The organism is Bifidobacterium apri (assembly GCF_009299485.1).
In the GTDB taxonomy this organism is placed as follows: Bacteria; Actinomycetota; Actinomycetes; order Actinomycetales; family Bifidobacteriaceae; genus Bifidobacterium; species Bifidobacterium apri.
The window spans coordinates 288,356-398,666 of the sequence record NZ_WBSO01000001.1 but is presented as its reverse complement, the minus strand read 5'-3'; the positions used below and the strand labels follow the sequence as shown (position 1 = coordinate 398,666).

Annotated in this window: 76 protein-coding genes, 1 tRNA gene, 2 pseudogenes and 1 riboswitch (1 of these 80 only partly in view); of the genes and pseudogenes, 56 read left to right on the top strand and 23 right to left on the bottom strand. The window is 57.4% G+C overall.

The window, feature by feature from the left end:
• Nucleotides 1–248: 248 nt before the first annotated feature.
• The 3 genes from DSM100238_RS01435 to DSM100238_RS01425 all read left to right on the top strand — a co-directional run bounded on the left by DSM100238_RS01435 (nt 249) and on the right by DSM100238_RS01425 (nt 11,994).
• On the top strand, nt 249–5,165 hold the full coding sequence (locus DSM100238_RS01435) for a Spy0128 family protein (RefSeq protein WP_152354936.1): 4,917 nt from the start codon (nt 249–251) through the stop codon (nt 5,163–5,165).
• 858 nt (nt 5,166–6,023) lie between these two features.
• Nucleotides 6,024–9,356 carry a mupirocin-resistant isoleucine--tRNA ligase gene (gene ileS / locus DSM100238_RS01430; RefSeq protein ID WP_167510964.1) on the top strand — a complete coding sequence of 1,111 codons (3,333 nt, stop codon included), beginning with the start codon at nt 6,024–6,026 and terminating at the stop codon, nt 9,354–9,356.
• A gap of 550 nt (nt 9,357–9,906) precedes the next feature.
• Nucleotides 9,907–11,994 (top strand): elongation factor G, encoded by a 2,088-nt coding sequence (locus DSM100238_RS01425; RefSeq protein ID WP_152354935.1) that lies wholly within the window; start codon nt 9,907–9,909, stop codon nt 11,992–11,994.
• A gap of 233 nt (nt 11,995–12,227) precedes the next feature.
• Here the strand turns inward: DSM100238_RS01425 and DSM100238_RS01420 are convergent, their stop codons facing one another.
• The gene (locus tag DSM100238_RS01420; protein WP_152354987.1) at nt 12,228–12,587 is read right to left on the bottom strand and encodes a YccF domain-containing protein; all 360 of its coding nucleotides are present in this window, start codon (nt 12,585–12,587) and stop codon (nt 12,228–12,230) included.
• Nucleotides 12,588–13,423: 836 nt separating this feature from the next.
• A complete protein-coding gene (locus DSM100238_RS01415; RefSeq protein WP_152354934.1) occupies nt 13,424–14,440 on the bottom strand; it encodes an aldo/keto reductase in 1,017 nt (338 codons plus the stop codon).
• Between the two features lie 89 nt (nt 14,441–14,529).
• Between DSM100238_RS01415 and DSM100238_RS01410 the strand changes: the two genes are divergently transcribed.
• The 18 genes from DSM100238_RS01410 to DSM100238_RS01330 all read left to right on the top strand — a co-directional run bounded on the left by DSM100238_RS01410 (nt 14,530) and on the right by DSM100238_RS01330 (nt 36,503).
• Nucleotides 14,530–15,936: a glycerate kinase family protein gene (locus DSM100238_RS01410; RefSeq protein ID WP_240812271.1), complete on the top strand. Its 1,407-nt coding sequence runs from the start codon at nt 14,530–14,532 to the stop codon at nt 15,934–15,936.
• 1,202 nt (nt 15,937–17,138) lie between these two features.
• Nucleotides 17,139–18,356 (top strand): trans-sulfuration enzyme family protein, encoded by a 1,218-nt coding sequence (locus DSM100238_RS01405; RefSeq protein ID WP_152354933.1) that lies wholly within the window; start codon nt 17,139–17,141, stop codon nt 18,354–18,356.
• Nucleotides 18,357–18,493: 137 nt separating this feature from the next.
• Complete coding sequence (locus DSM100238_RS01400; protein ID WP_152354932.1) at nt 18,494–19,357, top strand: amino acid ABC transporter permease; 864 nt, start codon at nt 18,494–18,496, stop codon at nt 19,355–19,357.
• Complete coding sequence (locus DSM100238_RS01395; RefSeq protein ID WP_152354931.1) at nt 19,350–20,192, top strand: amino acid ABC transporter ATP-binding protein; 843 nt, start codon at nt 19,350–19,352, stop codon at nt 20,190–20,192. Before DSM100238_RS01400 ends, DSM100238_RS01395 begins: the two co-directional genes overlap by 8 nt.
• Nucleotides 20,193–20,738, top strand: a complete 546-nt coding sequence (locus tag DSM100238_RS01390; protein WP_152354930.1) for a GNAT family N-acetyltransferase — start codon at nt 20,193–20,195, stop codon at nt 20,736–20,738. It begins immediately after the preceding gene.
• 2 nt (nt 20,739–20,740) lie between these two features.
• Nucleotides 20,741–22,336 (top strand): S10 family peptidase, encoded by a 1,596-nt coding sequence (locus DSM100238_RS01385; RefSeq protein WP_152354929.1) that lies wholly within the window; start codon nt 20,741–20,743, stop codon nt 22,334–22,336.
• A 226-nt stretch (nt 22,337–22,562) separates the two neighbouring features.
• Nucleotides 22,563–23,741 carry a glutathione S-transferase family protein gene (locus tag DSM100238_RS01380; protein ID WP_205730661.1) on the top strand — a complete coding sequence of 393 codons (1,179 nt, stop codon included), beginning with the start codon at nt 22,563–22,565 and terminating at the stop codon, nt 23,739–23,741.
• Nucleotides 23,742–23,785: 44 nt separating this feature from the next.
• Nucleotides 23,786–24,688 (top strand): transporter substrate-binding domain-containing protein, encoded by a 903-nt coding sequence (locus DSM100238_RS01375; RefSeq protein WP_152354928.1) that lies wholly within the window; start codon nt 23,786–23,788, stop codon nt 24,686–24,688.
• A gap of 323 nt (nt 24,689–25,011) precedes the next feature.
• Nucleotides 25,012–25,893, top strand: coding sequence for a transporter substrate-binding domain-containing protein (locus DSM100238_RS01370; protein WP_152354927.1), 882 nt, complete (start codon nt 25,012–25,014; stop codon nt 25,891–25,893).
• Between the two features lie 52 nt (nt 25,894–25,945).
• A complete protein-coding gene (locus DSM100238_RS01365; protein ID WP_205730660.1) occupies nt 25,946–27,079 on the top strand; it encodes a glutathione S-transferase family protein in 1,134 nt (377 codons plus the stop codon).
• A gap of 63 nt (nt 27,080–27,142) precedes the next feature.
• The gene (locus DSM100238_RS01360) at nt 27,143–28,339 is read left to right on the top strand and encodes an amidohydrolase (RefSeq protein WP_152354926.1); all 1,197 of its coding nucleotides are present in this window, start codon (nt 27,143–27,145) and stop codon (nt 28,337–28,339) included.
• Nucleotides 28,340–28,419: 80 nt separating this feature from the next.
• Nucleotides 28,420–29,799, top strand: a complete 1,380-nt coding sequence (locus DSM100238_RS01355; protein ID WP_152354925.1) for an O-acetylhomoserine aminocarboxypropyltransferase/cysteine synthase family protein — start codon at nt 28,420–28,422, stop codon at nt 29,797–29,799.
• A gap of 140 nt (nt 29,800–29,939) precedes the next feature.
• A complete protein-coding gene (locus tag DSM100238_RS09305) occupies nt 29,940–30,092 on the top strand; it encodes a hypothetical protein (protein ID WP_167510963.1) in 153 nt (50 codons plus the stop codon).
• A 452-nt stretch (nt 30,093–30,544) separates the two neighbouring features.
• Nucleotides 30,545–31,543 (top strand): glutathione S-transferase C-terminal domain-containing protein, encoded by a 999-nt coding sequence (locus DSM100238_RS01350; protein ID WP_152354924.1) that lies wholly within the window; start codon nt 30,545–30,547, stop codon nt 31,541–31,543.
• A 9-nt stretch (nt 31,544–31,552) separates the two neighbouring features.
• Nucleotides 31,553–32,809, top strand: coding sequence for a cobalamin-independent methionine synthase II family protein (locus tag DSM100238_RS01345; protein WP_152354923.1), 1,257 nt, complete (start codon nt 31,553–31,555; stop codon nt 32,807–32,809).
• 28 nt (nt 32,810–32,837) lie between these two features.
• On the top strand, nt 32,838–33,722 hold the full coding sequence (locus DSM100238_RS01340; protein WP_152354922.1) for a transporter substrate-binding domain-containing protein: 885 nt from the start codon (nt 32,838–32,840) through the stop codon (nt 33,720–33,722).
• A gap of 17 nt (nt 33,723–33,739) precedes the next feature.
• Complete coding sequence (locus DSM100238_RS01335; RefSeq protein ID WP_152354921.1) at nt 33,740–35,047, top strand: aminotransferase-like domain-containing protein; 1,308 nt, start codon at nt 33,740–33,742, stop codon at nt 35,045–35,047.
• A gap of 112 nt (nt 35,048–35,159) precedes the next feature.
• A complete protein-coding gene (locus DSM100238_RS01330; protein WP_167510962.1) occupies nt 35,160–36,503 on the top strand; it encodes an FAD-binding oxidoreductase in 1,344 nt (447 codons plus the stop codon).
• Nucleotides 36,504–36,950: 447 nt separating this feature from the next.
• Here DSM100238_RS01330 and DSM100238_RS01325 read toward each other — a convergent pair whose 3' ends face one another.
• Complete coding sequence (locus DSM100238_RS01325; RefSeq protein WP_167510961.1) at nt 36,951–38,075, bottom strand: Ldh family oxidoreductase; 1,125 nt, start codon at nt 38,073–38,075, stop codon at nt 36,951–36,953.
• A gap of 300 nt (nt 38,076–38,375) precedes the next feature.
• Between DSM100238_RS01325 and DSM100238_RS01320 the strand changes: the two genes are divergently transcribed.
• The 6 genes from DSM100238_RS01320 to DSM100238_RS01295 all read left to right on the top strand — a co-directional run bounded on the left by DSM100238_RS01320 (nt 38,376) and on the right by DSM100238_RS01295 (nt 46,213).
• Nucleotides 38,376–39,263: an SPFH domain-containing protein gene (locus tag DSM100238_RS01320; protein ID WP_152354918.1), complete on the top strand. Its 888-nt coding sequence runs from the start codon at nt 38,376–38,378 to the stop codon at nt 39,261–39,263.
• Between the two features lie 224 nt (nt 39,264–39,487).
• A complete protein-coding gene (locus DSM100238_RS01315) occupies nt 39,488–40,534 on the top strand; it encodes a uroporphyrinogen decarboxylase family protein (protein ID WP_152354917.1) in 1,047 nt (348 codons plus the stop codon).
• Nucleotides 40,535–40,589: 55 nt separating this feature from the next.
• Entirely contained in the window at nt 40,590–41,768 is a 1,179-nt protein-coding gene (locus tag DSM100238_RS01310; protein WP_152354916.1) for an ABC transporter substrate-binding protein, read from the top strand.
• A 71-nt stretch (nt 41,769–41,839) separates the two neighbouring features.
• Entirely contained in the window at nt 41,840–43,654 is a 1,815-nt protein-coding gene (locus DSM100238_RS01305; RefSeq protein ID WP_152354915.1) for an ABC transporter permease, read from the top strand.
• Between the two features lie 6 nt (nt 43,655–43,660).
• Nucleotides 43,661–45,466 carry an ATP-binding cassette domain-containing protein gene (locus tag DSM100238_RS01300; protein WP_152354914.1) on the top strand — a complete coding sequence of 602 codons (1,806 nt, stop codon included), beginning with the start codon at nt 43,661–43,663 and terminating at the stop codon, nt 45,464–45,466.
• A gap of 21 nt (nt 45,467–45,487) precedes the next feature.
• Nucleotides 45,488–46,213 (top strand): SDR family oxidoreductase, encoded by a 726-nt coding sequence (locus DSM100238_RS01295; RefSeq protein WP_167510960.1) that lies wholly within the window; start codon nt 45,488–45,490, stop codon nt 46,211–46,213.
• Nucleotides 46,214–46,900: 687 nt separating this feature from the next.
• Here DSM100238_RS01295 and DSM100238_RS01290 read toward each other — a convergent pair.
• Both DSM100238_RS01290 and murI read right to left on the bottom strand, forming a co-directional pair.
• Nucleotides 46,901–47,746, bottom strand: coding sequence for a patatin-like phospholipase family protein (locus DSM100238_RS01290; protein ID WP_152354912.1), 846 nt, complete (start codon nt 47,744–47,746; stop codon nt 46,901–46,903).
• 343 nt (nt 47,747–48,089) lie between these two features.
• Nucleotides 48,090–48,866, bottom strand: coding sequence for a glutamate racemase (gene murI / locus DSM100238_RS01285; protein ID WP_152354911.1), 777 nt, complete (start codon nt 48,864–48,866; stop codon nt 48,090–48,092).
• Between the two features lie 305 nt (nt 48,867–49,171).
• Between murI and DSM100238_RS01280 the strand changes: the two genes are divergently transcribed.
• Nucleotides 49,172–50,272 (top strand): hypothetical protein, encoded by a 1,101-nt coding sequence (locus DSM100238_RS01280; RefSeq protein WP_152354910.1) that lies wholly within the window; start codon nt 49,172–49,174, stop codon nt 50,270–50,272.
• A 291-nt stretch (nt 50,273–50,563) separates the two neighbouring features.
• Nucleotides 50,564–51,463 carry a diaminopimelate epimerase gene (dapF, locus tag DSM100238_RS01275; protein ID WP_152354909.1) on the top strand — a complete coding sequence of 300 codons (900 nt, stop codon included), beginning with the start codon at nt 50,564–50,566 and terminating at the stop codon, nt 51,461–51,463.
• A 96-nt stretch (nt 51,464–51,559) separates the two neighbouring features.
• On the opposite strand, the gene DSM100238_RS01270 is transcribed toward dapF, so the two are convergent.
• Nucleotides 51,560–52,216 carry a vitamin K epoxide reductase family protein gene (locus tag DSM100238_RS01270; protein WP_152354984.1) on the bottom strand — a complete coding sequence of 219 codons (657 nt, stop codon included), beginning with the start codon at nt 52,214–52,216 and terminating at the stop codon, nt 51,560–51,562.
• Nucleotides 52,217–52,366: 150 nt separating this feature from the next.
• Here DSM100238_RS01270 and DSM100238_RS01265 point away from each other — a divergent pair, with 150 nt between their 5' ends.
• A complete protein-coding gene (locus DSM100238_RS01265; protein WP_152354908.1) occupies nt 52,367–53,251 on the top strand; it encodes a PHP domain-containing protein in 885 nt (294 codons plus the stop codon).
• Nucleotides 53,252–53,265: 14 nt separating this feature from the next.
• Here the strand turns inward: DSM100238_RS01265 and DSM100238_RS01260 are convergent, their stop codons facing one another.
• Together DSM100238_RS01260 and DSM100238_RS09675 are read right to left on the bottom strand one after the other, a co-directional pair.
• On the bottom strand, nt 53,266–53,490 hold the full coding sequence (locus DSM100238_RS01260; protein WP_152354907.1) for a DUF3107 domain-containing protein: 225 nt from the start codon (nt 53,488–53,490) through the stop codon (nt 53,266–53,268).
• A gap of 134 nt (nt 53,491–53,624) precedes the next feature.
• Nucleotides 53,625–55,742 (bottom strand): phosphotransferase, encoded by a 2,118-nt coding sequence (locus DSM100238_RS09675; RefSeq protein ID WP_376831203.1) that lies wholly within the window; start codon nt 55,740–55,742, stop codon nt 53,625–53,627.
• 392 nt (nt 55,743–56,134) lie between these two features.
• Here DSM100238_RS09675 and DSM100238_RS01250 point away from each other — a divergent pair, with 392 nt between their 5' ends.
• Nucleotides 56,135–57,652 (top strand): ATP-dependent helicase, encoded by a 1,518-nt coding sequence (locus DSM100238_RS01250; protein WP_152354906.1) that lies wholly within the window; start codon nt 56,135–56,137, stop codon nt 57,650–57,652.
• Between the two features lie 125 nt (nt 57,653–57,777).
• On the opposite strand, the gene DSM100238_RS01245 is transcribed toward DSM100238_RS01250, so the two are convergent.
• Nucleotides 57,778–59,430, bottom strand: a complete 1,653-nt coding sequence (locus DSM100238_RS01245; RefSeq protein WP_152354905.1) for a zinc-dependent metalloprotease — start codon at nt 59,428–59,430, stop codon at nt 57,778–57,780.
• A gap of 229 nt (nt 59,431–59,659) precedes the next feature.
• Between DSM100238_RS01245 and DSM100238_RS01240 the strand changes: the two genes are divergently transcribed.
• Both DSM100238_RS01240 and DSM100238_RS01235 read left to right on the top strand, forming a co-directional pair.
• Nucleotides 59,660–60,508: a YlbL family protein gene (locus DSM100238_RS01240; protein WP_152354904.1), complete on the top strand. Its 849-nt coding sequence runs from the start codon at nt 59,660–59,662 to the stop codon at nt 60,506–60,508.
• Between the two features lie 94 nt (nt 60,509–60,602).
• Nucleotides 60,603–61,034 (top strand): DUF3052 domain-containing protein, encoded by a 432-nt coding sequence (locus DSM100238_RS01235; RefSeq protein WP_205827695.1) that lies wholly within the window; start codon nt 60,603–60,605, stop codon nt 61,032–61,034.
• A gap of 768 nt (nt 61,035–61,802) precedes the next feature.
• Here DSM100238_RS01235 and DSM100238_RS01230 read toward each other — a convergent pair.
• Nucleotides 61,803–61,876 (bottom strand) — tRNA-Val (locus DSM100238_RS01230).
• 267 nt (nt 61,877–62,143) lie between these two features.
• Here DSM100238_RS01230 and DSM100238_RS01225 point away from each other — a divergent pair.
• The 6 genes from DSM100238_RS01225 to DSM100238_RS01200 all read left to right on the top strand — a co-directional run bounded on the left by DSM100238_RS01225 (nt 62,144) and on the right by DSM100238_RS01200 (nt 70,590).
• A complete protein-coding gene (locus DSM100238_RS01225; protein ID WP_152354903.1) occupies nt 62,144–63,967 on the top strand; it encodes a DivIVA domain-containing protein in 1,824 nt (607 codons plus the stop codon).
• 310 nt (nt 63,968–64,277) lie between these two features.
• Nucleotides 64,278–65,462 (top strand): 1-deoxy-D-xylulose-5-phosphate reductoisomerase, encoded by a 1,185-nt coding sequence (gene dxr / locus DSM100238_RS01220; protein ID WP_152354983.1) that lies wholly within the window; start codon nt 64,278–64,280, stop codon nt 65,460–65,462.
• Nucleotides 65,459–66,727 (top strand): flavodoxin-dependent (E)-4-hydroxy-3-methylbut-2-enyl-diphosphate synthase, encoded by a 1,269-nt coding sequence (gene ispG, locus DSM100238_RS01215; protein WP_240812270.1) that lies wholly within the window; start codon nt 65,459–65,461, stop codon nt 66,725–66,727. Before dxr ends, ispG begins: the two co-directional genes overlap by 4 nt.
• Before the next feature lie 401 nt (nt 66,728–67,128).
• Nucleotides 67,129–68,892 carry an alpha/beta hydrolase family protein gene (locus tag DSM100238_RS01210; protein ID WP_240812269.1) on the top strand — a complete coding sequence of 588 codons (1,764 nt, stop codon included), beginning with the start codon at nt 67,129–67,131 and terminating at the stop codon, nt 68,890–68,892.
• A gap of 182 nt (nt 68,893–69,074) precedes the next feature.
• On the top strand, nt 69,075–69,797 hold the full coding sequence (recO, locus tag DSM100238_RS01205; RefSeq protein WP_152354902.1) for a DNA repair protein RecO: 723 nt from the start codon (nt 69,075–69,077) through the stop codon (nt 69,795–69,797).
• 1 nt (nt 69,798) lies between these two features.
• The gene (locus DSM100238_RS01200; RefSeq protein WP_033505063.1) at nt 69,799–70,590 is read left to right on the top strand and encodes an isoprenyl transferase; all 792 of its coding nucleotides are present in this window, start codon (nt 69,799–69,801) and stop codon (nt 70,588–70,590) included.
• Nucleotides 70,591–70,689: 99 nt separating this feature from the next.
• On the opposite strand, the gene DSM100238_RS01195 is transcribed toward DSM100238_RS01200, so the two are convergent.
• The 10 genes and pseudogenes from DSM100238_RS01195 to thiM form a co-directional block, all read right to left on the bottom strand.
• Nucleotides 70,690–71,886 (bottom strand): LacI family DNA-binding transcriptional regulator, encoded by a 1,197-nt coding sequence (locus tag DSM100238_RS01195; protein ID WP_152354901.1) that lies wholly within the window; start codon nt 71,884–71,886, stop codon nt 70,690–70,692.
• A 363-nt stretch (nt 71,887–72,249) separates the two neighbouring features.
• Nucleotides 72,250–73,839, bottom strand: a complete 1,590-nt coding sequence (locus DSM100238_RS01190) for a glycoside hydrolase family 32 protein (protein ID WP_152354980.1) — start codon at nt 73,837–73,839, stop codon at nt 72,250–72,252.
• Nucleotides 73,840–74,038: 199 nt separating this feature from the next.
• Entirely contained in the window at nt 74,039–75,379 is a 1,341-nt protein-coding gene (locus DSM100238_RS01185; RefSeq protein ID WP_152354900.1) for an MFS transporter, read from the bottom strand.
• A gap of 520 nt (nt 75,380–75,899) precedes the next feature.
• Nucleotides 75,900–76,943, bottom strand: a complete 1,044-nt coding sequence (locus DSM100238_RS01180) for a LacI family DNA-binding transcriptional regulator (protein ID WP_152354899.1) — start codon at nt 76,941–76,943, stop codon at nt 75,900–75,902.
• A gap of 208 nt (nt 76,944–77,151) precedes the next feature.
• Entirely contained in the window at nt 77,152–77,535 is a 384-nt protein-coding gene (locus tag DSM100238_RS01175; protein ID WP_152354898.1) for a thiamine-binding protein, read from the bottom strand.
• A 99-nt stretch (nt 77,536–77,634) separates the two neighbouring features.
• Nucleotides 77,635–77,802, bottom strand: coding sequence for a hypothetical protein (locus DSM100238_RS09300; protein WP_167510959.1), 168 nt, complete (start codon nt 77,800–77,802; stop codon nt 77,635–77,637).
• Nucleotides 77,803–77,815: 13 nt separating this feature from the next.
• Nucleotides 77,816–78,688, bottom strand: a complete 873-nt coding sequence (gene thiD / locus DSM100238_RS01170; protein ID WP_240812268.1) for a bifunctional hydroxymethylpyrimidine kinase/phosphomethylpyrimidine kinase — start codon at nt 78,686–78,688, stop codon at nt 77,816–77,818.
• Nucleotides 78,685–80,598, bottom strand: a pseudogene (thiC, locus tag DSM100238_RS01165) (phosphomethylpyrimidine synthase ThiC); the annotation flags it as partial. The pseudogene thiC and the gene thiD, both read right to left, overlap by 4 nt.
• Before the next feature lie 110 nt (nt 80,599–80,708).
• Nucleotides 80,709–81,468 (bottom strand): annotated as a pseudogene (locus DSM100238_RS09670) (thiamine phosphate synthase); the annotation flags it as partial.
• A gap of 211 nt (nt 81,469–81,679) precedes the next feature.
• Nucleotides 81,680–82,642, bottom strand: coding sequence for a hydroxyethylthiazole kinase (thiM, locus tag DSM100238_RS01160; protein WP_152354977.1), 963 nt, complete (start codon nt 82,640–82,642; stop codon nt 81,680–81,682).
• Nucleotides 82,632–82,740: riboswitch (TPP riboswitch) on the bottom strand. Its footprint overlaps the gene before it by 11 nt.
• Nucleotides 82,741–82,974: 234 nt before the next feature.
• Between thiM and DSM100238_RS01155 the strand changes: the two genes are divergently transcribed.
• Entirely contained in the window at nt 82,975–84,315 is a 1,341-nt protein-coding gene (locus DSM100238_RS01155) for an acyltransferase family protein (RefSeq protein ID WP_152354897.1), read from the top strand.
• Complete coding sequence (locus DSM100238_RS01150) at nt 84,312–86,108, top strand: hypothetical protein (protein ID WP_152354896.1); 1,797 nt, start codon at nt 84,312–84,314, stop codon at nt 86,106–86,108. Before DSM100238_RS01155 ends, DSM100238_RS01150 begins: the two co-directional genes overlap by 4 nt.
• 291 nt (nt 86,109–86,399) lie before the next feature.
• On the opposite strand, the gene DSM100238_RS09610 is transcribed toward DSM100238_RS01150, so the two are convergent.
• On the bottom strand, nt 86,400–89,222 hold the full coding sequence (locus DSM100238_RS09610; protein WP_276608007.1) for a type IV pilus twitching motility protein PilT: 2,823 nt from the start codon (nt 89,220–89,222) through the stop codon (nt 86,400–86,402).
• Between the two features lie 89 nt (nt 89,223–89,311).
• Nucleotides 89,312–91,066, bottom strand: a complete 1,755-nt coding sequence (locus tag DSM100238_RS01140; RefSeq protein ID WP_152354895.1) for a GspE/PulE family protein — start codon at nt 91,064–91,066, stop codon at nt 89,312–89,314.
• A 408-nt stretch (nt 91,067–91,474) separates the two neighbouring features.
• Here DSM100238_RS01140 and DSM100238_RS01135 point away from each other — a divergent pair, with 408 nt between their 5' ends.
• The 9 genes from DSM100238_RS01135 (at nt 91,475) to pilO (ending at nt 101,688) form a co-directional block, all read left to right on the top strand.
• Nucleotides 91,475–91,945, top strand: coding sequence for a type II secretion system protein (locus DSM100238_RS01135; protein ID WP_240812266.1), 471 nt, complete (start codon nt 91,475–91,477; stop codon nt 91,943–91,945).
• A gap of 150 nt (nt 91,946–92,095) precedes the next feature.
• A complete protein-coding gene (locus DSM100238_RS01130; protein ID WP_240812279.1) occupies nt 92,096–92,857 on the top strand; it encodes a type IV pilus modification PilV family protein in 762 nt (253 codons plus the stop codon).
• Between the two features lie 13 nt (nt 92,858–92,870).
• The gene (locus DSM100238_RS01125) at nt 92,871–93,668 is read left to right on the top strand and encodes a PilW family protein (protein ID WP_152354892.1); all 798 of its coding nucleotides are present in this window, start codon (nt 92,871–92,873) and stop codon (nt 93,666–93,668) included.
• A 659-nt stretch (nt 93,669–94,327) separates the two neighbouring features.
• A complete protein-coding gene (locus DSM100238_RS01120; protein WP_152354891.1) occupies nt 94,328–95,578 on the top strand; it encodes a type II secretion system F family protein in 1,251 nt (416 codons plus the stop codon).
• A 63-nt stretch (nt 95,579–95,641) separates the two neighbouring features.
• A complete protein-coding gene (locus tag DSM100238_RS01115; protein WP_152354890.1) occupies nt 95,642–98,125 on the top strand; it encodes a hypothetical protein in 2,484 nt (827 codons plus the stop codon).
• Nucleotides 98,126–98,131: 6 nt separating this feature from the next.
• Nucleotides 98,132–99,022, top strand: a complete 891-nt coding sequence (locus DSM100238_RS01110) for a prepilin peptidase (protein ID WP_152354889.1) — start codon at nt 98,132–98,134, stop codon at nt 99,020–99,022.
• A 33-nt stretch (nt 99,023–99,055) separates the two neighbouring features.
• The gene (gene pilM / locus DSM100238_RS01105) at nt 99,056–100,099 is read left to right on the top strand and encodes a type IV pilus assembly protein PilM (RefSeq protein WP_152354888.1); all 1,044 of its coding nucleotides are present in this window, start codon (nt 99,056–99,058) and stop codon (nt 100,097–100,099) included.
• Nucleotides 100,096–101,031, top strand: coding sequence for a hypothetical protein (locus tag DSM100238_RS01100; protein ID WP_152354887.1), 936 nt, complete (start codon nt 100,096–100,098; stop codon nt 101,029–101,031). Before pilM ends, DSM100238_RS01100 begins: the two co-directional genes overlap by 4 nt.
• A gap of 21 nt (nt 101,032–101,052) precedes the next feature.
• Complete coding sequence (gene pilO / locus DSM100238_RS01095) at nt 101,053–101,688, top strand: type 4a pilus biogenesis protein PilO (protein WP_152354886.1); 636 nt, start codon at nt 101,053–101,055, stop codon at nt 101,686–101,688.
• 1,100 nt (nt 101,689–102,788) lie between these two features.
• Here pilO and DSM100238_RS09605 read toward each other — a convergent pair.
• Nucleotides 102,789–102,917 carry a hypothetical protein gene (locus DSM100238_RS09605; protein WP_276608006.1) on the bottom strand — a complete coding sequence of 43 codons (129 nt, stop codon included), beginning with the start codon at nt 102,915–102,917 and terminating at the stop codon, nt 102,789–102,791.
• 793 nt (nt 102,918–103,710) lie between these two features.
• On the opposite strand from DSM100238_RS09605, the gene DSM100238_RS01090 reads away from it, so the two are divergent.
• The 6 genes from DSM100238_RS01090 to DSM100238_RS01065 all read left to right on the top strand — a co-directional run.
• Nucleotides 103,711–105,231 (top strand): glycine--tRNA ligase, encoded by a 1,521-nt coding sequence (locus tag DSM100238_RS01090; RefSeq protein ID WP_152354885.1) that lies wholly within the window; start codon nt 103,711–103,713, stop codon nt 105,229–105,231.
• A 446-nt stretch (nt 105,232–105,677) separates the two neighbouring features.
• Nucleotides 105,678–106,913: a tRNA dihydrouridine synthase DusB gene (dusB, locus tag DSM100238_RS01085; protein ID WP_240812265.1), complete on the top strand. Its 1,236-nt coding sequence runs from the start codon at nt 105,678–105,680 to the stop codon at nt 106,911–106,913.
• Nucleotides 106,914–107,039: 126 nt separating this feature from the next.
• A complete protein-coding gene (ftsZ, locus tag DSM100238_RS01080) occupies nt 107,040–108,344 on the top strand; it encodes a cell division protein FtsZ (protein ID WP_152354884.1) in 1,305 nt (434 codons plus the stop codon).
• A gap of 34 nt (nt 108,345–108,378) precedes the next feature.
• Nucleotides 108,379–108,861, top strand: a complete 483-nt coding sequence (locus DSM100238_RS01075) for a cell division protein SepF (protein ID WP_152354883.1) — start codon at nt 108,379–108,381, stop codon at nt 108,859–108,861.
• 241 nt (nt 108,862–109,102) lie between these two features.
• Nucleotides 109,103–109,384 (top strand): YggT family protein, encoded by a 282-nt coding sequence (locus tag DSM100238_RS01070; protein WP_152354882.1) that lies wholly within the window; start codon nt 109,103–109,105, stop codon nt 109,382–109,384.
• A 237-nt stretch (nt 109,385–109,621) separates the two neighbouring features.
• Nucleotides 109,622–110,311, top strand: the start of a protein-coding gene (locus DSM100238_RS01065; RefSeq protein WP_152354881.1) for a DivIVA domain-containing protein. 741 nt of this gene lie beyond the right edge of the window; only the first 690 of its 1,431 coding nucleotides appear in the window; it begins with the start codon at nt 109,622–109,624; the stop codon falls past the right edge of the window.

The window sequence follows — 110,311 nt, the reverse complement described above, 5'->3', positions numbered from 1 at the left end:
GGGGATGGGGGTTGTTTCAGGAGTTTTTCAGGTGTGAACTCACTCACACTTTTTCAGCGGGGGGATGAAAGAAGGGGGTGGTTTTGATAGAATTAGACCGGTTTGATACCGAGGTTTTCATGATAGAACCCCCGTGCTGTGCGCCTTATGGCAGCCAACCAGGGGGTGTGGGACCGGCGGCAAGGTGGGGATGAGTTGTACTGCCATGTGCCGGATACAGCAATCGGTCGAAATTGGGAGAACACCAAGTGCACAAGTCAATGATTCGTCGTGGGTTCATCGTTCTCGTCGCGGTGCTGTGCGCCGTCGCGATGATCGTGCCGACGTCGTTCCTGAAAAACGCCGCAGCTTCTGCGGCCAACCCGACGACGAACTCCACCGCGGATCCCCTCACTCGCAAGCTGACCATCCACAAATGGGGCAACGATGCTGCCGGCAATCCGCAGTATGACACCTCAGTGTCGTCGTCAACAGGCGAAAGCGTTCGCAAGGAAATCCCGGGCGCCGAACTCACCCTGACCACCACCGACGGCTACATCAAGAAAGACAGCTCATCCACCGTCGCCGTCACCATCTCCGCGGACGGCAAATCTGCCAGCTGGACCAGCGCATCGACCGCGCTCGCGGTCCAAGTCGCCGCGGGTTCCTACACCTTGCATGAGGCCAAAGCGCCGGCAGACTACAACAGCGCGGCTGATGTGACGTTCACGGTCCCCGAATACGAGAACACCGTCGATACGTCAAAGCAATGGAAAGCGACCTCCACATTCGTAATCACCCCTAATACCACGAACGCTTGGGAATACAAGGAATTAACAAAGTGGGAAAGCCGCCAGGCGGTGGCGGTCACCGGCGACGGCAGGAAAGTCGATCCTCTGCCCGCCATCACCGTGACAGACGATAGCGGCAAGTCCCAGGTCGTGTACTGCTACAACTATTTGAACACCACGCCGCGAGGCGAACAATTCAGCGGCGCCGAAAAATACACGGAATACGGCGAGGCCGAAGGCTCCATCGCCATGCTGTGGAAAAACGCTGCGAACCGTCTGACCTCCGACAGCTATGGCACCATCTCAGACGCCACCGAATTCGCACGCCGAATCATGTCAGTCACTACACGCGGCTACCCGAACAACACGACCATCAATGAAAACAACCCCTCAAATTTGCTTGCCGGGCTCGACGCCAATCAGCAGCGTATGGTCACTCAGCTCGCGGTATGGCATTACACCGATGGCGGGCTTGCTTATTCCAAGACCCAGACCTACGCATCCCTTGTCGAACCCACCGCCGGCAATTACTACGGGTTCAACGACGCCATGATCGAAGCGTACAAGAAGCTCATCGACCCGACGGGCTATACGCTGCAGGTCAACGAAGCGCTCGAACTGTTCCAGCCGGATCCAAAGTTGCGGCGCTACCAAAACCTCCTCGGCAGCAGCACGATCACACCTTCCGCCATGGAAGCCAATATCGTCGACGATTCCATCGACTATTCCAAGAACCCCGCGACCGCCACAATCAGCGGCACCAAGACCATCAACGGCAAGACGATTTCTCAATACGGCACCACCGGCGATGATGCGACAATCCGCAACCTGTTCGGTACCTTCAAGTTCCGTATCGCCACCGACACGAACGCTCCGCTTCCGGCAAGCGACACCGCGGCCGTGGGCAGCGATGGCACTTTCAGCTTCGGGGCGATTACGTACACCCAGCCGGGCACGTATGTGTATTCGGTCGCCGAGATTCCAGGGGACGATCCCGATGTCGGCTATGACAGCACTGCGCACACGGTGACCGTGAAAGTCACCAAAGGCACCGGTGCCAACGCGGGCAAGCTCGTCGCCACCGTGCATTACGCCGACACGGGCGGTATCACGGTCAATAACGTGTACACCAAAGACGCCACCGCGCAGCTGGAGGTCACCAAGACCATCGACGGCAAAACCCCGGAGCGAGGCGCCTACAGCTTCAAGGTCCAAGCGAACAACAACGCGCCGATGCCGCAAGGCGTCACCGCTGGAGGGGCGACCACCATCACCAACGATTCGGTCGGCAAGGCGATCGTCAGCCCGATCGTCTTCAACAAAGCGGGCACCTACACCTACACCATCACCGAAATCAAGCCTGACGATGCGGACGCCGGCATCAGCTACGACACCGGCACGGTGACCGCGACCGTCACCGTGACCCGTGACGACACCACCAACGAGTTGAACGCGGCGGTCTCCTACAGCAAGAAGGCCTCAGACGGCACGGTCACCACTGGCACCGGCAGCAATGCGTTCGCTAACACGACCATCGCGCCGACACCGGTGGATGCGACAATCTCGGCGAAAAAGACGCTGGACGGCAAAACCGGATTCGGCTCCAACAGGTTCTTCTTCACCTTGCAGGCGAACGATAGTACAACACCAATGCCCGCTGATTCTACTAATAACGGATCCGTGCGCATCATTCCCGCCAACAGCGACGGTTCGATTGACTTCGGTACCATCCGCTACACCGCCGAAGGCACCTACACCTACACCATGACCGAAAGCAAAGGCGCCGATGCCGGGATCGCCTATGATACCACCTCGGTTTTGGTGACCGTCAAGGTCACGCGCGACAAGGCGACGAATAAGCTGTCCGCCGCCGTCACCTACAGCGTGGACGGCACGGAGTCCACTGATCCGCCGACCTTCAAGAACACGACAATCAAGCCTGACGACATCAAAGAACATCTCTATTCTTACAAGACGCTCGCCGGCCAACCAGCATCAACGGGGCAGTTCACCTTCCGCATCACGGCGGCGAAAGACACGCCGATGCCTTCGACATGCGCGAGCCCGGCAACCGATGAGAACGGCGACATCTACTGCCTGACCGCGAACGGCGAGAACGGTCTGATCGACTTCGGCCCGATCGTCTACTCACAAGCCGGCACCTACCGGTACACGGTGACCGAGGAAACGCCAAGCGACCCGTACATCACCAAGGACACCTCATCCCATTCCATCACGGTGACCGTGACGCGTGACCCGAACACCAACAAGCTCAGCGACACGGTCAGCTACGATGCCGGGGACGCGCCCGCAGGCTTCAACAACATGTATGTCAAAGCTGTGCCGACCACAGCCCAGTTGCGTTTGACCAAGATGTTCGACGGCATCCCCGCGACCACCGACGGCCAGTTCTCCTTCGAACTGCAACCGGTGTCCACGGATGCGGTGGACCTCGACGGCAACGCAGTGAGCCTGCCGATGCCCGCTGACACCACGAAGGACATTAACGGCACGCCGACCGCGACCACATCGAATCAGGGTGCAGGCCACGCCTCGTGGGGCGACATCACGTTCGAATACCCTGGCGTGTACACCTACGCCATCCACGAGGTCACCGGCAGTGACCCGAACATCGTGTATGACAGCAATGTCTATGCGGCGAAAGTGACCGTGACGCGCAACAGCGACAACACGCTCTCCGCATCCGTCAGTTATGCAGGTACCGACGCGTTGCTGGTCATCCAGAACACGACCACCACCGGTTGGGTGCAGATCAAAGCAACAAAACTGCTCGACGGCCAGCCCGCGAAAGCCGGCCAGTTCACTTTCTCCGTCACCCCATCCGGCAACGCGCCGAAGCTGATGAACACGACGGTGACCAACGGCGACGGCGGTCTGATCGACTTCACGGTGCCGATCACGCTCGCGGATTTGAACGGCAAGGATTCTGCCAAGTTCACGTATACCTTCCGCGAGATCGATGGTGGTGACCCGACCATCACCTACGACACCACCGACCGCACGGCGAGCGTGTTGGTGAAGAAAGTCGTCAAGGACGGCGTGACCGGTTTGAGGGCGATGGTCGTCGTCGACCAAGACAAGACCAGCGCCGACGACCAGAACAAAGACTATGTGGCATACGGCTGGGATGGCGTGACGGACGGCACCATCTACCACGCCAAGGCCGGTGTGACCATCACGGAAGATAATTTCGACGACGCCTCGAACTTCGACCTCGTGGCGACGCCCGACCAAGGCGATGCCTACACCAAGCATTTCCCGAAGATTTACAACACCACCAAGCCGGTGACGCCTGCAACCGCGACCATCACCGCCAGCAAAACCAAGGACGGCGTGGCAGCGACATCCGGAGAGTATTCCTTCACGTTGACCGACCCGACAGGCAGCGCGCCCATGCCTGATGGTGCCACGACCTCGACACTCACGGACGATGACGGCAACACCACCACCGTCCAGAGCAGGACCGTCCCGAACGGGGACAACGGCGCCATCGATTTCGGGAAGATCACCTACACGAAGGTCGGTATCTACCAGTACACGATCACGGAGAATGTTCCCAACGGTGCGGCATCAGGCACCACCTTGTACGACACGACAAAACATACTGCTTCGGTGGGAGTCGTGCGTTCCGCATCCGATCCGAACCAGCTCGTGGCGACCGTGGTGTACGACACGTCCACCCCGCCGGTGTTCGCCAACACCACCGTGCCGACCACCGCGGTGAAAGTAAGCAAAACCGTTGAAGGCGGGTGGCCTGCAGGCGCCCAATACACGTTCACGATGACCGCGTTGAGCGCGACCGACGACGGTGGGTCAGCAGATGGCGCCGGACCGCTGCCGAGGGACGCGACGCTGACACTGTCGAAAGGAGCGGACGGGTCTACGAGTTCTGCTTCATTCGGCGCATTCCCGTTCACGGCGGCAGATGCCGGCAAGACCTACGTGTATGAAATCCGTGAAAACGGTGCGAATGGCGGTGCCGCTGGCGCGGGCGGCACTGACGGTGCGACCGGCGTGAAATACTCGAAGGCCGTCTATCGGGTGAGCGTCACCGTCAGCGATACGGTCACCGATGTCACGCAACGCCAGCTCGGCAATAAGGCGGGCATCAAGGTCACGCAGGTGGTCGACGATGACGGCAATACGCTGAGCCCGGCGAAAGTCATCTACGATTCCAGCGCCAGCGACGATACCGGCAAGTCCAGTGCCAATCAGCTGAGCTTCACCAATGAGCGGGTGGTTACCGCGCTGCCGTTCACCGGCGGGTCTTCGACCTCGCGCTCGCTGATATGCGGTGGCCTGATCGCCATCATCGCCGCGCTGTTGTGCGCCGAAATCGCCCGTCGCTTGCGTCGAGCCGGCCAGCGAGCCTGATTCCCGTCTCGTCGCGCGTGCGTGTTGAGCCGGGCGGTCCGTCGCAGCCGCGTGTTGAGCCGGGCCGCCCATCGCGCATCCTCCCCCACAAACTGGTTACGCTGGGATGCTGCTGAGTGTAACCAGATTGTGAGTATGCTGCTGAGTCCGCTCAGTGTCGGTAGGAGGTGGGAGAAGACGACATCGGATCGCGTATCTCTTCACAAACTGGTTACGCAAAGCGGTCCGTGAGCGTAACCAGTTTGTGGGTGTGCCGCTGGGTCCGCTGAGTGTTGGTGGAAGGTGGTGGGGGCGGCATTGAATCGCGTATCTCTTCACAAACTGGTTACGCAAAGCGGTCCGTGAGCGTAACCAGTTTGTGAGCAAGCAGCTCCGCCGGTCTCAGTTGTGCAGAAGTCCCATCTCTGTTTCTGCCGACGCTCAGCACCCCGCCAGTGTCGGTAGAAGGTGGAGGGCGGCATCGAATCGCGCATTCCCCCACAATCTGGTTACGCTGGGATGCTGCTCAGTGTAACCGGATTGTGAGTATGCCGCTGAGTCCGCTCAGCGTCGGTAGAAGGTGGGGAGGACAGCATCGAATCGCGCGTTCGCTGTGAGTCGCTCGGTCGTCCCGCCCGCGGTGCTATCATGGCGGCTGTATGAGGCGATGATCCGTCATCAGCGGGGAGCCTTCGGAAGAACAGGGCACGGCACACGCCAAACCCCCAGTAGAACCGACGGGTCCGGCCCGAAACAGCCGGACACAAGCGGTCGCACACAACCGGTTCCCGGCAATGCGCGGCAAGCGAGGTGGTACCGCGGCGGAAGCGTAAGCCCCGTCGTCCTCGTGGCAATGTCAACCAGCCAGTCGAGGAGAATATGGTGAGCGAAACCACCGATCACGTGTATCCCAAGGCATCAACCGGCGAGCAAAGCGCCAATGTCGCGCCGAACCCGAATTTCCCTAAGCTCGAGGAATCGGTGCTGAATTATTGGGACACCGACGACACCTTCAACAAATCCGTAGAACGCCGCCCGTCCGGCGACCACAGCCAGAACGAGTTCGTGTTCTTCGACGGTCCGCCGTTCGCCAACGGTCTGCCGCACTACGGCCACCTGCTGACCGGCTATGCGAAGGACGTCATCCCGCGCTACCAGACCATGAAGGGCCACAAGGTCAACCGCGTCTTCGGGTGGGATACGCACGGCCTGCCCGCCGAGCTCGAAGCGCAGAAGGAACTCGGCATCGATTCGGTCGACGACATCAACAAGATGGGCATCGCCAAGTTCAACGACGCCTGCCGTGCTTCCGTGCTCAAATACACCAACGAATGGCGTGAATACGTGCACCGTCAAGGCCGTTGGGTGGACTTCGACCACGGGTATAAGACCCTGAACACCCCGTACATGGAATCCGTCATGTGGGCGTTCAAGCAGCTGTACGACAAGGGCCTCGCCTACAAAGGCTACCGCGTGCTGCCGTATTGCCCGAAGGACCGCACGCCGCTGAGCAACCACGAACTGCGCATGGATGCCGACGTCTATCAGGATCGGCAGGACACCACCGTATCCGTGGCCGTCAAACTGCGTGACGAGGACGATGCCTACGCCGTGTTCTGGACCACCACCCCGTGGACTGTGCCTACCAACCTCGCCATCGTCGTCGGCGCTGACATCGACTATGTCGAAGTGCGCCCGACGCAAGGCAAGTTCGCCGGCAAGAAGTTCTATATCGGCAAGCCGCGCCTTGAGGCCTACGCCAAGGAGCTCGGCGACGACTATGAGATCGTGCGCGAACTCAAAGGCGCCGAGATGGAAGGCTGGCGTTACTGGCCGGTCTTCCCGTATTTCGCTGACGACAAGGCGCTCGCCGAAGGTGGCACCCCCGGCCCGAACGCCTTCCAGATTTTCACCGCCGACTATGTCGACACGGTTGAAGGTTCCGGCCTCGTGCACCAGGCACCGTATGGTGAAGATGATATGAACACGCTCAACGCCAAGGGCATCAAGTCCATGGATGTGCTTGACGAAGCGTGCGTGTTCAACTCGCTGACCCCTGACTACGAGGGCATGTTCGTGTTCGACGCGAACCTGCCGATTTTGCGTAACCTGCGTGCCGGTGACGGTCCGCTCGCCCGCATCCCCGAGGAGCATCGCGCTTTGCTGTTCCAGGAGAAGAGCTATGTGCACTCCTATCCGCATTGCTGGCGTTGCGGCACCCCGTTGATCTACAAGCCGGTGTCCAGCTGGTTCGTGTCCGTCACGAAGATCAAGGACCGTCTGCTCAAGCACAACCAGGAGATCAACTGGATTCCGGAGAATGTGAAAGACGGCCAGTTCGGCAAGTGGCTCGCCAATGCGCGAGACTGGTCCATCAGCCGCAACCGCTTCTGGGGCAGCCCGATTCCGGTGTGGGTGAGCGACGACCCGAAGTACCCGCGTGTCGACGTGTACGGTTCGCTGGACGAGCTCAAGGCCGACTTCGGCGACTATCCGCGCGATGACAAGGGCGAGATTAACATGCACCGCCCGTACATCGACCGTCTGACGCGCCCGAACCCGGACGATCCGACTGGCAAGAGCCAGATGCACCGCATCACCGACGTGCTCGACTGCTGGTTCGAGTCCGGCTCCATGCCGTTCGCCCAGTTCCACTATCCGTTCGAGAACAAGGAATACTTCGAACAGCACTTCCCGTGTGATTATGTGGTCGAGTATATCGGTCAGACTCGCGGTTGGTTCTACACGCTGCACATCATGGCCACGGCCCTGTTCGACAAGCCGGCGTTCAAGAACGTCATCTGCCACGGCATCGTGCTCGGCTCCGACGGCCAGAAGATGAGCAAGCATTTGCGCAACTATCCGGATGTCAACGGTGTGTTCGACAAATTCGGTTCCGATGCGATGCGTTGGTTCCTCATGAGCTCGCCGATTTTGCGTGGCGGTAATCTCATCGTCACCTCCGACGGTATCCGCGACACTGTACGTCAGGTCATGCTGCCTGTGTGGAGTTCGTACTATTTCTTCACGTTGTACGCGAATGCGGCGAACGGTGGGAAGGGCTTCGATGCGCGTCGCCTGCGCGCGGACGAGGTTGATAGTCTGCCGCGCATGGACCAGTATCTGCTGGCTCGCACCCGCCTGCTGGTTGAGCGTGTGGAGAAGTCGCTGGATGATTTCGCGATTTCCGACGCGTGCGAGGCGGTCACCGATTTCATCGATGTGCTCACCAACTGGTATATCCGCAACACGCGTGACCGTTTCTGGAATGAGGATGAGAACGCGTTCAACACGTTGTACACCGTGCTGGAAACCTTCATGCGGGTGCTTGCCCCGCTCGCTCCGATGGAAGCGGAAACCGTGTGGCGCGGCCTCACCGGCGGCGAATCGGTGCATCTTGAGGATTGGCCGTTCCTCGCCGACGAGAAGACCGGCGAGCCTACGGAACTTGGGCTCGTGCTCAAGGCGAATGACGCGCTGGTGTCCGCAATGGATCAGGTGCGTGAGGTTGTCTCTGCGACGCTGTCGTTGCGTAAGGCGGAGCAGATTCGCGTGCGTCAGCCGTTGAGCAAGCTCACTGTCGTGGTCGCTGACCCGAAGGCGGTCGAGGATTATGTCGAGATTTTGAAGACGGAACTCAACGTGAAGTCCGTGGACTTCTCGACCCTCGAGGATGCGCCTGAACACGGCTTGAAGATCATCCACCAGCTCAAGGTCAACGCGCGTGCCGCCGGCCCGCGTCTGGGCAAGCAGGTGCAGTTCGCCATCAAGGCGTCCAAGACCGGTGCATGGCATGTGGATGACGCGACCGGCGCTCCCGTGGTTGAAACCCCGAACGGCGAAATCGCGCTGGAGGCCGGTGAGTTCGAGGTCATCAACCGCGTGGAGGAGCAGGATGCCGCCGAAGCCGCCAATTCGGTGTCCGCGGCCCTGCCGTCCGGCGGGTTCGTGATTCTCGACACCGCGCTTGATGACAATCTGCTGGCCGAAGGCTACGCGCGTGACGCGGTCCGTGCCGTGCAGGATGCCCGCAAGGAGGCTGATTTCAATATCGCCGACCGGATTGTGCTGACCCTGACCGTTCCTGCGGCGGATGCGCCGAAGCTTGAGCAGTTCCGTGACCTGATCGCCCACGAGACGCTCGCCACGACGCTTGACATCAAGCCGAGCGACTCCGCCGAGGAACTCGAGGTCGCTGTCGCCAAGGCGTGATGCCGTAAGGTGCGGTGCCGTAAGGTGGCACCTCGCCGGGTAGCGGCACACCCGAACCTCACAAACTGGTTACGCTGGGAAGCGCCCCGGCGTAGCCAGTTTGTGTATTGTCTCGAACTGGTTACGCTGGTGCCGTGTTTGCGTAGCCAGTTTGTGTATTGTCTCAAACTGGTGACGCTGGTGGCCGTGTTTGCGTAGCCAGTTTGTGTATTATCTCAAACTGGCTACGTTGGGAAGCGCCCCGGCGTAGCCAGTTTGTGTATGTGCTCACCCACATCTCTGCTTCTACCGACGCTAAGACCTCTGTCAGCGTCGGCAGAAGGTTGGGGGGAGGGCTTTGTGGTTTCGTCGGCTGTCGGGTTTCGTCGGCTGCGGAGCTGCCGGGCTGCGGGCTGCGGTCTGTGGTCTGCCGGGCTGCTGAACTGCTTAGCCGCCGGGCTGCCGTGTATACCGGTCTTGCATACCATGCCCGGGCACGATGACGTCGCGGCGTTCTACCATAGGTGGTCAGGCGCCACTCAGCGCTGTTTGCCAATCGACAGGAGCATGAATGAAGCAGATCGTTGCGGGCGTGCTCGCCCACGTGGACGCGGGCAAAACCACACTGTCCGAAGCGATGCTCTACGTCAGCGGCCAAGTGCGCAAACTCGGTCGTGTCGATCACGGCGACGCGTTCCTCGACACCGACGCATTGGAAAAACAGCGTGGCATCACCATTTATTCGAAAGATGCGATACTCGATTACCCCGGCATGCGCCTGACGTTGCTCGATACGCCCGGACATGTGGATTTCGCCGCCGATATGGAGCGGACGCTCGGCGTGCTTGATGTCGCCCTGCTGGTCATTTCCGCCGTCGATGGTGTGCAAGGCCATACGGAAACCTTGTGGCGGCTGCTCGAACGCTACCATGTGCCGACTGTCATCGTCATCAACAAGATCGATGCGCTCGCTGCCGGTATATCGCGCGATGATGTGCTTGCCGACATCCGCAAACGGTTCGGCGATGCGTGCGTTGATGCCGGTTCATCGCATGATTCCGCCGATATTACCGATGACGCGGATACACCGGTGACAGCGGACACCGCAGCCGCAATTCATGCGTCGAATGACACCATGACCGCCGATTCGTCTGCGCCCGTCTCGAGTTCTTCTGCCGCTTCCCGCATGGAACACGATGGAATGGAACACGATGAGGATGTCGCCGCGCTCGATGAATCCGCGCTCGACGAGTTTTGCGATACCGGCAGCATCAGCCCCGCGACCATCAGCCGGATGATCGCGCAACGCACGCTCGTCCCATGCGTGTGGACGTCAGCGCTGCAATTGCACGGCATCCGCTACCTGCTGGATATGCTCGCCGCATACGCCCCTCAACCGCGTTACGGCAAGGATTTCGGCGCTCGCATCTTCCGTATTTCGCATGATGCGCAGCACAATCGGCTTACTTGGCTGAAAGTGACCGGCGGCGAACTACCGGTGAAAAGCGTTATCGAACCATACGGGAAAATCGATCAAATCAGGCGATATTCCGGCGCGAAATACGATATTGAGCAGTCCGCTCCCGCTGGCACGGTATGCGCGGTGACAGGATTGGAGGGTACGGTGCCCGGGCAGGGGCTCGGAGCGCAACCCGACGCCTCTCATCCGTTGCTGGAGCCGGTGCTCACCTACATGGTTACGGCGATCGACGGCACGGACACGCACAAGCTGTTGGGCGCGTTGCGCGAACTGGAAGACGAGGAACCGCTGTTGCACGTGCGGTGGATCGAACGGCTCGAACAGATTCACGTGCAACTCATGGGCGCCGTCCAATTGGAAATCGTGCAGGAACTGCTGCGCACGCGGTTCGGTATCGAAGTCGTGTTCGACCGTGGCGGCATCGTGTATCACGAGACCATTGACGCGCCGGTGGAAGGTGTGGGGCATTTCGAGCCTTTACGCCATTATGCGGAGGTCCACGTGTTGCTTGAGCCGCTGGAACGCGGCAGCGGTCTCCAATTCGCCAGTGATTGCAGTTTGGACGTGTTGGATCGCAACTGGCAGCGCCTCATCATGACGCATATGCGCGAACGTGAGCATCTGGGCGTGCTTATTGGCGCTCCGATTGCCGACATGCGCATCACCTTGCTGACCGGGCGGGCGCACGACAAGCATACGGAGGGTGGTGATTTCCGTCAGGCTACGTATCGCGCCATTCGTGAAGGGCTGATGCAGGCTCGTCAGGCGGGGTATTGCCATGTGCTTGAACCGTGGTATCGGTTCCGTTTGGAGTTGCCTGCCGACCAGGTGGGGCATGCGATGGCGGATATCCAGCGGATGAGCGGCGAGTTCGACCCGCCTGAAAACGACGGCATGATGGCGGTGCTGGAAGGCGAGGCGCCTGTTGAGGGGATGCGTGATTATGCGATGGATGTCAACGCGTACACGCATGGGCGCGGCTCGTTGACGTGCGTGTCGGCGGGGTATCGGCAGTGCCATGATGAGGATGCTGTCATCGCTGCAATCGGGTATGATCCCGAGGCGGATCTGGAGAATACGCCGGATTCGGTGTTCTGCGCGCATGGTGCCGGGTATCCGGTCAAATGGTATAAGGTGCCGGAGTTCATGCATCTGCCGTTCGCGTGGCAGCATGCGTAGTTGGGATTGAGGTTGGGGTGCCTGACGGCGGATGAAGTCTGACGCCGGATGAAGTCTGATGGCTGGTGCGGGCTGGAAGTCGTTGATGTCTTGGAGTGGCCGGATATCTCGCCGTGCGAGCGAAGTGGCGAAGTCATCCTGGATTCCTGATTGCGGATCCTGAATCCATAATCGGGAATCCATAATCGGGAATCGTAATCGGAAATCCGTAACCCTGAATCCGTAACCCGGGATTATTGGATTTGCGCGCCGAACGGCCACAACGCGAGTTTCGCCATTTTGAACGATTGAATACCGAATGGTACGCCGATGACGGTGATGCAATTGAGCACGCCGGCGATGACATAGCCGATCGCCATCCAAATGCCGACCAGCACCACCCAGATGATGTTGGCAAGCAATGAGCCGACGCCACCGCCGTACACCACGGATTTGCCGAATGGGGTCAGTGTCAAGCTTGCCATTTTGAAGGCTTGGATGCCCAGCGGGATGCCGATGATGGTGACGCACAGCACGATGCCGACAATCGCCCATGCCACAGCGAGTGCGAGTCCGCCGAAAATCAGCCACAGAATATTGCCCAACGTGTTCATGCCGCCCATTGTGCATGGTGTGTCTGACATGGCGGTGTTGATTCGGCGGATGACATGCGCGGGTTACATACTTGGTGTGTTGGGGTTGACTTGATTGGGTCGGTATAAGACACACAAGGCTGAGTGTTTCCTGTGTGAAGCTCAGGGTATTCACAGGGAAACATATCGTAAACCCAAGGTGACTTCGGTATGCTGAATTATGTTGATGAAGTCGACGGGATTTTTCTCTCGGTTCCAACAATTTCTTCTTTTCTTTTCTCTCCTTTCAGGGCCCGGCTTCCGGGCCCTTCTCTTTTTTCGTCATCCTGTCGTTGTCGGTGTCGTAAGGTGACACCTGGCCGGGTGGCGGCGCTCCCGAACCTCACAAACTGGTGACGCGGGGAGGTGTGTCGGCGTAGCCAGTTTGCGTGTTGTCTCAAACTGGTGACGCTGGTGGCCGTGTTTGTGTAGCCGGTTTGTGTATGTGTCCACCCACCCCTGTTTCTGCCGATGCTGACGGGCCGCTCAGCGTCGGTAGAAACAGGGGCGGTGACGGCGAAGTCGATGCCGTAAGGTGGCGTCTGGCCGGGTGGCGGCGCTCCCGAACCTTACAAACTGGTGATGCTGGGAGGTGCCCCGGTGTAGCCGGTTTGTGTATTGTCTCAAACTGGTGATGCTGGTGGCCGTGTTTGCGTAGCCAGTTTGTGTATGTGCCCGCCCGTCCCTGTTTCTGCCGACGCTGAGGCCGTTGTGAGCGTCGGTAGAAACAGGGGCGTTGCTGTCGCTGCCTTTGCTGCTTCTGCCGTCGGTGCCGCCGTTGCTGCCGATGCGGCTTGCGCAGATGCTCGCGCCGATGCTCACCGCCCGTCGCGGGCGATCCGGTCGATGGCGGCGAGCTCCTCGTCCGTGAAGTCCGGCCCCTGCAATGCGCCGATGCTGTCCAGCAGTTGCGCCGGTCGAGATGCTCCCACCAGTACACTGGTCACTTCGCGTTTCCGCAGCAGCCAAGCCAACGCCATATCGGCCAGGCTCTGCCCGCGGCTCGCCGCAATTGCATTCAGCGCGACAATCGCGTCATGTGTGCGTGCCACATCGGCTTCGGTGAGGAACCGCCCGTCGCGGGCCACGCGCGAATCCGCGGGAATCCCGTCCAGATAGCGGTCGGTGAGCAGCCCTTGGTCGAGCGGACTGTAGGTGATGAGCCCTTTGCCCAGTCGTCTGGCGGCATCGAGCAGACCGTTGCGTTCCACGGTCCGGTCAAGAATGTTATAGCGGTTTTGCGCGATGATGAACGGCACATGCAACTCATCGAGGATTGCGGCAGCCGCTTCAAGCCGCTGACCATCATAATTCGACAAGCCCACGTACAGCGCCTTGCCGCTCGTGACCGCGTGCGCGAGCGCGCCCATGGTCTCCTCGAGCGGTGTGTCGGGGTCGGGGCAGTGGTGGTAGAAGATATCCACGTAGTCGAGGTCAAGCCGCGTCAGGCTCTGATCAAGGCTGGCGAGCAGGTATTTGCGGCTTCCATGGTCGCCGTACGGCCCCGGCCACATGTCGAAGCCGGCTTTCGTACTGATAATCAGCTCGTCGCGGTGGGCGCCGAAATAATCGTGGAGGATCCTGCCGGCGTTGCTCTCGGCGCTGCCGGGTTCCGGCCCGTAATTGTTGGCGAGGTCGAAATGCGTGATGCCATGGTCAAACGCGGTGAAACACAGTTGTTTCATCGTGTCGAATGACGAGAAATCGCCGAAATTATGCCAGAACCCGAGGCTGATGGCTGGCAGTTTCAAGCCGCTGCGGCCGCTACGGCGATATGGCATGGCCTCGTACCGGTCGGGGGACGGAGTGTATGTGTCTGGAGTGATTGGTGACATCGTTGGCTCCTTTGCTCGCGTGTGTGGCCGCCGGCGGTCGCGTTTGGCGGGTGCGGCGGCTGGTTGCGTCCTCATCATAGGCTTGAGTCGTGAAGTTTCTCATTGCGATGGATTCGTTCAAAGGCTCACTTGATGCCGTGAAGGCGTGTCATGCGGTCGCACGCGGGGCGATGTCGGCTTGTCCGTCGGCGCGTTGCGATATCACACCGATGGCGGATGGGGGAGAGGGAACGCTGGATGCGCTGCTGGCTTCGGTAGGTGGACGGCGTCGCAGCGCGATGGTCCACGACCCGCTTATGAGGCCTGTCCGTGCGGAGTACGGGCTGTTGGATGCGCCTGCTGACGGGGATGCGCAGAATTTCGGGGATATCCAAGGTATTGAGGGCGGCCCGCATGACGGAGGCCTGCGTGCCGGCGGCTCGCACAGCGGTGATCATGCACCGCGCGCGATGGCCGCCGAATCCGGGCGTGTCGCCGTGGTAGAGATGGCGCGTGCCAGCGGACTGCAGTACGTGGACGAGCAGACGCGCGACCCGTTGCACGCCAGTACGTTCGGCACGGGCGAGCTGATTCGGCATGCGCTGGATGACGGGGCGCGGACGATCATCGTCACGCTTGGCGGCAGTGCTACCAACGATGGTGGGGCGGGCATCGCCCAAGCGCTCGGTGCCCGATTGTTGGATGCGAACGGGCGGGACTTGGAACCGGGTGGCGCGGCGCTCGCTAGACTCGACCATATCGACACCGCCCACCTGGACCACCGACTCGCGCATACGGTGGTTCGCATCGCCACCGATGTCACCAACCCGCTGACCGGACCGACCGGCGCGTCCGCGGTATTCGGGCCTCAAAAAGGCGCGACCCCAAGCATGGTCAGGCAACTCGATAACGCGCTCGTCCGGTTCGCGCAGGTTATTGAGCGTGATTTAGGGCGTTCTGTCGCCGCGGTTCCCGGAGCCGGTGCCGGCGGCGGAACCGGGGCAGGACTGCTCGCCTTCACGAACGCGACCGTCGAACCCGGCATCCAGCTTGTCGCAACAGCGTCGCGACTGGCGGACAGGGCGGGGACGGCGGACGTGTGCATCACCGGGGAAGGGCGTATCGACGGGCAGACCGCCTATGGCAAAACCCCGGCCGGCGTCGCCCGAATCGTCAAACAGGCCAATCCGCGCATCGTGGTTGTGGCGCTCGCAGGAGCAGTCGCCCGCGGGGTGGCCGCAGTGCCGCAGACGGCTGTGGGAAGTCCTGATACGGCTGTGGGAAGTCCTGATACGGCTGGAGGCATTGATTCCTTGGTTACCGGGACTGGTGTTCCGGATGGTGCCGATCGATCGGTATCCGCGGATCTCTACGCGTGCGGCATCGACGCGGTGTTCCCGATCATCCGCGAACCGCAGTCCCTTGCGGATGCGTGCCGCGAAACCGCTGACAACCTCGCCGCCACCGCCGCAAACGTCGCGCGGCTGCTCGCCGCTGTTGCGGACGCAGACAGGTGAGAGCTCGATGTGGCTTCCTTCTCGCCGGGCGGTGCCGTTGTGCGAGGATTCGCTCACACAGTGACCGGTGCGGCGGTTGGAATCGTCCTGTAGGGCTAGCCAGGCCTCCGTTGTGTGAGGATTGGCTCACACAGTGACGGGTCAGGAGGCTGAGGTCGCCGGATTCGGCGGCTGGAGGTGCGGGTTTGTGAGGATCGGCTCACACAGTGACCGTTCCGTTGGTCGGAATCAGCTGATTGAGCTGGTCGGGGGTCCGTTGTGTGAAGATTCGCTCACACAGTGACGGTTTGACATCGCCTGGTCTGGTCCGGCTTGTCAACGTGCCGTTGTGTGAGGATTGGCTCACATGATGATGACCGGTCCGTTGGCAGGAATTTGCCACACAGACTGTCGCCTCTTGTTGTGTGAGGATTGACTCACACGATGAACCGCATCAATATGTCCCTTCGCTGAATGCACTGGGGATGACGCCATCCAGTGAGCCGAAGCATGACGAATTGTGTATGTCGGGGCATGCGCAATCGGTAAATATCATCGGGTGGTCAAGCAATTCAATGACGATGTGGTGGGTTTCGTATGCCGGGGCGTACGTAATCACTGTTTTCATCCCGGGAGTCTGATGGTTTAGCGGTGATGTGGTGAGTTGTGTATGTCGGCGCATGCACAGACAGTACGCAGCGAGTAGTTGGGTGCTGTGCCAAAACAGATCCGCCATCGCCGATGCCGATTGTCCACGATTGTCGCCGATTGTCCTTCGGCTGCAGCGCCGCCCCCTTGCTCCGCGCCGCCCACTGTCTGCGTGTCGCGCTCGCTGTCTCCCTTGTGTCGCGCCCGCCGCCCGCGAAGCGCCCGTCGCCCGCGTGTCGCAGCGCTGTCTCCTCGTGATGAACCGCCATCCGCGGGCTTACCCGCCGCCCGCGTGTCGCGCTCGCCGGATCCTGTCCGCCAAGCAGTAAAACCCTAATCGCCGCAACGGTTGTTAGCCGCATATAAGTATCCCGTATGCCTTGCAGCTTGTATCTGCCACCGCCACGGGGTTAGGTTCGTAATCAACGCGAGGCCGAAAGGTCGCGCGGCCGGTAACACGGCAAACAACATAACAACACAAGCAACACATCAACAACACAACAACGCAACAACAACTTCACAACCATCCGCCCGGCCAGACCGCGGCGCTTGCGACACTACCTAGGGGGTGCACTATGACGAGGTTCAACACTCAGCTGGTCCACGGACTTCCGGTGAATGACAACACGACCGGAGCCGTGAACCCGCCAATCTACAACTCATCCACGTATGCTTTCGAATCGGTCGAGTCCATGCCCCGCTGGGATTACGCGCGCAGCGGCAATCCGACCCGCGATTTCCTCGAACGCCAGATCGCGCAGCTTGAGCACGGCACCCGAGGTTTCGCGTTCGCGTCCGGACTCGCTGCGATCCACGCGGTCCTCTCGATTTTCAAGCCGGGCGATCGCATTGTCGTCGGCAGCAACGTGTATGGCGGTACCTACTCGCAGTTCAACGAGCATTTCACCCGCTGGGGATTGATCAGCCAGCCGGTGGACACCAACGATTACGAGGCGCTCGAGGCTGCGATCAGCGGTGTCGGCGTCGCCGGCGATGAGGATGGGGCCAGCGAGCCCGCCAAGGCCGTGTATTTCGAAACCTTGACGAACCCGCTGCTGCAAGTCAACGATGTCGCGGCAATCGCGCGGATTGCCCACAAATACGGTGCGATTGTGATTGTGGACAACACGTTTGTCACCCCGTATCTTCAGCAGCCGCTCGATTTGGGCGCGGATATCGTCCTGCATTCGGCGACCAAGTATCTGGCCGGCCATTCGGATGTGATTGCCGGACTTGCCGTCGTGCGCGACGACAAGCTGGGCGAGCGCGTGTATTATGCACAGAACCGTCTGGGAGGCATCCTTCCGCCGGCTGAATCCGATGCCGTCCGACGTGGTATCCAGACGCTTGGCTTGCGTATCGAACGTCAGCAAAGCAACGCCGTAGCCATTGCGAACTGGCTGCTTGACAACCCGCTCGTCGCTGCCGTCCACTATCCGGGCGTCGAAGGCGGCCGTCAGCCTGGCGACACCGATAAAGGCTTGAAGGGCTTCGGCGGTGTGCTCAGCTTTGAAGTGGTCAAAGGCATTGATCCGGCGAACATCCTCGACAACCTGCATCTGTTCCGGCTTGCCGTCAGCCTTGGCGCGGTGGAAAGCCTGGCGGAGCTGCCGTGTCGTATGACGCATTTCGAACTGCCGCGCGAGGAACGTCTCAAAGTCGGTATCACCGACGAGCTGATCCGCCTGTCCATCGGCATCGAGGATGTGAACGACCTCATCGAAGATCTTGACCAGGCGTTCGCGATCGCGGCGAAAGCTGCCAAGCCGGAGCTTGCCGAGGTGGCTCGGTAAGCGGATGCGAAGGGCGCTCGGCAGTGAGCATGGTGGAATAGCGCTTGCCATAAGCGCATCACACTGATATCGGATACGCGCTCTGTAAGAGCGAATGAGATTTATAGCAATACATATCAAGGAATACGTGCATCATCATGCCTGATTTATTCAATGGAAAACTGGTGTTCACCCAGATTCCGCAGCTTCTGCGGTATCTTCCGGTCACATTGGAGTTGACGCTTGCAGCTGGCATCATCGGTCTTGTACTTGGCTTTATCATTGCATTGATTCGCGTCAAGCGCACCCCGGTGTTGTACCAAATCAGCACGGTATACATTTCAGTGCTTCGCGGCACTCCGATTATCGTGCAGCTGTACATCAGCTACTTCGGTATCCCGATTTTCTTGAAGTATCTCAACTATTGGAATGGAACGGACTGGGATATCAACAACGTGCCGCCGGTGTTGTTCGCTATTCTCGCGCTCGCTTTTAACCAGTCTGCGTTCATGGCTGAAGTCATTCGTGCAGCGATTACAGCAGTAGATTCGGGACAGCTTGAAGCGGCGCGTTCCTTGGGCATGTCGCCGGCGCAAGTCAGGCGTCGGGTTATTTTGCCTCAGGCAGGCGTCATTGCATTGCCGGGTTTGATGAATTCGCTCATTGGCTTGATTAAAGGCACTTCGCTCGCGTTTGTGTGCGCGGTTGTCGATATGACGGCAGCTGGACAAATCATGGCGGGCTCATCATACCGATACTTTGAAATGTACTGCTCGCTGGCAATTATCTATTGGGTTATCACCTTGGTGCTTGAGCGCGCCGGGGCTTGGCTCGAACACCGCTTGTCAGTCCCTGAACAAGCACCTGCACTCCGCCAGGTGACGGAAGCTGTTCCCGAACAGGCGGAACGGACACCATCGTTGCCGGAACGTGGAACAGTGCGCAGATTGCCCGCCTTGAACAGACAGGGAATTACTGCCTTGGCCGGGACAGTTGGCAAGGAGGCGATTGCTCGTGATTAGCATCAGGAATATCAGCAAGTCATTCAACGGGCATAAAGTACTCGACGGAGTCAGCGTCGATATCGAAGATGGTGAAGTCGTAGCGCTGATTGGTCCATCGGGCACAGGAAAATCAACGTTCTTGCGTTCCATCAATCTGCTGGAACATCCTGATACCGGTGAACTGGAGATTGACGGAAAAACCTATGACCTTGCTCATGCGTCAAAAGATGAGACGCTTGAAATTCGGCGTTCGACTGCTATGGTCTTTCAACAGTTCAATCTGCTGCGTAACCGTACTGCGCTGCAGAATGTGATGGAGGGATTGACCGTTGTCAAACACGTTCCCAAGGCTCAGGCGCGGGAACGAGCTTTGCGTGAGTTGCGCAACGTCGGGTTGGAAGAGTGGAGCGACCATTACCCGCAGCATCTGAGCGGCGGTCAACAGCAGCGTGTTGCGATTGCACGGGCGTTGTCCATGGATCCTCGGCTGTTGCTGCTCGACGAACCGACATCTGCGCTCGATCCTGAACGTGTGAACGAGGTGCAACGCACTATCGCTGTTGCCGCAGCTGCAGGCAATACCATGCTGTTGGTTTCCCATGAGATGGGTTTTGTTCGCAGTATCGCCAGCAGGGTGATTTTCTTGGAAGATGGTCGGATTGTGGAACAAGGATCCCCAGAGGAGATTTTTGGCAACCCGCACACTGATCGGTTGCGTGACTTCTTGTCCTCCTTTGAACGATATGGCGTAGATCATTCTGATTCGGGCATCTTGACAAACACTGCATGGCAAGCGCAGGAAGCCCGTCGCAAGGAGCACGAGCGCGAAGATTTCGCATTGGAGGCGGTGTGAATGGTGGAGACGGCATATGCTGACGCTAGTACGCTGCCCTTGGATCTCAAGGATTGGGATTTAGGTTCTGGTTTACACCTGAGGCTGGCGCATCCTAACGAATATAGCGCGGTAGGAAACACACTGGTTGAAGCGTTCTCCACGAATGGCCCGATGACCGAGGAATATCATCACCGGCTTACGGATATAGCTGGTCGTTCCGCAAAAGAGGATGTCTGGGTCATCTCTGATGCATCTGGAAAACTGTATGGTGCATGTACGACTGTCAAGCCTGCGTTGAATACTGAACCAACGTTCGGATTCAACACGATGGGTGTGTTGCCGATTGGCCGTGGGCATGGGCTGGGCAAAGCGTTTGTAGAGCACAATATAGCGCTTGCCAAGGCCTATGGATACCATAGGCTGCTCATTCATTCCGGACCCAATATGCCGTATGCGCATCGACTGTATCAGCGGTGTGGTTTTGTGCGGCATCCTGAGATGGAAACGCTGATAGTCGATGGGGGACAGCGGTTATTGTTCTTCATTTATGACATTGCCGAATAGACATGGGTGATTGGCGGCATCGCTGGATTGTTTCCGGTGATGCCGCCAATCGTTTCCGTTCCATGCAATGGAGGATAAGCAACATGACGGATTACAAGTGGGAATCACAAGACAGGGCTACAGCGGTAAGCGAAAACGCGATTCGCGATGACAATGCACAGGAGAGGCTTGCCCCGGCGGTGACCAGGCATGTGCTGCACGCTGAGAACGGGGATTTGCAGTACACCGCCGTCGCTGGTTATCTTGACCTGACTGAGGAGAACATTGGTGGTTCCCTTGCGCAGGAGCCTTCAGTCAAGGCGCGCGTCTTCATAACGCAGTATGTTGGCGATGCTGACACTGACGATCATGGGAACAATTCCAGACCGGTGATTTTCGTGTTCAATGGAGGCCCAGGCACGAGTTCTGCTTGGCTGCATTTAGGGCTATTCGGACCACGTATTGTAGATGTACTGCAATCTGACGGTGTTACGGCCTGTCCTCCTCCATACCATCTGCGTGAGAATCCACAGTCTCCGCTTGCTTGTGCGGACGTGGTGGTTATTGATGCTATTTCGACCGGATACTCTCGTGTAGTTCCGGGAGAGGATGCGAACCAATATCATCATGCCGATGTTGATGTTGAAGCAATGACCAATATCATCCGGTTATGGATTACACGCAATGAACGTTGGAATTCACCACTGTATATTGCAGGCGAGTCTTATGGCGTATTACGCGGTTCTCGCGTGGCAGCACGTCTGGCGGTACGGTATGGTGTGTATCTCAGCGGGCTCGTGTTGATCTCCTCGCCTATCACATTTGGGCGTATGGGATTCGGTCCGGGCTCTTTCCTCGGTGCCCATGCTTTCTTCCCCACCTATGCGGCAGTCGCTCATTATCATGGGAATCATCCAGAGTTGAGCATGAAAGAAGTGTTGTCGGAGGCGGAGGAATTCGCCGATACTAAACTTTTATGGGCTCTTAACCAAGGACACCGACTGGACACAAGTACGCGTGCGACAATCGTTGCACGATACGCCGATTTGACCGGGTTGTCCCGAGACGTGGTCGAGCAGGCGAATCTATCTGTGACACCGCAGCAATTCCGAACTGAATTGTTGCGGTCTCGTGGTGTGGTGCTTGGCGAATATGATGCACGGTTCACTGGGTGGAACGAGGATCAGCTATCGCGTGTCCCTGAGGCGGATTTCACTGATCAGGCGGTACGAGGTGCATTCGCGGCAGGCATTAACTCATATCTTCGCCAGGATTTGGAATACAAGAATGATTTGAACTATGAGCTGGACACGACGAGAGTACGACCTTGGCGTACCCCTTCAGATTTTCATCGCAATCCGTTCCATGTCATTGGCGCTTTGGCAGAAGCGATGCGGGTGAATCGCTCGCTGAGGGTCCTATATCAGGTGGGACATTATGATTTGTGCACCCCGTTTTATGGTGCGGTCAGCGATGTGGCCTTGCTGCCGATACCAGACGAACTACGTGGGAACATCACTGTCCATGAGTTCGATTCAGGTCATATGATTTATCTTGATGAGGAGAGCCGCATCATACAGTCACGGCAGATCCGCGATTTCATACTCTTGCGTAAGTGATTGGACGGCGGAGCGTCGTATGACGTCTTGCTGACTGATGCCAATTGACGATCATGCGTATTATCACTTGAGCTGATAATACAGAATCGTTATACCGACACTGTTGAAACATTGATAGGCGCAATGTTGTGTCTGCGACTGAAGGCGGAGATAATCGAAAATCAAGAAATCGATTATCGACAATCTGATTTTTCATCAATTCAATCGATTAGGTCAGGAGAAGCATATGTCGTTTGACTTTACGAATAACGGACAGCAGCTGTCGGTTGTAGCGGCGGACGCATGCGGGGTTGCCGCTCACCATGAGCGTGAATCGGGCGCAAACAATGGATGGAATGACAAGCCGGAGACCACTGTTGAGCAGACTCCCGATGGCGCGTTCCGTCGTCAGCGCAATGCGTTCACGGTGCGTTTTGGCTCCGGCCCGGGGCAAGCGCCGGTGCAGGCAGGTCGTTACCGTATTCTCGGCGCGCTGGGTTGTGGATGGAACCGACGGCAACGTATCGTTATCCGTCTGCTCGGCTTGCGGGATGCATTCACGCCTGAAATTGTATATGGGCGTGATGAGGATGGCTGGAAACTGACCCATACTCCGGGTGGGGTGGCAGAGCTGTTCGGATACGATCGTCTCAACGATTTCTACCGTGCAACGACCGATCATTTCACGGGAAGGGGTACTTCGCCGACCGTTGTCGATTTGAGCACCGGAAAGGTGGTAACCAACAACTATCACATCTTGAGCAACGACTTGGAAACAGCATGGGCACCGTTCCACAAAGAGGGGGCTCCAGACCTGTATCCACAAGAGCTGCGTCAAGAGATCGACCTGTTGAACCAACAGATTTTCGACGATGTGAACAATGGAACATACAAGGTGAACTTCGCTACCACAAAGGGCGCTGCCACCGCCGCGTACACGATTTTCAAAGCGCGCCTTGCCGATTATGATTTCCGCTTGGCTTCGAGGCGCTATTTGTTCGGCAGCCAAATCACCGATAGCGATGTTCGTCTGTTCCAGACCCTTGAATCCTTTGAAAGCACGTATCGCCCAGGTTTCGTACGGACATTTGGCACCGATGACATCATTCATATTTGGGATTATCCGAATCTGTTCGCTTATGGCAGGGATTTGTTCCAAACCGAGGGCTTCATCGATGATGAAGAACTGTACGCATTGGGATACACGCCTGATGAGAACGGCAACTATCGTGCCGCGACATGGGAAGAGAACGACGGTCCGACACCTCAGAAGGTGAAAGATCAGCATAAAGCCTTGTATGAACGCTGGTTGGAGCCTGCTGACCGTGCCCAGCTGGGTGGTTCGCCTCTGTACTCGGGTCCCGGTGGAGGCGGCAGCTTCGAACTGTGGCAGTTCGGGGCATACGACGGTTTCTACCAAGGCTGAACAACCGAAAGTAGGGAACACCAGGATAGAAAAGGGGGAATGGCATGGCAACGAGATTATCGAATCGAACAGGCCGCGGCTGGAAAGCGGCATGGCGTGGAGGTGTGGCGGCAGCGCTTGCAACGCTGCTTGTCGCGGGTACTGCGGCATGTGGCACAACAGGAACAAGCACTGCGAGTGCGGCGAAAGCCAACACTTCGGTACGGACCATCACCGCAGTCTCGGCGGGCGCCCCGGCGCCGTTCATCACGAAACAATCGGACGGTTCGCTTGACGGGCAGAACATCGAACTGACCAAGGCGATTTTCGCCAAGCTGCCTCAATACAAGTTGGTATGGAAAACGGCGGATTTTTCGGCAATATACCCGGGATTGGATGCCGGAAGATACCAGATGGGCGTCAACAATTTCTCGAAAACGTCGAAGAACAAAGACAAGTATCTGTTCAGCGACCCACTGTACTCGGCGCCATATGTTGCGGTTGTCCGCAAGGACGATGCGTTGGATAAGGTCTCATCTTTCGCCGATCTTGCCGGCAAACGCATTATTGTCCCGCCCGCCGGCCTGTATAACATCGTGTCGTCATTGGAAGCGTATAACAAGAAGAATCCTTCCAAGGCATCAAAGATTGTATATTCACAGGCTGAGGAAGCGGATGCCATTCGACAAGTTGAGAACGGCACTGGTGATGTGTACTTCCTTGATGGGCCGAGTTATTACTACCTTAAGGACAAAGCCGGTATTGACGTCAAACGGATTGATATTGGCGACGAGGTTGAGTCGAAGTTCTCTGCCGACAGCCATGCGTATCTCATCTTCTCGAAGGATCAGAAACAGTTGCGTGATGATGTCAACAAGGCGCTCAAGCAAGTCATCAAAGACGGTACCGCAGCAACCATCAGCAAGAAATGGTTCGGCGAGGATCTGACGACTGCATCAAGTGATTGATGACTTTGTTGGGGACGCTCTGTGATTCGTGGCGGCCCGCATTCGCCTAGGAATGGCGGTGCGGGCCGCCACGCTGTCAAGGGGCCTTGCAACGTATATGCAATCGATTGCAACACGTTCCAATTTTCGCTGATAGTCCTCCGGCGAACGGTTTTTCTTGAAAACAGGCGACCTGATAGCTTGTCATAACTACGCCTTGTGAATATGGAGGCGTTTCACGTCTTTTCTGCCGATAACGTGCGGAACATACCAATTCACAACATGCTGGCCGATTCCTTCAGAGGGGCATCGACGGCAATTGAATACCAACATCAGGAGACATAATGAAGAACAAGGGATTGATTATCAAAGCGGCAGCTTCAATTGCTGCCATCGTATTTGCGGTATCCGGGTTGTCGGCATGCGGTACGGGGGCGGCTTCGTCGTCTTCGGCAACATCCTCGTCGAATGCGAAGACCCGCACAATCGTGGCGGTCACCGGTGGTGATCCTGCGCCGTTTGTGTTCAAGGATGCGGACGGCAATGTCAGTGGGCAGAACGTCGAGCTGACCGAAGCAATTTTCGCCAAACTGCCCCAGTACAAGCTTGAATGGAAGACTGCAGAATTCAGTGCACTGTTCACTGGGCTTGATGCCGGTCGCTATCAGCTTGCCGTCAACAATCTAAGTAAGACAAAAGAGCGCGAACAGAAATACACGTTCACCTACCCCATATATCAGGATAAGTATGTCGCGGTTGTCAATAAAGCTAGTGGTATTAAAGCAATCAACACACTTGATGATTTGACAGGCAAGAAAGTGCTTGTTTGTGCTTCAGGCTGCAATATCTCGCTCGCTCTGAAGAAGTATAACGATGCCAACCCGTCCAAAGCGTCGAAGCTTGTGTATACGCAGAATGAAGGGCTGGACACTATCCGACAGACGGAGAACGGCACAGCGGACGTGTATTTCCTTGACAGGGCGACATTCGGTTATCTCAAGAAGAAAGGTGGTCTCGATACCAAGGCATTGAACCTAGGAAAGAAGGCGCAGTCCTCCCTGTCATCTGATAGCTACAGCTATCTTGTCCTTCCCAAAGGCGAGACGCAATTGCGCGATGACATCAACAAAGCGTTCAAAGAAGTCGTCAAGGACGGGACGTCGAAGAAAATCGACGTCAAATGGTTTGGCGCCGACCAGACGCCTGATGCCAGCGTGTTGAAGTGAACGCGGCAGGTTCGTAAACATCGGGACACCATTGCAGATAAGGAACACGGAAATGACACAGCAGATTTCATTGGGCAGGGCGGTTCGCGCAGCATGCTTGTTGAATAACGCAACCAACGACGGCGATGGCAATGGCAACACTGCACTGACCCGGATAAAAGACGAAATCACAGCCGAAGGGGATTTCCGCCGTCAAGGCAATAAAATCTCCCGTCGATTCGGTTATGGGCGAGGGCAGATCCCGGTTATTCCCAATCGTTATCGGGTCATCGGGTTGATAGGATGCGGTTGGAACCGGCGTCAGCGCATTGTATTGAGACTTACCGGTCTTGACCAGGTGGTGGCGATTGAGTCCGTACTCGGCAAAACCGATGCCGGATGGATCCTTGACCCCGAAGGGCTAGGCGAGAAATTCGGCTACACTCACCTCATTGACTTCTATCGTGCCACTGATCCGGAGTTCTCAGGCCGTGCAACCTCGCCCGCCGTCATCGATGAACTGACCGGCAAGGTTGTCACAAATGAATACCAGACCTTGACACTGGATTGGGAAACCGTGTGGAAGCCTTACCACAAGCAGGGCGCACCCGATTTGTACCCCGATTTTCTTCGCCCGCAGATTGATCTGCTCAACCAGCAACTGTTCGATGATATCAACAACGGTACTTACAAGATCATCTTCTCTACAAGACAAGAGGTCGCGCAAGCGGCACTTGATGTCTTGGAGGCAAGATTCGCAGAGATCGATCAGCGTCTGGAAAACCGGCGATATCTCTTCGGCCCGTATCTAACTGACAGTGATGTGCGCCTGTTCCAGACCCTTGCCGCATATGAAGTTACATATCGGCCGCGTGAAGTCAAACGGGTCGGACATGACGTGAAACACCTGTGGGACTATCCGAATCTGTGGTCCTATGCGCGACAGCTGTTCCAAACTCCGGGATTCATCGACGAGGAAGAGCTGCATGCACTGGGATTCCTGCCCTTTGATGATGGTTCATATGCATATTCATTTGGATATACAACCACCAAGGAAACGACGGAAGACAATGGCCCTGCGGACCGCCGAGCATATTACGAAAGCTGGCTCGAACCGGCCGATCGTTCCAAACTCACCGGATCTTGGGAATATTCCGGGCCGGGCGCAGGCGGCATGGATGCGTTGTGGGCATTCGGGGCGATTTGACCCGATTGCCTGACTCACTCCGGTGAACATACGAGTGCTGAGTAAACGAAAGAAGACGATTTCATGACCTTGAATAGCAGCCAATTGCAAGCGTGGTACCGCTGGTTCCACCAGCATCCTGAGCCTTCATACGCCGAAGTGGAGACCACGGCGAAAATCCGCAGCATCTTGCAAGACCATGGTGTGACAATCCTTGATACCGGATTGGCTACAGGGCTGGTTGCGCAAATCCAAGGTACTCAGCCAGAGGAGGACTCTCAAGCCCATGGTGCGCACCAGCATGTAATCGCGCTTCGGGGTGACATCGATGCGCTGCCTATACAAGAGCAAACGGGATTGTCTTATGCATCGGTGAATCCTGGTTATCTGCACGGTTGCGGCCATGATTTCAACCTCATGGTCGCACTTGCCGCAGCGCTCGAGCTTCAAGAGAAGCGCGACCAGTTCGCCGGCACGGTGAAAATCATTTTCCAGCCCGCCGAGGAAGTCGCAGCAACCAAGGAAACGCCAACGGGTGCAGTGACTGTACTGCGCACAGGGGTGCTCGATGACGTCGAAGCGTTCTTCGGTACTCATGATTCCAATGCCCTTGAGCCGGGGCAAATCGGTATCAGTTCGGGACCGGTCAGTGGTGCAGTCGATAAGTATTCCGTCACTATTACAGGCAAAGGGTCGCATGCTGCACACCCTGATGCAGGACATAGTCCCATCAGGGCACTTCTCACATTGGCTCAAGGATTGCAGAGCCTCGCAGGACTTGAAGTAGATCCCACCCATCCACGCGTGGTGAGTATCACCCATGTTGAAGCTGGAAGCACATGGAATGTTATTCCGGAGAGCGCTTTCATTGAGGGAACTGTTCGGACTGCGCATCCTGATGACAGGCGTGCGCTTCACGACCGAATCAGTGCGTTGAGCGACGCAATAGCGACCGCATGGTCGGTGGAGACCGTCTTTCGTTGGGATTACGGCTCTCCTGCGGTTGTCAATGATCCTGACTGGGTGCGGGTCGCACAGCAAGCTGCTTCGCAAGTCGGTTTGCGGCCACAGCCATCTCCCGTCACCCTTGGTGGAGAAGACTTTTCCTATTACCTTGATCGTGCGCCTGGTGTGTTCTTGCATATCGGTGTCGGCAATAGTGACAGACCGATGCATGGACCGACGTTCTATCCACGTCTTGATGCGCTCGCCACCGCTGGAGCTGCGTTATCGACACTCGCGCTCCTGGCATTGCGCAAGCTTAACGATGACGCGGAGTAGGCGCATTAAGCATAGCGATACCGGCTGAGCGTGCCACATATAACCAGTAACCGATTTCATAACAAAGGTGATTATCAATCATGACGATTCCAACCTCAGCGGCTTCAACCAATGATTCCACAGAACAGAACAGTGCGCAGACATCTGTTGACGGCAGGTGTACCAGCGCATTTTCTACTACTGCAATACATGCAGGGTACGATACCGCCGACAATGCAGAGGCATGTAATGTGCCGATTTACGCGACTGCGGCATTCGATATGCACACCGCAGACCATGGGGATGCGCTCGCTGCGGGTACTGTTTCCGGTTTTTCTTACTCTCGAGTCGCCAATCCGACAACAACCGTGCTGGAACGTCGTCTCGCCGCGCTCGAAGGTGGAGCAGAAGCGGTAGCAGTTGGGTCAGGTATGGCGGCAGTCTCATATGCATTGCTATGCGCTGCAGAAGGAGGCGGGCGTATCATCGCCTCATCCAGCCTATATGGCGCTTCAGTGGATGCGATGCTGTCATTCTTCCCGCAGTTCGGCATCCAAGCTGATTTCGTGGATGACATCAATGATCTCGAGGCTGTCGAATCATTGATCAGGCCTGAAACGCGAGCCATTTTCACTGAATCGGTCGCCAATCCGTCAACCGAAGTCGCCGATATCCCTGCGCTTTCTGCTCTTGCTCACCGGTATGGTATTGCAGTCATTGTTGATAATACCGTTCCGACGCCGTACCTGTACCGCCCGATTGAGCATGGTGCCGACATCGTCGTTCATTCCACTACCAAGGGCATTACCGGTCATGGTAATGCGATTGGCGGGGTGATTATCGATGCTGGACGATTTGACTGGTCCCAAGGCCGATACCCCCAATTCACCATGACCGAACAAGTCATCAGCGATGAACGGAACGGGAAATTCTATAGTTTCTGGGATAAATTCGGATTCCTGGCGTTTATCAGACGTGTTCGCCTGAAATACGTACGGACGCTTGGAGCGGTGCCAAGCCCGTTCAACAGCTATCTGCAGTTGGTCGGGCTGGAAACGCTTGCCGTCCGTGAACGTCAGGAAGTTGCGAGCGCGACTGCCATAGCCCGTCATCTGTCTCAACACTCACGGATTGAACGTGTCAACTATGCAGGTCTCGGTAATACGGGACAGGCATCTTTGGTTGCTCGTGATTTCCCGGACGGTGTAGGAACCATTCTGTCCTTCACGCCACAGGGGGATGAAAGCCGTGTGCTCCGTATCATTGATGCGGTTCATGTTTTCTCCTACGTTCCGAACATCGGCGATTCGCGGTCGCTGATTGTCAATCCTGCACGTATCACGCACCGCGAGGTTTCAGCGAGGTATCTTCGCGCTGCTGGAGTGGATGACCGGCTGATCCGTCTGTCAATCGGGCTTGAGGACACGACGGATCTCATTGCCGACTTGGATCAGGCTATCGAACGGGCGTATCAGGACTGAACCGTATAAGAGTGCGGCTCGAACGGTCTATAACCAGCAGTGATAAACGAGATTTGTGGTCGGCAGAAGAAACGAGGTTTACTGGTAGCCAAGGGATAACAAGTGTAATCCCACCAGAACCGACATTAAGGAGGTGAACAATGATAGACAACTATGAAGGAGTCCATGACCGTACAGTGAATGGCGACCGATTGAATGATGAGGTGACGATTGGAACGGTCTACGGCACTGCCGACCAGATGTTTGAAGTGAACAGGTTCATACCTGTGCTGGGCGTCTACCAGTTATGGTGATTCCCTGAAATACGAGACACCTAGCCGCGTACAGTTATCCAGTGTCATACTCATCGGGACTTGTCCATTGCCGGACGAGTCTGGAACGCAAACCAATACAGCTTTCATTCTTTCATAAACGAATACGGCCAAAGGAAACGCATGAAACGCAAATACTGCTGCAGGGGAATCCGCAGATACGTCGCGGCATGCAGCTGTATGCGAATGCGTAGCCCGCTAGCCTAGCGGGAATTTCAAACTCTCTATATCAGCTTCGCCGGAAACAGGAGAAGCCTTCTCTCCGTGCTCTCTTTTGTGTACGGAATTTCACTCTCACGCAGTCAAGTATGCGGTCAACGCACGGTTTCGCAATCGTATGCAGTTGCCGGCTTGACACGCGTCACGACACAAACCATATCCATGATTTCGGGATACGAAAACTGTACTTCCCGGGTGAAGAAAGGAATAACATCATGGCGATTGACCCGACATGGCTCCAAGAGCCAGGAGTGGCGTCGGCTGTAGATTATGACCGATATGGCACCATCTATGAGCCGCGTAATGTACCGCCGGCAAGCTCGCTGGTCAGTCACGAACCGACTCTTGAAGAAGCGTATCCGATTCAGGGGCACATCGGCGATTCGGAGCATCCGGTAGAACCCGGACGGTACCACCTCTATATCTCTTGGGCTTGTCCGATTGCCCAGAGATCAGCGATTACCAGGAAATTGTATGGGCTTGATGACATCGTTACCCTTTCGGTAGTCGACCCAATCCGGGACGGGAGGGGATGGGCGTTCCGCAATGTGCCTGGCTCGACACTCGACACTGCGGGCAACGGATTTGCATTTCTCCGTGAGGCTTATGACCAGACTGTGGAGGGCACTTATACGCATCGTATTTCCGTACCGGTGCTCTGGGACAAGCAAACACACACCATCGTGTCAAACTATTATCCGGTCATACCACGTGAATTGGCGAAACTCGCACGATTCGGCACGACTGCGCACGACAATCTTTATCCTGAAGATCTTCGCAGCCAAATCGATGAGGCAGAGACGTGGATTGGCGAATATATTAACGAAGGCCCATATCGTGCCGGATTCGCCAAGACGCAAGAGATATACGAGGACGCAGAGAACCATTTCTTCCAATCAATAGAGCGGCTTGATGGGATCTTCGCCCGCAAGCGTTTCTTGTTCGGTGATCGGCTTACTGAGGCGGATATCAACTTGTGGACCAGTCTGTACCGTTGGTGGGTTGTATACGAGGTGCATTTCAAACTCAACCGTCACAACCTGCTGCACTATCGGAACGTCGCACGATTCGTCAAAGAACTCTATCATCATCCAGCATTCCAGGCGACGACAAATACCGATCACATCAAACGGCATTACTACAACACGCAACGACCAGTCAACCCGAATGGAATTGTGCCGACGGGTCCGAGCCTCGACTGGCTGAACGAGTAGGAGGACACAATGAGCCGATTCATCGCCACCACCCATTCGGGCAGCCTTCCACGTGTGGAAGCTCTCGACCGCGCCAATGAAGAACGTGGACGACTATCGAGAGATGGGATTCTTCCCGGCAATGCCGCCGATGTTGACTACGATCGCATTGTCGCGCAATCCGTTGATCAGGTTGTTCAACAACAGCTCGATGATGGTATAGATATCGTCAATGACGGAGAATACGGGAAAACCGTTGTCAGCAACATCGATGCACATGCCTGGTTTGGATACATCGAACAGCGTGTCAGTGGATGGCAGGTTTTCGACCACCCACAATCAGCGGAAGAGCAAGTGCCATCGACACGCAGTGCATTGCGGTTGAGCGCACACGGCCAACGGCGAGACCGAATCAGATTCCACGACGTCTACACCGATCCGACCTCAGGTGTACGCATTACCAAACAGACGGCGTTTCCGCGTATCACCGGTCCCATCACCTATATCGGGCAGCAAGCAGTTTCAAGGGATATCACCAATCTCAACACTGCGCTCGCCAAACATCCGGGCGTCCAAGGATTCATTTCATCCATTTCGCCGGGAAGCGCTTCACGTATCGATAACGTGTACTATGCCACACAGGAGGAGCTGATATGGGCATGGGCTGATGCGTTGCATGAGGAGTACCAGGCAATCGTCGATGCTGGTCTCATCTTGCAAATCGATGACCCTTCTTTGGCGGAAAACTGGGATCAAATCAACCCCGAACCCAGCGTGGAAGACTATCAGGAATTCACGCGAATCCGCATCGATGCGTTGAACTACGCGTTGCGAGGCATCCCGGCAGACAGAGTGCGTCTCCACGTGTGTTGGGGGTCATGGCACGGCCCGCATACTACAGACATCCCGTTGCGGGATCTGATTGATGTCTTGTTTGAGGCTCGTGTAGGGGCTTATTTGCTCGAAGCGGGCAATCCGCGCCATGAACATGAATGGCAAGTCTGGGAGGATGTGACATTGCCGGACGACAAGATTCTTGTCCCCGGAGTGATCAGTCATTGCACCAATGTTGTGGAGCATCCTGAGCTTGTCGCCCAGCGCATTGAACGATTCGCCAAGCTAGTCGGCCCTGACCGGGTGATTGCCGGTACAGATTGCGGCCTCGGTGGGCGAGTACACCCGCATATCGCCCGCGCCAAGCTCAGGGCCCTGGCGCAGGGGGCGCATATCGCATCAGAACGACTATCTCAACCTTCGAGAAGCACGCTCGCGCGTAATCAGCAATGAACAGGTATCGCAAGACAGGAAGATTGACATGACTATTGGTCAACGACGAAATAGAGTAATCACAGTTCTGGCAGCTGCGCTGGCATTCGCAGTAGCCGCCCCAACTTTATCCGGTTGCGGTGCCGCTGATGCATCGACCTCAAGTACTGCCGTAAAAGTCGTCAATGTAGCGACATCAGGGGGTCCGGCTCCGTACATACTCAAGGGCAAAGACGGCAAGCTCGACGGGCAAAACATTGAGCTGTTACGCGCGATATTCGCGAAACTGCCCCAATATAAGCTGAACATACAAACGGTCGACTTCTCTGCAATTTTCTCAGGTCTTGATTCCGGTCGTTACGACATGGGAGTCAATAATTTTGCCAAGACCGCTGAACGAGAGAAAAGATACACATTTAGTCTTCCCCTCTACAACAAGCAATACGCTGTGGCAACGACCAGTGGTTCTGGAATCACAACGGTCACGGGTCTTGAATCCTTCGCTGGGAAAACATTGATTCAGTCGCCGACCAACAATGTCGGTGTTGCGTTGAAAGCGTACAACGACAAGCATGCTGATGCGCAGATTACATTGAAATTCTCCCAGTCAGATCTCGGAGCGATGTTGAGTGAAGTCGCAGCGGGACGGGCAGATGGTTCAATTAATGATGTACCGGTAAACAACTATTACGCTCATACGCTTGATTTGGATCTCAAACAGTTCATCATCCAAGGGGATAATGAACTTGCCGGCATCTCCTCGAGTTATTTCATCTTCCCGAAAGACGCGGATAAACAATTGGTATCCGATGTCAACAATACTTTTATCGCGTTGGTGAAAGACGGTACTTCCAAGAAGATCAACAACAAATGGTTCTATACCGATCTCACTCCGAAACTGAGCGATCTCCAAAGTGAGAACGAGCAGGGATGACATAGGAGCGGCCAGGAATGACAGAGCAGCGTCCGAATGACAAGGATTTTCGGAGGGGAACGTGTACCAACGCCGTGGGAGCACGACACTTGCCGTGGTTATCACAAGTGTGTACTGCTGTGACAGAAAGCAGCGTATTTCCATCGTCCGAAATCACCGTGGAAACAACGGAATCTCCGATTGATGTCGCGGGAGGAATACCTGATCCGACACAGTTGGCATACATGGAGTTAGATGATGCAGTTTCGCGAGTACTGAGCGATACATCCAGCGCTTTTCCCTCGCTGTCATATGGCGATCCTCGTGGGGAACGAAGTCTTCGTGAATGGATTGCGAGATTCCGTGGTGTACATGTTGACAGTGTCATTGTTACAAACGGAGCAATGGAAGCGATTTTCCTATCCGCAGTCGCGACTATCAATCCTGGAGACACAATCCTCGTGGAGGATCGATCATTCCCGCAAGCCATACGCATTTTTTCCCGGTTGGGCGCGCATGTCCAACCGGTGCGGTTGACCGACCAAGGAATCGACACGCAGGAGCTACAACGATTGTTAGCACGGCAGCATACCGATGGGACAACGGTCAAAGCGATATATACGATACCCAATTTCCAAAACCCAACTGGTGTCAGTGCCACTGCCGCCGTCAAACAACATCTACTGGACTTGGCGCAGCAGTACGGAATCGCAGTCATTGCTGATGACCCGTACCATGATTTGTGGTTTTCTCAGCCGCCTGCAGAATTTCCTGACGGCTGCCGGGGTATCACTGACAGTCCCTTACTGGAAATCGGTTCTTTTTCAAAATGGCTGGGGCCAGGGCTTCGTGTCGGATGGCTTATTGCCGACCCGGCTGTCATACAGAAAGTCTCGGGGTATCGACTTGGTGTCGATGGCGGTCCAGCAACATTGACGCAATATGCGTTATCTCGCCTGTTGAGAGGAACTTGGGGACAGCAACGTCTCGCTTGCGAGCGGCGATACTATGCGGAAAAAGCAACTGCGTTGACAGCATCATTGCATGAGCAGCTCGGCGATGACATCAGCTTCTCTCAACCTCAAGGTGGATATTTCCTCTGGGCAAGGATGCCGGAATGGTTCCATTCGCAGTCCACAGAAGCACGGCTTGCCCTAGCTCAGCAGAATATCAATCCTGTTTGGGGAGATGCATTCGCAGTCAGCGGCGATTCGGGTACAAGCCTTTCGGCTCGTGACGCTGGACGATACCTGCGTCTGTCCTTTGCGCACGCCTCGGGAGATGATCTTCTGCAGGTCGCCGGTCGGCTTCGTGCAGCATTGGATGCCGCTAAGCCCAACGTTTAGGAAACAATGACACGCGGTTGGTTCCTGGTGTCGTGAGAAAAGAGAACAAATGTCATCAAATTCAGAAATATCAACGGCGGCAACCCAACACATACGGGATGCAATATGTATATTGCAAGGGAAACTGCCTGACGATGTACTCATAGACGATCCACAGGCGATTCGTGATGTATCGAGCGACCATGACAGGGAACAATCAGGATCATTCCCGGAAATTGTTCTTATGCCTGAGTGCATCGACCAAGTATCTACAATCATGGAATGGGCGGATGACCTGCGAATCCCGGTCTATACGCGTGGCAGCGGCACAGGAATGGGGCACCTTTCTGACATTGGGAAACCGGGTGTATTGTTACTGACTGACCGGCTGAATCGAATAGTCGAAATCAACAGCGAGGGACATTATGCCCGCGTCCAAGCTGGTGTAATCAACGCTGATATTAACAAGGCAATACGCAGGTACGGCTTATACTATGCGCCGGACCCGGCAAGCAGCACGCTCTCGACAATTGGCGGGAATATCGCCACCAATGCAGGTGGATTCAAGTGTGCCAAATATGGAGTTACTCGTGACTCCCTACTGTCATTGAAAGTGGTTCTTCCCGGTGGAGACGTCATCGACACCGGACGTCCAGTGATGAAGAATGTCGCAGGGCTTGACTTGACATCGTTGTTCACCGGGTCGGAAGGTCAATTGGGGATTATCGTGGAGGCGACAATCAGACTGCGTCCCATCGTGCACGGCACTTCACACGCGATAGTGTTTCTTGACAGCCTTGAAGAATCTGGCAACGCAGTGTCAGCAGTGTTGCGTGCCCCTGTTCAACCAACGGCATTGGAATTCATGCCTGTTCCATATATTCAAACCTATCCGGATGCATATGTGCCGCTTGTGGGCGATGCCTCATGGATGCTGGTGGCTACCACAGATGGCTGGGCTAAGGAACACGATTTAGATGTGATTACGAAAGCGTGGGAGGAACAGGGGCTTACTGTCGCACGCCCCACGGATGAAGAGTTGGAGACATTCTTCGTGTTGCGCAAGACAGGGAAAGCTCGTCCTGAAGGACGGGTTTGGTCGATTGAGTCGGACGCTGCGGTGCCGCTTGATCGTTTCTCCGAGTTGCTGATATTCATCAAAGAACTGACGCAGGACCTTGGAGCGTCGTTGTTCCTTCTTGCTCATGCTGGTGATGGCAATGTCCACGTATCCATAATGCTGCCGCGGGCGGACGGTGAAACAGAACTACCGGATAGACTAGTCCAAGCACGTAGGCGTCTGCTGAATCAAGTGCTGGACATGGATGGCACGGTGACAGGGGAACATGGCGTGGGACTGGAACTGAAGGATTATCTTCCGCGACAACTCGGAGAGCGCAACCTTGAGCTACAACGAACGATTCGTCGTGTATTTGATCCTCATGACATTCTGAATCCCGGAAAATGGCTGGCATAGCGCGAACTCTGCGCCGCCGCGTTGCTGGGGTGAGCGAAGTGCGGTTTTGTGATCTTTCTTCCTCGCAAGCCAAATAGTGCCCCTATTGTTCCGCATGTTGTTATCCCCAGATTGGAGCGAATCGCTGTTTCTTACGATGCTGCACGTGGATAATCTCCTAGATTGTTGTTTGAGTTGCTTGTATGCAGTGGTAGGTAGGTGAGATCCCCGACAGAATTGGAAGCTTGATATGACTCATGATTTCGTCGATGCTCTTCGTCAAGAGCGTCGAAATTCCACTCTTCTCGAAATATGGTATGTGATCGCCTTCAGGAATTGGCTAGCGCATGTCCTGTTCATCGTAATTCCCATATTCAGGTGGGGTGAAGAGTCTGCAATTACTAACTCTTCACCCCACCTGAATATGACGTGGTGCTGAACTGGGGAAATGATGTAAACGGTGACCTATCAAATAGATGCTACATGAGCACCTACCGCGCTCGCGCTATCCCCATCGTCAATCCGCACAATCTGCGGCTCGTCGATATCCAGCCCCCAGGCGATGTCCCGCACTTGCTTGTAGGACACTTCGTCAATCGGCACGGTGTCGTGATGCTGGGCGAGGGCAGCGCGCTCCTTGTCACCGGGGAACAGAACCGGATGCCCATCGCTTGACGGCAGGGAACGCAGACGTTTGGCGAGTTGGGAGACCCGCGCGGCGAGCGCGTCGCTGCCGCCGTAGGCATCCGGGGAGATGACCAAGATACTGTGACTGAAGTAGGTGTCGTTGAGATCCATGGATGTGGGGGCGTCGCCGAACAGTCCGGTGAACAGTTCCACAGCCAAACCGAGCCCATAACCCTTGTATCCGCCGTGGTCTTCGCCAGTGCCTCCTAGTGGGGTCAGCGCGCTGTGGCGTGGCTTGGAACGGATGTTTCTCATGATTGTCACCGGATCGTGGCTGATGTTGCCGAGTGCGTCGATTGCCCAATCTGATGCAATTGGTTGGTTGGTCTTCTCATGGACCTCGACTTTGCCCAACGACACGGTGCTGGTCGCCGCGTCGAAATCCAACTGGTCGCTCCCATAGCCGGCCGCCACGGCTATCGGGTTGCTCCCCAGCGCGGGGACGGCCGTATGCGTGGGCGCGACGATCGGATTGGAATTCGTCGAGACCACACCGATGAACCCGGAATCTGCGGCTTTCCGGGCGTATTGCCCTGCGGTGCCGAAATGATTGGAATTGCGCACAGTGACCAGCCCCAGGCCGTGCGACTGTGCCAGGCCGATTGCCAGATTCGTCGCTTCGCGCATGGCGAGTTGCCCCATGGCGGCATGGGCGTCGATGAGCAGCGTGGCTCCTTTGCTGCGCACGATGCCTGGACGTGCGTGCGGGTCGATGATCCGATGCCGGATTTTCGCGTCATACATGGCCATTCGCTGCGTGCCGTGTGAGCTGATCCCCCGCTGGTCGGCGTCGATGAGCGTGCCGGCCAGATACAAGGCGTCAGTCGAATTGAAGCCTTGCTTGCGGAAAATGGAGGACAGCGTGACCCGCAGAGACGGTACGCTGACCTGAATAATACGTGGCATACGGAACCTCCTTGGATGGGACATGCGGCGTGCCGAGGCGGATTGTCTGATGTCGTGGCAGGCGCACCGCGTTCGGCATGGCTGTATGGCTGCAGTATGGATGTGTTGATTGTCTTTGACCCTAACAATCCGCGCGCTTGCGTGTGGTGGCGTTGCGTTCGTAAAAATCGATAACCGGCTCTCAGCTTTTGGGAAGCATGTCCTGAAAATGGCGGGATCCCGGCATTCTGCCTAGTTTCTGATATGATGAAGCAGGCTGTTCGCGCAAGGATTGCGCGGACTCGGATGAAAGGAATCCCCATGCCGTTTGTTATCGCCTTGATTGTCATCGTGTTGCTTCTGCTGTGTTCCGCACTGTACGTGGTCCCGCAGCAGCAGGCTTACATCATTGAACGGTTCGGCAAGTTCCACAAGGTGCAGTATGCGGGGCTTAGGGCGAAAATCCCGTTCGTCGACCGCATCGCCCAGAAAACCAATATGCGTGTCAGCCAGTTGAATGTGAAGTTGGAGACCAAGACACTGGACAACGTGTTTGTCACCGTGGTCGCCTCCACGCAGTTCCGTGTCGCGCCTGAAGCGGTCGCCACCGCTTACTACGAGTTGCAGGATCCTGCCGGCCAGCTGCGCAGCTATATGGAGGACGCGCTGCGCTCCGCGATTCCGGCGCTCACCCTTGACGACGCGTTCGCCCGCAAGGACGATGTCGCCGCCGACGTGCAGAAGACGGTCGGCACGGAGATGAGCCGGTTCGGCTTCACTGTGGTGAAGACCCTGATCACCGCGATTGACCCGAGCCCGCAAGTCAAAAACGCGATGGACTCCATCAACGCCGCCCAGCGTGAGAAGGAAGCCACCCGCCAGCGTGCCGAGGCTCAACGCATCCAGATTGAAACCCAGGCGGCCGCCGAAGCGGAAAAGACGCGTCTGCAGGGCGAAGGTCAGGCGAATTACCGTCGAGAAATCGCCAACGGCATTGTCGACCAGATCAAGAGCCTGCAAGCCGTCGGCATGGATATCACGGACGTCAACAATGTGGTCCTGTTCAACCAGTATCTCGACGTGATGCGCTCGCTGTCTGAGTCTCAGAACACCAAGACCGTAGTTCTTCCGGCATCTACGCCGGGCGGTTATTCAGATCTCTACAGCCAGATAACCCAGGCGCTTGCAACTGCTGACGACGTGAAGTAATCGTCGCGGAATCGGGAAGGCCCGTGGAAACCGGAATGGTTTCCACGGGCCTTCCCATATATTGCATTGATAACGCCCTCAAGATTGTTGCAGCCGTTGGAATGATATGGCTTCCATAAGCAAAGCCTATAAGGCGGATTGTGCGTCACCTCGATGATTGTTGTTTAATGCAGATCATACACATCTGTGTAGTTCATCGGTCTGGGAAAAATGGAGGGTTCAACATGGTAAGCAATCGTCGCCAGGCATTTCATGATATCGCTCGTCACCGTACTACGGATGTCCCATATCTTGTTGCCGCATGGCAGCATCTGGTCGGTTCCGAATACGGTGCGGACACGTTCGCTGACGCATACATTCGTTTTGTGCAGCGTTGGGATTGGGATTGGGTCAAGATCAATCCTCGTGCTATCTATTATGCGGAAGCTTGGGGATCCCGGTACGATCATGAAGAATATGACGGGTATGTGATACCTCGTAAACTGGAGGATGTCATTAAGACTCCTGATGATCTGGAACGGGTGATTGAACTCGATCCTCGCAGTAATGATATTCTGATTCAGCAGTACGAGTCAGCGGCAAAAATCCGCAAGGCTTTTCCGGATCGCGCAGTATTGCAGTCCATCTTCAACCCACTGAGCATTTTGCTTCAACTTGCCGATTTGCCTTTGTACCCCGGTGATCAGTACGCAACGCCATCGCTCACACGTGAAGAGCTAATCTTTGACCATGCCGAGGCTGCGAAACAAGCGTTGGACAATATCGCAAAAACGTTCGCGGCATATGCGGCAGCACTGGTCACGCCGGCAGAACAAGGCGGGGCAGGTCTTGACGGCATCTTCTTCGCAGTGACCGGGACAGTCAGCGAAGGGTATTTCACCAAAGAACAATATGCGCAATTCGGTGAACCATATGATCGGATTGTCTTGGATGCAATCCATAAAGCAAATCCAGATGCGGAAATCCTGCTGCACACATGCCGTGCATATTCGAATCCTGATTGGTTTGATGAATACGGGGTTCAGATTGTGCAGTGGGATCAGTACCTGGATGGAAATCCGCAGGTTGACGTTCCATTGCACGTAGTGCCGGTAGGAGGCCCCAGCTACGCCGATTTTGCTGTGGGCGGCGATGTCTCGGTCATCAAAGCGGATATTGAAAAGGTGATTGAACTTAGAGAAGGCAAGCCATTCTTATTGGCTCCGAGCTGCACTGCTCCGACTCCTGCAAGCGATCAGGCATTAGAGGCTCTAGCAGCAGCACGCGTCTGAGAGACACATCGCATCGATTGAAATAACAATACAGGCAAGGATGAGAGGAATTTCTATGACATTGGCATCGATAACGAAGAGGGCATTGGTCGTGCTGACTGCAGCGGGTGTGCTGTCCAGCTTGACTGCATGCGGATTGAACGGCGATAATGCTGGCAATTCGTCTGCTGCACAACAGTCTGGCACAGTCAATATCGGCGTGATTTATCCGAAAACCGGTCAGTATGCCGAGTACGGCAAGTTGTTCAAGCAGGGATTCGACTTGGCGGTTGCCCAAGTGAACAAGGATGGTGGAGTCCAAGGCAAGAAATTGGGCTTAAAGTATTACGATACTCAGTCTGATGCCAAGCAGGATGCAGCTGTCGCTCCGAAGATCGCTTCTGATCAGTCAATCATCGCCGTTGTGGGTGATTATGCCTCGCCGGCGTCGTCCGCGGCTTCCCCGACATTCCAACAGGCGGGACTGGTGCATTACGGTTTCAATAATTCCGCTTCAACATTCACAGACACGGGAGATCATGTTTGGACTCCTCAAATCGGTCAGGATGTCTATCAGAAGGCGAATGCCGATATTGTGGCAAAGCATGCTAAGAAAATTTCAGTCGTTTACCTCGAAAACGACTGGGGTAAGCAGGCATATCAGTATTTCAAGGAGGAAGCTGAGAAGCAGGGGGTAGATATCGTTTACGAATCTTCATATCTTGCGGATTCCACTGATTTGTCGCCTATTTTGATTCCAGCGCGTGACGCGAAGCCTGAGGCGATTGTCGATATTGGCTATGGGCCAGATGGCGCACTGGTACTCAACACATTGCGGGATAAGCTTGGATATACAGGTGAATTCTTTGGTGGTCAGGAGACAGAAGAGTTCCTAAGCTTGGCAGGTAAGAATGCCGAAGGCACCATCATTACGGGCAGTTTCTCTGCTGAAGGCACGAAAGACAAGAAGGCGCAGCAGTTCGTCAAGGCATTCAAAGCTAAATATGGTACGACTCCTGGCAATTTTGAAGTCACTGCTTATCAGGCGATTATCGACTTGGCCTATGCGGCGAATAAAGAGGGTGCAACCCGTGAGGGCATCCAAAAAGGGCTTCAGACGATTACGGATTTCCCGCTGTATCAAGGTGATGGCGGTACATTCAAATTCGATCAGAAGACCCGTCGCGCAGACAACATCAAGCCGATCCTTCTGATTGTGAAGAATGGCAAGTTCGTCCAATACAACGGGGACTGAGTAGCTGATGGTCCCGGCATCCAATATGCCGGGACCATACGCGATTTGATACGAATCTGGGAGAAGCCGGAATGATAGATACGTTATTTTCGGGATTGATTCACGGCAGTGCCTATGCGTTGGTTGCTGTCGGCATGTCATTGGTATTCGGCGTCACGAATGTGGCAAATTTTGCGCAGGGATCACTGGTCGCCGTTGGCATGATGATTGCCTGGTGGCTTGGTTCATCACTTGGATGGGGAATCGTCCCGACCTTGATCGCGGTCATTGTTGTCTCTGCGATTCTAGGTCTGGTACTCAATGTCGCGGTGATCTCGCCGCTTGAAGGTCGAAAACCGATTGCAGCGCTCTTGGCGACGATTGGTGTCGGTCAGATTCTCGATAATGGATTGCAGATTATCTTCGGGCCACAGACGCGTCCATTCCCGAAATTGCTTGCCACATACAACTATCAACTGTTCGGAGTGCGTTTCGGCACTTCTGATATCGTCATGGTGATTATTGCCGTTATCTCCATGCTTGCGCTATGGGCATTTCTGAAATACGGGCGTATCGGGCAGGCGATTCGGGCGACATCTCAGGATCCGGAAGCTGCCCGGCAGATGGGCATCCCAGTCAAGTCGATTCGGAATATTTCTTTTGTCATCGGTGCAGTGCTCGCCGGCATTTCCGGTATCTTTGTAGGACTATTCAATGGGAACATCAATCCAACAAACGGCGGCACAATCGGTATGACCGCTTTTGTCGCGGCGACCATTGGAGGGCTTGGCTCCATTCCAGGAGCAGTCATCGGAGGCATTGCACTAGGAGTCGTTGAAGCTCTTGGCATTTCTTGGTTTGGCGATGGAGCACATGATCTCATCACGTTTGGTGCTCTTCTTGTCATTTTGATTTTGCGGCCGCAAGGTTTGCTCGGCAAAAACATTGATGTGAAGACAGAACCGCTAACCGGGACATTCCTAGGAGGAGGCAGACCGATCGTCTTGCCATGGTGGGGCAATGTTCTCGGTGCCGTAGCATTGCTCGCAACACCCTTCTTCTTCAATGACTATCTGTCCGGAGTCGGCACGCAGATTGCTATTTATGCAATCGCTGCGGTCGGATTAACCTTGATTTCAGGATCGGCGGGACAGACAATCCTTGGCATGGCAGGACCATTCGCAGTAGGCGCATACGCTTCTGCAATCCTCACCATGCAACTCAAATGGCCATTTTTGGTCGCCTTGCTTGCTGCTGGTTTGATTGCAGCGCTTGCAGCCAGTATCTTGACGTTCCCGGTATGGAAACTTGCAGGGCATTATGTAGCAATTGCAACAATAGGTGTCGGCTATGTCATGGTGGCGATAATCCGATTGGCAGAGCCGCTGACGAAAGGATCTTTGGGCATTCAAGGCATTGCATTCCCATCGGTGTTTGGCCAATCGCTGTACACACAGCAGATGCAATATCTGCTTGATGTCGTGGTGCTGATAATTGCGCTTATCATTGTCAGCAGGGTTCGCGCGTCGCATCTGGGGCACGTATTTGAAGCTGTTGGCTCAGATCAAGATGCCGCAGAAGCCTTGAGCATACGGACGAGTGCGTATAAGGCGCTTGCCTACGCGTTGGCGGCGTTCTTTGCAGGTCTTGCCGGATCGTTGCTGGCGCATCAATACACATATATTGATCCCACTATTTTCAACGTGAATATGTCGCTGCTCGTATTGACCATCATCGTAATGGGCGGTATGAACTCCCCATTAGGTGCAGTGCTGGGGGCAATCATCCTTATTGGCGGGCCGGAACTGCTCAGATTCGCGACAGAGGTGCGCGTCCTCCTGTATGGTGTGTTGCTCATCCTCATTATTCTGTTCAGACCGCAGGGGCTCTTTGCAAAGAAAGTGTGATGAATCATGAGTGATTTCAATACCGATGCATCAAGTGATCAGATTCTACAAGATATTGAGGTGGATAAAGAAGATCTTCACGGTGTCAGTGACATCGTCACTTTTGCCGCTCAGCATCGTCAGTCCATACTTGATGCGCCTGCTGTTCTGCAAGTACGCAACTTGAGCAAGTCGTTCAATGGCTTGAAAGCAGTCAATGACATATCTTTCGATTTGCACCAGGGCGAGGTGATTTCCATCATCGGCCCAAATGGTTCAGGAAAATCGACAACAATCAATCTGATTTCTGGGTTCATCAAACCTGATTCAGGCTTGATCGATCTTGACGGTGCAAGCATAGCGGGCTTGAATGTTCCCGACATTTCGGAGCGAGGTGTAGCGCGAACATTCCAGAATGGGCGTGTATTCGGTGGATTAACAGTCGATGAGAATATCGCTCTCGGATTCCATAAACGCCTAGAAGCGCAACGGCCGTTCAAGCAGTTACAGCGCTATCCGGTGTTGCGGTGGTTGCCACTCTTGGCTGAAACGGCTATTGCACTCGTACCGGGGCCGAAAAGCAGACAGGAGAAGAGAGATGTTGCGGAGCGTGTCGAACGTGAGGTAGGGCGATTCAAAGAACGTCTTGGCAATCGTAGGAATGATTTTACGTATACGTTGTCATATGCGAACCGTAGGCGTACTGAAATCGCTCGTGCACACATCAGTGAGCCGAAGTTGCTGCTGCTTGATGAACCCACAGCAGGAATGAACCAATCGGAAACTGCCGAGGTGTTACGTCAGTTACAACATCTCAAAGCTCAGGGACACACCATTCTGTTGGTGGAGCATAAGATAGAACTCGTCAACGCGCTTTCCGACCATGTGATAGCTATGGACGGTGGGAAAATCATTGCCTACGGAGATCCAGATACTGTCCGTAACAACCCCCAGGTGGTTGAGGCATATCTTGGCAAGCGACGAGAACCGCACCGTGTCTACCAAGCAGGTGGGCAGAAGGATGTGTTGGCGAAGCAGAATGCTATCGGGGCTTCCGATGCCATTGCAACAGTGCATGAGTCATCTTCCAAACAGGATACTCCCAAGGATTCGTTGCTTTCTATCGAAGCGATCGATGTGTATTATGGCCAGATTCGCGCGTTGCAAGGTGTTTCGATTGAGGTGCCGAAGGGTGCGATCGTTTCGTTGCTCGGTGGTAATGCGTCTGGCAAATCGACCACTATGAAAACCATTCTTGGTCTGAAAAAACCGGCGAAAGGGAAGATACTCTATCACGGTCGCGACATTACTTCACTGTCTACTCGCCAACGTGTGAAGTCCGGTATCGCGGCGGTGCCAGAGGCTAGGCGGATTTTCCCCGCGATGACTGTGGAAGAGAACCTTCTCGCTGGCGCCTATACACGTGGTCGTGGTGCTGATGTCATGTCTGATGTCGCCCAGATGTATGACCGTTTTCCGCGGCTCAAAGAGCGCAGACACCAGCAAGCTGGAACGATGAGCGGTGGAGAACAGCAGATGCTGGCTTTCGCTCGCGCATTGATGAGCCATCCCGATATTATCTGCATGGACGAGCCAACGATGGGTCTGTCTCCAAAATTGGTGGAAGATGTACTCGAACAAATTGTGCAATTGCGCGATCAACTCGGTGTATCGGTGTTGATGGTCGAACAACAGGCAGAATTGGCGCTGTCTATCGCCGATTACGGGTATGTGCTGCAAAATGGTCGAATTCGGCTTCATGGAGCGGCTTCCGATCTATTGCATAATCCAGCGGTCCAGGAAGCCTATCTTGGCGGCCCGATTGATGAATGAAAGATGCAAGGAGGTAACAACATGACTGAGCCTAAAATTGCCGTGGTGACTGGCGCGGCAGGAGGCGTAGGAGGGGCGACTGTCCGATCGCTGGTATCTGATGGATGGCGGGTTATCGCAACAGTGAGGCGTGAAGAGCAAGTAGCGCAGCTCAATGCAATCCGGGGGGTGAGCGCTTATGCGCTCGATTTGCTCGACAGCGACCGTGTAATGCAATGGGCGAATGATTTGGTTCATAGGGAAACGCCTCGTATCGATCTTGTCGTCCATACTGCTGCCATAGCCCCAGTAGGGCCGGCGGCTCTGGGCGATGCTCAGACATGGGAAAGTACGCTGAAGACGAATGTTGAGGCTCCTGCGCTACTCAACGCCGGTCTGTTGCCTGCTGTGCGAGCAGCGCAAGGAACCATCGTATTCATCAATTCTGGTGCAGGTGAACGTGCGGTAGCTCGTCATGCCATATACGCTTCGTCTAAACATGCACTTCGAGGATATGCCAATACTTTGCGCCTAGAGGAGGCACAGTATCGGGTTCGTGTGGCAAGCATATATCCAGGCCAGATTGATACGAAGATGCTTCGAGGAATCGATGAACAGCTGGGGGTCGATTTCCATCCCGAGCAGTATATCAATCCTCAAACAGTCGCTGATACGGTGCTGTGGATTGCCAATGCTCCTGATGATGTCCATTTCACCAATATCGATGTGCGTCCCCGTCAAGAAGTATCGGCTCAATTCAATGTATGAGTCAGATCGAGCGTTCAACGATGCCCCAATGCTGATATCAGTGTGATGCGCTCGCTGTCTGAGCCTCCGTGCAACGTCGGGGGAGGGAAGAGGACCCCGCTTCCCGGCCTAGATTCTGACGAATGATTCAGATCACCGCATAGCGATACGCAGTGGCGGGTTTTCAGACATATCGGATGTCTGAAAACCCGCCATTTGCTTTGTCTGCCGGTGTACCGGGCTGACATCGTACCGCGCTCAGACTTATACGGTGACCCGTACCGTGGCTGTTGGATTCCGCGGGTTCACCTTCCAGATTGCGTATGACGGTCTGGGCGCTCTGAACCGTAATCGTCAGCGATGTGTGAAATCAATCAATCCATACCGGGACAGCTCATCCACATACTTGCGTGCACTGTGCTCGGACAGCCCAAGATGCTCGGCGTTCGAGCGATACCGCTGTTCGTGAGTCGAAAATCGCTCCCGCCATGGTGACGCTCCTCTTTCACATGCTGCCGCTAAGGTAGAGCAACGATAAGCTATATGCCGGCGAAGTGCTGTATTTCGTTCTATAACCTACGTGCCGCCAAGAATCAACGAGCATCAAGATGTCAAGCTGCCCATGCCATGCATCATCACGAGTTGGTAAGACTCGTCCCTCACCAACTCGTCGAATCAGCCAGGATGTGTAGGAAATCAGGGTCGCGCTCAGCTTTCGAGGAACGCCGGGATCGCTTCCGCCGCGGCATACCCCGCACGATACATGCGTTCGAGCCCTTCGAACTTCTTGGTCAGCGTCGACAGCCCGTACAGGGATTCCGGCGCGATGATCAGCGCTTTGCCTTCCTGCTCGTACTGCTTGGCGAGCGCCACCTCATCGTTATAGGTCTGATACCGGTTGAGCAGGCGGTCGGCGGCGGCGGGATACGTGCGTTCCAGGATGTGGGCGGGCATAATGTCCTTCTTCTGTTCGCGCAGTACATCCTTGAGTCGGGTGAGAATGACCACGACCCGGTCATACCCGTCGTCGATGGCTTTCTGCACGGGGATGGGGTCGGCTATGCCGCCGTCAAAATAGGGGATGCCGTCGATGACGTACGGTTCGCAGGCGACAGGCACGGCGGAGGATGCCTTCATGATGTCGAAATCATCGTAGTGGACGTCTGACTTGTCGAAGTATTTGGGTTGCCCGGTTTCGGCATTGCATGCGACGACCGTGAATCCGGTTGGGTTCGCTTCGAACGCGTCGAAATCGACGGGGTATTCGCCGTCGTGGTTCGACAGTGTGCCGTAGACATAATCGAGCCCGACGAAGTTATGGTGCTTTCTGAAGTTCTGGACGCTGGCGTATTCCTTACGGTTGGCGTATTCGGTGTAGAACTTGTGGCTGCGGTAGGGCTGATGGGCGATATAGCCGACCATGTTGGCGCTTCCGGCGGAGACGCCGTAGCAGTGGTCGAAGTCGATGTGCATCTCCATGAGACGGTCCATGACTCCGGCTCCGAAAATCGCCCGGTAGCCGCCGCCGACATCGATCAATGCTGTTCGTGCCATATGTTCTCCCTCACGCTTTGCGCACCCGTGGTGTGGATGCGCATATAGTGCGAGCTTACGAGCCATATGTGGACAATAAGCCGGAAAACAGACAGGTGATGCGCAAATGTCGAACCGGTGCGGATTCACGTGCCTGAAGGGTTGCCCGGATGGTGCCAGACGGATGATGGCAGGTTGCACAGGTTATCCCGCCTGCGGTGCAGTCGTCGGGTTGCATGATGGGTGGGTATGGGCGTTGGTGTGGTGGGTTGCGTGAGCTATCTGCGTGCGGTGCGGTCGTCGGGTCGCATGGCGGGCTGATATGGGGGACTGATCTGTGGATTGCCGGCAGACCACCGGTTCGTTATCGCACGAGCAGTTGGTGCATCAGCGTGGTCATCCGCTCGCTCGGATCGGAATTCGACAGTACGATACCGCCTTCAGCATCCTCGGGCGCGAGTTGGCCGAGCGCCTCAAGCACCACACGCAAATGGTTCACAGTCCCCACGTTGCCGTCGATAATCGCTGTGGTGCTGGGCATCAGCTTGCGGAAATACTCGCGGAAGAATGGGAAATGCGTGCATCCGAGCACCACGGAATCGATCGTGTCAAGATCGTAACCGTCAAAATACCCGTGCAATGTGCGCTCGACCAGTTCACTGTCGTCAAGCTGCCCGTGCTCCACGATCTCCACCAGCGCGGGGCATGGTTGTTTGTAAATGATATTGGTCGCATTGAAGCGAGCCATCAGTTTGGCGAACTTCTGTTCCCGCAAGGTCAGCGGGGTGGCGGCGACGATCACATGCTGGGGCACGCCGTGCCCGCGATCGCAAGCGACTTTGAGCGCCGGCTCCATACCGATGATTGGGATGGTGAATCGTTCACGCAGCGCATCGACCGCTGCGGATGTCGCCGTATTGCACGCGATGACCACTGCTTTGACGCCTTCGCGCACAAAGTCGTTCACGATGGCGAACGCGAGGCGCCGCACCTGTTCGGGGGTTTTCGTGCCGTACGGGGCGTTCGCGGAATCGCCGAAATACAGGACCTGCTCGTTCGGCAGATCTTTCGCGATCTCACGCACCACCGTGATACCGCCCAATCCTGAATCGAACACGCCGATCGGTGCAGTGGAAGTCATGGCTCCTCCTCAACGATTCATTCCAATGATGATGCCCGTGCGCACAATCCGGGCATCCGCGCTACCGCGATAGTAGCATCGTTTCCCAACGGGTGTGGTGATGTGCGCCTGCCGCAAGCAATCGGATTCGACTGATGCCATATGCGTGTATGACGGGAGCGGGTGAAATCCGACTTCGCGTGAAGCGAGAAAATCGTTGGTGATTTGCAGGCTCTGGGCGTGTCGCACTGATGATGTCGAATTACGGGCGGGTGGATGTCGCCGCATCTGGGTCATAATGGCAGGCAGAGAAGGAAACTCACGGTATGGGGCTTCCGAATTCAGTATGGGATTGGGGGAGTATGAAACGCGTACGATATGTCATCGCGGTTGTCGCAGCCATCGCTTGCATGCTGCCGGGGATGGCGCTCGCCGCGCAATCAGAGGAGAAGACTGCCGATCATGCTTCTGTGTCGCAGCCTTCGTCGAGTACGTCTGCGGACGCGCAGAGCAACGCCGCGCAGGCAGATAACGCCTATGAATCAGCGAAGAGCGACTATACCGCCGCCCAGAAGGCCTATGATCAGGCGGTCTCCGACAATAAGAGCGCGGTACAAGCCTCGCAAGCAGCGCAACAGCGGGTGACTGCCGCAGCCAAAGCGGTTGCCGACGCGAGTGCAGGGCAACGGCAGGCTGCGGCTGCGGCGGCATCGTTGGCGAGTGCGGCGGCCGCATTGCAAAGCGCACAAGCTGCATATGTGCGGGCGTTGGCCAATGATGCCGCAGTCAGACGGAACAATGCCTCAGACAGCGATGCCGTCAAACAGGCGGACGCCCAATTGCAACAAGCCGAGCAGAACCGCGACTCTGCGCAAGCCGCCAATGATGCTGCCTTGGCTGCCAAACGCGCTGCGGACAGCCAGCGGGATGCCGATGCTCCCGCGTTGCGTGCGGCAGGGGCAGAACTGGCAGATGCCACGAAAGCAAAGGCAGATGCTGACGCCAAGCTCGTCAACAGCGCTGCGACATTAGCGCAGAGCAAGGAACAGCTGGCGAAATCCAAAGCCGCGCTCGCCCAAGCGATGACCAACAAGATTGCCGCTGACGCACTTGCCAACCGTAACAACGCGTCGAACAACAAGACACCATCGAAAGGCACGGTGAACACCGCTGCGGCGTCTGCCCCGTCGTCGGCCGCAACGGGTGCCGGCAATGCCAAGAGCGGCACTGCCGCCGGCGCCAAGAAGGCAGCGGCATCAACGCCCGGGGGCATATCAGGGGTTTTGGCGAAAACCGGTATCAGCGCGTCGACACTGATACTCATCGTCGCGCTGTTCGCAGGCGCGGTTGCGCTCATCTGGTATGCGCGCAACATCGGCGTGATGTATGCACGCAGCAAGAAACAGGGAGAACTCGACCACGTGTGACCGTGCGTGACCACGCGCGGATGTGCGCGACTACGGGTGACCATGCGCGGCTGTGCGTGACCGGTGATTACGCGTGACCGCGTGTGGCAGTGCGCGGACACGTGTGACCACGCATGACCACGCACGGCCGGCAGACGCCGACTGCACGCGTGTTCTGCAGATTCCAGCATGAATCCAGCCCTGTCGGCGTTCTATTCGGGGTGATGGGGATGATTCTTCATATGCCGGTACACTGCCCGGCATATGAATGCGCTATCGGCGATCCTCGTAGCAAGAGGCTACAGTGATGGCATGAGCATTCCACATACGGTATACAAGGCGCACGCCACAGGCAACGATTTCGTGATATACGCCGATCCTGACGGCGAATTCGAACCGACGGCTGATGAGGTCCGGTTCCTGTGCGACCGTCATTTCGGCATCGGCGGGGACGGCTTGCTTCGCCTGACCCACCCCGAGCATGTGCAAGACGTCGCTCCGGATACCGCTGCAACGCTTCGCGACCAAGGGACGGAGTGGTTCATGGACTATCGCAATGCGGACGGTTCCTTGGCAGAGATGTGCGGCAACGGCACGCGTGCCACGGCATTGTTCGCCCAACGGCTCGGATATGCGCAAGGGGTCGGCGGCGAACCATTCCGCTTGGGTACTCGCGCCGGTGTCAAGACTTTGGTGTCGCTCGGCGATGTTGAGCCGTGCGGGCGCAATGTGTTCCGAGTGGATATGGGACCGTGGAAGCGTGGGGAGACAGACGCCTTCAATGTGACGATTCCGGGGACTGCCGGGTCAGCCCGCGGTACGTTCGTCGATATGGGCAATCCTCACGTGGTCAGCGTGCTCGAAGACGGTGAGTCGTCCCTACCTGCGGTTGAAGCGCTGGATCTTGTGACCAAGCCGGTGGTGGCGCCCGTATTGGAATCAGATCAGAATGCCGAATTCGTCCGCATCGACTCCCAAGACGCCGATGCCGACACTGGCAAGGCCACCATGCGTGTCAACGAGCGCGGGGTGGGGGAGACGCTGTCCTGCGGAACCGGGCTGTGTGCCACGGGTGTCACCTTGTTGGCGAAAACCGGCATTCACCATTGGACGATCACCGTGCGTGGCGGCACGCTGCGAGTCGATGTGGACGACGACCGTGTGTTCCTCACCGGCTCGGCGACGTTGGTCGGGCGCATCGACCTGTTGTAGCCATACGCACAACGAACAGGCGTTCGGTGCAGCAGGAGCAAACGTTGTCTGCCGCACCGAAAGCCATACGGTCAGCCATGCTGTCGGTCATACGGTTCACCTGAATATCGCGCTGCCGTCTTTCACCAGAATCAGCGCAATAATCGCCAGAACCCACACGACATCCGCCATCAGGTCATAATTCAGGCGATAATACGTGCGCAGACCACGTTTGCCGCGTGGAATGTCCTGCACTGTGACGGTCGCATGGCTGAGCGCCATGAACTGGATGGTCGTCGAAAACATGAGCGCCAAGCACCACGGGCACAGCGCGTGGATGACGAACAGCGACTGCACGGTCAGCCAGTAGGAGAACAGCAGGGCGGCAAACCCGCCGAGCCACGTGCAGGTCGCGAACCAGCGCGGCACCCGCACCCGTGCCAGACCGATAACCGCAATGGTCACGAATACGCTTTCGGCGGCGATGCCGAAGAACGCGTTCGGGAAACTCAAGTCGCCAAATTTCATCAGCTCCGCCTGCCAGGATTGCGCGACCTGCGAGCAGGAGACCACGCTGTTGATATCGCAGGCAAGCAGCTGATTGGGCCTGCGGGCGAGTCGGAGCGTTTCGGCGGACAGCATGAACGACACAAACAGTGCCGCCGCTGAAGCAAGCAGCATGATCAGGTACGTCCACGTACTGCCGTGCCGCCAGCCGGGAATGATCGTTGTGTCCTGTGTGGCGTTTGAATCCTGCCGCCGTTCTGGTTCCATACGTTCGCTCACGATGCCGCCTTCCTTGCTGTTGCTCTCCAATGCATCCTGCATCTTGCGTCCTGTATTTGCGTTTGCCTCTGCACCCTGCGCGTCGCGCATCTGCGCGTGTCGTTGGCCGGTTACGAATATCCAGCTTACGATGGTGATATGACTCATGCACATATCGTCGAAAATCCGCCATCCTCAGGGTGGGACCTGCACTGCCACACGGTCTACTCCGACGGACGGCAGACGCCTGAGGATATGGTCCGCGAAGCGTGCGCCCTGGGATTGCACGGGGTCGCGATTACCGACCATGACACCACCGCGGGATGGAATGATGCGGCGGTGTCAGCCAGGCGGTATGGACTGCACTTGGTGCGTGGCACCGAGGTGACCGCTGATGCGTCGGGCGTGTCGGTGCACATGCTCGCCTACCAGTATGATCCGCACAACCAAGAGATCAGCGGCTTGTTCGCACGGTTGCGTCAAGCCAGACTTGAGCGAACGAAGCGCATGGTCGAGCTGATTTCCAAGGATTATCCGATTTCCTGGGCCGACGTGCTCGCGCAGATCCGCGAAGGCGATGAGACGACAGTCGGTCGCCCGCATATCGCGGATGCTTTGGTCGCAGCCGGGGCGTATCCGGACCGTTCGGCGGCGTTCGACGGTGCCGTCGGCTCGCGCAGCCCCTACTACATTCCCACTCCGTCGCCCGACGCTGCCGATGTGGTGCGCGCGGTCAAACATGCTGGGGGAGTAAGCGTCATCGCGCATGCCGGCGATCCTAGTCGCAACGCTGTTCTGCTTTCGGACGCCCAGATCGGTCAGCTTATCGACGCCGGGCTGGACGGGCTTGAAGTATGGCATCGCGGCAATCCGCCGGAGCAACGCCGCCGCCTGCTGGATATCGCATCACGTCATGATCTGCTGGTCACAGGCGGTTCTGATTGGCATGGCCAAGGCGGCAAGCCGAATCGGCTGGGAGAGAACCTGACCGATGATGATACGGTTCAGCAGATCGTTGAACGAGGGGCCATCCCGCTGATTTGATGCGGCTTACAGGCTCACAGTGCGCCGAATCCCACGGCGTGCTTGGTTTCGGAGCCGATCAGCGCATAGCCGAGTGCGGCGCCCGGAACCACGATGTGACGCCCTTTGGTGTCCACAAGGTCGATGATTTTGCCGTTGGCTACGGCGTCGTCGATGATTGAGCTGATATGTTCCGCGGTGTCGTCGGAAGTGAAGCTCACCGGTCGTGCCACATTCTGGATGCCCAATTCGATGTCCATGTCTGCTCCTGTCGTTATCTGCGCGCCCATCCCGTGCCCCGCTCATGGGCTACATGCGGCGGGAATCGGGGTGGGCGCGCGCGATGTCTTGTGATTCTTGAGTTTTGTGTTCTATTGTGCCCGCTGGCGTGCGGTTACGCTTTCGGCGTGGTGTCGGACTGCCCGTCGGACTGCCCATTGGCGGGTTGTTCACCGGTGGTACCGTCGGCAACCTGGCTGGGCCCATGATCCTGCTGATTACGATGGCCCGCTTCGGCTGTTCCATGGTGATCATCCCCGCCGTTCGCATCGGAGCCGCCAGCATGGGATGCATCCTTCCGGGCGTCTTCCGGAGCACCGGCCTCGATAGGTTTGCCGGCGGTCTGAGAAGCGTCACCGTGCTGGCTCTGTCGGTGGGCTGCCGCCTCAAGGCTCTCCCGAGCGTCCCGCATCGCGCGTTCTTCGCGTTCAAGCAATGGGATGAGAATGGTTTCCGGCGCGTGCTCATCGTGCTCGCCCGCCTGCCCGTTGTTGCTGTCGGACTGCTGTCCGGTGGCGCGGAAGGCCACGGTTTCGGCGTCGCTGTCGGCGAATCCTTCAACGGCGTTGTCATCACCGTCGTTGCGCACGTGGACGCTTGCGGAAAGATACGACTGCGTTTCATCGATTACATTGCCGTCTTGCCTGATATGACGGGTCGCTTCCTGCACTTGGAACTGCGCTGATTGGGCGCTGCGCACGGAGGACTGAGCCGGCTGCCGGCCGTGCCCGTCCGGACGCTCCACGTCGGTACCGTTCGTATCCTTGCGTTGCGTGCCGGTCTGCGCTTCAGACTGAGCGCCTGCGACTGTGATGGTTTCGCTGCGCGTGTCATCGTCGATGGTCCTGATGGCACCCGACGTGTTGTTCACTTGGATACCGCGGATTGCGAAGCTTGGCGGTTTGATGGCGATGGTCGGCGCCTCGTTGTGCGAGCTTGCGACAGGGCGGCTCGCAGTGCTGTCGTCGCCGTCGTCGCTGGTGTTGCCCGAGTTGCCCGCGTTGACCGGTGAGCGCTTCGTGTGTTCGGCTGTCTCATCGCGTGTGGCTGTGGCGCGCGCGATCTGTGCCGAACCGGTACGGTCGGTTTCGTTGGTCTGGTCGCTGGGTTCGCTGCCGTCTGGGCTCTTGACGCTTGCCGAAACGTCATTCGTATTGTCCGCCTCCTGCTGGGCGGCTTTGCGTCGGGCTTCTTCGCGAAGCATGGCGTCACGTCTTTCCCCGGCATCCAGCAGCGTGCCGACGGTGATTGTGCTTGGCGGTTTGCCGTTGGAACGGTTGATGGACGCGGCGGTGGACCGGGATTCGGTCGCGAGGCTCAACTGATGGGCGAGTCGCTCGACCTGCGCCTTGAACTGGATGATTTTCTGGCTGTCGGCATCGCTGAGCGCTTGAATGAATTCGCCGACCTGCTCCATTTGGAGCCACAGATTGGCGCGCAGCATGATCAGACTGTCCAAACGCGAACCGAGCATTCTGCCGTACGCCGACAACACCGCATTACGGTGCGGTTCGTCGAGTTTGCCGAAAATCCAGGCGAGGTCGCGCGCCGGATCATTGATCTGCATGTCCTGCCAGTTGACGATTGACGTGATGGTCGATCCGGAGAACAGGATGTCGCCGTCGCGGAACCCGCCATGCACCAGACAAGTCGAGAACGACCAGAGCCCATCCGTGTCAAGTACGGAGGTCCAGCTCGATGTGATTTCCTGAGGAATATGCCCTGCTTGGCGTAAGCGTTTGATCCATGCGACCAGTTGTGCCCTGATTTGGCCGGTTGCGTATGCGGGATAGTGCTCCTTCGGAATGAACGACGCATTGAGCCGGTGAATCGCGCCGATTGCCGTGCCGACGCTTGCGCAATCATCCAAGGTCAGCAGGTCAAGCGGTCGTGCCGTTCCGTCACAGTGCGGCGAAACCATGACCGCGGTCGTGCCGGTCAGGCCATGCTCATCGTCCCCATCTGAACTGGCGAGTACGCGGTCTACGGTGAAACCGAGCGCAGCTGGCTCCTTTGCCCGTTGCAATGCTTGCGCCGCCTTAATGCGACCGCGCAGATGCTTGCGTCCCGCGTCCGTGTCGCTGGCGTGCACATCGTACAGGTACCCTGAGGAATCCTGTACGACGGCATGGTCGATGCCGCGGGCTTCGTCGGTGGCGTTGCCTTGGTTGCTGGCGCGTACGCCTGCCACGGAAATGTCCGGCATGACGGCCGACGCCAAGGCTGCCAGCATAAAATCGCTTCGCTGATTCACAGTTCCACAGTAATACAGGCAATCGTCTGAATCGAGCAATATACGGCATTTTGAGCGGAAAACTGTATACAGGTATGCGGATGATGATCGGCGGGAATGGGCAGTCGTGGTTGGGTTGCCGGGGTTAGACTGTTTCGCTGATTGACCGTTGATTTCGGATTTGGTCTATTCGCCCGCAGTCTCCGTCGCGCGAAACCGCTCGGCCCAGCCGCCGCCTGTCTGTCTCGCGCCCTCCCACCACTGGAACCTCCGCCACCCGACATCAACTCCACGTCAACTCCACATCAACTCCGGGAACGTCATCGAGCGTTATCGGGCGTCATCCGTGTCAAGTTTGCACGCGGTCGCGCCGGCTGACACAATAGCGAGATATGGATGTTTCGGTTGAGGATGATGTGCTCGCGGGCCTTGATGACGCGCAACGCGAAGCCGCAACGGCGCTGGACGGCCCGGTGCGGATCGTGGCGTGTGCAGGCGCCGGTAAAACGCGCACGATTACGCGGCGCATCGCGTACGGATGCCGGACGGGCGCTTGGGACGCCCGCAGGGTCCTCGCCGTCACATTCTCCGTGAAAGCCGCTGCTGAGATGCGCGCCCGGCTCGGCGCGCTAGGCGTCGGCGATGATGTCACAGCTGCGACATTCCATTCGGCGGCGCTTCATCAGCTCCGTCGCGTCTGGCCTGACGTTTGCGGCGCCCCGTTCCCTCGCATCACCGATCGTCCCCAGGAACTCACTGCACGGGCGTTGCGCCGCACGGTGAATCCGGAAGGACTTGACCCCACGCAAACGGGATTGTCCGCTGTGCGGGATGTGCTTGCGGAAATCAACTGGTGCAAGGTGCAGCTTATCGCTCCGGATGATTATGGCAGGGTGTGCGCAGCCACGCACCGACAGCCGCCCATCGGGTTGGAGCCGAACCGTTTCGCTGACGTGTATACGGCGTATGAGCAGGAAAAATCCGCGACAGGGCGTATCGATTTCAATGACATTCTGCTGATGGCCTGCCATGTGATGGATGACGATGCGGATGCGGCACGCGCTATCCGAGCTTCGATCCGATGGCTCACCGTCGATGAATATCAGGACGTTTCGCCGCTTCAACACCGTTTGCTGACCCGCTGGCTTGGTGACAATCGCAACATTTGCGTGGTGGGGGATCCGGCGCAGACCATCTATTCGTTCGCGGGTGCGAGCAGCTATGATCTGCTGCATTTCACCGAGGAATTCTCCCCGGTTGCGGCGGATATCAGTTTGCGGACGGATTATCGATCAACACCGCAGATTGTCGGGTATGCGAACCGGATCCTTGCCGCTTCTGCCGATCGCGAGGATTATCTGCGTCTGGAATCCGGACGCGGTGCAGGCGTGCGTGTGGTTCGTACTCAATACGATGACGACGTGCAGGAGGCCCAAGGGGTTGCGGCCCGGATTGCTCGGCTTGTCGCGCATGGCGTGTCCGCGTCTGATATCGCGGTGTTGACGCGTATTAATGCCCAGCAGCAGCATGTGTGCGCCGCGTTGCGCGCGCAGCGGCTTCGATTCCGCGTACGTCGTGATGCCAGTTGGCAGTCGTCGGCGCTCGCCGATGATGTGCAGGAGCAGTCGGCACTGCTGGAAGCGAAGGGGATTGTGCGGGATTCCGCTGCGGTGACGGTGTCCACGATTCACGCGTCGAAGGGCCTGGAATTTCCGCATGTGTTCATTGTCGGCTGTTCGGAGGGGTTGCTGCCGTATGGGTCGCCGGCGCCGGGCGAAGCGCTTGAGGAGGAACGACGGCTGATGTATGTCGGGGTTACGCGTGCTGAGGACACGTTGCATCTGTCGTTCGCGGCACGGCAGTCCAGTGAGACGGGCGCGCGCCGGCGTCCAAGCCGTTTCCTTGTCTGACGGTCTGACCGTCTGATCGTCAGACCGTCAGATCACCCGATGGTCTGTCTGTTTGCCGGTCCAGGACGCTGTCACCATTGGTGCGAGGTACGCGGAATCATGCGTGATGCGTACTCGCCATACGGTCAGTGGTTGTCGTCTGAGGCAGGGCCGTCGCCGTAATCGTAACGGTCGCCGGAATCGTTTGAATCGTCGTCATCGCCGGAGTCGGCGGTGTCACCGCCGTTTCCGTTGTCTGAACGCGTGCCGCCGTCCGTGTCGCCAGACTGCGCAGGATGCCCCTGATCCAGGTCGGCGTGTTCAGCGGATCCGTCTTTGCCGTGCGCGTCCTCGTCCAGCAGCTTGGACAGCTCGGCATCCCAGTCAATACCGGTGTTGTTGCCGCCCGTAGCATCCGTTCCGAATGCAGCATCCGTCCCTGAAGCCTCAGCCGTCCCCTGAGCGGCTGGGCTGCCGGAGTCCTCATTGGGCAGAGTCGGCAGCAAATCAGGATGCGACCACTTCGCGTCCCGACCGTCCGTACCGCGGTCCGCGTCGATGCGCGCCCACAACTCCGCCGCTTCCCGGATGCGCTTGGGCCGCAGTTGCAGTCCGAGCAACGATTCGAAGGTCCGTTGAGCCGGCCCGCCGACTGCGCGTTCGCGGCGCATCATTTCACGCAGCTGATCCAAATGCGGCAGATGGGCCATACCGGCCTTCCATGTGACGCAGTCTGCCCAGCCTTCCACCAACGTCAGGAGCTCCTCGAGGCTGGACAGCGCTTCACGCTGTTCCGGCGTGTCGGGGATGGCCACATTGGTGAGGTTGACGGCGCCGGAGAAGGAATCGGGGTCCGTGATTTCCGCGTCACGCAGCTGCTCTTCCATCGCATCCAAATCGATACGCGTCCCACGCGCATACTTGCCAATAAGCGCTTCGAAGCGGGGCATCAGCCATGGCACGGCCGCGAACAGCCTGGCGTGCGCTGCCTCCTGCAATGCGAGGAAGGCGAGCACTTCGCTTTGATCGATATCGAGCGATCGCGCGTATTCGATGGCGTTTTGCGCGATGAGTCCGCCTGCCGGATTGTTCAGCAGGGGCACGCCCTGATCGAAGCTGCCGCGAACCTCGTGTGACAAGTCACCCGCAGCATGGCCAAGTTGCATGGCGAACGACGTGTTCGCCAGCAGTTTGACGATTTGCGCGGGATTCTTGAGATTCTCCGGAATCGGCAGCGGAATCGGACCGGCGTATATGCCGGCGATGTCACCGTTGAACGTGTCTCCCAATCGTTCGGACACCACAGAAGCCAAGGCCTCATTCATCGCGGATGCGACCGGTGCGGCGAATGTTGCCCACGAGTCAAGTGTCCCGTTCACCCAGTCGGCGCGTGTCAGCACTTCGGTTTCGCCCGCAGCCGGATTGAACGTGCAGGCGCTGTCCAGCCACAGGTTCGCTTCGCTGGCGGCACGCCGGACGCTGGCGGCATCCTGCGCGTTGACGGATTGCCACGATGAATCATCGTTGGCGCGTTCCAACGCGATCGTGGCTGCAAGTTTCACGTTGATCGGCCCGCGTTCGACGGTTTGCCGCATTTCGGTCAGTGAATTGAGCCCGCCTTCGGTGAACGCCTTCATCATCGCCCGCACTTCGTCGGGTTTCGGCAATTTCGCGGGATCCTGCTGCGCCAGTTGGTCCCGGACCTCCTGCGGCAGTTGGGAAAGCTGCTGCCAGGCCATTTCTCCTTGGATCGGGCCAAAACAATCGATGAGCCACTGGTGTATCGCGTTTTCATCCATGACCTGTAATCCTTCGGTTGAGCGTGGGCGCGTAAGTACCCCCAATGATACAGTCAGCCGTCTCATTGTTCGCTGATGGTGAGCGCATTTCGACAATCCCATGACATGTATGCGCGCGCGGCGATGGGCGATTATTTTCGTGTGCGGTTGGTTCGCTATCCGAATCCACGACGATGAGTCCGCGATGGGCAATCGTTTCCGTGTGCGGTCGGCTGGCTAGTATGGCGGTATGAGTTTCACACGTGTCACCCATGCCATCGCGGTTGTGCTACGCCGCGCGCGCAACGATTTCGACCGACGCAGTTTCGGATTTTACGCCGGCGCGTTCTGTGTGCTGTTATGCGCGCTGGTTCTGCTCATGCCTAGCCCGTATGTGATTGAAACGCCCGGCCCGACACGCAATGTGCTCGGTACGTCATCGGGCAAGCAGATTATCGCGATTTCCGGTGCCAAAACACACCGGCAGTCGGGCAAACTGCTGATGGTCACGGTCAACGCTTCCGGCGTGCCGGGGTATCCGGTCCCTAATATCGCGACGCTGGTCATGTATTTCAGGTCCGACACCACCGTGCTGCCCAGCGAAGCGGTGTTCACCCCAGGCCAGACATCTGAGGAATACGACAAGGAAGCCAACAAGGAAATGTCCTCGTCTCAGAAGGCGGCCACCAAGCAGGCGCTCGCGTACGCGAAGAAGCTGGGTGTGGATGTCACCGGCGTGAAGGTTGATATGCATATCGACGATATCGGCGGTCCGTCCGCAGGCATGATGTACACGCTCGGTGTGATCAGCAAGCTGACGGCGCGCGACGAGACTGGCGGCAAGACGATCGCTGGCACGGGGACGATGGACAAGAACGGCAAAGTCGGAGCGATCGGTGGTATCCGGTTGAAAATGCAGGGTGCCAAGCGCGACGGCGCCACATGGTTCTTGGCTCCGGCGTCAAACTGTGACGAGGTCGTCGGCCATGTGCCATCAGGGTTGCGTGACGTGAAGGTTTCCACGCTCGACGAGGCGTACAAGGCACTGGTCGCGATTGGTGAAGGCAAGGGGGACAGCCTGCCGCATTGCACGGTGTGACCGGCTGCATGCGGCGAGGTTTGTGCTGCTTGAGCGGTTGTGGCGTGTCCAAAAACAGCGGTCTGTAACCAATAAGTTCGCGTGTCTTGCTATATTGTGCAACGTGATTGAAACGGCATTTCAAAACGCTGAAGAGTTCGGGTTCCGTTCCGGGGACATCGTGCAGGAATGGCTGTGGGATGATGACGTCGACGATTCGATTCGTGAGAAGATCGAGCAGTTGACGGGTGAGGAACTTGTTGACGAAGATTATGATTCCGCGGTTGATGGGGTCATCATCTGGTGGCGTGACGGTGACGACGAGGACGAGCTCGCCGACACGATTGTCGATGCATACGCGGTGTTGGGCGATGACGGCCCGATGTGGGTGTTGTGCCCGAAGCCTGGGCGTGAGGGCGCTCCGAACGCGAGCACGGTGCAGTCTGCCGCGCAGACGGCCGGCATGAATGCGGCCACTCCGCTGACTGTCAGCAAAGATTGGAACGGCATTCAGCTGCGCGCCTTCGGCAAGGGTTCCTCCCACTGAATCCTAGCGAGCAACTGCGCCAGCGGCGTCTTAGTCGTAGCCAGTTGATGCTCCTCTGCAAACTGGTTACGCTGGCGAGGTCCTTGGCGTAGCTGGTTTGTGAAGTTGGTGTTCCTCTGCAAACTGGTTACGCTGGTGAGGTTCTTGGCGTAGCTGGTTTGTGAAGTTGGTGTTCCTCTGCAAACTGGTTACGCTGGCGAGGTTCTTGGCGTAGCTGGTTTGTGAAGTTGGTGTTCCTCTGCAAACTGGTTACGCTGGTGAGGTTCTTGGCGTAGCTGGTTTGTGAAGTTGGTGGATGGGGCGTAAGCGTGTACCCTGCCCCTTGGCATGGATTGTCGGCTGATCGCGTCGGGACGCTCGGATATGCCTCTCCTCCTGCTGCTACCGAAGTCGAGAGTGTTCTGACCGTCGGCAGAAGCTTCTACCGACAGTGACAGGTTTCTCAGTGTCGGTAGAGGCTTTTACCGATGACTGTGCGCTTGTCGGCGTCGGTAGAAGCGGGAGATGACGGAGGAAGATGACAACAGTAGAGGCGACGATTTGCGGCGAACGATCACAGCGCATCGGTGAATCTTCAAACGAATCGGCGAATCTGTAAAACAGATTGTGGGCCCGGCATCTCAATCAATCCGGCATGCTCAATCAACTTGATCAACTTGATTCCGAATTCCCCATACATGAAATATTGAGATGGCCAAATCTGGTCAATGCCATAATCAGGGAATCCGCACGCGTTACAATCCCAATATTCGCAAGGGGTGCGGAACGTGGGCGATGAGGGATTCGAACCCCCGACATCCACCGTGTAAAGGTGGCGCTCTAACCAACTGAGCTAATCGCCCGCAAACGTCCACTGTACCGCATGACGCGCCCCACGCCGCACATCCCGGCGTGTTCCCAGTCAGGGGTGCGGTCAAGGGCAAGCCAGATCGCAGCCAGATTGTGGTTGGGGGACAAGGCAATGCAGAGTGTCGTGCGCGGCTGGGCGCTCGGCGGCGGATGCACAACGATGCGCTTTTCGGCACAGTTTATGGGTTTTCCCAGCAAAAGAGTCTAAACAATCACGTACAGTTGAACCTAGGAATATACGTCTAGGAGGTCGGTAGTCAATGGCTAAGAAACCTGAAACCGAGCAGGGTGCGTCAGGTATTGCGCTGGTAAGCAAGCGCAAGTGGGGCTATGACGTGCCCCAGGTCGACGAGTTTCTTGAGCGTGCGCACAAGCTGTATGACAGTGAAGGCATGCAGCTGACGCAAAAGGACATTCAGAACGTGTCCTTCGAGATGCGCAAGGGCGGTTACGCGATCGCCCAGGTTGACGCTGCATTGGCAAGACTTGAGCGTGCAGTCGTGGACAAACAGACGACATGGGAGATCACGCAGCATGGCCGTGTGGCGTGGAAGGCCCAGACGGAAGATCTGTATCGTCAAATCGCCGGACATGCGCAGCGTCCGCAGCGCAAGCGTTTCGCCGCCGGGGAGGGCAAGCAGCCGTCCTATGACCGCAAGCAGGTGGATCGTTTGGTCGACCAGGTTGTTGACAAGGCTGCTGCGGAGCTCGGCATAGACGGAGCTGATCAGGATCAGTCCAAGAAAGACATCGATTTGAACGCCCAGCGCGTCGCCAACGTGATTTTCACCCAGCGTCGCGGCAAGCACGGATATGATGAACGGCAAGTCGATTATTACATCAATGCTTGCGTCCAGTTGCTCAGCCGCATTGAATCCTATGCCCGCGTCGCAGATTATGTGGGAAGCCCGGAAGAGCAGGCAGCTCAGCCGCACGCCGATGGCGGGGTCAAACCGTTGTTCGCCCAGCAGGGGGAAGCAGCGTTGCCGCAGTTCGCCCCTGGATCGGGAGTCGCCGCATACGCTGCTGCTGCGACCCCGCAGTCGTTTGACGCGCTGCATGAGGCCGAACAGGCGATTTTCGTTCCGAGTCAGTCTGATCAGCCGGCTTTCGGCGCGGGAACGCCGGCTGTATCGACTTCCCCGGTGTCTGTGGGAACCCCACAGCATACTTCTGCAGACTCTGCCAACAGTGTGTTTTCTGGCGCTGGGGCGGATTATCTGCCTGCGTTCGGTGTACCGTCGTCCGGCAATGCCGGGGTAGGGCAGCCCACGGCTGCGCAGCAGCTCGATGCTTCGTTGTTCGGAGCTGCCCAAAGCCCTGTTTCCCAAGCCGCCGCATCTGCCAATGCCCAAGGTAGCCCGTCATTGGCGGCACTGGCCAGCAGCAACCAGTCGACGATTTTCCCGAACATGGGTTCCCCGGTCACACCGGCTCAGGCCGACACGCCGGCGTCTGTGGGTACTGATTCACCTGTTTCTGTGCCGCCGTCGTTCCAGCCGTCGCCGCTGTTCAATGGCCAGTCGGTTCCGTCTGCCGCCGACTTCAATCCGCCTGCTGCCGATCAGTCCTCCGATTTGTTCGCTGCAGCGGCTGCCGGTTCCGTTCCGGCGGCACCGTCTGCGTCTGCTCCGGTGTCGATATTCCCGACCGGCAATGACTCTGTGTTCGGCAATAGTTCCGCAGCCGCGCCTGTTCCTGGCGCAGCGGCATCTGCTGGGGCTCCGTTGGATGCCCCAGTGCAGGATTTCTCGGCGGGAATCCAATCGCAGCCTGTATCGATGCCGAGCGTGTTCTCCGATGCTTCCGTGCAGACCCCTGCAACACCAGCACCGGCATCGGTACCTGTAACGCCGGTAACGCCTGTAGCGCCGGTATCTGCCGCTGCACCGTCATCATCATTCGGCGCCCCGAACACAGACGCCCAAGCTACCAACGCCGCGCCTTCCGTGAATCTGTTCCCGGATGCCGGCGACGACGATTCCCACGGCAACACGCCTGCATCGGGCTATGGCTTTGATATTCCAGATCTGTCATTCCCCTCCCTTGGCGATGACGATCAGCAGGGGCGTGACAAAGACTAAAGCCATCGCTCGTCCCATCTGCAACGGCATCATTCCGGTTTCCCGCGCGGATTGAGATTGTTCTGGAGTGATTGCCGGTGCGCGGCAGAGTAATCAGGCGTCCAGGCGTACGGGCGTACATCTGTGCCGGTGCGTCCCTAGATATTGCACGCTTTGCCATGCCGGTGACCGAAAACCTTGATTGATTGACTGCCGAGTGTATCATGTGAACCAGTAGGGGAGTTGTGCGCTCCCAGAGGTGAACACCGACCGGTTGGCGCTGAACACGGAGCTTCGGGCCGGTCGTGAGGAGTAGGAAGCATCCACTGTGATCAGACAATCCACTGTCATCGTGCTCGGATCAACAGGATCGATCGGCACGCAGGGGCTTGACGTCATCGCCCGTCATCCGGACCGGTTCACGGTTACCGGACTCGCTGCGGGCGGCGGCCATGTTGACCTGTTGGCGCAGCAGGCTGCCAAGTTCCATGTCCCGCAGGTCGCGATCGCGGACGAATCCAAGGTCGGTGCGTTGCGTGAGGCACTCGATCAGGCGGGCGCTTCAAACACCGCCATCCATGCCGGTCATCAGGCGGTGGTTGCGCTTGCCGGGTGCGGGGCAGATACGGTGCTCAACGGCATCACCGGGTCCATCGGCCTTGAACCGTCCATCGCTGCGCTGCAAGCGGGGTCGCAGCTGGCGCTTGCCAACAAGGAGTCTGTGGTCGCCGGTGGTCATCTTCTGTTCAGCGCCCAGGTTCGCGACCAGCAGATCAATCCGGTCGATTCTGAGCATTCCGCGATTTGGCAGTCCCTGCGATCCGGGCGCCATAGTGAAGTCTCGAAGCTCATCGTCACCGCTTCAGGAGGTCCGTTCCGCGGGCTGCATCGCGATGAGATGACCGCGATCACCCCCAGCCAAGCGTTGAATCATCCCACATGGCACATGGGCCCTGTGGTCACGATCAATTCATCCACCCTGATGAACAAAGGGCTGGAGGTTATCGAGGCGAGCCGCTTGTTCGATATTCCACCGGAGCGGATTGAAGTGACGGTGCACCCCCAGTCGATTGTGCATTCCATGGTCGAATTCCGTGATGGTGCGACTATTTGCCAGGCTTCGCCGCCGGATATGCGGCTGCCGATTGCGCTCGGCCTGTCCGCGCCTGAACGACTCGGTGATATCGCCGCCGCGTGTGATTGGACGAAGGCCGCGCAATGGACATTCGAACCATTGGACAATGAAGCGTTCCCCGCGGTGAATCTTGCCTGGCAGTGCCTTGCCGCTTCCGAGAAGCATACTGCCGTGTTGAATGCGGCGAACGAGCAGGCGGTCCACGCGTTCCTGGACGGTCGCTTGCCGTATTTGGGCATTGTGGACACGGTGAAAGCCGTCATCGACCAGATGGATGCCGAACTGCGTGGCGATCCGCTGTTCGCATCCGTGGAGGAAATGGGGCAAGTTGAGCGTGAGGCGCGCCAACGTGCCGATGATTTGATAAACAAGCAGGTGTGAAGGAAAGCATCAGCATTCAAGACGATGAATTGACCGCAGTTGGCGGGACTGGATTCCGCAAGACGGGAACCCCTGATATCAGTGAGAGCCCGTTGCATCCGAGGCGCAAGTCCCGCCGTATTATGGTCGGGCCGGTACCGGTGGGTGGTGGGGCTCCCATCTCTGTGCAGTCGATGACGAACACCCCGACGGTGGATGTGAACGCCACCTTGCGCCAGATTGGTGAGCTTGCGCAGGCGGGGTGCGATATCGTCCGTGTCGCCGTGCCAAGTCAGGATGATGCCGACGCGTTGCCTGCCATCGTCGCGAAATCCCCGCTTCCGGTGATCGCGGACATTCATTTCCAAAGCAAGTATGTGTTTCAGGCGATTGATGCCGGGTGCGCTGCGGTGCGTGTCAATCCGGGCAATATCCGTAAATTCGATGAGGTTGGCCCTTCGATCTGCAAGGCGGCAACGGATGCGGGCATTTCGTTGCGTATCGGAGTGAACGCCGGTTCGCTCGATAAGGATCTGTATGCGAAGTATGGCGGGCCGACACCTGAAGCCTTGGTCGCTTCGGCGCTGAAGGAAGCCCGCATGTTCGAGGATGTCGGCTTCCACGATTTCAAGATTTCCGTCAAACACCATGATCCGGTCACCATGGTCCAGACGTACCGTCTGCTTGCGAGCAAGGGCGATTGGCCGTTGCATTTGGGAGTCACCGAAGCCGGGCCGGCATGGCAGGGAACGATTAAGTCGTGTCTTGCGTTCGGCGCGTTGCTGGCTGAGGGGATCGGCGACACGATTCGCGTATCCCTGTCGGCGCCCCCTGTGGAGGAAGTCAAGGTTGGCTGCAAGATTCTCGAGTATCTGGGGCTTCGCCAACGTCATTTTGACATTATTTCCTGCCCGAGTTGCGGGCGTGCGCAGGTTGATGTGATTGAGCTTGCCAAGCAGGTGACGGAAGGGCTCAAGGACATCAAAGCGCCGATTCGCGTCGCGGTCATGGGCTGCATCGTCAATGGTCCTGGGGAGGCGCGTGAGGCTGATCTGGGCGTGGCTTCCGGCAACGGCAAGGGGCAGATTTTCATCAAGGGCAAGGTGATTGAGACTGTGCCTGAAGATCGTATTGTGCCTACGCTGCTTGAGCATGCGCGCGAGATTGCTGGCCGTATGGAGAGCGAGAGCGCTGAAAGCGGTCAGCCTGTTGCACAGGGCGGGCCGGTCGTCGTGCCGATCACCGGAGGCGCTCACGCTCACACCAACGCGAACGCCAACGCGTAGCTGGACACATCCTTGCATACTCGCAACTGCCCCGCCCTCCGCCGCCGCAGAGCATCCAACCTTCTGCCGACGTTGAGTGGGTGTGAGCGTCGGTGGAGGCTTTTACCGATGCGGGGATGGGTGTGAGCGTCGGTAGGGGCTTCTGCCGACGGTGAAGGTGCCACTGAGCGTCGGTGGACGCTGAGGATTCAACCTTCTGCCGATGCTGAGGAGCGTGTGAACGTCGGTAGAGGTTGGCGGTGGAACCTTCTGCCGACGCTGAGTGGGTCGTAAGCGTCGGTAGAAGGTGATGAGGTGCCGATCTGGGTGATTCGACCCCGGTTCTTGCGGCCGGCTGAACGGCCATGGTTCTCGTTAGAATGAACGATGTGTCGAATCAGGAAGATCACCAGAGCGGCCCAATGACCGGCCAACATGTCGGCAATAACGCCGATCATCACACCGACCGCCAGGCCAGCCCGAAGAAGGCTGACCAACATCCCGGAACAGGTCGGCAAACCCAACAAGAGCCTGCTGCGTGGTCTCGTGGGCACCGGCTCGCCGTCAGCGTGCCCATTTTCATCATTCTGCTCGGCATTCTCGTAGGCGTCTCCCATATCACCGCTGTCAGCGCGAACATCCAGCCGACTGGGCAAACCATGTCCATGCTCACCGGTGACACGACAGTCACGTTCAACAACACCACAGGCCGCGCCTTGCCGTCGGTCGGCACCTACAAGGTCACTCAGCGCTACATCACCATCAACGCGAAACGCCCGTCCACAGGCGAAATCCAGCATATTCGCGTGCTGATCCGCGAGCCGAAGGGCGCCGGGTCGAACCGTCCAGGTGTCGTGTTCATGCACGGTGCCGGGTATGGAACCTGCGACAATTCTTTCGGCGATGTCGCCTATTCGTTGTCATCGGCCGGTTTCGTGACCGCGGTCATCGACAAGCCGGTATGGTCAACGACAGACATCACCAGGGATTATCCCGCGTCCGCGAAAATCTACGATCAGACCATCAACTATCTGCGATCGCTGAACCAAGTCAATGCCGCCAAAGTCGGCATTTACGCGACATCCGAAAGCACCTGGATCAGCTCGTACCTGTTGCGGCTGGATCCGAAGATCGCATTCCAGGTGCTGCTCAGCCCAATGGTGTTTTCCCCGCGGCAGTCGCTCGGCTTCCTCGCTTCGCAGGATTTCACTTTGGTCGGTGCGCATAGCGGGTACCAGTCGATCGTGCGCCGTGTGTTCGACATGGACGGTACTCTGTTCGGTTTGAAGAATTTCGATCTCGACATCGAACGGCCCGCCGCCTATTCCATCCCCACCTTTGTCGCTTACGGTTCGAAGGATGTGATGACCGCTCAGGTCGAAGGAGCGCGGGAGATCCTCGATTTGGCGCATCGGTCGGGCAATTGGGATGTGACCATTCGCAGCTATCCGGTGGCGAATCATGTGCTGCGATTGGGCAATGAGGCGGATTCCGGCACCGGATTCGCGGATGATTATGTCAAAGACATGGTCTCTTGGTCTGTCGGCACCGCTGCAGGGCTTGAACAGACCAGTGAACGGGCGGCGGGAACGATGCTCTACCAGTCGATTGCTGTTCCGAAGGATTTGCACGCGGATCGCGGTCTGACCCTGTATGGGGCTTGGATCCATATCGCGATGGTGGTCACGCTGCTGCTTACTTTGATGATCGGTATAGTGGCGTTGATACGGAAAATCGTGTTCATAATTCGCAGGAAAGGGCCCGCGCTCGGCTTCAAATACGGGTTTGGCGGGGCTCTCCTGACTTTGACGATCACCACGCTCGCCACGTTCCTCCTCTTCTGCGGCGGTTTGGGCCAGGTGGTGATGGGCATTGTGCAACTCGCCTGGGGCGGCGCGCCGGCGGAGGATCCGGGCATGATGTATTGGAGTTGGCCGGTTATCCAAGTGGTGTGCACGTTGGTGGTGTGGGCGTGGTCTCGCGTGTTCACGCGGCTGATTGAAGTCGCGAAAACACGCGGTCTTGCGCAGCTGCCTCCGCGCAAAGGCGCAATCGGCGATGTGGTGAGCGGCCGCGAACCGGTGCTCGCCTCGAAGCGTTTCGCCCGAGTGCTGTTCTGGGTGACGGCGTTTGCCATGTTCCATGTGCTGCTGTTTTTCGCGTTCTGGGGATTGTTCATCTACTGATCAATCATCTACTGAAGGTTTATGTACTGAAGGTCCATCTACTGAAATGCAACGGATGAGATATCACGCGCGGTGTCGGGCTTGCATAGCTTGTCGGGCTTGCATAGTTTGTCGCGTTTGTGCCGGCTGCCGGGCTCGTGCCGCCTGCCGGACCGCATGCCCTACAGCGGAAGGTCGGCGTTATGCCGCTGTATCGTGACGAGGGCGTGGTGTTGCGCACCATCAAGCTTGGTGAGGCGGATCGCATCGTCACTATTCTCACGCGCAACCATGGCAAGATCCGGGCGGTGGCGAAAGGCGTCCGCCGTGTCAAATCACGGTTCGGCGGCAGACTCGAACCGTTTATGCGCGATGACCTGTTGATTGCTGAAGGCCGTTCTCTTGACGTGGTTTCGCAAGCGGCTTCGATTTCAACGTATGCAGCGGGTATTGTCGGCGATTTTGAAGCGTATGCGGCTGCATGCGAGATCGTCGAAACCGCCGACCGTTTGATTTCCACGGAGAATGAGCCTTCTGCCGCCCAGTATCTGCTGTTGGCGGGTGCGTTGAATGCGCTGTCCCGTCATGCGCACCCGTGTGCGGTGATCGGGGATTCGTATGTGTTGCGCGCGTTGTCTCTTGCCGGTTGGACGCCTCGCCTTGATGCGTGTGTCGTATGCGGTGAACGTGATGATTTGGATTTCTTCTCTGTCCCTGCTGGTGGCGTGATGTGCGTGAAGGATCATGTCCCTGGTTCGCAGCGGATCACTCTGGATACGCGCGAACAGCTTCAGGCGTTGGTGGAGGGCGATTGGGCGGTTCTTGATACCGTTGCGGAACGTGCCGACACGCGCAAACTTGTCGAGGAATGGGGAGAATACTATATGGAACGGCCGATTCGTTCGCTGCGCTTGTTAGATTCGTAATATGGCTTTCGAACATGTGGATTACAAGTCGCTGGATGTGCCGGCGGCCCCATTCTCTGACCCGTCAATCATCCCGGATTTCCCGAAGGACAAGGTGCCGCGTCACGTCGGCGTGATTATGGACGGCAATGGCCGCTGGGCGAAGCAGCGCGGGCTGATCCGCACCGATGGCCATCAGGCTGCCGAACCGGTGGTTTTCGACACAATCGCTGCGGCGATTGAATGCGGCGTCAGGTATTTGAGCCTGTACACCTTCTCCACCGAAAACTGGAAGCGTTCGCCGCAGGAAGTGCGGTTCCTGATGGGCTTTTCTCGCGATATCATCCATCGTCGTGTCGCTCAGATGGACGAGTGGGGTGTGCGCGTTCGTTGGGCTGGCCGTCGTCCGCGGTTGTGGAAGTCGGTGATTGATGAACTTGAGATGGCGATGGAACGCACGAAGAACAACAAGGTCATCGACGTGGTGTTCTGCATCAATTATGGCGGTCGTGCCGAAATCGCGGACGCGTGCGCGGATATTGCGCGTGAGGTGCGCGAAGGCAAGATCAAGGGCGATCGTGTGACTGAGAAGATGATCGCCGAGCACATGTACAATCCGGATATTCCTGACTGCGATTTGGTGATTCGCACGTCGGGGGAGCAGCGTACGTCGAACTTCCTCGCGTGGGAAGCGGCTTACGCGGAATACGATTTTGTGCCGGAATTGTTCCCTGACTATGGGCGTGAGGCGTTTTGGCGGTCGATTGATCACTACATTCATCGTGATCGTCGGTTCGGTGGGGTGAAAAAGTAAAGGCTGACCCGTCTGGTTAGTCTGTTCGGTGCCGGCGTCTGTCTTGACCTGTGTCATGATTATTGCCGTGTGCCGATGCCGGGTGACCTATGCCTGCTTCTACCGACGCTGAGCAGCCTGTGAGCGTCGGTGGAGGCTTTTATCGACGCTGGGGGCGTCGTGAGCGTCGGCAGAAGCAGATGAGCTCGGATTCGCGTCGCTCCCAGCTGTCTGCGCCGGTTCGGAATCGTCGCGCGTGCGCGGACCGCCGACGATGGATTCTTTCTCAACGATGGCACAATGAATCCGCGTAGGACCGTCAGCATCCAGCGGCGGCATGGACGCGGCATTGTATGATGGCGTGACGCGCTCCTGCTCAATCGGGTCGGCGCCTTCAATCATGGAGATGACTTTGCACGCTCCCCAGAATCCCATCTCGTAATGGGGCAGTTCCACGCTGGTCAATGCCGGCACGGTGGTGTCGCAGATGACCTCATGGTTGTCCACCCCGATGACTGACAGATCCTTGCCGATGGTCAGCCCGTGCTGAAACGCATAATCATACACATAGACCGCGCGGGCGTCGTTGAATGTGAACACGCCGTCCGGATGCATGTCGTCGAGCAGCTTGCATACGGCTTCGAGCGCGGCACGCCCGTGGGAGACCCGGTTGGCCAACTGTTTTTCGAACGGCAATCCCGAGTCCCGGAGCGCTTGCCGGTACCCTTTGAACCGTCCGATCTGGGCGATGGCCGGCTCATCGCAACCGATATATGCGATGCGACGGCACCCGGCATCTATCAGGCGCATGGTGGCGTCGTACCCGATGGTGAATTCGTCCGGCTCAATCCGCGGGTGGATGAAGGTACGTTCCTCGGCGTTGACCACGACAACCTGCTGACCGTGGAGTGTCGGCGGCACGTTGATGTACTGGTTGGCGAATTTGGCGTAGATATAACCGTCCACACCCCAGCTGAGCGTGCGGGCGATGTCGTCGCTGATATCGCGCTCGCCGTCGGCGTCGATGATGAACATCATGTATCCGAGCTGGCGTGCGGCATCTTCGGCGCCATGGATGATTTCGCCGGCGTATGGGGTGGTGGCGACTTGGTCGCTGATAAAGGCGATGGCGTGTGTATGGCCGCTACGCAGCGAACTTGCCATGGCGTTGGGGTGATATCCAAGTTTGTTGGCGACTTTCCAGACGCGTGCCGCAATTTTGGGGTTGACACGGCCTTTGTCTCGGTGGTTGATGACCAGCGAGACTGTGGAAGTCGATACGCGCGCCATTGCTGCGATATCCTTCATCGTGACCATATCCTCATTGTACGCAGGATTGACTGTTCAGGTGAGCAACAACCGCGGAATATCAGAAATCGCTGGGGAAATAATGGGCAAGATAGGCAAGATGGGTGAGATAGGGAACATGGGGGAACATGGCGGACTGGCCAGGAGAAGGAACGGCAATATCTCGCCGCGGTGCGACTGGTTGGTCGCTGAGTGATGTGGTTGGCCGGGTTTCTTGGTTGGTCCGGGGGATATCCCGCCGTGGTGTGGCGGGGTGGTCGCATGGCGGCGAGATGCCGCAGGTTTCGTGGGTGAGCCAAAATGGTATCGGCGTGCGGTGCGACTGAACCGTCGCACCGCACGCCGATGATCACACACCGAGACTGCGCGCAATCACCGCTTGTCGGCCAGCCCGATCGAGGCGAGCGTGTGTACGGTGAGGTCACGCACCGCCATGCCGCCGGATTCGGCGGCCAACATGATCGCGCGCGGCCCGGCAGACGGGTAGCTGTAGGAGCTCATCACCTGACGTCCGTCGTTGATATACACCTCGACGCAACCGCGGTCGACAAACACACGCAGCTTGAGCAATCCCGACGTCAGTTCCTGTTCACTCAGCGGTGCGGCGCGGTACCCGCGATCGCCTCGCGCCGCCGCCTGACGGTCGATGACCACCCGCTGTGTCTGCGCATCGTAGCCGATTGCGGTGAATGCGCCGTCATCGGTCGCATGGACGCGTAGTCCCGCGCGCTCAGCGGTGGTTTCGCGCAGGTCGATGGTCATTTCGATTTCCACTGCCTGGGCATCCGGCATGATGGTCTTCAGCTCGTTGGTATCAAGCCGAACCGATCCGAATTCGGTGGTGTGCTTGCGCAGTCCGGTCATTTCCACTACCGGAGCGGTGTGTAGATCGCCGTCGTCGCCAAGCGTGATTTCACGCGGCAAGGTGAGATTGCCGCACCAGCCGTCATCCTCCATGGGAATCGGCGGGGTGAACGGGCTCATCCAGCCGTACATAATGTGCCGGTCGCCGTCGGTGAAGGATTGCGGGGCGTAGAAGTTGTGTCCCCAATCCCACAGGCGGAACTCGCTTTCCGGCTTGAAGGCCTCGCCAGGCGTCCAATCGCCGATGATGTATCCGGCGTTGCTCACATTGCGATTCATGAACCCGCTCGGCTTGGCGCCCATCGCTGAGAAACCAATGACCCAACGTTCCCGCCCGTGAGAGTCGCGAATCGGGAAGAAATCAGGGCATTCGAGCATATACACGTCAGGATCGGGATGTTCGAACAGCATGCGCTCGTACGTCCAGCGCACCATGTCGTGCGAGGAGAACAGCCACATCTGGCCGCGATGCTCCTTGGAAGTCACACCGAAGGTCATGTACCAGGTGTCACCGGTTTTCCACACTTTCGGGTCGCGGTAGTTGTGCGAGACGCGGTCGAGCGGGCAATCGATGATCATGCCGCGCTTGGTGGCGTGAGTGAGTTCGTCGTTGTCTGCTTCGGCGAGCATCTGCACCTGCCAGTCGCCATCGGCGTTGTCGTGTCCGTTGGCCCAACGGTGTCCGGTGTAGTAGAAGCGCAGCTTGCCGTCATCGCCAATCACTGCCGAACCGGAGAACACGCCGTCTTTCTCCTGCTCGAGCGACGGGGCGAACATGACCGGCTCGCGCCGCCAATGCAGCATGTCGGGGGAGGAGACGTGACCCCAGTGCATAGGACCCCACTGTGTGCCGTACGGATGGAGCTGATAGAAGACATGCCAGCGGCCCTTGAAATGGCACAATCCGTTGGGGTCATTAATCCAGCCGCCGTTGGAGGCGATATGGAACAGGGGATACCAGCGGTCGTTGCGGGCTGCTTCGAACTTGCGGATGCTTGCCTCGGCCTTCTCGAGCTGTGCCGCTTGGTCACGAATGGGGGTGAGTACTGGCTGCGACGGGGTGAAGCCGGATGCGAAGGTTGTCGTGGCGTTCTGCATGCCGTCGGCGGAAGTGTTGTTTGTCATAATCATCCTTGATTTGTTGTTGCTTCGTTGTTGACATTGTGCTGACCGTTTCCGTAAGACGGACGATTGCTTGGAAAAGCCTGTGGAGTTTACGGAAACGGCCAGCGATGAAATCGAGAACCGGGAATCGGGAAATTCCTGAGTGACGATGAACAGCGGTTATATGCAGGTGTCAGGCCTGGGAACCAGCTGCCGCCTCCATTGCGCGCTTCTGCTTGTCGGTATAGAACGGATCGCCACCGACTTCCTGATCGTCGCGCTTGATGACGAAGATGCCGTAAATCAACGCGGCAAACACAATGCCCGAGATGGTGAAGAAGGTCGGACGGTCGCCCAAATGGTCATGCAGCGCACCCAGCGGAGTGGAGAAGATTACCTGACCGATTTGGGAGGCGATCTGGAAGCCCACCATGTACAGGGTCGCGGACAGCTTCGTGTCGAAGTGCAGGGTGAAGTAGCGGAACGCAGGCAGGCAGAACAGCGGTACTTCAATCGAGTGGAACAACTTGACGATGGACACGGCGACTGGGTTGTGGAACACGCCACACAGGCCGATGCGCAGGAACATCACCGTGGCGCCCAGCAGCAGCGCGTTGCGCACGCCGATCTTGCGCATGATGATCGGCACGACACCCATCATGGCCGACTCGAGGAACACCTGGAACGAATTGAGCGTGCCATATGTCGCGTTGCCGATTTCCGTGGTGGGGAACAGGGAAGCGTAATAGTTCGGGAACATCTGCTGGTCGAACACGGTGTAGAAGGTGTTGGTCAGCAGCATGAACACGATGAGCACCCACAGGGTCGGCATTTTAAGGACGGAGACCATTTCTTTGAGCGACGGGTTGGTCGGGGCGGCATTCGGGTCGGCTTCCTTGCGCAGCTCGTCCTTCTGCTCGGAAGGAACCCAGAACAGGTAGACGCACAGCATACCCACGCCGAACAGCGAGGCAACCCAGAAGTTGAGCATCGGGTTGATGTTGAACAGGAAACCGGCGCACAAGGCGACAATCGCGTAGCCGAAGGAGCCCCAAGCGCGTGACTGGCCATATTCGAAGCCGAAATGACGCGAATAGCGTTCCGTGACCGCTTCGATGAGCGAGCAGCCCGCCATGAATCCGGCGGACAGCACCACCGAGCCGAGCAGCACGCCGATCATACGGACCGTGCCGCCGGCGTTGAGCATCGGTGCATACACGAACTGCACGAACGGGCCGACGCATGCCGCGATCGCCGAGACGATGACGACCAGGCGCCGCTTGATGCCGAGCTGGTCTTGAATCGTGCCGTAGGCGAACATGATGATGAGCGTCGCCAGTGAGTTGATTGAGTAGATTTCACCCTGCTGTGCGGAGGTCATGCCCAGGCCGTGCGTGGGATCGGTGAGCCAGCGGGAGAAGAAGGACCACCAGATGCCCCACGAGCAGAAGAACATGAAGATGCCGAATGAGCTTTGCAGGTAGGAGGGGTTGCTCCATGGGGACGGCGATTTCTTGGTTTGTGTCTTATCCATGATGGTCTCTTTCTGGTGGATGCCGCTGCTATGCGGTTGCGTCATCGTCCTTTGGCTTGTATCGATGTTGATTTGTCGGCATCAGTGATGAGCTGGCTTGGCAAGGCTGCTACGCCTTGCTGTAGCGATAACAATAGGGGGTAAAACGGTTTACGTCAATCGGTTTACGCACGGCGTGTCGTGCGGCTCGTAGGGGAGATGCGGCGTAATGGAGTGCGGTGGGGCGTGGGTGTGTGAGGGGTGTCCGGAGGCGTTGTCGGATGCGCGGTGAGACGCAGCCGGGGGAATCGGGTATCTTGCTGTGTGTGACTGGTTGGTCGCACTACATGGTGATACCGCCCGATTCGGCGGGTGGGTCCGGGGTATCTTGCTGTGGTGTGACTGGTTGGTCGCGCTACGGCGTGGGTTGCCTGGTTCCGTTGGTGGTTGATTGGTATCTTGCCACTGTGCAATCGGCGGATTAGACAGCCGATCGTAACAATCGCACCTGCTGCATCGCCACGTCCCCAGGCTGCGAGCACTACTCGCGCACCGACTTCTTATCGATGAGCTTGCAGTGGATCGCCGCCGGGATCGGCGCATCGAGCGGCGGCAGGGGAGCAGGCGTCTCCGGCCACACCGAAGTGTCGACGTCATGCCCTTCGATGATGGAAATCAGCCGACACGCCCCCCAATAACCCATTTCGTAATGCGGCAGTTCGACGGTGGTCAATTGCGGGTCGAGGGTTTCGGCGAACACGCGATGGTTGTCCACGCCGACCACGGAAATATCACGTCCCACAATCAGTCCCCGTCGCGCAGCGCATTCATACACATACCATGCGCGGGCGTCGTTGAAGCAGAAGAACCCGTCCGGCTTCTGCTCGTCGAACAGCTTGCTGACTGCTCGTAATGCCGGCCCGTTGTTGAGCACGTCGACGTGTAACGCGTCGTCGATCGGCATACCGGCGTCGCTGAGCGCTGCCTGGTATCCGTGCAGCCGTCGCGATTGCGCGATGAGTGGCTCCGAGCACCCGACGTATGCGATTCGTTTGCATCCCGCGTCGATCAGTCGTTTGGCGGCATCGTATCCGATTCGGAATTCGTCGGGTTCGACGCTGGGGAATCGTTTGCTTCTGTCGGTGGCATCGACGAGAACCAGCGGATAATCGGTGAGGATGTGAGGTACGTCGGTGATGCGGTTGGACATTTTCGAATACAGGAATCCGTCGACGCCGTAACGCATGAGCGCAGCAAGCTCTTGCTCTTCGTTCGCCATGCCGTCGGTGCTGACGGTGAGAAGCACATATCCGTATGCGCTGGCGGCGTCCTGTGCGCCGAGGATGATGCCGCCGGCGTATGGGGTGGTGGCGACTTCTTCGCTGATGAAGCCGAGCATATGCGTGCGGCTGGTGCGTAGACTGCGCGCCAGTTGGTTGGGACGATAGCCGAGTTTTGCGGCGGTCTGTCGGATGAGTTCCGCGGTCTGCGGCTTGACGTGTCCGGCATAACGGCCGTTGAGTACGAGCGATACGCTGGCTTTGGACACGCCTGCGATGTCGGCGACGTCCTGCATGGTGGTCATGGATAGCGTGGCCTTTCTTCTTGCTGTTGCTACCGGCGACCATTGTAAGCGATGTGTTGCCAAACTCGCTGTGCGCGCGTATTGCGAATCTTGTCGTGGTGTGATTGTCGTGTTGCACTCCGGCTGGATATCCCGGCTTGCGTCATCGCGTAGGCTGGCATCTCGCCGTGGTGCGACGACACTGTCACACCACGACCAGATACCGCTGTCACTTCGCCTGTTCGGGCTTCCCGTCGAGGATTTCGTTGACGAGTTCCTGCTTGGCGTGAATCTGCCCGCTGAATCCGGGGCGGATGTCCAGCCGGATGACCACATCAGTGCGGTATCCCTGCCCGGCGAGCTTCATGGTCGCATCGCGAATGGTGGCGAGCACCTGATCGAGATCGCCTTCAATATTGGTGAACATGGCGTTGGTTTCGTTGGGCAGCCCGGATTGGCGGATGACATCGACCGCTTGCGCCACATACGTCGATTTTTCAGGGCTTGCGCCGGCAGGGCTGATAGCGACGGCGGCGACGGTGTTGATATACGGTTTGCCGGTTTCAGGATCGACAGGTACTTCCTGACGTTCCGCATTGCGATCGAGGGTCATGCTTCGTCCTTTCTCATAGGATTCATGGGAATCCGTTACAGGCCGTTATCGGGTTGTGCGGATTCCGGTTGATTGTGTTGCTGATTTGATTATCTCCGGTCATGATGACGAGGAGCGTGCGTCGGCGGCGCCGATGATGGTGTGCACGGTACCATGCCCGGTGTCGTACCCGATTTCGAGTGTGACGCTCGGGAACCTGCATGCCTGTCGCGCGCATATCACGGCCACAGGCCTGTCGCCGTCACGGTCACGGCAATCGCGCCTCATCGTCATCCCCGCGTCAGCGTCGCCGCCACAGCCACGCGTGATTCATGGGCCCCGAACCGTGCCCTAAATCCAGTCCCGCGCCGATGGCGCCGGTCAGATACGCCTTGCCGTCGCGAATCGCCGACGTCAGTGTCTCTCCTCGTGCCAGTGCGCTCGCAATCGCGCTCGAGAGCGTGCATCCGGTTCCGTGCGTGTTGGGGTTGTCGATATGCTCGCCGCGGAACCAAGTCACGTTCCCGTCCGGTTCGGCCAGCACGTCGCTTGCGCCTTGCACGCTGTGCCCGCCTTTGACGAGAGCCGCGCATCCGTAGTTCACAGTCATGTGTCTGGCGGCGTCCGCCATCGCATCTGCGGTGTCGATTGAGCCGGCAGCCAGCCCGCAGAGCACTTCCGCTTCGGGAATGTTCGGGGTGATGAGCCGACAGAGCCCGAACAACCCGGTCAGGGCGCTTTCGGCGTTCTCGTCGAGTAGCCGTGTTCCGCTGGAGGAAACCATGACCGGGTCGAGCACGACGTTTGCGGCCTGATATGTTCGCAGTGCATCCCCGATTACTTCGATGAGCCGGGCGTTGGATACCATGCCGATTTTCGTTGCGGCAGGCGGAATGTCGGTGTATACGGCATCCAACTGGGCGGTGAGGATACCGGGGCTCACGTCTTCGACCGCCTTGACGCCTTGGGTGTTTTGCGCGGTGATGGATGTGATGGCGCTCATGCCGTAGACCCCGCACGCGAGCATGGTTTTCAGGTCCGCTTGGATGCCTGCGCCGCCGGAGCAGTCACTGCCGGCGATGGTGAGGACTGCGGGCAGGGTAGTGGTTGCGGCCTTCACAGGTCGGCTGGGCGAATCGTGCGAAGATGCGCGTGCCGGCAATGTGTCACTCATGCTCGGATTCCTTCGGTGGCGGCAGCGGCACTGGCCGCGACGCCTGTAGCGGTCCGGGCATCACCATCACCGTCACCATCACCATCGTCAGCAGCCTTCACGCCGCTCACATTCGCGCCGACTTGCACGCCTGCTGCGCCGCCGCGCGAGTCAACCCCGGCGACAATGCGCTCCTGTGCTGCTGCGTTCCCGTATTTCTTGCGGATATTCTGCGAAATCGCCATCGAGCAGAACTTCGGCCCGCACATCGAGCAGAAATGCGCCATTTTCGCAGGTTCCGCCGGCAGCGTGTCGTCATGGTAGGCGATGGCGGTGTCCGGATCATACGACAGGTTGAACTGGTCAAGCCAACGGAATTCGAAGCGAGCCTTGGAAATCGCCAGATCCCGGTCCTGCGCGTGCGGGTGGTGTTTGGCGATATCCGCCGCGTGGCAGGCGATCTTGTATGTGATGACACCTTGCTTGACATCATCCTTATTCGGCAGTCCCAGATGCTCTTTCGGCGTCACATAGCAGAGCATGGCGGTGCCGTATCGTGCGATTTCCACGCCGCCGATCGCCGAGGTGATGTGGTCGTAGCCGGGGGCTGTGTCGGTAGTCAGTGGGCCGAGTGTGTAGAACGGCGCGCCCTTGCAAATCGCCTGCTCCATTTCGATGTTCATCCGGACCGTGTCGAAGGGGATGTGCCCGGGGCCTTCGACCATCACCTGCACGTCATGATCCCATGCGCGCTGGGTGAGCTCGCCGAGCGTCATGAGTTCGGCGATTTGGGCGGCATCGTTCGCGTCGGCGAGGCTTCCGGGCCGCAGACCGTCGCCCAGGGAGAACGCAACATCGTACTTCGCGAAAATCTCGCATAATTCGTCGAAGTGCGTGTACAGGAAGCTTTCCTGCTCGTGCTGCATGCACCATTGCGCCATGATCGAGCCGCCGCGTGACACAATGCCGGTCACACGATTCGCGGTCAGCGGCACATATCGCAGCAGTACGCCCGCATGAATGGTCATGTAGTCCACGCCCTGCTCGCATTGTTCGATCACAGTGTCGCGGAACAGTTCCCAGCTGAGTTTGGTCGCATCATCCTCGACCTTTTCCAGCGCCTGGTACATCGGCACGGTGCCGATCGGAACGGGGGAGTTGCGCAGAATCCACTCGCGGGTGGTGTGGATGTCGTTGCCGGTGGACAGGTCCATGACCGTGTCCGCACCCCACTTGGTTGCCCACGTGAGCTTGTCCACTTCTTCGTCGATGGATGACGACACCGCGGAATTGCCCATATTCGCGTTGAGTTTGGTGAGGAATTTCGTACCGATGATCATCGGCTCGGCTTCGGGATGGTTGATATTGCAAGGCATGACGGCACGACCGGCTGCGAGTTCGGAACGGACGAGTTCGGTGTCGCAATGTTCGCGCGCTGCGACGAAGCGCATTTCCGGCGTGATGATGTTATGCCGCGCATACCACATCTGCGTGACCGGGTGTCCTGCCGCTTTCAATGGATTATGCTTGCGTCCACGCCATTCCTTGGTCGCTTTGCCGCGTTTGACCGCGCGCTTGCCGTCATCGGCGAGGTTGCGCTCGCGGCCTTCGTATTCGACGACGTCCCCTCGGTCGCGGATCCAGTCGAGGCGCAGTGGCGCGAGTCCTTCTTTCGGGTCGCATGCGGGGCCTTCGGTGTTGTAATCGTGGAACGGCGGGTTTGGGCCGACACCGGGGGTATCGGAGAGTTTGATTTCGGTGTAAGGCACGTCGAGGTCGTAGCTGCCGGATTCGTTCTCGAAATGGACGCGTTCGGTTTTGCGGATGTGTGCCTTGTCGCGTTGCGTGCAGCCGCGTGCGGCGATGTCGACGCGCTGCTGTTTGGCGAGTCGTGCGGCTTCCTTTGCAGCTTTCGCGTTGGTGAAGTTGCCGGATTTGGCGGCTTGTGAACAGTTGAGTGAGGTGGCGGGCAGGTTGCCGTCCGCCACCTCATTGGCGTCCCCCACAGATGTTGTCCCCGCTGCCGGTGCGTTCGAGATGGTACGCGCCGCGTATCCGTGATGTCCGCTGCCGCGCACGCTGCGCCACGCATCCACCATCGCTTGAGTGGTGGCTTTCGGGTCCTCAGCCCCGGCGATTGCCGAAACCACGAACCAGCCGGCGGCTTTGGAGGCTGCCAGATCGCGCATATCGGCGAGGGTCACACCTCCGCCGATGACAACCGGATAGTCGCTGGCGGCGCAAATGGTGTTGATGAGGTCGATGCTCAGGAAATGCTTGCTGCCGTCATTTTCGACGACAATGGCTTCGGGCTTGGTGGTTGAGGGGTGCAGCGGTGCGGCGCCGATGTAGTCGATGCAGCCGCTGGGCAGTTCGTTGATGAGTTTGACGAGGCTTTCGGTTTCCGCGCTCAATCCGATGATGGCATCGTCGCCGAGCAGCTGTCGCGCTTCGCGGGGGTCCATATCGTCTTGTCCGATGTGTACGCCGTCGACTTTGATGCCGAGGTTGCGGCACTGCCAAACCACGTCTACGCGGTCGTCGATGACGAATGCGACAGTGTCGGACTTGCCGTTGTCTTCGATGATTTGTGCGATATCGCGTGCGGTTTCGGTTAACTGTTTGGCGTCTGCGGTTTTGTCGCGCAGCTGGATGAACGTTGCTCCGCCTTGCAGTGCGTCGTCGACGATGTCGCCGACCGGCCGGCCTTTGGTGTCTTGCGAGCCGAGAATGCAGTAGGCGGTCAGGTCGAAGCTGTCGCGCATGGAGGCGTAGGGATACGGGTTGGATGGGTTGGTCATGGTGTTCTTTCTGTTGATGGAAGCCGGTATGGATTCCAAAGTATGTTCGGTGATGGCTTGAGGCTACAGAATATGCGAACGATTCATCCGCTTGATACCAGATATGGCATGGTGATATCACGCGGCGGAATGGTTACGTTTGCATGCGTACCGCCGGACGGTACACGCCCCGGCAATCGGCACGACGCCGCGATGTAGCGTAGCGTGCCGGTCAGGCGGATTCAGCGGTGATTGGAGACTGGGAAACCGTCTGCGCAGTGGTGTTCCACAGGGCGTCCAGGAATGCGGTCTGGAAGCTGCCCGGACCGTGGCTGGCACGCTCGGCTTCTTCACTGGCGCGATTGTACAGGGCGCTCGCGGTCAATGCGGCGGTAAGCGGATCGGTTACGGCGAGATAGGTGGCGGTCACGCCTCCGAGCGAGCATCCCGCTCCGGTGATTTTGGTCATCATCGGGCTGCCGCCGGGCAACCGGTAGACGGTATCGCCATCGGTCACGAGGTCGGTTGCGCCGGACACGGCGACCGCGGCACGGTGGTTTGGAGCGTATCCGCGCAAATACCGAGCCATAATGATGGCGGCGTCACGTGCACTGTCCACATCATCCACCGCCTCGACACCGGCCGGTCTGGTGGTGTCGGTGTGAGGGTCGGCGGACGGGACGTTGAGATCCCAGATTCCCGCCAACGCAATGATTTCCGAGGCGTTGCCCCGCACGATGGTCGGGGGAGCGGAGCGGAAAGCCCAGAGAATGGCGGAACGCGTCCTGCCGATTCCGGCGGCCACGGGGTCGAGCACCCATGGGTGTTGCGCGGCGTGCAATGAACGTGCGATGTTGCCCAGAGCGTCTTTGAAGAATGGCAGTAGGGTGCCGACGTTGATATACGTGGCTTTGGCGATGGCCGCGGTATCGATGATATCGTCCGGCAGGTAGCTCATTGCCGCGGTGCCTCCTGCGGCAAGCTGCGCGTTAGCGACAAGGTTGATGGTCACGAAATTCGTGAATGACTGGGCGAGCGGGGTGGTGTCCCGCACGCTGTCCACGGCTTGGGCGATCAGCTCGCGTTGGTGATCGTCGTCGGCGAGCGGCGTGGCTTCGGTATGCGCGCTGAATCGCTTGGCGTCGTCAACGATGGACGAGTTGCCACTGGTGTCTGGTGATGCGTCTGTGCTCATCATTGCTCCCTACGCTGGTTCTAACCAACAGGTTCTAAGGGTCAGGCACGTTGCCTTTCTCAGCCCGACCTTGCGGCTGGGCTCCCCTGCATTGGATTATGGGAGCTATCGTAGGAATGCCTGTGGACACGGATGCGTATTCCGGCTCCCATGGTGTCTGGCGCGCAGCGCTTGCCGGTTGTTGGCATGTTGTACAGTGTGTAGTAATGACAACGATTGCATCCTAATGTCGGGGTTGCTGTCATTGAGTACAGTGTTGGCGCGTGATTCCAACGTGGTAGAGCGTGCCGTACTGGAGAGAGTGAGAGCCGGGGCGAACGAGAGAAGAAGGCATGGCGTTGAATCTGGCCGACAATGTGCACAAGAGAGCGTCCGAAGATTGCACAATGCATGTTGAAACGCATGCTGAAACGCACGCTGCCACAATGCGCAAGGAACCGCGTTCATCATCGCGCGATACCGCTTCAGCTTCACCGTTCAGTCCGGTAATCCGACGATGGAGAAACCGCGAGTCGGGCGTTGAAGGTTTGCGCATCATCGCCATGGTGATGATTGTTGCGTATCACGCATACCGCTATGGTATCGTGGAGCAGAACATTGCTCTTGGGTCGTCGGCGTTTGACCTTTTTATGCTGTCTTTGAGTCCGTTGGGGAAAACCGGTGTTGCCATCTTCTTTCTTATCTCTGCCTGGTATTTATGCGAGCGTGAAGCGCCCACCTTCCGCTCGTCATTGAGAAAAGCCTGTTATCTTGAGCTTGAAGTGCTGATGTATACCATTGTTCTGTTTGCGGAATATCGTATTCTCGTGCCAAACGCCTTGCTGTCGGTAGACGATATCGTAAACAATCTGTTCCCGATTTCTTCGAATGCTTTGTGGTATGCGACGGCGTACATTATGTTTCTGCTGCTATACCCGTTTGTCACGGCGGCGTTGCGTGCTATCGGCCCGAGTATGCATGCTCGTTTGGCATTGGTGATGTTTGCGGTTTGGGGTGTTGCATATGGTTTGACGCGGTACGCAACGTGGGAGTTTCCGACATGGAGTTTCATATATTTCATATATTTATACATCTTGTTGTCGTATTATCGCTGGTATTTGCGTGAGATAACACCTTCCACGGCATGGCTGATGGTTGCGGCAGGGTGTTTGATTTTTGTTGTCCATATCGCTTCTTGCGTTCTTGCGTTCCGGTATACGGGTAACCACAGTTATATCAACAAAGATCATCTGTTTTTGACAGAGGAAGGAAAGCTTCCTGTGTTGCTGGTGGCGTTTGGCCTTGTATCGTTGGCCGTTCGTTGTCATCGACGCATTATCGGAGTCAATGCTGTGGCATCGGCGATGTTTGGCGTATATGCGTTGCATGATAATGCTTTGTTGCGCAACCTGTTGTGGACAGGAACGTTCTCCATGCGTCAAGTTGAGACTTGGCGTGCTCCTATCGCTGTAGTCGTCGCTGCTATTGTGTGTATTGTCGTGTTCGGCACAATCGTTGATATTCTTCGTCAGTTGTTGTTCGCAATGACCATCGATAAGCATTACAACACTTGGTTTGATGCTGCCTATGATTGGTTATACAGCTGTAAAGTGGCGCAGTGGTTGCGCGCATCGCTTCAACCGGTGAGGGGGATCGTGCATGACGTGTACGATACGGAAGGACGGGCATCGTGAGTAGTGCTGTTGAAGGAAGTGTACCGGTCTCGCGGCGGTCTACTGATGCGCGTCGCACGTACCGCATCCGCAAGTGGCTTGCCGTTCCGAAGAATCTTCTTCATATTGGAGTGTTGACGGCGTATATCGCCGTCGTTATCACGGTGATGTGCTTCCATGAACCGTGGTTCGACGAAGCGCAATCGTGGCTGATGGCCCGTGACTGCTCATGGCATGATTTGTTGCTGGTGCGCCCGCATTACGAGGGGCATCCGCCGTTCTGGTGGCTGTTGCTGGCGATTCCTGCGCGTCTTGGCGTGCCATACGAGTGGGGGTTGAAAGGCGTGCAGCTGATAACGGCGATCTTCCTCGTGTGGCTGCTGGTGTTCCGCTCGGGATTGCCGGAAGTGCTGCGCATCATACTGCCGTTCACGTATTTCGTGTGCTATCAATACGGCGTGACTTCGCGCCCCTATGCGCTGATGATGGCAGCAATGGTGCTGACCGGAATATCATGGCGCAATCGCGATGACCACCCTTGGCGGCTGATTGGATCGCTGATATTGCTGTGTTTGTGCAGTGCATACGGTGTCGTACTCGCCGGCGGTATCACGATGGTATGGGTGTGGCGCGTGTGGCGTCAACGCGGAATGCGCGGTGTGTTGATGGGGTCGAAACCTCGTCTGGCGGGTTGGTTGGTGCTCTTGGCTGTGGCGATTGGAATCATCACGCTGATCTTGCCGAAACCGAATACGTATGACAGCGGTTTGAAGTTGCTTACGGATTCGCCGCTTCCAAGTACTTGGGAGATGGTGTTGCGATTCTGGTTCTGTTTGCCGTCAGAGATGATGTTCACATCAGTGTTCACTGATACTATGCTGAGTTCTGTCACCGCATTGACATGGGAATGGGTGATGATGGCCGTCATTTCCGGTCTCGTATGGGCGGTGTTTATCCGTTTTGCTTACCGGCGTGGCGAACTCGGGTTTCTGCTTGTCCCATACGCGATGATGTGCGTGCTGGGGGCCAGATATTTCGCGATTCATCATGTGGGAATTATCTTGGGGTATTTCATCATGGTGCTGTGCGTGCTATGTCGGGATTCTCCTTTGAACATGGATGATGTTCCGGCATGGATGAAGACCGTGGGCGGTCGGATTTTTGCGCGGATCAGCCAACGTGACCGTTCGCTGGTTGTCGGCATGGGCAAGTGCCTCGGAGTGCTGCTGCTGAGCATCAGTGTCTATTGGAATGTTTTCGCGTGCGTCACCGATGTACTGTACCCCTACTCTCAAGCGCGGGCTGTGGCTTCGCTGATTAAGCGTGGGAATTTGCAAGGTGAGCGGATGATGTCCGGCTGGACACGTACGCCGGCGACGAAGGCGGAACAGCAGGAATGGGATGGCGAGTTCTGCGGCGGTGGTAATAATTGCATTGATTTCACGACGTGGATTGCTCCTGAACTCATTGTTGCGAACCCGTATTTCAGTAAAAACTTGGCATCGAATTCGTTCAATGATTTGAGCTATCTGCCGTGGTACCAGCCTGCTGGGCAGGCCCAAAAAGACCTTGAATCGTGGAAGGGCGAGGAAGAGCCGGCGCTCTATTTCACACGTTTCCAGCCGTTTTATTTCACGGAATTCGGGTATGATCGCGACGACTATATCAAGGTGAATTATGTGCGTATTGTCCGTCCGTGGAAGGATCAGCGCGCGGTAAGCACATGCAGCGTGTATATGCGTAGGGATGTGTATCGCAAGGTGTTCCACAAAGAAGCGCCGAACACGCTGACTGTAGATGTCGATATCAGCTGAGGTCAGCAGAAGCCCCGTTTTCTGCTTCTATCGACGCTGAGTGGTGTGTGAGCGTCGGCAGAGGGTTGTGGTTTTGTTTCTACCGACGCTGATGGGCATGTGAGCGTCGGTAGAAACAGGTAGAAAACCTTCTGCCGACACTGACAGGCATCTGAGCGTCGGCAGAAACAGGGGGATGACCGGCCGGTAGGACCGGGACGGGGCCGCCCTTGGGCCGATTCGTTCGGCTGGGGGCGATTCGTTCGGCCGGAGGACTGATTGTCACCGGCCGGGTCGGCCCCCGGCTTGCGGTCAGTAGGCGGCGCGGGCTTGGACGAGCTTCTCGAATTCCTTGCGGTCCTGGCAGCGTTTCTCGGCGATGTCGAGCTGCACGTCGCCGCGGTTGACCAGCCGCGCCAGGTCCTGGTCCAGCGTGTGCATGCCCAGGTCGCCGCCCGACTGCAACTGCGTACGCACCTGATGCGTCTTGCCCTCGCGGATCAACGCGCTGATCGCCGGCGTCGCGTACATCACCTCGGTCGCCGGGACACGCCCGTGCCCGCTCGCCTTCGGCAGCAGCGTCTGTACGATCACCGCCCGCAACGTGGACGCGACCTGCACGCGGATCTGCTGCTGCTGGTTCTCCGGATACACGTCGATCAGACGATCCACCGTCGAGCCCGCGTCCTGCGTATGCAGGGTCGCGAACACCAGGTGGCCGGTCTCCACGGCCGTCAACGCCGTGCTGATTGTCTCCAGGTCACGCAACTCGCCCACCATGATGATGTCCGGGTCCTCACGCAACGCGTGCTTGAGCGCCTCCGCGAAACTCAACGTGTCCGTGCCCACCTCACGCTGGCTGACCACGCAGTTCTTATGCCGGTGCACGAACTCGATCGGGTCCTCGATCGTGATGATATGGTCATGCCGCTCCGCGTTCGCCTTGTCCACGATCGCCGCCAGCGTGGTCGACTTGCCCGAACCCGTCGGGCCGCACACCAACACCAGGCCGCGCGGCAGGAGCGCCAGGTCCGCGATCTTCTGGTCCAGACCCAACTGCGTCACCGACTTGATCTCCAACGGGATCGTACGCAACGCCGCGCACACGCCGTTACGGTCCTGATACACGTTCACACGGAACCTGACCAGATCCCCGATTGCGAACGACACATCCAACTCGAGCTCCTGCTCGAACCGCTGCAACTCCTGATCCGTCGTCATCACCTGCACCGCAGCCAACGTCCGCTCCTTATCCCAGACTTGGCTTTCCGGCACTGGCGTGAGTCGCCCATCGACTCGCAGCATGGGGTTGTCGCCAACCACCAAGTGAAGATCGGACGCGTTGAGTTCCACCAGACGGTACACCGCGTTGATGAATTCGGTGTCGGCGTCGGGATGCTCGCGGAACATTGTTTGTGCGACCAGCTGTGCCTTTTCGCGACGCTTTTTGAGGACGGCGTTGTTTTTTCCGCTGTCGTCGGTCGGCGGTACGACGAAGGTCGGCGCCTGCAGATTGACCTGCTGGTAAGAGACATTACCCTGTGCAGCCTGCTGGGCTCCCGTTTGCGCGGCTTGTGCTGATTGTGCCTGACGCATCTGCTGCGCTTGGATCGCTTGCGCCTGCATGCGCTGCTGGTAGACCTGCATTTGTGCGGAGCTGATGGTGGTTGTCGCTGCGGCTTGCTGGTTTTGCGCTTGCGCTTGTGAAGCCTGTTGCTGCGCTTGCATCTGCTGGAGCATGGCCTGCTGGTACGCAGCGTACTGCTGCTGACGGGCTTGTGCGGCTTGCTGTTGGGCAAGATATTGCGCTTGCAGGGCTTGCACCTGTTCGGCTGTCGGCGTTTGAGTAGGTGTTTGGGTTTGGGTTGCTGATTGCTGTTCGTTCATGGTGTGCGATTCGTTGGAAGTGGTGGTGGTTGGTGTGTTGACTTGTTGTTGTGCGGCTTGCGTTGATGGTGCGGTTGACTGAGCTTGTGCAGCATGCTCGCGCGTGCTCGTTTGCCCAGATTCGGCGGCGGGCTGATTGGCTTGTTGACCGGCTTGCGCGGCTGGCTCGGCAGTCTTAACCGCGGCAGCAGCAGCCTTGTCGGCATCGCTGGCATCACCTGCTGTGGCGCCGGTGTCAGCGGCAACGGGTTCAGACGCATCCTCAGCAGCGTCAGCAGCACCAGCTGCGTCGGCAGCGCCTGCAACGGTCGCGTTTACGGCAGGATTGCCAACGTTTGCATTACCGTCCGCGTTGACATTACCGTCCGCGTTGGCATTGCCGGCTTCGCTCACATCGCTGCTGTTCTCGCCAGCTTCTGCGACTATCGCGTTCTGTCCCTCGCTGAGGATCGGAGCGCTGATCGGCGTGAGCGTGCCGGTGAGCGTCGCATACGTTTTCTTGCGTTCATCGTCGAAGTCGTCGAAGTCGTCGAAGTTTTCCAAGTCGCCTGGTTTCAGGCCGAGCGACGCTTCGATTTGCACGTCGTCCCGGCTGTTGATTCGAGCTGATTGCTGCGCCAGCTCTGCCAGTGAACTGTCGGAGGGCAGGGTTTCCTCCGGCTTTGCTTCGTAGGATGATTCGGGGAACAGCTTGGGCTTCTGGGCGTCCTGCTTTTCGTAGTATGCTGAAGCGTTTTCGTCAAGCATGGCGAAAATCTTCTTCATACCGTCGTCGAGGTTTGGGTCATCCGCGCGAATGGCGGTTTTGTCGGAGAAGTGACGCCCGCGCTGCACTTTGTCCGAGTAGAACGGCGTGGTGTTGGGGATGGTGACGCCTTTGAGCCCGCTGAGGTAGGAGTTGCTGCGTGATGCGCCTTCCTCCAGGATTTCTTCGGCGGCGTCAGCGGCGGAATCTGAATCTGTGGGTTCGGATTCCGGATTCTCTTCTGATTCAGCTTGATGACCGGCATCTGTTGCGCCAGATTCGCCAGATCCGACTTTGGCAGGTCCGCCGTGCGTATTGGCGCTATCCGTGGTATTCCCTGAATCGTTAGCAGACTCAGCTGGCGTTGCCGTCTGCGCCTGTTCTTGCAAGGCCAGAGCGGCGGATCCGTCCGCGCCGGTGTTGGCAGGGGAGCTGACGGCAGCGCCTGTCTGACCGGTGGATCCGCCTGATCCGACCTCCTGCTGCTGTATATCGTCTGTCATACTGTGTCCTTGTGTCTCTTCTCTTCTGGCGCGCTTGTAGCCCGTGCGCACCGGACGGTGTGTTGCGAAAGCTTAGGGGTGTTCGTCAATCAGACGGTGACTCGCAGGACTTCTTCGACTGAGGTGATCCCGGCAAGCGCCTTCTGCCATCCGTCTTCACGCAGGCTGGTCATGCCAGCCTCGGTCGCTGCTTTTTCGATTTCGAGGCTGGTCGCGCCTTTGGCGATCAGGCTTTCCATCTTTTCGTCCACGCCCATGACCTGCTGGATGGAGACTCGGCCCTTGTACCCGGTATTGGAGCATTCCTGACAGCCGACCGGGCGCCACACGTCGGGCAGCTCGTCGCCCTCCTGATACGGTACGCCAAGCATTTTGAGCTCGGCGGCGGTGGCTTTGTCTTTCCGCGCGCAACGTTTGCACAGTCGGCGTGCCAGTCGCTGTGCCATTACGGCTGCGAGCGAGGAGCTGATGAGGAACGGCTCGACGCCCATCTCGGTGAGTCGGGTGACCGCGCTCGGGGCGTCGTTGGTGTGCAGGGTGGAAAGCACCAAGTGGCCGGTCAGCGACGCTTCGATGGCGATGGTCGCTGTCTCTTGGTCTCGAATCTCGCCGATGAGCACGACGTCAGGGTCGGCTCGCAGGATGGAACGCAGCGCCGCCGCGAAGGTCAGGCCGGCTTTGACGTTGACTTGTACCTGATTGATGCCTTTCATACGGAATTCGACCGGGTCTTCAACGGTGATGATGTTGATTTCCGGCCGTGCCACGTCGCCCAGCGTCGCGTACAGGGTGGTGGACTTACCGGATCCGGTAGGTCCGGTGACGAGCACCATGCCGTATGGGCGTTGGTAGGCCTTCTGGAAGACCTTGAGGTTGCGTTCTGAGAAGTTGAGGTCTTCGACTTTGAGGTTGCCTGCCGGAGTTGACAGAATACGCATGACAACGGTTTCACCCCACACGGTCGGCAGGGTGGCGACACGAAGATCAACGCTCTTGCCGCCGTGCCGGACGGTAATACGGCCGTCTTGCGGGCGACGGCGTTCGCCGATGTCGAGGTCGGCCATGACCTTGATACGGCTGATGACACCTTGGATCATGGCTTTTGGTGCGCGTTGAAATACGTGCAGCACGCCGTCGATACGGTACCGTACTTCGAGCCCGTCTTCCTGCGGTTCGATGTGGATATCTGAGACGTTATCGTCGATGGCCTGGTTGATCAGCAAGTTGACGAATCGGGCGACGGGGGAGGAGTCTTCTTCATCGTCGGATTCGAGGTTGATTTCTTTCTTCGCTGTGGCGGCGATTTCGTGGGAGATTTCGTTGAGCTCGTCGTTGGCTCGCAGGTAGCGGTTGAGCGCGGTTTCCATCTGCGAAGGCATGGCGACCATGGGCAGTACGGTCATGCCGGTGGTCGCGGATACGCCGTCGACTGCGGACAGGTCGCGTGGGTTGGCCATGGCGAGGGCGAGGCGGCCGTTGATGATGGAGATCGGCAGCAACTTTTCGGCGCGGCACATCTCGGCGGGCACTTTGTCAATGACGCTGCGGTCGACTTGGTATTCGTTGAGGTCGACGAACGGCAGGCTCATGCTTTGCGCGAGTTCCATGGCGAAAGCGCGTTCGGCCTTTTCGTCCGCCATGAAATCGCCTGTCATGGATGGCGCGGTGGTCGGATCGAAGCCGCTGTTGGTGGCCGCATGCTTGGGGGCATTCGGCTTGAATACCATTGAGGTGTCGTATGTTGTGGTCGGATCCATGTGGGGGGTCTGCGGTGTGCTCTGTTGCTCGTCTTCCTTTGGCCGCTTGCGGAAGAATAGCCCTCTCGAGTTGGTATCCTCGCCCATGATGTAAACCCTCCGTCCTTGGTCCGTGGCGCTCGGCGCGCTTTTCCGGCTTCGGTTGGGCGCGCCCATATACAGCTAACTATACCTTGAAATGAGAACGTTTGCTTACCGTGTTGTATATCTGTCGCATCGTCACGCCAATTCAGGGTGTCCCGTATGCGGCATGCGGTCCAATCGTGCTGGCATACCGCGGGCGACATGCCATGAAACGTTTAATCCATTCTCATTGCACATGTTTTCATTGCTACATGATATATGTCACACAAAGTGATAAAATGTCGATATCCGACAGGCACGTATGTGTCAAGTCCCATTGTTGGAACATGACTTACGCCCGGCATTCATGGTGACAGGTGTACGCGCGCCCTCGGTGAGTTAAGCGACTGTGGTGTTGCGGAGGTGGTAACCATGAGAGAGGCAATGCGTAAGGCCCGCAGTGAGCAGGGGTTCAGCTTGGTTGAGCTCTTGGTTGTTGTCATCATTATTGGCATTCTCGCTGGTGTAGCGGTTCCTATTTATCTGAATCAGCGTAAGTCGGCGTGGCGTTCATCGGTGCAGAACGATGTGCATAATGCTCAGGTGACCATCGCTACCGCTATGACCAAGACCAAAGACAGTGAAAAAATCACGATGAAGAGCAACGATTCCTCGCAAAAGTGCAGTGAATCGGAATGCACATTCACCCAAGCTGGCGGCACCATCGGAGGCAATGCCATCACGGTGTCCAAAGGCAACACCATCAAAGTAGACATCACGTATTCCACATCCAACGGAGGTACCTCTTACACCATCAACGGTGGTAACGAGAATCTCGGCGGGTACGAATACACCTACCAGAGCACAACCGGATCGCTGGAGTGGCATCCGCATAAGCCGTGAACCTGTTGTCGCCCGCAGCTGTTGAGATCTGCGGGCGACAACTGGTGGATGCTTGTTATGTGCGTCGCCAACGGTCATATTCAAACAGCAAACGGCCATGTCAGCTGGGGCTCATACCTGGCGTAAGAGAGGAGAGACACCGTGGGTCATATGAAGGGTGGGAGGCAGTCGCTGCGTAAACGTATGCAGCGGGGCTTCACCATGGTCGAGGTCATTGTGGCAATCGGCATGCTGACGCTCGTCGGACTCGCGGCGGCACAGTTCGCCATAACCGCCGTCCATTCCTCGTATGCGCATCAGCAGCGTTCCATCGCAGTCGGGCTGGCTGAATCCGGCATGGAGCAGGTGCAGGAAAGCGTGAAGGGGAAGGACGGCAATACGATTTTCTCCACGCTGACTTCAGGCATGGCAAAATCCCAGGCTCAAGAGGCGCTTAAAACGGCTTCTGATTTGAATGTCATTGAAAACGCTGCCGACACGATTGATTTGGGATGGTCTGATACTCCCAGCGCTACGGCGATTCAAGCCAAGGTCGAGACGACCGATCAGCAGGGCAAAGGCACCACGTATACGGTGTATACGGTTGTCGGCAAGTGCTACCGCCTGTCTACGCAGGCTTCCTGCTTGTCCGCTGCAAAGCAGGGCTTGGTAACGACAGCTGGTGCAGTTGGATCGTTCAAGTATGTTGGCCAAGGCAATACCGCCGTTGAAGCCGCTTCGATCACCGATCCCACGAAGTTTCCGACCGGCCCGTTCAACACCGGCACGGCTGCAAGCCAGACATACTCGCCGATGGTTCGTGTGGTGGTGTTGGTCACTTGGCCTGACAGCCAGCATCAAGGCAAGACCTGCTGGTACAGCACGGCTACCATTCTCGACGGCAGCAACGACGACACCTTGAAGACCAAGTGAGGCGGTGAACCAGATGGATAACGGTATGAACGGCATGGAACAGTCGGGTCGGGCATCATACGCACGCCGCAATCGTCAGGAACAAGGTGCGGTGTCCGGGGGATTTACCGGGGCGATTTCCTCTTGGTGGCACAAGCTGAGGAGTGCAGAAGGACAGCGCGGCGTTTCTTTGACTGAACTCATGGTGGCGCTTGGCATCTTCCTGCTGTTTTCCTCGGTATTCACCGCCAGTGTGATGCAGTATCTTAGGTCCACCAGTTCTACTGCGGTGCGCGCTCAATCTGCATCCAATGTCATGATGGCCACTCAGCGTTTGGAACGGTTTATCTCGTATTCCAATTCGATTGGGTACGCGACAACTGGTGGCTCGAGCGGAACCACCGATAAGAACACGGTGCTGATTTATTCGGCGCCGTCATCCGGTAATGACTCCGGCGTGACCAGTGCCAGTGTCGGCCAGTGCATCATGCTGTATTACAAGCCGGCGACTTGGTCGAGCGGCAATTTGCAGAATACGGGCACGTTGTATTATCAGACGGCTGATGTGGACAGTACTGGTGCTCATGGAACCTATTCGACGAAACATGCGTTGTTGAATTCGATTACCAATGCGCCGACTGCAAGCGGGCTGAGCAAAGCTGATTTGCTTACGGTCAAGTCTACGGATACCTTGCAGTTCTCTCCGGTGGTAGGCCAGTACTCAGGTAGCAAACTGGTCACCTCGAATACTCAGGTGACATTCAGCTCGAGGAATTCTTCCGCTGCTGATCCTTCGGGTGGTGCTGCGATTACGTACGAGGCATGCCGCTGATACATGTTCAATACTGAGTATTTGTCTCAAGGCATGAGGATGTTCTGACAGCGTTTGCAAGTATTGTCTGAATGTTTCGCTGAATAGGTGATGATGCTTGAATCGTTGAACGTGGAATAATGAGGGCGGCGCTGTATGATGGGGCGGCATGTTGGAATGAACATGCCGCCCCATCACGTAAGCAATGACAGTCATCACATGTCACTGGCATGAATCCATCGCACGGGGATCGCGGTTTGTGAAGATTTTCCTTTCCACAGACGGTTAACTGGCGGTTGTTGTCGTCATTGTCACTGCAATCGTTTACAATAGGGGGTATTCAATCCCCCGAAGACGGGGGTGCAGAAAACCGAAGAACCTGAGTTCGAAGGAGAGATTATGAAGAGCGTTCAGAACGCGCTGAACAGTCGTAAGAATCGGCGCATTACTGGTTGAATGAATCAGCTCAACCCGGCAGTGCATTCCGCGCATGAGGGGGTGCACTGCTTGTCCGTGTCGTCTCCGGGCGCCACGGGCACAACCGTAACCAAGCATCGTGCTCCTCTGCGGTGCTTCGGCTACGTTCATGCACAATCCGGATGTAATCCGGCGGTTAGAGAGAGTACGGAGGGGACGCCCATCAGGGCGTGAACACGGGAAACACAACAGACAGGGTAAACATGCCACAGGGTCAAGCAAGTAAGACCGCAGTCTGGCGGTACAAGGGTGTAACGACGGATGGCACGCGCAGGCAACAGGGCACGGTCGAGGCGGCGACGCAAGATCAAGCGATAGCCCGCATCACGAAGCTCGGCATCATTCCCACAGAAGTGGTGAACACTGCTGAGGCCAAGGGTCTGAACATGGAAATCGGCCTTGGCTTTACCAAGTACCCGTCCAAGAAGGACTTCGCGGTCATGTCGCGTCAGCTGGCGACGATGGTCACCGCTGGTGTGTCGTTGACTCGTGCATTGGGCATCGTGGTCGACCAGACACCGAACCAGAAGCTTCGTGATTCGCTCCGCCATTGCCTGACGGATATCGAAGGCGGTAAGTCGTTCTCTGATTCCATGCAGGATCAGAGTGATGTGTTCCCGGCAATCATGATTTACATGGTCCGTGCTGGTGAAACAGGCGGCTTCCTTGACGGTGCCTTGAACACCATCGCCTCGAGCTTCGAAGCGGATGTGCGGTTGCAGCAGCAGATCAAGTCTGCTATGGCATACCCGGTGGTGGTGTTGTGCATCGCTTTGCTGCTCGTGGGCGTCATGCTCCTGACCATTGTGCCGACCTTTAAGAATATGTACGATTCCATGGGAGCGGAACTGCCTGCCGTCACCAAGGTGCTGGTGGTTATGGGGCAGGCGGCGCCTATCGCCATTCCGGTTCTGGTCATCGCAATCGTCGTGTTCTCTGTCTGGTGGCGTCGCAACCGCAAGGAAGTGTTCATCCGCCGTTGGTGGGAGCCGTTCAAACTGAAGGCACCGGTGTTCGGCAAGTTGAACACGAATGTGGCGTTGGCTCGGTTCTGCCGCAACTTCTCGTCCATGCTGCATGCAGGCGTTCCGATTACGGACGCTCTGGACATTGTCGGTTCGACATCGGGTAATTACACGATTGAGAATGCAACCCGTACTGTGAGCACGGAGATTCAGAAAGGTCGCCGTCTGGCCGATTCGATGGCGATGGAACCGGTGTTCCCGAACATGATGGTCCAAATGGTTGCCATTGGTGAGGATTCTGGTGCTGTCGACCAGATGCTTGACAATGCGGGTCGCGCGTACGACGAGGAAGCTCAGTCGATCGCCAAGCAGCTGACCTCGCTGCTCGAACCAATCATGATTCTTGTTCTCGGTATCATCGTAGGCTTCATGGTCATCGCACTGTACATGCCAATGTTCGACATGTTTAACGCGATCGACAACATGTGATCACGGTCGCAAAAGCGCTCCTTAGGTGGAAATCACAGCATAGGAAACAGCGAAGAGGTTGTCATGAAAGAGTCAGTGTTGTGGCGTCGTCTTGATCGCGCGGTGGGTACGCGGCTGCGTGCGCGCTACAAGAACAGGGAATCGGGCGTCGCTATGGTAATGGCGCTCATGTTCATACTCGTCGTATTGCTCACGTCGACATTGCTGCTCGGCATTCTGCTGTCACAAGCGTTGCCGTATCGCAACAATGCGCGCAACGCCCAGGGCAAGGTCGCCGCCGAAGCAGGTTTGCAGGCAGGTCTGAGCTTCCTACGCACGGCTGAAAGTTACTATGAGACCGGGAACTACAGCAAGCTGATGCCTGCCACGGCTGCCGACCCGAGCAAGCCGAGTCTTGACGAAACCTATGCCATGGAGACAGCCACGGCCAGTGGTTCAACCACTGGAACGGTGAAAGTTGTGGCGTTGAACTATGTCCCTGTTGATGACACCTCGTCCGGCACCACGGCGGTATCAACGTCATCCGCCACTCATAACCAAAAGCTGTCGTACCGTATCCAGATCGGCTATTATGACGGTGATCCTGATGCCGGTGGCAAGATGGTTACTGATGCGACCAAGCTCTCGAGCGTGAAGTACGCCGTGGTGGTGTCGTACGGCTATGTCAACCGTTACCCGGATGGCCGTACTTCTGGTACCGAGGCCGACCCGGTGCGGACCGCCGCGGCGAAGTACAAGTTCGGGCAGTCTAAGGAGCTGCCGGGAGGTGGCGGCGGTGGTTCCCCGATGCGCAATAAGCCCATGGAAGATACCAGTTCGCCGTGGATTATTGTTTCTTCCTACACCAGTGATAAGAATGGTGACTTGGAGGAAGTTGTCGCCGAAAACAGTGTAGATGATAACGGCTTGCTTTGGGGAGATCATCTCAAGAAAGCTGTACCGGATCCACGTAATGATTTATGTTATGTTGCAACAACCGATACAACAGGGAACATTGATCCTACTAAATCAGCGATTGTTGGCTCTGCGGTGAGAGTATTCAGAAAAGCCGTCCAGAAACCCGGTACTACCAATACATATGTATATTCGGAGTATTGCAAGCAGCACGGAAAATATAGCTCGCTGAATCAATGGGTTTATGGGAAAGACGATAGTATTCGTCTGGCGTCAAATACTAGCCTGTGCATGACTGGTGTAGATATCTCACATCGTTCGGTTGCTGGAGGTACTGGAACTGATGGTGTGATTCGTTTAACGACGTGTGGCAATAGCTATTCTCCGGCTGTAAGTGACGGGAAAGTGGTTCCGGGCGTAGGCTTGACTTGGAAAGATCAAGGATATGATGCTGCCGCAGAATTGGCTGATGCCAACAGTTTGCTCAACAAATACCAGAAATGGGGTTTCTACTACGGATTCGTGAATGCCGGATATCTCAACTTTGGAAAGTATGGTTCTGGTCAGGAAAATACGCCGCAATACTCCACTGGCGCTTTCCATACGAATGGAAGCCAATATCGTCATACTCTGTTCCAAACTATGTATGCGCAAAGGATTGCGAACGCTAATGTGACACCGAGCGCAAAATGGGGACAGTGCGATGCTGATGTTTCAAGTAAGCAGTACGAGGGTACAGACTCTTGCTATCTTTCATCCTCGCAATGGACTGAGAACTTCGGCGATAAAGGTAGCAAGATTGGCTACACATTTGCTGAAAGTCTAGGGTCAGGCGGCGAAGCGGGATGGAATACGAACCAAATCGTGTCAAGTTCTGGTTCGTGCATGCATGCGTGGTCAAACGGCAATATGGTTGCTACCAAGCAGTGCTATGTCAATGCCGCACCGTCATATTCATATTGCTATTCCACGGCAATGAATGGTACGGGAGACATCGATGAGAATAGCTCTGGGTCGTGGATTTATGCATGCCCACAGACGAGCAACAACGTCAATTGGAAAACCGATGGCTTCTGGTATGATAAAGGTAGTGATGGAGCTGCTGGCAGGAAGCTTACGACCATCACTTCTCAGTGGTCTCAGAATGGTTGGCGTCCGCAGGCGAATGGCTCTATTAAAACGTACTGCTACTACGTTAATAGTGCCACCGTTGGAGAAATTCTTCACTATAAAGAAGGATCTTGCCCTCTTGATGTCGCTAACACAAATACCTTCTATAGATATGAGTATGTAGGCGAAGACAGCATCTTCAATTATAAGTTTGTGCTTGCCTCTACAGCTGACTCGTCATCACCTCTGTGTTTGACAGAGATGTCTAACGGTATGGAGGGTTATACATACACGGGTGAGACTGGAGTTGGCATTGCTAACGACTACTTCAACACACCCGGCAGATATTCGCCTACTGTTGCTCTGCAGAAATGCACAAACAGTTCAAAGAATGCGCTTGGACAAACAATTACGCCGCAGGAATGGAATGGTTCAACAAAACCCAAGCCAGGTCCGGGCAGCGGTACGTATGCCCCGACTGTGAAATCATCCGTCAGCTACGCATCCAGCAAGTACGTGGACGCTGCGAACTGGAAGTGGTGATAGGCTGTGTTGACTTCCTCCATCCTTGCCACCGGTGATGTTCTGGTCGGCTATGGTGTCCCGCATCTGGATACGAACGCGTACGGCGACGGTGTCACGACCGTGGTGCTTGCCGTCGTCGCGTTCGTCATCGGGTGCTTTATCGGTTCGTTTCTCAACGTGGTCATCTGGCGTGTGCCGAACGGCATCAGCTTGGTCAGCCCGAAACGGAGTTTCTGCCCAAACTGCAAGTCCCCAATACGCTGGCATGACAACATTCCCGTTATCTCGTACCTGGTGTTACGAGGCAAGTGCCGCGACTGCCATCAGCCGATCTCCGGACGGTACCCACTCGTCGAACTCCTCGGCGGGCTTATGACCATGCTCGCGGTGATCGGCCCGGCATTGCACCTGTACCCGGTATGGCTGCTGCCGGTCACCATATACTTCGCATGGCTGAGTATCGTCATCGCCTTCATCGATATCGACGAACAACTGATCCTCGATATCATGACCTACCCGTCCATGCTGCTGATCCTTGCCCTGCTCGCACTCGCCTCATGGGGTACCGGCTCATGGACGCCACTCCTGCGTGCCGTCATCTGCGGGGTAGCTCTTGCAGCATTCTATGTGCTACTCGGCTTCATCTGGCCGAACGGCATGGGACTTGGCGATGCCAAACTCGCCGTCATCATCGGGCTTATCCTCGGATGGCTCGGCATACGGCAGCTCATCGTCGGAGCGTTCGCTGCGTTCATCGTCGGAGGGATCTGTGCCCTCATCCAAGTGGCGCTCAAACGCATCAAGATGAAAGGTGGAGTTCCATTCGGGCCATACATGCTCATCGGAGCGTGGCTCGGCATCTACTTCGGAGCTCCCATCGCCAACTGGTACCTAACGATTTGCGGGCTTAACTAGTCCACAGAAAAGAGAAAGGAAAAGGAGGAAGCTATGAAGCCAATCACGACACTGTCGCTGTCGAACGACGCGATTCGCGCGGCCGTCATTGCCAATCCCTACACGGAACGGCCGCAGATACTGCAATACCGCACAATCGGGCTGCCAACCGGCGCGGTCGTCGACGGTGAAGTCGTCGACCCGCAGACCGTCACCGGCCTGCTCAGGGGACTGATCAAAACCGCCAAATTCCCCAAAGACCTCGCGCTCGTCTACACCAGCCGACGCGTCGTCTACAGGGAAATGACCTTCCCGGAAATGCCGCTCGCCGAACTGCACGACACACTACCCTTCCAGGTGAAGAACTACATCGCGTTGCCCGTGGACGACTCCATCATCGACTTCGTGCCGCTTACCCGTGAAGAACAGGCACAAGGCGCAGTGCTCCACGGCATGGTCGTAGCAACCCTGCGCACCGGTGTGGAGAAGACTACGTCAGCCATTCAAAACGCAGGCTTCGCGGTGCGATCCGTGGACGTCAGCGCATTCTCGCTCGCGCGAGTCTTCCGCGATCAGTCACGGGAGAAGGCCATCGCCGTCGTCAACGTCGGTTCCAACAGCACCGACGTCATCGTGCTTTCGCAAGGCCACCCGGTCGCACTGCGAGCCGTGCCGTCCGGTGCGGACGACATCACCCAGGCCGTGGCCAAGGCACTCGACATCCCGTTCGAAGGCGCACTCGAAATCAAGAACCGCATCGGCCTGCAGAACGTCGTCGGTGATGAACGACTCGAAAAAGCCGAGGAAATCATCCGCGACACCACAGCACAGCTGATCGTCGGTATTCGAAACACACTCAACGTGTACAACACCGACCACCCCGCGCAAGTCGCGGACGATATCGTCCTCGTCGGCGCAGGATCCATGCTTGCGGGCTTCCCGCCCGTGCTCGCCAGCTCCACGAACAAAACCGTCACCATCGGCGACCCGTTTGTTCACTTCATTGTTGGAGAGGACGCCAAGCGGCAGAACATTAACGTCCACGGACCCGAATATGCGGCGGTCCTCGGGCTTGCACTAGGAAAGAGGCCACGATGAGCGCATTCAACAAAGGCAGCCACAGCGGCAAAGGCGACAAGTCAGCGTCTCGCCGCCAAGGCAAGAACACCGATCACAAAGACGAAAACAAGGCAAAGGGGAGCATCCTCAACGCAGACCTCTCCAGCCTCGGCAAGTCCAAGAAGACCGGCAAACTCACCCCACCTGACCAGTGGAGCCTAAGCGTTGACCTCCTGCCGAAGTCCGTCGCTGCAATCAACAAAGACCGTGCAATCGCCAAAGTCATGGGCTTCGTCACCGTTGGTGTGCTCCTGCTGTGCATCATCGCAGGACTCGTCGCCAACCAGTTCGTCGTCGCCGCGCGTGGCGAAACTGATGACGCAAGGCTTCAGCAAACCTCACTGACCGCACGAAAAGCCCAATTCAAGGACATTCAGGATGTCCTTGTCACCTCCTACGACATCAACGTCGCGCGAGTGGCGGCACTGTACGGTGAAGTCAACTGGCTGACCGTCAGCGACCAGCTCAACGCGTCACTGCCGGAAGGCGCGAAGTACACGAGCCTCCAGCTGAGCGAATACCAGCTCGGTGGTGGCTCCACAAGCGCCGCTTCGGACTCCAACGTGTGGGGTGGCAACGGTGTGATTCAAGTCAGCTTCACCGTCTCCTCGCCGAACTTCATCTCCGCACAGCAGTTCATCAACAACTTCTCCGGAGTCAACGGCTTCGTCACCGGAGACCTGAGCTCCGTCTCAGGCGGCCAGGACAGCGGATACACGTACACCGGAACGCTGGCGCTGAAGCTCGACGGCAACACCACCGAGCGAAGCGACAACTCCGGCGGTACCTCCAAGACCCTGCGTGGCATGGTCACCACGCTGCGAAACCAGCTCTCCGCAGCCGCAGAAGGCACCGGAACAGCGGACAGCTCGAGCTCGTCCAGCTCAAGCTCGTCCAGCTCAAGCAACTAAGGCACCACCAAGGAGATAACGATGAATTTCAACAAGCACAAGGCGATATGGATCGGCCTGATCGTCCTCATCGTGATCATGATCGGTGTCACCTGGTCGTCCGTGATCATGCCGGCTACGGATAAAGTCCATCAGGCACAAGCCGAAACCGCGCAAATCGACAAGCAGAACGATGCCCTGCAGAAGGATATTGACCTGCTCAACACGGCAAGCGCTACGCCGCAGATATATAAGAGCCGTCTGGCGCAGCTGCAGCGAGAAATCCCGACCAGCTATAACCAGTCCGAGTTCATAGCGTCGCTGGATGGCGCTGCGGCAGCATCAGCCACAACCATCCAGAGCGTGAGCTTCGGCACCGCTGCGTCGGTGACGCTTCCGGGAGATACGGAATCGCAAATCAGTGCCAAGACGGTTGTCGGCGTGCCGGTGACCATCACCGCACAGGGCGGTTACGATGCGCTGCGCAACTTCGTTGACCAGGTTCAGCGAATCAGCCGTATCGCCGTGCCGACGAGCGTGAGCTATTCCGTTGCCGATGATGATGCGCAAAGCACCGTGACCATCAACAGCTCGATCCTCGCCATCCTCGACTCTGGCTCAAGCAGCAACGCATCCTCCGACGCCATCCAGAACGCAGCTTCGTCTATTTCCAAGTGACGAAGTGGCGTGGTGTGCGGGTGCGGTGCTGGGCCGGTACTGCGGACGTGCGCAGCTGTGTGGTGCCACGGGATGTGGTGCCGAGGATCCGGGACTGCGGACGTGGCACCACGAGCGGCGCGTTGCGGGTGCGGTGCTGTACACGTGAGCATCCGCTGCACGCCGGGTCTGGGTGCGATGCTGCGGGTGTGACGCTGTGAGTGTAGTGCTGCGAGTGTGACGCCACCGATGCGGGTGATCAGCCAAGACCGCTGGATAGCATGGCTGTCTGGTTGGTTTGAACGGTTGATTTGCTCAGTGAACTATGCGGGCGGGAACCTATTGAGTGGGTTCCCGCCCGCATCGCATATTCAGATTCAGATGGCGAGTGAGATTCGACGACGGCATCTTGCTGACACACGCTGTTTGTTACCTGTTAGTGCGCTTGCTGTTGGTGTACTTGTTTGTTGTTCGTCGCCGGTGTCCACTGTCAGTTGCAGGTGCCATCCGGTGTTTTGCGATCCGTTGTGCAATGCTTGTGTTTTGCCATCGACTGTGTTGCCGTTGCCCAGTCATCGTTCGTCTTGTCGTCGTTGCCTCGTCGTCGCGGTTGACGTTGCTGTCGTTGCTGCCGGTGCGTTGTCACGGTGCCGTCGCTGCCGGTGTGGTGTCGCTCTGCCGTGGCTGATGTGGCTGCTGTTGCCAGTTGTCGCTGTGCTGTTGCTGCTGTCTATTGTCATCGTGCCATCGTCGTTTTGTCGTCATTTTGTTGTCGTGGTTGACGTGGCTGTCGTTACAGACGTTGTTGTCGTTGTGTTGTCGCTGTGCGGTAGCTGACTGGCTGCTGTTGCCAGTTGTCGCTGTGCTGTTGCTGCTGTCTATTGTCATCGTGCCATCGTCGTTTTGTCGTCGTCGTTGCTGACGTTGCTGACGTTGCTGACGTATGGCTGCCGGTGTGTTGTCGCTGTGATGTAGCTGCTGTCCTCTGTCGTCGTGTCATCGTTATTTTGTCGTCGTCTTGTATCGTCGCTGGTGCATCCGCCGTTGTTGGTGTCCGTCGTCGTTCTGCGGTTGCCTCGGCCGATGCCGTCGTTGTCGTCTTGCCGTAGCCGCCGGTGGCGTCATGTCGGTGTCTTGTCGCCGTTGTCGCCCTTACCAGTGTGCCAAGTCGTCGTATTGTCGTTGTCGTCGTCACCGCCATACCGTCTTCGCAGCCATACCGGCATGACAGTGACGATTCTCTTCGGCACGTTGGGAGGACTACTCGTTTTGTGAGTGGATCCTCACATTGTGATGGGTCGGGGTATGGGGTTGGTGGGGTTCGGGGCTGTGGAGTACTTGGTTTGTGAGGGAATCCTCACACGGTGGGGTCTGTCGGGGCGGTGGTGGCCGTTTCTTGTTCCTTGGGTACCCGGTTTGTGAGTGGATCCTCACATGGTGGTGGTTTGGGGTGTGGGTTTGGTGGGGTTTGGAGGTGTGTGGTACCGGGTTTGTGAGTGGATCCTCACACTTTCATGCCTGTACAACCAGCGTGATGCTCAATGCTGGTTTGAGTGCTTGACGGTGTATGTCGTTGGATACGTGGTGGCTTATTTCGTGGTGGGGTATGGGGGAGTGTGGTGTGGTTTGGCTGGTTGTGTATGTCGTGGCATGCGCGACGGTGGGTATTGGGACCGGGTTCTTCGGTTGGAGTCTCTGAGCAGGTACTTGTGTATGCCTTGGCATGCGTGGTGGTGGGTTTCTTTGCTGGTTCCGGGGTGGGGTGTGGTGATGTGCTGGCTTGTGTATGTCCTGGCATGCGCGACGGTCGGTTTCTCTGCCGGGGCAGTGGGTTTGAGTCTGTGAGTTGGTGCTTGTGTATGTCGTGACATACGAAACCAGCAACTTACCTCGCTCGCCCCGCCGCCGCCCGCCTCGCCTCACCTCGTTCCGCCGCCGCCCACCGCGAATCCGCCGGATTCCGCCACCTGTCCCGTGTCAGAACGTATCGGTAAGCTTGGGTTCCGTCATACGTCCCAAAACCGTCAAACCAGAAGGTGCATTGTGGCTAGTTCTAAACTCGATGAAGTCGTCTCCCTCGCCAAGCGTCGCGGGTTCGTGTTCCCCGCGGGCGAGATTTACGGCGGCACCCGTTCCGCGTGGGATTACGGCCCCCTTGGCGTCGCGCTGAAAGATAACATCAAGCGCGAATGGTGGCGCTCCATGGTCGTCACCCGTGGCGATGTCGTCGGCGTGGATACCTCGATCATCCTGCCTCCGGAGGTGTGGGTCGCTTCCGGCCACGTTTCCGTGTTCAACGATCCGCTTATCGAGTGCCTCAACTGCCACAAGCGCCAGCGTGCTGACAAGCTGCAGGAATCCTACGCGGAGAAGCATGGCGACAAGATGCCGGAGAACGGCCTCGCCGATATCGTCTGCCCGGATTGCGGCGTGCGCGGCAAGTGGACCGAGCCTCGTGATTTCAACATGATGCTGCGCACCCATCTCGGCCCGGTCGAGGACGAGAATTCGCTGCACTATCTGCGTCCGGAAACCGCACAGGGCATCTTCGTGGACTTCAAGAACGTAATGATGGCGAGCCGTTCGAAGCCGCCGTTCGGCATTGCGAACATGGGTAAGTCCTTCCGCAATGAGATCACGCCGGGCAATTTCATCTTCCGTACCCGTGAGTTCGAGCAAATGGAGATGGAGTTCTTCGTCCAGCCGGGCACTGATGAGGATTGGCATCAGTACTGGATTGACACTCGCACGCGCTGGTATCTCGACTTGGGTATCAACCCGGCGAATCTGCGCCATTATGAGCATCCGAAGGAGAAGCTCGCGCATTACTCGAAGCGCACGGTTGATATCGAATACAAGTTCGGATTCCAAGGCTCTGATTGGGGCGAGCTGGAAGGTATCGCGAACCGTACGGACTTCGATCTTTCTGCGCATGCGAAGCATTCCGGTGAGGATTTGAGCTACTTCGACCAGGCGACGGGCGAAAAGTATGTCCCGTACGTGATCGAGCCGGCTGCCGGTTTGACGCGTTCGCTGATGGCGTTCCTTGTGGACGCCTACGATGTGGACGAAGCCCCGAATACCAAGGGCGGTGTGGACAAGCGCACGGTGTTGCGTCTCGACCCGCGTCTCGCCCCGGTGAAGGCGGCGGTTCTGCCGCTGAGCAAGAAGCCGCAGCTGCAGACTATCGCGCACAATCTTGCTGCCGATCTGCGCCAGCATGAGTGGATGATCGACTATGACGAGGCGGGCGCCATCGGCCGTCGTTATCGTCGTGAGGATGAGATCGGCACTCCGCTGTGCGTGACTGTTGATTTCGACACGCTTGACGACAACGCGGTCACGATCCGTGAGCGTGACACCATGCAGCAGCAGCGCGTCAGCCTTGACAAGGTCGCCGATTATGTGGCGGATCGTGTCAGCGAGAAGCGCGTGCGTTATCCGGAGGGCCCTGCCAGTGTCACCGGTGTCAAGGCCGCTGACGGTGGCGTGGATGTCTCGAAGGAAAGCGGCATTGACGAAACTCAGCCGGTGAAGATCGCGGAGGCTGGCGGACTGTACTGATATCGCTATCGCGCGCGTCATTCTTCTACAAACTGGTTACGTTGGGAAGCTGCTTAGCGTAGCCAGTTTGTGGGTGTGTGCGGTGGGGGAGCGCCCGCCTGCCTGCGCGTTATCCTTCTACAAACTGGTTACGCTGGGAAGCCTCTTAGCGTAGCCAGTTTGTGGATATGCAGCCGGTTGGGTCATGCGTGTTGCAGATCAGCTGTGCAGGGGCTCCATGCAGCAAGACCGAATAGCGAAACAGGCAGGACTGACCAGATCAACCGGACTGACCGGCTCAACCGGACAGGGCGGATTGGCCTCGTCTGCCTGATTGCCAGATCAACCAGCCGGGAGAAATGAGTCAGGCTAACCAAATGAGTCAGGCTAACCAAATGAATCAGGCTGACCCGATAGATCAGGCCAGCCGCATTGACCAGATGAACCAGACAGAAGGAACCAAGGGTATGAGCAAGCATGACGAGGACATCATCGACGAGCGTGGTGATTCCAGGCTCGGCGAAGATCCCCGATCTACGGCGATAGCAGGCCCGGTGCATATCGAGCCTGTGGACTTGGGGCGTATCCACGTTCCGACGCCTGTCATGCTGTCCCCGATGGCCGGGGTGACCAATTGGCCGTTCCGTGTGATCTGCGAGGAATACGGTCCAGACGGCCTGTATGTCGCCGAAATGATCACCGCACGCGCACTGGTCGCTCGCAATCCCAAAGCTTTGCGTCTGTGCCGTTTCGCGCCCAGCGAGCGTATCCGTTCCCTGCAGCTGTACGGTGTGGATCCGTCCATCGTGGAGCAAGCGGCGCACATTGTTGTGGACAACAACATGGCCGATCATGTTGATCTGAACTTCGGATGCCCGGTGCCGAAAGTCACCCGTCGTGGCGGCGGTTCCGCGCTCCCGTGGAAAACCGACCTGTTCACTGAGGTCATCCGCCGAGTGGTGTCCGTCTGCTCTCCGGCGGGTATTCCGGTGACGGCAAAAATCCGCGTCGGCATCGACCATGAGCATGAGACATTCCTCGAGGCAGGTCATATCGCCCAGGAGGAGGGGTGCGCTGCTGTGACTTTGCATGCGCGTACCACCGCCGAATATTATGGCGGGCATTCCGATTGGAGCCGTATCGGGGAACTGGTGGAACATCTGGATATCCCGGTGTTCGGCAATGGCGATATTTGGGGTGCGGACGATGCGTTGGCGATGGTTCGTGAAACGGGATGCGCCGGTGTGGCTATCGGGCGTGGTTGCCAAGGCAGGCCGTGGCTGTTCGCCGATATCAAACATGCGTTCGCAGGCAGCGATGAGAGAACGAACCCGAATTTGGGGCAAGTATGCGATGTGATTATGCGCCATGCCAAGCTGCTCACCGAGTTCTACGATGGTGACGAGCGCATGGCGGTGCATGACTTGCGCAAACATATCGCGTGGTATCTCAAGGGATTCCCGGTCGGTGGCTCTACGCGGAAAGCCTTCATGGAATGTGAAGATATTGCGGATGTCCGGAAGGTCATGGATACCCTCGACCCGGATGCCCCATATCCGCAGCGGATCATCGATAAGCCGCGTGGTCGTGTGCGATACGCGAAAAAGGTGCACCTGCCATACGGCTGGCTTGAGTCGAGGACCACAACGCATGAACAGCGAGAAACGCTGTTCGGTGATGATCCAATGGACGTAAGCTATTGACAGAACATTGGCAGAACCCTTGGATGCTCCGCGACACGTGAAAAAATCGCGGTACACACCAAGAAATAACGTATGTGTTACTGGTTTTGCGCTACAGTTGAGCATAACCGTAAGTGACAGGAGACAATGGTGAGCGAGATTGCCCAGACAGACAATTTCAACGATAAGACCAACATCAAGGTCGTGGGGGTCGGCGGAGCCGGTGGCAATGCTGTCAACCGAATGATTGCCGAAGGTCTGCAAAACGTTGAATTCGTGGCCGTCAACACTGATGCGAAAGATCTGATGCGTTCAGATGCCGACATCAAGATCGCGCTCACCGATGCCACCAGCCGTGGGCTTGGCGCAGGCGCAGACCCGGAGAAGGGCGCCAAAGCCGCACAGGACCACCAGTCCGATATCGAAGAAGCCCTGAAGGGTTCGGACATGGTTTTCGTGACCTGCGGAGAGGGCGGCGGCACCGGTACGGGTGCCAGCCCGATTGTCGCGCGCGCCGCAAAGCAGCAGGGCGCACTGACCATCGCCGTCGTCACCAAACCGTTCAGCTTTGAAGGTCCGCGCCGCGAAGCCTCCGCGGAACTTGGCATTGAGAACCTGCGCAAGGAAGTCGATGCGATCATCGTCATTCCGAACGACCGTCTGCTTGAGCTTTCAGATAAGTCCATCGGCATCGTTGATGCGTTCAGAACGGCGGATACCGCATTGCTCGCCGGCGTGCAGGGCATCACCGACCTGATGACGAACAACCCGTACATCCATGTGGACTTCTCCGACGTCACCACCATTTTGCGCGGCGCAGGAACCGCGCTGTTCGGCATCGGTTCCGCGCGCGGAGAGGACCGTGCCACCCAGGCCGCGGAAATCGCCATCAGCTCGCCGTTGCTCGAGGAAAGCATCGAAGGCGCGCAAGGCGCATTGGTCAATATCGCCGGCCCGACCGACTTCGGTCTGCTCGAAGCGAAGAACGCCGTCGCACTGGTCCAGAAGGCCATCCATCCGGAAGCCCAGATTATTTGGGGTCTTTCCCTTGACGACGCCTATGGCGACGAAGTGAAGGTCACCGTCATCGCAGCAGGCTTCGATAAATCCGGCAAGGAATCGGCAGATGCAGGTGCTGCAGCGGCTGCACAGCCGCTCACTGCCGCCGCGCAACCGACGCAAAATGCGACCACCCCGGGTGCCGGTCAGCAGCAAGCGCAACCAGCCAGCGGGAATCTCATTGACGCGGGTGCCCAGAATCCGGCATCTCAGGCAACCGAACGTCCGAGTGCCGCCCCGTTCGCCGCACCGCAACAGCAGAACCCCGCAGCCGGCAACTACGGTTACGGCAGCTATGGTCAGTATGGCGATGACAGCGATGCAACCACAGAACATCGTGTTGTTCCTTCGAATGATCCGGGCGATCTCGACATCCCGGATTTCCTGCGGTGAACGCGTAACGCACGAGTAAGCAAAAGGAGCTGAGATGGCTGGGTTCATGAAGAACGCGATGTCCTATCTGGGCATGTCCGATGTCGTCGATGACGATGACGATCTGCTCGACCAGGAGGACGACGACAAGGAGTCGGCTTTCGATTCCGATCACACGGTTGCGCCGATATCAGCGTCACAGCCTGCGAGCTCGGCGTCGACGTCCTCAAGCCGGGGGACCAGCAAGTTCCCGGCGCGAGTGGACCGGATCACGACGATTCATCCGAAAACCTATGATGATGCTCAGCTCGTGGGGCGTGCCATCCGTGACGGCGTGCCTGTCGTGCTGAATCTCACGGGGGTTCCCGAGGCTGTCGCGTATCGCATCGTCGACTTTTCGGCGGGTGTGGTGTTCGGCGTGCGCGGATCCATCGAGCGCGTGACCCCGCGAGTGTTCCTGCTGAGCCCGGCACAGATCAACATCAAAGTCGAGGAGCCGGAATCCAAGGGGGCCGGGCACGATCTCTTCTCCGACTGACACGTTGGTCGCGCGTTGATTCAGGTCGCGTGTTGATTCAGGTCGGTTGAACGTGTTTCGCCGATTCCGATAGCAGTCGGCAGGTGGCTGGTGCCACACGACTGCCTGTAATCGCAATCCGTGCCGCATATGAGCGCCGCTCCTCGTGCAGGCTGCGCGGGTGAATAGCGTGATGCATGGAAATCGTTGGAGGGCTTCGATGAGCGCGTAACCATCGAAGCCCTCCTGCTATGCTGAACCTGTGCTTGCATATTTGGCAATTTTCGTGATCAACCTGCTGCTCGATGCGTATATCGCCGTGCTGTTCATCCGCATGATTCTCGACTGGGTGTTCATGCTGGCGCCGCAATGGCATCCGGGGCGCATCGCGATTGACCTCATCGATCTTGTCTACGATCTGACCGAACCTCCGCTGCGGTGGTTGCGGCGATACATCCCGCCCCTGCTTTTGGGACCGATCGCAATCGACCTGAGCTTCATTGTGTTGTACGTTGCGCTCGGAGTGTTGCGCGCGCTGATCTGAGGCCGTGCGGGTTTCATCGGGTTCGTGCATGCTGGTGCGTGCAGAACGTGCGTCGGTGCAAGCTGAGGCTGGCCGTGGTGATGCTTGCCGGGGCATATGATTGCCCGTCGCCGTCGCGACAATACGATTGCGACACGAAAAAAGAGTGCGAAATCGGTCAGGAATTCATACGGGTCGTGCTAGCATCGGTATAGATACCGTCACAGCGAGGCATTACTCAAAGCGAGGTGGAGATTTATGGCTCTTTTGACGCCAAAGGATATTAGGGAGCATACCTTCCAAACGGTACGCTTCAAGGAAGGCTATGACGTCGATGAAGTCGACGACTTCCTTGATCAAGTCACCGAGACGGTTGAAGCTCTCGGCAAGCAGGCGATGCAGAACGGCCCGTCCACGCAGCCTCTCGGCCAGGATGTGGCGAATCTCAATGCCAAGATTTCTGAGCTGAACAACCAGATCGAGTCTCTGAAGAAGGAGAACACCGATCTTAAGGCTGTTGCGGCGAACGCAGGCAATGCCAGCGCGGCGGATCAGGCTGCAAAGACCGCCACCGAGCAGCTGCACAAGGCCGAAGAGAACAATCGTGCGCTCGCTGTGCAGAACGATCAGTTCAAGCGCCAGAGCGAGCAGGCCACCATGCTTGCCCAGCAGCTCAAGCATGACAACGACCAGCTCACCGAGCAGGCCAACGGGCTCAACCAGCAGATCGAGCAGGCCAAGGCGCAGGGCGAGCAGCTCAAGAACCAGAATGCCCAGCTCAAGAGCCAGGTCGATCGTCTGAGCACCCAGATCGACCAACTCACCGCGCAGGCGGCCAAGGAAGCCGGCAACAAGGACGTCGCTGAGCAGCTCAATGCCGTCACCCGTGAGCGTGACCAGTTCCGTGCCAACACGGAGAATCTCAGCCGCGAGCTGGCAACTGCGCGT

Bases quoted from the DNA above. Each gene is read 5' to 3' on its own strand.
- DSM100238_RS01290 (WP_152354912.1), bottom strand. From the start codon at position 47,746: ATGGCACGAACAGCATTGATCGATGTCGGCGGCGGCTACCGGGCGATT.
- DSM100238_RS01350 (WP_152354924.1), top strand. From the start codon at position 30,545: ATGGCGATTGACCCGACATGGCTCCAAGAGCCAGGAGTGGCGTCGGCT.
- DSM100238_RS01115 (WP_152354890.1), top strand. From the start codon at position 95,642: ATGAAAGAGTCAGTGTTGTGGCGTCGTCTTGATCGCGCGGTGGGTACG.
- thiM (WP_152354977.1), bottom strand. From the start codon at position 82,642: ATGAGCACAGACGCATCACCAGACACCAGTGGCAACTCGTCCATCGTT.
- DSM100238_RS01390 (WP_152354930.1), top strand. From the start codon at position 20,193: ATGGTGGAGACGGCATATGCTGACGCTAGTACGCTGCCCTTGGATCTC.
- DSM100238_RS01370 (WP_152354927.1), top strand. From the start codon at position 25,012: ATGAAGAACAAGGGATTGATTATCAAAGCGGCAGCTTCAATTGCTGCC.
- DSM100238_RS01320 (WP_152354918.1), top strand. From the start codon at position 38,376: ATGCCGTTTGTTATCGCCTTGATTGTCATCGTGTTGCTTCTGCTGTGT.
- recO (WP_152354902.1), top strand. From the start codon at position 69,075: ATGCCGCTGTATCGTGACGAGGGCGTGGTGTTGCGCACCATCAAGCTT.
- DSM100238_RS01315 (WP_152354917.1), top strand. From the start codon at position 39,488: ATGGTAAGCAATCGTCGCCAGGCATTTCATGATATCGCTCGTCACCGT.
- DSM100238_RS01195 (WP_152354901.1), bottom strand. From the start codon at position 71,886: ATGGTCACGATGAAGGATATCGCAGCAATGGCGCGCGTATCGACTTCC.
- DSM100238_RS01270 (WP_152354984.1), bottom strand. From the start codon at position 52,216: ATGGAACCAGAACGGCGGCAGGATTCAAACGCCACACAGGACACAACG.
- DSM100238_RS01340 (WP_152354922.1), top strand. From the start codon at position 32,838: ATGACTATTGGTCAACGACGAAATAGAGTAATCACAGTTCTGGCAGCT.
- DSM100238_RS01325 (WP_167510961.1), bottom strand. From the start codon at position 38,075: ATGCCACGTATTATTCAGGTCAGCGTACCGTCTCTGCGGGTCACGCTG.
- DSM100238_RS01135 (WP_240812266.1), top strand. From the start codon at position 91,475: ATGAGAGAGGCAATGCGTAAGGCCCGCAGTGAGCAGGGGTTCAGCTTG.
- DSM100238_RS01210 (WP_240812269.1), top strand. From the start codon at position 67,129: ATGACCGGCCAACATGTCGGCAATAACGCCGATCATCACACCGACCGC.
- DSM100238_RS01385 (WP_152354929.1), top strand. From the start codon at position 20,741: ATGGGTGATTGGCGGCATCGCTGGATTGTTTCCGGTGATGCCGCCAAT.
- DSM100238_RS01250 (WP_152354906.1), top strand. From the start codon at position 56,135: ATGGATGTTTCGGTTGAGGATGATGTGCTCGCGGGCCTTGATGACGCG.
- DSM100238_RS01225 (WP_152354903.1), top strand. From the start codon at position 62,144: ATGGCTAAGAAACCTGAAACCGAGCAGGGTGCGTCAGGTATTGCGCTG.
- dusB (WP_240812265.1), top strand. From the start codon at position 105,678: ATGAGCAAGCATGACGAGGACATCATCGACGAGCGTGGTGATTCCAGG.
- DSM100238_RS01100 (WP_152354887.1), top strand. From the start codon at position 100,096: ATGAGCGCATTCAACAAAGGCAGCCACAGCGGCAAAGGCGACAAGTCA.
- DSM100238_RS01155 (WP_152354897.1), top strand. From the start codon at position 82,975: ATGGCGTTGAATCTGGCCGACAATGTGCACAAGAGAGCGTCCGAAGAT.
- murI (WP_152354911.1), bottom strand. From the start codon at position 48,866: ATGACTTCCACTGCACCGATCGGCGTGTTCGATTCAGGATTGGGCGGT.
- DSM100238_RS01355 (WP_152354925.1), top strand. From the start codon at position 28,420: ATGACGATTCCAACCTCAGCGGCTTCAACCAATGATTCCACAGAACAG.
- DSM100238_RS01260 (WP_152354907.1), bottom strand. From the start codon at position 53,490: ATGGACATCGAATTGGGCATCCAGAATGTGGCACGACCGGTGAGCTTC.
- DSM100238_RS09300 (WP_167510959.1), bottom strand. From the start codon at position 77,802: ATGAGGCGCGATTGCCGTGACCGTGACGGCGACAGGCCTGTGGCCGTG.
- DSM100238_RS01405 (WP_152354933.1), top strand. From the start codon at position 17,139: ATGACGAGGTTCAACACTCAGCTGGTCCACGGACTTCCGGTGAATGAC.
- DSM100238_RS09305 (WP_167510963.1), top strand. From the start codon at position 29,940: ATGATAGACAACTATGAAGGAGTCCATGACCGTACAGTGAATGGCGAC.
- DSM100238_RS01280 (WP_152354910.1), top strand. From the start codon at position 49,172: ATGGGGCTTCCGAATTCAGTATGGGATTGGGGGAGTATGAAACGCGTA.
- dapF (WP_152354909.1), top strand. From the start codon at position 50,564: ATGAGCATTCCACATACGGTATACAAGGCGCACGCCACAGGCAACGAT.
- DSM100238_RS01415 (WP_152354934.1), bottom strand. From the start codon at position 14,440: ATGTCACCAATCACTCCAGACACATACACTCCGTCCCCCGACCGGTAC.
- DSM100238_RS01190 (WP_152354980.1), bottom strand. From the start codon at position 73,839: ATGCAGAACGCCACGACAACCTTCGCATCCGGCTTCACCCCGTCGCAG.
- DSM100238_RS01400 (WP_152354932.1), top strand. From the start codon at position 18,494: ATGCCTGATTTATTCAATGGAAAACTGGTGTTCACCCAGATTCCGCAG.
- DSM100238_RS01180 (WP_152354899.1), bottom strand. From the start codon at position 76,943: ATGACCACCATGCAGGACGTCGCCGACATCGCAGGCGTGTCCAAAGCC.
- pilM (WP_152354888.1), top strand. From the start codon at position 99,056: ATGAAGCCAATCACGACACTGTCGCTGTCGAACGACGCGATTCGCGCG.
- DSM100238_RS09675 (WP_376831203.1), bottom strand. From the start codon at position 55,742: ATGCTGGCAGCCTTGGCGTCGGCCGTCATGCCGGACATTTCCGTGGCA.
- DSM100238_RS01420 (WP_152354987.1), bottom strand. From the start codon at position 12,587: ATGAACACGTTGGGCAATATTCTGTGGCTGATTTTCGGCGGACTCGCA.
- DSM100238_RS01200 (WP_033505063.1), top strand. From the start codon at position 69,799: ATGGCTTTCGAACATGTGGATTACAAGTCGCTGGATGTGCCGGCGGCC.
- DSM100238_RS01380 (WP_205730661.1), top strand. From the start codon at position 22,563: ATGTCGTTTGACTTTACGAATAACGGACAGCAGCTGTCGGTTGTAGCG.
- DSM100238_RS01310 (WP_152354916.1), top strand. From the start codon at position 40,590: ATGACATTGGCATCGATAACGAAGAGGGCATTGGTCGTGCTGACTGCA.
- DSM100238_RS01240 (WP_152354904.1), top strand. From the start codon at position 59,660: ATGAGTTTCACACGTGTCACCCATGCCATCGCGGTTGTGCTACGCCGC.
- DSM100238_RS01425 (WP_152354935.1), top strand. From the start codon at position 9,907: ATGAAGCAGATCGTTGCGGGCGTGCTCGCCCACGTGGACGCGGGCAAA.
- DSM100238_RS01175 (WP_152354898.1), bottom strand. From the start codon at position 77,535: ATGACCCTCGATCGCAATGCGGAACGTCAGGAAGTACCTGTCGATCCT.
- DSM100238_RS01075 (WP_152354883.1), top strand. From the start codon at position 108,379: ATGGCTGGGTTCATGAAGAACGCGATGTCCTATCTGGGCATGTCCGAT.
- thiD (WP_240812268.1), bottom strand. From the start codon at position 78,688: ATGAGTGACACATTGCCGGCACGCGCATCTTCGCACGATTCGCCCAGC.
- DSM100238_RS01360 (WP_152354926.1), top strand. From the start codon at position 27,143: ATGACCTTGAATAGCAGCCAATTGCAAGCGTGGTACCGCTGGTTCCAC.
- DSM100238_RS01345 (WP_152354923.1), top strand. From the start codon at position 31,553: ATGAGCCGATTCATCGCCACCACCCATTCGGGCAGCCTTCCACGTGTG.
- DSM100238_RS01305 (WP_152354915.1), top strand. From the start codon at position 41,840: ATGATAGATACGTTATTTTCGGGATTGATTCACGGCAGTGCCTATGCG.
- DSM100238_RS01335 (WP_152354921.1), top strand. From the start codon at position 33,740: ATGACAGAGCAGCGTCCGAATGACAAGGATTTTCGGAGGGGAACGTGT.
- ileS (WP_167510964.1), top strand. From the start codon at position 6,024: ATGGTGAGCGAAACCACCGATCACGTGTATCCCAAGGCATCAACCGGC.
- DSM100238_RS01125 (WP_152354892.1), top strand. From the start codon at position 92,871: ATGGATAACGGTATGAACGGCATGGAACAGTCGGGTCGGGCATCATAC.
- DSM100238_RS01265 (WP_152354908.1), top strand. From the start codon at position 52,367: ATGACTCATGCACATATCGTCGAAAATCCGCCATCCTCAGGGTGGGAC.
- DSM100238_RS01140 (WP_152354895.1), bottom strand. From the start codon at position 91,066: ATGGGCGAGGATACCAACTCGAGAGGGCTATTCTTCCGCAAGCGGCCA.
- DSM100238_RS01300 (WP_152354914.1), top strand. From the start codon at position 43,661: ATGAGTGATTTCAATACCGATGCATCAAGTGATCAGATTCTACAAGAT.
- DSM100238_RS01295 (WP_167510960.1), top strand. From the start codon at position 45,488: ATGACTGAGCCTAAAATTGCCGTGGTGACTGGCGCGGCAGGAGGCGTA.
- DSM100238_RS01365 (WP_205730660.1), top strand. From the start codon at position 25,946: ATGACACAGCAGATTTCATTGGGCAGGGCGGTTCGCGCAGCATGCTTG.
- DSM100238_RS01375 (WP_152354928.1), top strand. From the start codon at position 23,786: ATGGCAACGAGATTATCGAATCGAACAGGCCGCGGCTGGAAAGCGGCA.
- DSM100238_RS01245 (WP_152354905.1), bottom strand. From the start codon at position 59,430: ATGGATGAAAACGCGATACACCAGTGGCTCATCGATTGTTTTGGCCCG.
- DSM100238_RS01120 (WP_152354891.1), top strand. From the start codon at position 94,328: ATGCCACAGGGTCAAGCAAGTAAGACCGCAGTCTGGCGGTACAAGGGT.
- DSM100238_RS09610 (WP_276608007.1), bottom strand. From the start codon at position 89,222: ATGACAGACGATATACAGCAGCAGGAGGTCGGATCAGGCGGATCCACC.
- ftsZ (WP_152354884.1), top strand. From the start codon at position 107,040: ATGGTGAGCGAGATTGCCCAGACAGACAATTTCAACGATAAGACCAAC.
- DSM100238_RS01185 (WP_152354900.1), bottom strand. From the start codon at position 75,379: ATGGATAAGACACAAACCAAGAAATCGCCGTCCCCATGGAGCAACCCC.
- DSM100238_RS01130 (WP_240812279.1), top strand. From the start codon at position 92,096: ATGAAGGGTGGGAGGCAGTCGCTGCGTAAACGTATGCAGCGGGGCTTC.
- pilO (WP_152354886.1), top strand. From the start codon at position 101,053: ATGAATTTCAACAAGCACAAGGCGATATGGATCGGCCTGATCGTCCTC.